Annotated in this window: 107 protein-coding genes, 1 tRNA gene and 1 other annotated feature (2 of these 109 running past the window's edge); of the genes, 38 read left to right on the top strand and 70 right to left on the bottom strand. The window is 46.0% G+C overall.

All coding sequences use genetic code 11. The features are described from left to right. A protein-coding gene (locus tag H8705_RS03940) for a BTAD domain-containing putative transcriptional regulator (protein WP_262394603.1) crosses the window boundary here: on the bottom strand, nucleotides 1-7 show its start. Its footprint begins 1,205 nt before the window's first position; the window shows 7 of its 1,212 coding nt (coding positions 1-7); its start codon is at nucleotides 5-7; its stop codon lies off the left edge, out of view. Between the two features lie 210 nt (nucleotides 8-217). Here H8705_RS03940 and H8705_RS03935 point away from each other — a divergent pair, with 210 nt between their 5' ends. The 9 genes from H8705_RS03935 (at nucleotide 218) to H8705_RS03895 (ending at nucleotide 6,922) form a co-directional block, all read left to right on the top strand. Continuing rightward, entirely contained in the window at nucleotides 218-958 is a 741-nt protein-coding gene (locus H8705_RS03935; RefSeq protein WP_262394552.1) for a sortase, read from the top strand. Nucleotides 959-991: 33 nt separating this feature from the next. Further along, nucleotides 992-2,134, top strand: a complete 1,143-nt coding sequence (locus H8705_RS03930; RefSeq protein WP_262394551.1) for a transglutaminase-like domain-containing protein — start codon at nucleotides 992-994, stop codon at nucleotides 2,132-2,134. Nucleotides 2,135-2,160: 26 nt separating this feature from the next. Then, on the top strand, nucleotides 2,161-3,216 hold the full coding sequence (locus tag H8705_RS03925) for a type II secretion system F family protein (RefSeq protein ID WP_262394550.1): 1,056 nt from the start codon (nucleotides 2,161-2,163) through the stop codon (nucleotides 3,214-3,216). Nucleotides 3,217-3,234: 18 nt separating this feature from the next. Beyond that, the gene (locus H8705_RS03920; protein ID WP_262394549.1) at nucleotides 3,235-3,576 is read left to right on the top strand and encodes a hypothetical protein; all 342 of its coding nucleotides are present in this window, start codon (nucleotides 3,235-3,237) and stop codon (nucleotides 3,574-3,576) included. Between the two features lie 28 nt (nucleotides 3,577-3,604). Then, the gene (locus tag H8705_RS03915; RefSeq protein WP_262394548.1) at nucleotides 3,605-4,090 is read left to right on the top strand and encodes a DUF4860 domain-containing protein; all 486 of its coding nucleotides are present in this window, start codon (nucleotides 3,605-3,607) and stop codon (nucleotides 4,088-4,090) included. A gap of 26 nt (nucleotides 4,091-4,116) precedes the next feature. Further along, nucleotides 4,117-4,551, top strand: a complete 435-nt coding sequence (locus H8705_RS03910) for a type IV pilus modification PilV family protein (RefSeq protein ID WP_262394547.1) — start codon at nucleotides 4,117-4,119, stop codon at nucleotides 4,549-4,551. 27 nt (nucleotides 4,552-4,578) lie between these two features. Beyond that, nucleotides 4,579-5,040: a hypothetical protein gene (locus tag H8705_RS03905; protein WP_262394546.1), complete on the top strand. Its 462-nt coding sequence runs from the start codon at nucleotides 4,579-4,581 to the stop codon at nucleotides 5,038-5,040. Between the two features lie 18 nt (nucleotides 5,041-5,058). Further along, nucleotides 5,059-6,126: a type IV pilus twitching motility protein PilT gene (locus H8705_RS03900; protein WP_262394545.1), complete on the top strand. Its 1,068-nt coding sequence runs from the start codon at nucleotides 5,059-5,061 to the stop codon at nucleotides 6,124-6,126. A gap of 136 nt (nucleotides 6,127-6,262) precedes the next feature. Next, entirely contained in the window at nucleotides 6,263-6,922 is a 660-nt protein-coding gene (locus H8705_RS03895) for an HD domain-containing protein (protein ID WP_262394544.1), read from the top strand. Nucleotides 6,923-6,993: 71 nt separating this feature from the next. Here H8705_RS03895 and H8705_RS03890 read toward each other — a convergent pair whose 3' ends face one another. The 4 genes from H8705_RS03890 to H8705_RS03875 all read right to left on the bottom strand — a co-directional run bounded on the left by H8705_RS03890 (nucleotide 6,994) and on the right by H8705_RS03875 (nucleotide 14,655). Continuing rightward, nucleotides 6,994-12,417 carry an InlB B-repeat-containing protein gene (locus tag H8705_RS03890; RefSeq protein ID WP_262394543.1) on the bottom strand — a complete coding sequence of 1,808 codons (5,424 nt, stop codon included), beginning with the start codon at nucleotides 12,415-12,417 and terminating at the stop codon, nucleotides 6,994-6,996. A 23-nt stretch (nucleotides 12,418-12,440) separates the two neighbouring features. Continuing rightward, a complete protein-coding gene (locus H8705_RS03885; RefSeq protein WP_262394542.1) occupies nucleotides 12,441-12,935 on the bottom strand; it encodes a hypothetical protein in 495 nt (164 codons plus the stop codon). A gap of 163 nt (nucleotides 12,936-13,098) precedes the next feature. Continuing rightward, entirely contained in the window at nucleotides 13,099-13,854 is a 756-nt protein-coding gene (locus H8705_RS03880) for a polysaccharide deacetylase family protein (protein ID WP_262394541.1), read from the bottom strand. Between the two features lie 96 nt (nucleotides 13,855-13,950). Beyond that, on the bottom strand, nucleotides 13,951-14,655 hold the full coding sequence (locus H8705_RS03875; protein WP_262394540.1) for a cyclase family protein: 705 nt from the start codon (nucleotides 14,653-14,655) through the stop codon (nucleotides 13,951-13,953). A gap of 202 nt (nucleotides 14,656-14,857) precedes the next feature. Between H8705_RS03875 and H8705_RS03870 the strand changes: the two genes are divergently transcribed. The 4 genes from H8705_RS03870 to H8705_RS03855 all read left to right on the top strand — a co-directional run bounded on the left by H8705_RS03870 (nucleotide 14,858) and on the right by H8705_RS03855 (nucleotide 19,184). Next, complete coding sequence (locus H8705_RS03870) at nucleotides 14,858-16,339, top strand: FGGY-family carbohydrate kinase (RefSeq protein ID WP_262394539.1); 1,482 nt, start codon at nucleotides 14,858-14,860, stop codon at nucleotides 16,337-16,339. Nucleotides 16,340-16,478: 139 nt separating this feature from the next. Beyond that, nucleotides 16,479-17,306 (top strand): transketolase, encoded by an 828-nt coding sequence (locus H8705_RS03865; RefSeq protein ID WP_262394538.1) that lies wholly within the window; start codon nucleotides 16,479-16,481, stop codon nucleotides 17,304-17,306. Continuing rightward, nucleotides 17,306-18,238, top strand: coding sequence for a transketolase family protein (locus H8705_RS03860; RefSeq protein ID WP_262394537.1), 933 nt, complete (start codon nucleotides 17,306-17,308; stop codon nucleotides 18,236-18,238). The genes H8705_RS03865 and H8705_RS03860 overlap by 1 nt, the downstream gene beginning before the upstream one ends. 28 nt (nucleotides 18,239-18,266) lie before the next feature. After that, nucleotides 18,267-19,184, top strand: a complete 918-nt coding sequence (locus H8705_RS03855; RefSeq protein WP_262394536.1) for a GNAT family N-acetyltransferase — start codon at nucleotides 18,267-18,269, stop codon at nucleotides 19,182-19,184. A gap of 58 nt (nucleotides 19,185-19,242) precedes the next feature. On the opposite strand, the gene trxB is transcribed toward H8705_RS03855, so the two are convergent. Next, entirely contained in the window at nucleotides 19,243-20,163 is a 921-nt protein-coding gene (gene trxB / locus H8705_RS03850; RefSeq protein WP_262394535.1) for a thioredoxin-disulfide reductase, read from the bottom strand. Between the two features lie 238 nt (nucleotides 20,164-20,401). Between trxB and H8705_RS03845 the strand changes: the two genes are divergently transcribed. The 8 genes from H8705_RS03845 to H8705_RS03810 all read left to right on the top strand — a co-directional run bounded on the left by H8705_RS03845 (nucleotide 20,402) and on the right by H8705_RS03810 (nucleotide 28,503). Then, on the top strand, nucleotides 20,402-21,265 hold the full coding sequence (locus tag H8705_RS03845; protein ID WP_262394534.1) for a prephenate dehydrogenase: 864 nt from the start codon (nucleotides 20,402-20,404) through the stop codon (nucleotides 21,263-21,265). After that, on the top strand, nucleotides 21,262-22,326 hold the full coding sequence (gene aroB / locus H8705_RS03840; RefSeq protein WP_262394533.1) for a 3-dehydroquinate synthase: 1,065 nt from the start codon (nucleotides 21,262-21,264) through the stop codon (nucleotides 22,324-22,326). The genes H8705_RS03845 and aroB overlap by 4 nt, the downstream gene beginning before the upstream one ends. Beyond that, entirely contained in the window at nucleotides 22,319-23,578 is a 1,260-nt protein-coding gene (gene aroA, locus H8705_RS03835) for a 3-phosphoshikimate 1-carboxyvinyltransferase (RefSeq protein ID WP_262394532.1), read from the top strand. The genes aroB and aroA overlap by 8 nt, the downstream gene beginning before the upstream one ends. After that, nucleotides 23,568-24,656, top strand: coding sequence for a chorismate synthase (gene aroC / locus H8705_RS03830; RefSeq protein ID WP_262394531.1), 1,089 nt, complete (start codon nucleotides 23,568-23,570; stop codon nucleotides 24,654-24,656). Before aroA ends, aroC begins: the two co-directional genes overlap by 11 nt. A gap of 468 nt (nucleotides 24,657-25,124) precedes the next feature. Next, a complete protein-coding gene (locus tag H8705_RS03825) occupies nucleotides 25,125-26,177 on the top strand; it encodes an ABC transporter substrate-binding protein (protein ID WP_262394530.1) in 1,053 nt (350 codons plus the stop codon). A 65-nt stretch (nucleotides 26,178-26,242) separates the two neighbouring features. Further along, on the top strand, nucleotides 26,243-27,139 hold the full coding sequence (locus H8705_RS03820; RefSeq protein ID WP_262394529.1) for an ABC transporter permease: 897 nt from the start codon (nucleotides 26,243-26,245) through the stop codon (nucleotides 27,137-27,139). Continuing rightward, entirely contained in the window at nucleotides 27,132-27,926 is a 795-nt protein-coding gene (locus tag H8705_RS03815; protein WP_262394528.1) for an ABC transporter ATP-binding protein, read from the top strand. Before H8705_RS03820 ends, H8705_RS03815 begins: the two co-directional genes overlap by 8 nt. Before the next feature lie 16 nt (nucleotides 27,927-27,942). Continuing rightward, the gene (locus H8705_RS03810) at nucleotides 27,943-28,503 is read left to right on the top strand and encodes a VanZ family protein (protein WP_262394527.1); all 561 of its coding nucleotides are present in this window, start codon (nucleotides 27,943-27,945) and stop codon (nucleotides 28,501-28,503) included. Between the two features lie 17 nt (nucleotides 28,504-28,520). Here H8705_RS03810 and H8705_RS03805 read toward each other — a convergent pair whose 3' ends face one another. Both H8705_RS03805 and H8705_RS03800 read right to left on the bottom strand, forming a co-directional pair. After that, nucleotides 28,521-29,546, bottom strand: coding sequence for a sugar-transfer associated ATP-grasp domain-containing protein (locus tag H8705_RS03805; protein WP_262394526.1), 1,026 nt, complete (start codon nucleotides 29,544-29,546; stop codon nucleotides 28,521-28,523). Nucleotides 29,547-29,658: 112 nt separating this feature from the next. After that, entirely contained in the window at nucleotides 29,659-31,029 is a 1,371-nt protein-coding gene (locus H8705_RS03800) for a sodium-dependent transporter (RefSeq protein ID WP_262394525.1), read from the bottom strand. Nucleotides 31,030-31,183: 154 nt separating this feature from the next. On the opposite strand from H8705_RS03800, the gene H8705_RS03795 reads away from it, so the two are divergent. Continuing rightward, nucleotides 31,184-32,503, top strand: a complete 1,320-nt coding sequence (locus tag H8705_RS03795) for an FMN-binding protein (RefSeq protein ID WP_262394524.1) — start codon at nucleotides 31,184-31,186, stop codon at nucleotides 32,501-32,503. 60 nt (nucleotides 32,504-32,563) lie between these two features. On the opposite strand, the gene H8705_RS03790 is transcribed toward H8705_RS03795, so the two are convergent. The 4 genes from H8705_RS03790 to H8705_RS03775 all read right to left on the bottom strand — a co-directional run bounded on the left by H8705_RS03790 (nucleotide 32,564) and on the right by H8705_RS03775 (nucleotide 36,473). Beyond that, complete coding sequence (locus H8705_RS03790) at nucleotides 32,564-33,769, bottom strand: aspartate kinase (RefSeq protein WP_262394523.1); 1,206 nt, start codon at nucleotides 33,767-33,769, stop codon at nucleotides 32,564-32,566. Nucleotides 33,770-33,865: 96 nt separating this feature from the next. Continuing rightward, nucleotides 33,866-34,780 carry a homoserine kinase gene (thrB, locus tag H8705_RS03785; RefSeq protein ID WP_262394522.1) on the bottom strand — a complete coding sequence of 305 codons (915 nt, stop codon included), beginning with the start codon at nucleotides 34,778-34,780 and terminating at the stop codon, nucleotides 33,866-33,868. After that, nucleotides 34,774-36,015: a homoserine dehydrogenase gene (locus H8705_RS03780; protein WP_262394521.1), complete on the bottom strand. Its 1,242-nt coding sequence runs from the start codon at nucleotides 36,013-36,015 to the stop codon at nucleotides 34,774-34,776. The genes thrB and H8705_RS03780 overlap by 7 nt, the downstream gene beginning before the upstream one ends. 23 nt (nucleotides 36,016-36,038) lie before the next feature. Continuing rightward, nucleotides 36,039-36,473: an ACT domain-containing protein gene (locus H8705_RS03775; RefSeq protein ID WP_262394520.1), complete on the bottom strand. Its 435-nt coding sequence runs from the start codon at nucleotides 36,471-36,473 to the stop codon at nucleotides 36,039-36,041. A 280-nt stretch (nucleotides 36,474-36,753) separates the two neighbouring features. On the opposite strand from H8705_RS03775, the gene ytvI reads away from it, so the two are divergent. After that, nucleotides 36,754-37,818, top strand: a complete 1,065-nt coding sequence (ytvI, locus tag H8705_RS03770) for a sporulation integral membrane protein YtvI (protein WP_262394519.1) — start codon at nucleotides 36,754-36,756, stop codon at nucleotides 37,816-37,818. 29 nt (nucleotides 37,819-37,847) lie between these two features. Here the strand turns inward: ytvI and H8705_RS03765 are convergent, their stop codons facing one another. Continuing rightward, nucleotides 37,848-38,480, bottom strand: a complete 633-nt coding sequence (locus H8705_RS03765) for an HAD family hydrolase (protein WP_262394518.1) — start codon at nucleotides 38,478-38,480, stop codon at nucleotides 37,848-37,850. A gap of 157 nt (nucleotides 38,481-38,637) precedes the next feature. Between H8705_RS03765 and H8705_RS03760 the strand changes: the two genes are divergently transcribed. Beyond that, nucleotides 38,638-39,411, top strand: coding sequence for a hypothetical protein (locus H8705_RS03760; protein WP_262394517.1), 774 nt, complete (start codon nucleotides 38,638-38,640; stop codon nucleotides 39,409-39,411). Between the two features lie 37 nt (nucleotides 39,412-39,448). Next, complete coding sequence (locus H8705_RS03755) at nucleotides 39,449-40,003, top strand: FumA C-terminus/TtdB family hydratase beta subunit (protein WP_262394602.1); 555 nt, start codon at nucleotides 39,449-39,451, stop codon at nucleotides 40,001-40,003. A gap of 52 nt (nucleotides 40,004-40,055) precedes the next feature. On the opposite strand, the gene H8705_RS13775 is transcribed toward H8705_RS03755, so the two are convergent. The 6 genes from H8705_RS13775 to H8705_RS03725 all read right to left on the bottom strand — a co-directional run bounded on the left by H8705_RS13775 (nucleotide 40,056) and on the right by H8705_RS03725 (nucleotide 45,275). Then, complete coding sequence (locus tag H8705_RS13775; protein ID WP_449355290.1) at nucleotides 40,056-40,283, bottom strand: hypothetical protein; 228 nt, start codon at nucleotides 40,281-40,283, stop codon at nucleotides 40,056-40,058. A gap of 18 nt (nucleotides 40,284-40,301) precedes the next feature. Then, nucleotides 40,302-41,066 (bottom strand): NAD(P)-binding domain-containing protein, encoded by a 765-nt coding sequence (locus H8705_RS03745; RefSeq protein WP_262394516.1) that lies wholly within the window; start codon nucleotides 41,064-41,066, stop codon nucleotides 40,302-40,304. A gap of 130 nt (nucleotides 41,067-41,196) precedes the next feature. Beyond that, entirely contained in the window at nucleotides 41,197-42,669 is a 1,473-nt protein-coding gene (guaB, locus tag H8705_RS03740) for an IMP dehydrogenase (protein WP_262394515.1), read from the bottom strand. 136 nt (nucleotides 42,670-42,805) lie between these two features. After that, complete coding sequence (locus H8705_RS03735; RefSeq protein WP_262394514.1) at nucleotides 42,806-43,933, bottom strand: DUF3810 domain-containing protein; 1,128 nt, start codon at nucleotides 43,931-43,933, stop codon at nucleotides 42,806-42,808. Between the two features lie 8 nt (nucleotides 43,934-43,941). Beyond that, entirely contained in the window at nucleotides 43,942-44,283 is a 342-nt protein-coding gene (locus tag H8705_RS03730) for a Smr/MutS family protein (protein WP_262394513.1), read from the bottom strand. A gap of 20 nt (nucleotides 44,284-44,303) precedes the next feature. Beyond that, nucleotides 44,304-45,275, bottom strand: coding sequence for an aldo/keto reductase (locus tag H8705_RS03725; protein WP_262394512.1), 972 nt, complete (start codon nucleotides 45,273-45,275; stop codon nucleotides 44,304-44,306). Between the two features lie 229 nt (nucleotides 45,276-45,504). On the opposite strand from H8705_RS03725, the gene H8705_RS03720 reads away from it, so the two are divergent. Continuing rightward, the gene (locus H8705_RS03720; protein ID WP_262394511.1) at nucleotides 45,505-46,353 is read left to right on the top strand and encodes an endonuclease/exonuclease/phosphatase family protein; all 849 of its coding nucleotides are present in this window, start codon (nucleotides 45,505-45,507) and stop codon (nucleotides 46,351-46,353) included. Between the two features lie 57 nt (nucleotides 46,354-46,410). Here the strand turns inward: H8705_RS03720 and H8705_RS03715 are convergent, their stop codons facing one another. The 3 genes from H8705_RS03715 to spoIVB form a co-directional block, all read right to left on the bottom strand. Further along, the gene (locus H8705_RS03715) at nucleotides 46,411-46,584 is read right to left on the bottom strand and encodes a DUF1540 domain-containing protein (protein ID WP_262394510.1); all 174 of its coding nucleotides are present in this window, start codon (nucleotides 46,582-46,584) and stop codon (nucleotides 46,411-46,413) included. A 128-nt stretch (nucleotides 46,585-46,712) separates the two neighbouring features. Further along, nucleotides 46,713-47,489 carry a sporulation transcription factor Spo0A gene (gene spo0A, locus H8705_RS03710; RefSeq protein ID WP_262394509.1) on the bottom strand — a complete coding sequence of 259 codons (777 nt, stop codon included), beginning with the start codon at nucleotides 47,487-47,489 and terminating at the stop codon, nucleotides 46,713-46,715. 132 nt (nucleotides 47,490-47,621) lie between these two features. Next, nucleotides 47,622-48,863 (bottom strand): SpoIVB peptidase, encoded by a 1,242-nt coding sequence (spoIVB, locus tag H8705_RS03705; protein ID WP_262394508.1) that lies wholly within the window; start codon nucleotides 48,861-48,863, stop codon nucleotides 47,622-47,624. A 253-nt stretch (nucleotides 48,864-49,116) separates the two neighbouring features. Here spoIVB and H8705_RS03700 point away from each other — a divergent pair, with 253 nt between their 5' ends. Beyond that, on the top strand, nucleotides 49,117-49,482 hold the full coding sequence (locus H8705_RS03700) for a DUF2493 domain-containing protein (RefSeq protein ID WP_262394507.1): 366 nt from the start codon (nucleotides 49,117-49,119) through the stop codon (nucleotides 49,480-49,482). Between the two features lie 247 nt (nucleotides 49,483-49,729). On the opposite strand, the gene H8705_RS03695 is transcribed toward H8705_RS03700, so the two are convergent. The 3 genes from H8705_RS03695 to H8705_RS03685 are packed head-to-tail and all read right to left on the bottom strand — an operon-like array spanning nucleotide 49,730 to nucleotide 53,470. After that, nucleotides 49,730-50,851, bottom strand: coding sequence for a Ger(x)C family spore germination protein (locus H8705_RS03695; RefSeq protein ID WP_262394506.1), 1,122 nt, complete (start codon nucleotides 50,849-50,851; stop codon nucleotides 49,730-49,732). Then, nucleotides 50,848-51,921, bottom strand: coding sequence for a spore germination protein (locus H8705_RS03690; protein ID WP_262394505.1), 1,074 nt, complete (start codon nucleotides 51,919-51,921; stop codon nucleotides 50,848-50,850). The genes H8705_RS03695 and H8705_RS03690 overlap by 4 nt, the downstream gene beginning before the upstream one ends. Next, nucleotides 51,911-53,470 (bottom strand): spore germination protein, encoded by a 1,560-nt coding sequence (locus tag H8705_RS03685; RefSeq protein WP_262394504.1) that lies wholly within the window; start codon nucleotides 53,468-53,470, stop codon nucleotides 51,911-51,913. Before H8705_RS03685 ends, H8705_RS03690 begins: the two co-directional genes overlap by 11 nt. Before the next feature lie 119 nt (nucleotides 53,471-53,589). Between H8705_RS03685 and H8705_RS03680 the strand changes: the two genes are divergently transcribed. Then, the gene (locus H8705_RS03680) at nucleotides 53,590-54,285 is read left to right on the top strand and encodes a DUF421 domain-containing protein (RefSeq protein WP_262394503.1); all 696 of its coding nucleotides are present in this window, start codon (nucleotides 53,590-53,592) and stop codon (nucleotides 54,283-54,285) included. 5 nt (nucleotides 54,286-54,290) lie between these two features. Further along, nucleotides 54,291-54,671 carry a DUF4363 family protein gene (locus H8705_RS03675; protein WP_262394502.1) on the top strand — a complete coding sequence of 127 codons (381 nt, stop codon included), beginning with the start codon at nucleotides 54,291-54,293 and terminating at the stop codon, nucleotides 54,669-54,671. On the opposite strand, the gene nrdR is transcribed toward H8705_RS03675, so the two are convergent. From nrdR to H8705_RS03565, 22 genes are all read right to left on the bottom strand, one after another. Next, nucleotides 54,668-55,126, bottom strand: a complete 459-nt coding sequence (nrdR, locus tag H8705_RS03670; RefSeq protein ID WP_262394501.1) for a transcriptional regulator NrdR — start codon at nucleotides 55,124-55,126, stop codon at nucleotides 54,668-54,670. The two genes, H8705_RS03675 and nrdR, sit on opposite strands and share 4 nt — an antisense overlap. Before the next feature lie 107 nt (nucleotides 55,127-55,233). After that, entirely contained in the window at nucleotides 55,234-56,016 is a 783-nt protein-coding gene (locus H8705_RS03665) for a sugar phosphate isomerase/epimerase family protein (protein WP_262394500.1), read from the bottom strand. 76 nt (nucleotides 56,017-56,092) lie between these two features. Continuing rightward, nucleotides 56,093-57,016 carry a protein translocase subunit SecF gene (secF, locus tag H8705_RS03660; RefSeq protein ID WP_262394499.1) on the bottom strand — a complete coding sequence of 308 codons (924 nt, stop codon included), beginning with the start codon at nucleotides 57,014-57,016 and terminating at the stop codon, nucleotides 56,093-56,095. Beyond that, nucleotides 57,009-58,373, bottom strand: a complete 1,365-nt coding sequence (locus H8705_RS03655) for a preprotein translocase subunit SecD (RefSeq protein ID WP_262394498.1) — start codon at nucleotides 58,371-58,373, stop codon at nucleotides 57,009-57,011. The genes secF and H8705_RS03655 overlap by 8 nt, the downstream gene beginning before the upstream one ends. Before the next feature lie 176 nt (nucleotides 58,374-58,549). Further along, nucleotides 58,550-59,980, bottom strand: coding sequence for an adenylosuccinate lyase (gene purB, locus H8705_RS03650; protein WP_262394497.1), 1,431 nt, complete (start codon nucleotides 59,978-59,980; stop codon nucleotides 58,550-58,552). Nucleotides 59,981-60,099: 119 nt separating this feature from the next. Further along, nucleotides 60,100-61,383, bottom strand: a complete 1,284-nt coding sequence (locus tag H8705_RS03645; RefSeq protein WP_262394496.1) for an aminotransferase class I/II-fold pyridoxal phosphate-dependent enzyme — start codon at nucleotides 61,381-61,383, stop codon at nucleotides 60,100-60,102. Nucleotides 61,384-61,667: 284 nt separating this feature from the next. Then, nucleotides 61,668-62,783: a hypothetical protein gene (locus H8705_RS03640; RefSeq protein ID WP_262394495.1), complete on the bottom strand. Its 1,116-nt coding sequence runs from the start codon at nucleotides 62,781-62,783 to the stop codon at nucleotides 61,668-61,670. Nucleotides 62,784-62,853: 70 nt separating this feature from the next. Then, complete coding sequence (gene asnS / locus H8705_RS03635; RefSeq protein ID WP_262394494.1) at nucleotides 62,854-64,248, bottom strand: asparagine--tRNA ligase; 1,395 nt, start codon at nucleotides 64,246-64,248, stop codon at nucleotides 62,854-62,856. A 164-nt stretch (nucleotides 64,249-64,412) separates the two neighbouring features. Next, nucleotides 64,413-64,751, bottom strand: a complete 339-nt coding sequence (locus H8705_RS03630; RefSeq protein WP_262394493.1) for a histidine triad nucleotide-binding protein — start codon at nucleotides 64,749-64,751, stop codon at nucleotides 64,413-64,415. Between the two features lie 19 nt (nucleotides 64,752-64,770). After that, complete coding sequence (gene alaS, locus H8705_RS03625; protein ID WP_262394492.1) at nucleotides 64,771-67,416, bottom strand: alanine--tRNA ligase; 2,646 nt, start codon at nucleotides 67,414-67,416, stop codon at nucleotides 64,771-64,773. Nucleotides 67,417-67,472: 56 nt separating this feature from the next. Further along, nucleotides 67,473-67,684 (bottom strand) — a binding site (T-box leader). Between the two features lie 93 nt (nucleotides 67,685-67,777). Next, nucleotides 67,778-68,332, bottom strand: coding sequence for a biotin transporter BioY (locus H8705_RS03620; RefSeq protein ID WP_262394491.1), 555 nt, complete (start codon nucleotides 68,330-68,332; stop codon nucleotides 67,778-67,780). Between the two features lie 21 nt (nucleotides 68,333-68,353). Then, the gene (locus H8705_RS03615) at nucleotides 68,354-70,012 is read right to left on the bottom strand and encodes a DAK2 domain-containing protein (RefSeq protein WP_262394490.1); all 1,659 of its coding nucleotides are present in this window, start codon (nucleotides 70,010-70,012) and stop codon (nucleotides 68,354-68,356) included. A gap of 44 nt (nucleotides 70,013-70,056) precedes the next feature. Beyond that, nucleotides 70,057-70,413 (bottom strand): Asp23/Gls24 family envelope stress response protein, encoded by a 357-nt coding sequence (locus tag H8705_RS03610; RefSeq protein ID WP_262394489.1) that lies wholly within the window; start codon nucleotides 70,411-70,413, stop codon nucleotides 70,057-70,059. A gap of 114 nt (nucleotides 70,414-70,527) precedes the next feature. Then, nucleotides 70,528-72,057, bottom strand: a complete 1,530-nt coding sequence (locus tag H8705_RS03605) for an ABC transporter substrate-binding protein (RefSeq protein ID WP_262394488.1) — start codon at nucleotides 72,055-72,057, stop codon at nucleotides 70,528-70,530. A 144-nt stretch (nucleotides 72,058-72,201) separates the two neighbouring features. Beyond that, nucleotides 72,202-72,462 (bottom strand): stage V sporulation protein S, encoded by a 261-nt coding sequence (locus tag H8705_RS03600; protein ID WP_262394487.1) that lies wholly within the window; start codon nucleotides 72,460-72,462, stop codon nucleotides 72,202-72,204. A gap of 113 nt (nucleotides 72,463-72,575) precedes the next feature. Further along, on the bottom strand, nucleotides 72,576-73,343 hold the full coding sequence (locus tag H8705_RS03595) for a TIGR00282 family metallophosphoesterase (RefSeq protein ID WP_262394486.1): 768 nt from the start codon (nucleotides 73,341-73,343) through the stop codon (nucleotides 72,576-72,578). Between the two features lie 133 nt (nucleotides 73,344-73,476). Then, nucleotides 73,477-74,199 carry an amino acid ABC transporter ATP-binding protein gene (locus H8705_RS03590; protein ID WP_262394485.1) on the bottom strand — a complete coding sequence of 241 codons (723 nt, stop codon included), beginning with the start codon at nucleotides 74,197-74,199 and terminating at the stop codon, nucleotides 73,477-73,479. Beyond that, nucleotides 74,186-74,875, bottom strand: coding sequence for an amino acid ABC transporter permease (locus tag H8705_RS03585; protein WP_262394484.1), 690 nt, complete (start codon nucleotides 74,873-74,875; stop codon nucleotides 74,186-74,188). The genes H8705_RS03590 and H8705_RS03585 overlap by 14 nt, the downstream gene beginning before the upstream one ends. Before the next feature lie 164 nt (nucleotides 74,876-75,039). Further along, nucleotides 75,040-75,915, bottom strand: a complete 876-nt coding sequence (locus H8705_RS03580; RefSeq protein ID WP_262394483.1) for a transporter substrate-binding domain-containing protein — start codon at nucleotides 75,913-75,915, stop codon at nucleotides 75,040-75,042. A 132-nt stretch (nucleotides 75,916-76,047) separates the two neighbouring features. After that, nucleotides 76,048-76,971, bottom strand: a complete 924-nt coding sequence (locus H8705_RS03575) for an RluA family pseudouridine synthase (RefSeq protein WP_262394482.1) — start codon at nucleotides 76,969-76,971, stop codon at nucleotides 76,048-76,050. A gap of 173 nt (nucleotides 76,972-77,144) precedes the next feature. Beyond that, on the bottom strand, nucleotides 77,145-77,348 hold the full coding sequence (gene rpmE / locus H8705_RS03570) for a 50S ribosomal protein L31 (RefSeq protein WP_262394481.1): 204 nt from the start codon (nucleotides 77,346-77,348) through the stop codon (nucleotides 77,145-77,147). A 110-nt stretch (nucleotides 77,349-77,458) separates the two neighbouring features. Continuing rightward, nucleotides 77,459-79,171: a phospho-sugar mutase gene (locus tag H8705_RS03565; RefSeq protein WP_262394480.1), complete on the bottom strand. Its 1,713-nt coding sequence runs from the start codon at nucleotides 79,169-79,171 to the stop codon at nucleotides 77,459-77,461. Nucleotides 79,172-79,340: 169 nt separating this feature from the next. Between H8705_RS03565 and H8705_RS03560 the strand changes: the two genes are divergently transcribed. Together H8705_RS03560 and H8705_RS03555 are read left to right on the top strand one after the other, a co-directional pair. Continuing rightward, nucleotides 79,341-80,867, top strand: coding sequence for a YifB family Mg chelatase-like AAA ATPase (locus H8705_RS03560; protein ID WP_262394479.1), 1,527 nt, complete (start codon nucleotides 79,341-79,343; stop codon nucleotides 80,865-80,867). 127 nt (nucleotides 80,868-80,994) lie between these two features. After that, nucleotides 80,995-81,297, top strand: coding sequence for a Dabb family protein (locus H8705_RS03555; protein ID WP_262394478.1), 303 nt, complete (start codon nucleotides 80,995-80,997; stop codon nucleotides 81,295-81,297). 341 nt (nucleotides 81,298-81,638) lie between these two features. Here the strand turns inward: H8705_RS03555 and H8705_RS03550 are convergent, their stop codons facing one another. From H8705_RS03550 to thrS, 6 genes are all read right to left on the bottom strand, one after another. Continuing rightward, nucleotides 81,639-82,427 carry a histidinol-phosphatase gene (locus H8705_RS03550; protein WP_262394477.1) on the bottom strand — a complete coding sequence of 263 codons (789 nt, stop codon included), beginning with the start codon at nucleotides 82,425-82,427 and terminating at the stop codon, nucleotides 81,639-81,641. Between the two features lie 31 nt (nucleotides 82,428-82,458). Beyond that, nucleotides 82,459-82,941, bottom strand: a complete 483-nt coding sequence (gene rlmH, locus H8705_RS03545) for a 23S rRNA (pseudouridine(1915)-N(3))-methyltransferase RlmH (protein ID WP_262394476.1) — start codon at nucleotides 82,939-82,941, stop codon at nucleotides 82,459-82,461. Between the two features lie 8 nt (nucleotides 82,942-82,949). Beyond that, nucleotides 82,950-83,744: an MBL fold metallo-hydrolase gene (locus H8705_RS03540; RefSeq protein WP_262394475.1), complete on the bottom strand. Its 795-nt coding sequence runs from the start codon at nucleotides 83,742-83,744 to the stop codon at nucleotides 82,950-82,952. A 63-nt stretch (nucleotides 83,745-83,807) separates the two neighbouring features. Further along, nucleotides 83,808-85,091, bottom strand: coding sequence for a UDP-N-acetylglucosamine 1-carboxyvinyltransferase (locus tag H8705_RS03535; RefSeq protein WP_262394474.1), 1,284 nt, complete (start codon nucleotides 85,089-85,091; stop codon nucleotides 83,808-83,810). Between the two features lie 293 nt (nucleotides 85,092-85,384). Beyond that, nucleotides 85,385-87,553, bottom strand: a complete 2,169-nt coding sequence (locus H8705_RS03530) for a peptidoglycan DD-metalloendopeptidase family protein (protein WP_262394473.1) — start codon at nucleotides 87,551-87,553, stop codon at nucleotides 85,385-85,387. A 332-nt stretch (nucleotides 87,554-87,885) separates the two neighbouring features. Then, on the bottom strand, nucleotides 87,886-89,823 hold the full coding sequence (gene thrS, locus H8705_RS03525; RefSeq protein WP_262394472.1) for a threonine--tRNA ligase: 1,938 nt from the start codon (nucleotides 89,821-89,823) through the stop codon (nucleotides 87,886-87,888). Between the two features lie 513 nt (nucleotides 89,824-90,336). Between thrS and rny the strand changes: the two genes are divergently transcribed. After that, nucleotides 90,337-91,899 (top strand): ribonuclease Y, encoded by a 1,563-nt coding sequence (gene rny, locus H8705_RS03520; protein WP_262394471.1) that lies wholly within the window; start codon nucleotides 90,337-90,339, stop codon nucleotides 91,897-91,899. Between the two features lie 42 nt (nucleotides 91,900-91,941). Here the strand turns inward: rny and feoB are convergent, their stop codons facing one another. From feoB to H8705_RS03505, 3 genes are all read right to left on the bottom strand, one after another. Beyond that, entirely contained in the window at nucleotides 91,942-93,939 is a 1,998-nt protein-coding gene (gene feoB / locus H8705_RS03515) for a ferrous iron transport protein B (protein ID WP_262394470.1), read from the bottom strand. A gap of 169 nt (nucleotides 93,940-94,108) precedes the next feature. Then, complete coding sequence (locus H8705_RS03510; RefSeq protein WP_262394469.1) at nucleotides 94,109-94,642, bottom strand: inorganic diphosphatase; 534 nt, start codon at nucleotides 94,640-94,642, stop codon at nucleotides 94,109-94,111. A gap of 116 nt (nucleotides 94,643-94,758) precedes the next feature. Continuing rightward, on the bottom strand, nucleotides 94,759-95,367 hold the full coding sequence (locus H8705_RS03505) for a LexA family protein (protein WP_262394468.1): 609 nt from the start codon (nucleotides 95,365-95,367) through the stop codon (nucleotides 94,759-94,761). Between the two features lie 542 nt (nucleotides 95,368-95,909). On the opposite strand from H8705_RS03505, the gene H8705_RS03500 reads away from it, so the two are divergent. Further along, nucleotides 95,910-96,095 (top strand): hypothetical protein, encoded by a 186-nt coding sequence (locus tag H8705_RS03500; RefSeq protein WP_262394467.1) that lies wholly within the window; start codon nucleotides 95,910-95,912, stop codon nucleotides 96,093-96,095. A gap of 178 nt (nucleotides 96,096-96,273) precedes the next feature. Here H8705_RS03500 and H8705_RS03495 read toward each other — a convergent pair whose 3' ends face one another. The 7 genes from H8705_RS03495 to H8705_RS03465 are packed head-to-tail and all read right to left on the bottom strand — an operon-like array spanning nucleotide 96,274 to nucleotide 101,993. After that, nucleotides 96,274-96,966, bottom strand: a complete 693-nt coding sequence (locus tag H8705_RS03495; protein WP_262394466.1) for an amino acid ABC transporter permease — start codon at nucleotides 96,964-96,966, stop codon at nucleotides 96,274-96,276. A 29-nt stretch (nucleotides 96,967-96,995) separates the two neighbouring features. Further along, the gene (locus H8705_RS03490; protein ID WP_262394465.1) at nucleotides 96,996-97,916 is read right to left on the bottom strand and encodes a transporter substrate-binding domain-containing protein; all 921 of its coding nucleotides are present in this window, start codon (nucleotides 97,914-97,916) and stop codon (nucleotides 96,996-96,998) included. A gap of 47 nt (nucleotides 97,917-97,963) precedes the next feature. After that, on the bottom strand, nucleotides 97,964-98,719 hold the full coding sequence (locus H8705_RS03485) for a cupin domain-containing protein (RefSeq protein WP_262394464.1): 756 nt from the start codon (nucleotides 98,717-98,719) through the stop codon (nucleotides 97,964-97,966). Between the two features lie 45 nt (nucleotides 98,720-98,764). Continuing rightward, complete coding sequence (locus H8705_RS03480) at nucleotides 98,765-99,514, bottom strand: cupin domain-containing protein (protein WP_262394463.1); 750 nt, start codon at nucleotides 99,512-99,514, stop codon at nucleotides 98,765-98,767. Between the two features lie 43 nt (nucleotides 99,515-99,557). Continuing rightward, nucleotides 99,558-100,394, bottom strand: coding sequence for a sugar phosphate isomerase/epimerase family protein (locus H8705_RS03475; protein ID WP_262394462.1), 837 nt, complete (start codon nucleotides 100,392-100,394; stop codon nucleotides 99,558-99,560). Continuing rightward, the gene (locus H8705_RS03470) at nucleotides 100,387-101,238 is read right to left on the bottom strand and encodes a sugar phosphate isomerase/epimerase family protein (RefSeq protein WP_262394461.1); all 852 of its coding nucleotides are present in this window, start codon (nucleotides 101,236-101,238) and stop codon (nucleotides 100,387-100,389) included. Before H8705_RS03470 ends, H8705_RS03475 begins: the two co-directional genes overlap by 8 nt. A gap of 29 nt (nucleotides 101,239-101,267) precedes the next feature. After that, nucleotides 101,268-101,993, bottom strand: a complete 726-nt coding sequence (locus H8705_RS03465) for an amino acid ABC transporter ATP-binding protein (RefSeq protein ID WP_262394600.1) — start codon at nucleotides 101,991-101,993, stop codon at nucleotides 101,268-101,270. Between the two features lie 300 nt (nucleotides 101,994-102,293). Here H8705_RS03465 and H8705_RS03460 point away from each other — a divergent pair, with 300 nt between their 5' ends. The 4 genes from H8705_RS03460 to cls all read left to right on the top strand — a co-directional run bounded on the left by H8705_RS03460 (nucleotide 102,294) and on the right by cls (nucleotide 107,545). Beyond that, nucleotides 102,294-102,959, top strand: coding sequence for a GntR family transcriptional regulator (locus tag H8705_RS03460; protein WP_262394460.1), 666 nt, complete (start codon nucleotides 102,294-102,296; stop codon nucleotides 102,957-102,959). Between the two features lie 179 nt (nucleotides 102,960-103,138). Next, complete coding sequence (locus H8705_RS03455) at nucleotides 103,139-104,755, top strand: mannitol dehydrogenase family protein (RefSeq protein WP_262394459.1); 1,617 nt, start codon at nucleotides 103,139-103,141, stop codon at nucleotides 104,753-104,755. Nucleotides 104,756-104,774: 19 nt separating this feature from the next. Next, on the top strand, nucleotides 104,775-105,851 hold the full coding sequence (uxuA, locus tag H8705_RS03450; RefSeq protein ID WP_262394458.1) for a mannonate dehydratase: 1,077 nt from the start codon (nucleotides 104,775-104,777) through the stop codon (nucleotides 105,849-105,851). Between the two features lie 149 nt (nucleotides 105,852-106,000). After that, on the top strand, nucleotides 106,001-107,545 hold the full coding sequence (gene cls / locus H8705_RS03445; RefSeq protein ID WP_392392064.1) for a cardiolipin synthase: 1,545 nt from the start codon (nucleotides 106,001-106,003) through the stop codon (nucleotides 107,543-107,545). 40 nt (nucleotides 107,546-107,585) lie between these two features. On the opposite strand, the gene H8705_RS03440 is transcribed toward cls, so the two are convergent. The 3 genes from H8705_RS03440 to H8705_RS03430 all read right to left on the bottom strand — a co-directional run bounded on the left by H8705_RS03440 (nucleotide 107,586) and on the right by H8705_RS03430 (nucleotide 109,906). Then, on the bottom strand, nucleotides 107,586-108,929 hold the full coding sequence (locus tag H8705_RS03440; protein WP_262394457.1) for an MATE family efflux transporter: 1,344 nt from the start codon (nucleotides 108,927-108,929) through the stop codon (nucleotides 107,586-107,588). Nucleotides 108,930-109,163: 234 nt separating this feature from the next. Continuing rightward, nucleotides 109,164-109,526 carry a hypothetical protein gene (locus H8705_RS03435; protein ID WP_262394456.1) on the bottom strand — a complete coding sequence of 121 codons (363 nt, stop codon included), beginning with the start codon at nucleotides 109,524-109,526 and terminating at the stop codon, nucleotides 109,164-109,166. Nucleotides 109,527-109,830: 304 nt separating this feature from the next. Further along, nucleotides 109,831-109,906 (bottom strand) — tRNA-Thr (locus H8705_RS03430). A gap of 188 nt (nucleotides 109,907-110,094) precedes the next feature. On the opposite strand from H8705_RS03430, the gene H8705_RS03425 reads away from it, so the two are divergent. Continuing rightward, nucleotides 110,095-110,865: a type III pantothenate kinase gene (locus H8705_RS03425; RefSeq protein ID WP_262394455.1), complete on the top strand. Its 771-nt coding sequence runs from the start codon at nucleotides 110,095-110,097 to the stop codon at nucleotides 110,863-110,865. Between the two features lie 44 nt (nucleotides 110,866-110,909). Here H8705_RS03425 and H8705_RS03420 read toward each other — a convergent pair whose 3' ends face one another. The 4 genes from H8705_RS03420 to H8705_RS03405 all read right to left on the bottom strand — a co-directional run. Further along, nucleotides 110,910-111,800, bottom strand: a complete 891-nt coding sequence (locus tag H8705_RS03420; RefSeq protein WP_262394454.1) for an acetamidase/formamidase family protein — start codon at nucleotides 111,798-111,800, stop codon at nucleotides 110,910-110,912. A gap of 43 nt (nucleotides 111,801-111,843) precedes the next feature. Beyond that, the gene (locus H8705_RS03415) at nucleotides 111,844-112,737 is read right to left on the bottom strand and encodes an acetamidase/formamidase family protein (protein ID WP_262394453.1); all 894 of its coding nucleotides are present in this window, start codon (nucleotides 112,735-112,737) and stop codon (nucleotides 111,844-111,846) included. Nucleotides 112,738-112,775: 38 nt separating this feature from the next. Then, nucleotides 112,776-114,239 (bottom strand): Na+/H+ antiporter NhaC family protein, encoded by a 1,464-nt coding sequence (locus H8705_RS03410; protein ID WP_262394452.1) that lies wholly within the window; start codon nucleotides 114,237-114,239, stop codon nucleotides 112,776-112,778. A 767-nt stretch (nucleotides 114,240-115,006) separates the two neighbouring features. Further along, on the bottom strand, nucleotides 115,007-115,343 hold the 3' portion of the coding sequence (locus tag H8705_RS03405) for a hypothetical protein (RefSeq protein WP_262394451.1). Its footprint extends 5 nt past the window's final position; 337 of the gene's 342 nt are visible here — the last part of the coding sequence; the start codon falls outside the window, past its right edge — the gene reads right to left on this strand; the stop codon is at nucleotides 115,007-115,009.

Raw genomic sequence — 115,343 nt, 5'->3', positions numbered from 1 at the left:
GTATCATTGCCACTATAACCTCCTTTGACAAAACATTCACAACTCTAACATATCTCCTAACATAATTATTATATCAAATATTCTTATTTTTTTAAAGAGTTTTCATTATTATAATTAGCTGATTATTTCACTAATTTCTTTGATTTTTTCTTCCATATCTATTATAATAAAGAAGTAACTATTTTTTTGACGGATTACCTTGAAAGGCTGGAAATATATGCAAATACCTCATATTAAAATTACCAGGAAAAATCTGGCGAGTACTCTTTTAATCATCGTGGGCGCATTTCTAGTTTTTTATTCATTATATATAAATTCATTGAAAAAGCAACCCAAGCCCCAGGAGTCTGCACCCCCTTCTTCGAGTATTGCCCCTCCTTCTTCCCTGCAGGAAGAGCCCGTCCCGGCTTTCCCGGTGGGCAAACTGATCACTACCCCGGAGAGGGAGGCGTATGTAGATGGAGAAATGACCTTAATCGTACCTCGATTAAATTTGGACATTCCTGTATTTGATGGAAATTCGGAAGAGGTTATGAGCAAAGGCGTGGGGCTTTATGATTACGGCCAGCTTCCTGGAGAAGGAAATCGAAATACCAGTATTGTAGGTCATCGGGATATTTATGGACAAGAATTTTACTATATCGATACCATTGTCTCAGGGGACCTGTTGTATTTAGAATATGATGGTATGCAGTATACTTATGAATATGAAAGTACCGAAATTGTCGATGCGGAAAACTGGGACCCTATTCGTGTAAAAGAGTATCCCTGTCTGACGCTCACCTCTTGTGATCCTATCGGTACTTCCTTAAATCGGATTATTGTCACTTCTCGGCTGGTTGATATTTCTCCCATACAGGAAGAAAGCCATATGCCTGAGGTTTCTTCCAAAGAGGAGAACCCCATGGAGTTTGTGCCGCAAGACAATTCCCCAAATTCAGAAATGTTACCAGAATAAGATTTTGTTGTGTTAGAATAGGAGGACAGGACTGTGACCCCTGATAAAAAAATAATTTTGCGGTTGGCGGCTTGCTGTGCCTCGATCTGTATTCTTATGGTCGGATGCGCGGCCCCTCAACAAAAAAATATAATATCTCAAGCGGACCCTGTGTCGCAGGCCGCTTCTTCCCCTTTGATCCAGGAACCTTCCGAGGCGGAAGAGCGCTCCTTTGGAGATATTTCTTCTGAAGAAAGTTCTCTGGCACAAGAGGCCCCTTCCCTTGAAGGCAGCCATATTGAGGCTATCTCTTCTCTGGCGGCGCTTAGCGTGGTCTCTTCTATGGAAATTAAAGAGAATACCGTTCCCAGAGCGGCGCGCCCGGTGCAAACTACCGTATTGACCCCTTCCGCCCCAGGGACTACCGTATACTCCAACTCTAAAGCTTCTATTGACGCTTCTAATACTTCGGAAGGGTATATCGCCGTAAAATATACCGGAAGCGTCGGCAAAATAAAACTGCAGATTACCCGCAGCGGCGGTACCACCTATACATATAATCTCAAGGGCAGCAGTTACGAATATTTTCCATTGACCGGTGGAAATGGAACTTATTCTATCAATGTTTATGAAAATGTGTATGACAGCCAATATGCGCTGGCCTTGGCACAGAATGTGGAAGTATCTTTGCGCGGTGCTTTTCTTCCTTACCTCTATCCCAGCCAGTATGTAAACTTTAACGCCAATTCCACCGCGGTAGCACAAGGCGCGGCGCTGGCTAATGGGGCGTCTACTGATTTGGACGTGGTGCAAAGCGTTTATAACTATGTTGTGACCAACATAAGCTATGATTATAATAAAGCCGCTACGGTAAAATCCGGTTATCTGCCTTCGCCGGACAGTACGCTGTCCTCCAAAACAGGGATCTGTTTTGATTACGCGGCATTGATGGCTACTATGCTGCGCACCCAGAATATTCCTACTCGTTTGGAAGTGGGATATGTTACCGGAGGAACTTACCACGCTTGGATAAGCGTATATCTCACCGAGCAGGGCTGGGTCAATGGCATTATTTACTTTGACGGGCAATCCTGGAAACTAATGGATCCGACGTTCGCTTCCAACGCCAATAGCAGCCCTGAAATTATGTCCTTTATCGAAAATACCGCTAACTATCAAAGAGTTTATGTTTATTAATCCTGATTGTGAAAAGGAGTGGTCCCATGGCTAAACAAAATAACCGCCGTCCTTTGTCCCCTTCGGAATTGTCCGCTTTCTGCTCTCAAATTTCCCTGATTTTAAAAGCGGGGATTTCAGTTCAGGAAGGCATTTCCATTATGGAGGATGATAACCAAAATGCCTTTGGGGAGGAAATATTAAAAATTATCCGGGAGCACGCCCAGATAGGCGAAGGGTTTTCCACCTGCCTGGAGGCGGCCGGCGTTTTCCCAAAATATATGCTGGATATGGTACATATCGGCGAACAGTCCGGACGGCTGGAAGAAGTTATGGATTCCCTTTCAGACTATTATGAGCGTAACGAGGCTATCTCCAAAAGCATAAAAAGCGCAGTAACCTATCCTGCGCTGATGATCATTATGATGTTAGTGGTAATCGGTATTTTGATTATCAAGGTACTTCCTATCTTCAACGAGGTATTTGCACAGCTGGGAAGCCAGATGTCCTCTATGTCCCAAGGAATCATGCGGTTCGGTATGGTGTTAAACCGTTATTCCGCTGTAATAATCGCTTTATTGGCGATTGTCGTTATTGTGATGTTGATTGTACGCAAAACCAGCGGCGGCGCGCATTTTTTTGCTGGGTTGTTCCACCGTTTTCCAGGTACCCGTAAACTGGCGGAGAAAATTTCCGCCGGCCGGTTTGCCAGCGCCATGGCGCTGATGCTTTCCAGCGGACTGGATGTGGATGATTCCCTATCCATGGCCAAAGAACTGGTGGAAGATGAGCATATAAAAAGTAAGGTTGCTCAATGTCAGGAAAATATCGCAGGAGGAACTTCTTTTTCCGAGGCGCTGACCCAGGCCGGAATTTTTCCGGCGGTATATGCCCGTATGATTTCTGTAGGTTTTAAAACCGGTTCTGTGGACGGGGTTATGAAAAAGATCGCCGACCGGTATGAAATAGAGGTTGGCGAACAGATCGACGGCTTAATTTCTGTATTAGAGCCTACGCTGGTTGCGATCCTTTCTATTATTGTAGGTATGATTCTGCTTTCCGTAATGCTGCCATTGATGGGGATTATGTCCTCGATTGGTTAAAGAAAGGAGCGGACTGTAGTGTTTCATCGGTTTGGAAAAAAGCGAAGTCCTGGCGTCCTTTGGGATTTCTTGCTGCCTGTGGCGTTTTTTGTGGCCATATTGATCATCTTCTCTTTAGGGTTGGAAAATGTTAGTGAGACAGTACAGGAAGAGCAGCTGAAGTCTACCGAACAGGCAATCCGCCGAGCAACTGTACAATGTTATGCTATTGAAGGACATTATCCTCAGAGTTTCTCTTATTTGGAAGAGCATTATGGTCTACGGGTGGATCCACAGCGGTATCTGGTGCATTATCAATCGGTAGGATCCAATTTAATGCCCCAAATTCAGGTATTCTCTTTAGAGAAAAATAGAGACTGACTTTTACATGGAAAGGGGGAGGTTTTTTATGACACCTGTCAAGTCCCGGCGGCACGCGATAGATATCCTGTTTATTCTGGCGCTGTTTTGTGTGCTGGCTGCTTCTTCCCTGTTCGTGGTTATGATCGGCGTAAATGTGTATGAAGATATTGTTGTTCGTATGAATGATAATTACGATGCTCGCACTACCCTTACCTACCTTAGTGAAAAAGTACGGCAGCATGACAGCCAAGGGGCGGTTTATCTGGATAGTTTCGGCGACTCCAATGCCCTGGTTTTAGAGCAGGAAACTGCCGGAGACACCTATCAAACTTTAATCTATCTTTCTAAAGGGGAGCTCAAAGAGTTGTTTGTTTCCAAAGACTACACCCCTTCTCCCGAAGATGGAGAGACGATTATGTCTCACTGCGAAATGAGCATCGAACAGACAGAAGACGGTCTGTTGTTCCTTTCTATCAAAGATAGCAAGGAGCAGGAGGTTTCCCTTATACTCTCTCCCCGGTGTGCGGTATAGTTTGCATCTGAAAGGAGGAATGGACGATGAGAAGCCGGCGTTCTTTAAAGTCAGGACTTTTTCTGATAGAGCTGATCATTATGATATTATTCTTTGCCATTGCGAGCGCTATTTGCGTGCGTTTATTCGTCCACGCTCACCTTACGGCAAAAGCAAGCACCGATTTGAGTCAGGCAGTTTTTATTTCTCAATCTGCAGCAGAAACCATCAAGGGGACGGATGCTTCTTCTGAAAAATTAAGCGAGCTGCTGGGAGCCGTTCCTTCAGAAAACGGCTACAGTGTTTTTTACGACAAAGATTGGCAGCGTATGGCCAGTTCTCAAGACTGCTCTTATCGTATGGACATCACCTTAAAGAAAACAGAGAGCATTCTAACTGCCGCACTTGTGGTCATTGATACTGAAAAAAATACTGACGCACCTATTTATGATCTTACGGTAAATAAACTATTGCTCCAGTGAATTTAGATAGCAAAGGAGGCTATAACAATGGAAAGAAAACGCAGTACTGGTATCAGCGTAGGCGCTTCGTCTATCTTGGTTGTATTTGTAGTATTGTGTCTCACCGCGTTTGCTACCCTTTCCCTTGTTTCAGCCAACAGTGATTATAAACTGACCCGGCGTACCGCGCAAGCAGTGGAAGAATATTATGCAGCCGACAGCCGGGGAGTGGAATGTGTCGCTCAGTTGGAGGAAGCCTTAAACTCTATTTCTTCCCAAGAAATTTCCGCTGCTGCGGTTCAGTTGGGCTGGACGTCCCAAGGTTCTGTTTTCCAGCGGCAAGTACCTATCAATACCTCTAAAAATTTGGAAATTGAGGTGGAGTATTCCAACGGCAGAATAGATATTATCCGCTGGCAGGTAGTTAATACGCAAGAGTGGTCCCAGGACGACAGTCTCAACCTTTGGGCTGGCGAAAACGGTTTTTCTGCTTTGCCTCCCCTATCTTAAATCGGAAGGAAGTATGCAATGGAAACGATTGCTGTTCTGAAGGAAGCTGTAGACAAGCAGGTTTCTGATATTTTTATCATCCCAGGGCTTCCCTTGTCTTATAAAACGCAAGGGTATATTTCTTCCCAAGGAGAAGAGATGTTAAAGCCTGTAGATACGGAGAAAATTATCAATGATATTTATACCTTCGCGGGTAATCGGGATATTGGAAAACTGATTTCCTGTGGAGATGATGACTTTTCCTTTTCTTTAAAAGGAATTTCCCGCTTTCGGGTAAATACTTATAAACAGAGAGGAACCTTGGCTGCGGTAATCCGCGTAGTGAGTTTCGCGCTTCCCGATCCACAGACTTTAGGGATTCCTCAAATCGTATTAGATCTCGCACAGAAGAAAAAGGGCCTTGTACTGGTCACCGGCCCTGCAGGAAGCGGCAAATCTACTACTCTTGCCTGTATGATCGATCTGATTAACAATACCAGGAACAGTCATGTTATTACCTTGGAAGATCCTATTGAATATCTGCACAGCCATAAAAAAAGTATTGTCAGTCAGCGTGAAATTTCTACGGATACAGAAAGTTATGTGACCGCCCTGCGGGCGGCGCTGCGTCAATCCCCAGATGTTATCTTGTTGGGAGAGCTTCGGGATCATAACACAATCAGTACGGCGATGACTGCGGCGGAAACAGGCCATCTGGTGCTTTCTACTTTACACACAGTAGGCGCTGCCAATACTATCGACCGTGTGATCGACGCTTTTCCTCCTAACCAGCAATCACAGATTCGTGTGCAGCTTTCTATGGTTTTACAAGCGGTCGTTTCTCAGCAGCTGATCCCCGGCACCCGTCAGGAGGAGGTTGCGGCATTTGAAATTATGCAGGTCAACGGCGCTATCCGGAATATGATTCGAGAGAATAAGGTACATCAAATTGATACGGTTATTTATTCTTCCGCTGACAGCGGTATGATTAGTATGGATACCAGTCTGTTAAACTTGGTAAAGAATGGTCTGATCAGTGACAAAGACGCGTTGGTTTACAGCGCCAATCCAGATATGCTGAAGAAAAAATTAGCCGGAATATCATAAAAAGTCTATATAAATTGCAAATCTTCATAATATAATTATAAAAAATCCTTTTGGTGGTTCCAAAAGGATTTTTTGGTTGTAATTTTTACATAAACGGGATAAAATGATAATACTACGTTATTTTAGGAGTAATTTTATGCTGACTTTTAAAGAAATTATTAAAAATGAACAGATTAAAACTTACATAAGGAAAGCAGATGAAGCTCTGATCGTCCTCGGATATACAGAGCACAGTTTTGCCCATGTAATGAAAGTAGCGGTAAAAGCGGGAGAAATCCTCAAGGAATTGGGATATTCCGACCGTGAAGTAGAATTAGCGAAAATTGCCGGATATATGCATGATATTGGCAATGTAATCAACCGTACCGATCATGCCCAAAGCGGAGCGATCATGGCATTTCGTATTCTGGATAAAATGGGAGCGGATGCAGAGGAGCTGGCCACCATTATCGGCGCTATTGGAAACCATGACGAAGGTACTGCCGTAGCTGTAAACCCAGTGGCCGCCGCTTTAATTTTGGCAGATAAAACAGACGTACGCCGCAGCCGAGTAAGAAACAACGACATGTCTACCTTTGATATTCATGACCGGGTGAATTACGCAGTGGAGGATAGCTCGGTAGAAATCAACGATGAAAAAACCGCCATTATTCTTTCTATCCATATTGATACACATATTTCTGCGGTTATGGATTATTTTGAAATATTCTTAGGGCGCATGCTTTTATGCCGTAAGGCCGCAGAGTTATTAAAACTGCAATTTCATTTAGTCATTAATGAACAGATTGTTTTATAATTGATAAGGGACCATCAAGCTAGCTTGATGGTCCCTTATCTATAAATAGGGTTTTGGAATACACTAGAAAATTAGTCTTCTTTCTTGAAGAGTTTTAACAATGAGCCTACCACCAAACCTAAGAATCCTACCTGGCCAGCAGTTTTTACGCCGTTGCCGCCGCTCTTCGGAAGAGCTCCAAGAGGCACTTCTTCATCAATGATAGTTACTAAGTTTGGCACAGGGGCCAACGGAACCGGTTCATCTGGAATTGTTGTAGTCGGGGTATTGTCCGGATCGTCGTCATCGTTACCGCCGCCACCGCCGCCGCCAGGAGTGCTGCTTGTGCGCTTATAGTTGATGGTTACGGTATATGCATAGCCTTCTTCAAATATGAAGGTATCTCCATCGAGAACGACTCTTTCAGGCTCTGCTTTTTCTACTATGATCTGAAGATCATTATTTTTGCCCTTGTTTTGGTCAGCACCCTCATCGTTTGCTCCAACAATATCGGATTTTACATCGCTTCCGATAACTCCAGAATGCACACTCTTATCGCTGCCGCCGCCTTCGCCGCTGCCGCCCTCGGTGCCGCTGCCTTCGCTGCTGCCGCCTTCGCTGCCGCTGCCTTCGGTGCTGCCGCCTTCGCTGCCGCTACCTTCGGTGCCGCTGCCTTCAGTGCCGCTACCTTCGGTGCCGCTGCCTTCGGTGCCGCTACCTTCGGTGCCGCTGTCTTCAGTGCCGCTACCTTCGGTGCCGCTACCTTCGGTGCCGCTACCTTCGGTGCCGCTGCCTTCAGTGCCGCTGCCTTCGGTGCCGCTGCCTTCAGTGCCGCTACCTTCGGTGCCGCTACCTTCGGTGCCGCTGCCTTCGGTGCCGCTGCCTTCAGTGCCGCTGCCTTCAGTGCCGCTACCTTCGGTGCCGCTACCTTCGGTGCCGCTGCCTTCGGTGCCGCTGCCTTCAGTGCCGCTGCCTTCGGTGTCTTCGCCTTCTTCTGGCAAAGCTTCTTCATCAAACTCTTCCATTTTTTCCGCCAGCTCTTCTTCCCCGTCTAGCTTTACTCGTACAACGCTTGCACTTACATACTTATAAATCTTTTTGTCTTTCGGGGAACGAAGTTTCAGAAGGTCATGGATATCAATTTCACCAAAGTCTGCATTCTTCTCTTCATTTACAGTATGAGAATTGGAATTGTATCTGTACACATGATCAATTTCGATCGTACCATCCGCTTCTGGATTTTCATTGGTGATATAGTATACCCGGATTTCACTATCCTGCATCTCTTCCGCCAAAGTCAGGGGGAAGTTTTCATACGGGGTATCCGGATCTTCTATATATTTTCCGTCTTCATCCTTATTCGGATAATCTTCGATAACATCGCCGATAGCTCCGCTCAGATTCTCTGTTTTGGTTTCATCCAGCTGACCGTCATAGTAGTATACGATCGTGTAAGAAATTTCTTCTGGTACTGGATTCGACCAGTGAGCGTAAAGGGTGACATCATCTGCAGGCATTAAGAAGCTGGAGCCATATTCACTGCCGCCTTCTGCCGCTGTAAACCAACCGTCGAATACCATATCTCCGTTGGTCATATCGCCCTGTCCCAGTACAGTGACTGTCGCACCTTCTGTATAGCTGTCATTGTCCTGCGGAGGATTGCTGCCGCCGTTAGCGTCATAGGTTACGCTGTAGGTCTGTACCAGCTTCGCGTACAAAGTAATATCTGTTGTTACCGCTGTGCTGAAGTTGTATTCTACAGTACAATCTTCATCGGTATACCATCCGTCCAGAACTTTTCCTTCCGGCAGGCTCGGCAGATCGGTCGGATCTGTCGCGGTTCCGCCAACAACAAAGCGCTGGGTGCTCGGCAGCGGGTTATTTTCATCGCCCACAATCACAAAGTCAACATTTACCATCTCCAGCTGCGGGTAAACAACGATAATGATGTTTTCACCAGCGCCTACTGTCGCTGCACCTGGAGACTGGATTACGCCATGACCATATTCTGCTTTATGAGTGTCATAATAGAGATCCGCCTCTACTACCGCCGGATCAGCATCGACAATAGAAGCCAAAGTAGTTCCAAAGGCATATTCATCTGCCAGAGTTACAGTAGCTCCTGCCGATGGACCATTCGCTGTGCCAAGACGATATTCCACCTTCACCGGATAGGTGTTAGCTCTCCAATGAGCGTAAAGGGTGACATCATTTGCAGGCATCAAGAAGCTGGAACCATATTCACTGCCGCCTTCTGCCGCTGTAAACCAACCGTCGAATACCATATCTCCGTTGGTCATATCGCCCTGTCCCAGTACAGTGACTGTCTCACCTTCTGTATAGCTGTCATTGTCCTGCGGGGGATTGCTGCCGCCGTTAGCGTCATAGGTTACGCTGTAGGTCTGCACCATCTTCGCGTACAAAGTAATATCTGTTGTTACCGCTGTGCTGAAGTTGTATTCTACAGTACAATCTTCATCGGTATACCATCCGTCCAGAACTTTTCCTTCCGGCAGACTCGGCAGATCGGTCGGATCTGTCGCGGTTCCGCCAACAACAAAGCGCTGGGTGCTCGGCAGCGGGTTATTTTCATCGCCCACAATCACAAAGTCAACATTTACCATCTCCAGCTGCGGGTAAACAACGATAATGATGTTTTCACCAGCGCCTACTGTCGCTGCACCTGGAGACTGGATTACGCCATGACCATATTCTGCTTTATGAGTGTCATAATAGAGATCCGCCTCTACTACCGCCGGATCAGCATCGACAATAGAAGCCAAAGTAGTTCCAAAGGCATATTCATCTGCCAGAGTTACAGTAGCTCCTGCCGATGGACCATTCGCTGTGCCAAGATGATATTCCACCTTCACCGGATAATTGTTAGTTTTCCAGTGAGCATACAAGGTTACATTGTTGTTAGGCATCGTAAAGGTGGAGTTGTATTCGGTACCGCCTTGTGCCGCAGTGTACCAGCCATCAAAGGTGTGACCGGCAAAGGTCATTCCTGCGTCAGATTTTACTGTTACCGTTTCTCCATTATAATAAGTGTCCGCGTCGACTGGAGGATTAGAGCCTCCATTGGCATCATAGGTCACATTATGAGCAACCAGATTATAATATACATTTATTTCTGTAGATCCGTCGCCCTTAATCACCTGCTGGGTAATGGCTCCAGCTAATACATATCCTTCTGTAAGGAAAGGCTGCCATGCGGCTGCTTCTGTCTGGCCGCCAGTAGTTCCAGTCTTATCCTCTACTTTATTTGGAATACGCGGGTAAGAAAGTTCGCCTGTCGCACTGCTTACCTGTTTAAAGTGATTTACTTTGTATGCGGTATCCTCTCTCGCTTTGTATACTACATACACAGTTTGACTCGGATCGGCAAATTTCCCGTTATTGAGATCATCTGTTCTTACAAAATCATAACCGGGAATAATCTTTTCAGTAACTTCATACGCCGTATCAAAAGTACCTGTTCTGATAATCTTTGTAGAGATATCGTCTGCCTCGGCGTAGGTGCCATCAGACTTCACTTTCGCCTGGTCGACATATCTGATATCTACGGAAAGATTGCTTTTGGCCGCATATACAAACAATACTGTTGTTGGATCGGTGGTAATGGTGGTATTTACAGTCTGTGTCGCTGTGGCTTGTTTCACACCATTGATCCAAACCTCGGAAAGGACATGGCCATTGAGGGAAGAATCGTCCGCAGCCAATGCGTTAACGGTCACTGGCGTATCAATATCCAAATCTTCCTGAGACTGCTGCGCATCTATCACTGCATCCGCAGAACCGATCTTATGGCTTACCTGAAGATCACCGTACTGCAGCTTTACAAACGGGAACCAAGCAATGGCGTTTACATTGTCCGCACCCACTGTTACATTGGTCGTCGTCTGGCTCGGATTATAAAGGACATATCCTGTAGGAGTATCAAATACAGGCACCGTATAATAACTTGGACGATAGCCCGCGGTACCGTTGAAATAGAAAGCATAGGAACCTTTCAGCGGACCATCATAAGGATTTACATAACGTACCGCTTCTCCTACCGGCGCTGCCAAATCATACCGCTGCGCATCAGCAGCATCTGTCAAAAGGGAACCGTTGGGAGCAACAAGCACGCCGTCCTCATTTACCAAGTAACCTTTGATGGTAATGGTACCGCGGTCATTGGGCAGAGGAACTTCCGGTATCGGGAAATCTTTTACAGAGTTTTCTGTTCCATACACATCCGTGTAGGTAAGGTAAGTGCGCAGGTTCGTAGGATATAGCTGATTGGGATCATTGTTCTGAAGAAGTGCTTTTTTATCTTCCGGAACTGTAACCTTATAGGACATGGTTACCGGAGTACCTTCCGTAATGGTCCCTACATTCCAGGTGAAAGTTTCCGAGCTTGAATTGAAGGTCGGAGTAACTCCATTGCTGGTGGTTACTGTACCGGCAACATAATCAAAATATTCTCCCATCGGGTCGGTAACAACGCCATTGGTAGCGGCGTTGGATATTTCTCCTGCGATGTCGCTGAATATTTTCTGCAATTCGCTGTTGTCTGTAGCATTTTTTACATGGGCCGCGCTGGTGGCGCAGTTGAGCATGGTATAGTACGCCGTACCAGTGGTGCCAAGGCCTAGGCCAATAGAATAGATCGTAGCGCCTTCCGCTTTCGCCAGGTATGCTTCGGAAATAGTAGCGATACCATTGTCATCTACATAAAATTTTCTATTAGTATCGGCATAATATTTTTGATATCTACCTAACTCATAACTATTTCCGTCACCGAGCATGGTGGAGTAATCAAACTCTGTAATACGGAAATTATCTTTAAAAGGCCGCCAGTCCGGCCTTCTTCCGCTGCCGAAATTAATCTGCGCCTCAAGGAATCCATCGTATGCTACCGCAGAATTTCTCGTAGCCTTGAAGCTTTGCGTAGGAGCGCCGTCACTGAGCACAACAATAAATTTTTGATGGGTAGACGGCTGAGTCGCCAGCAAAGATCTTGCACTGTGGAGCGCATCCTGAGTGTTGGTATTATAGCTATTAGGCGGGTCGTTCGAAATGACACTACCGTTATCAATCTGAGCTTTCAGCTGTTCTCTTTTTGTATAATCTACAAATCCGCCTAATAGAGCATCTCTCGCCCTGGTATCAAAAGGAACTACTGCTACCTGGGTTTGAGAATAAGAATTTGGCATCAGAGAGTCGATCATCGTTTTTGCCGCAGCTTTCGCCCGGGACATATCCGTACGGCTCATACTGCCCGACTGGTCGATAAGAATAACCACGTCAGCCGGAGATGCAGAAGCTTTGTCTTTTCCTTCAATTGTCAGGGTAACTGTAAAGGAATGAGCATCCTGCGGATCCGCCGTCGCTGTTTTGGTCAGCTTCAATGACCCAGGGTTATCCCACTCAAGAGAATCCCCTGCAGCTGGTTCTGTAGCAAATACAGAGACCGGAAGCATAGTAACTAGAACAATAATTGCTAACACTACACTTAGAAATCTTTTCATCTCTCATACTCCTCTTTTTAAATTTACTGGGCCGTTGTTTCCCAGCCTACAAGTCGTTCTTCATTTTCGTCTGACAACGCATCGTTCATAAGTTTGATAAGTTCCAAAGTGCTTCGGAAATGCTGGGTCTTTTTTTCTTCCGTCCAGGTAATTGTTCCCTGCCAGGTAGCATTCTGCCGGAACTGAACCTGAACAATAAATGTAGATTTTTCCCCCTGCTCTTCTTGGAAGACTATATTATCCATACAATGCCTCATTTCTTTATCCATCGGCAAACTACGCGGTTTCTCTTTCTTTCCCTGAAAACTGCGGAAGTTTACAGAAGATTGTGGGAATGATAGGGTATTAAACAGGGACTCCATTTTCTCAGCCATATCTAATATGCTGAAAAATTTTATCGTTTCTTTTACATAGAGATTATAAAGCCGTCCCGAGATTTCGAAATCTTCAAACCTATCAACACAAACCAACGTCCTAGTTGCGTTACTGGAGACCGCCGGAGAGTTTCTCAATCCCAAGGTCAGATCCTCCCTTCTATTTGTCCACATTATGCCATATGTCAGTCACACATCAGTAACAAAATCCAATTTATGCGACATTTTGTGACCAAAGATTTTCATGTATTTTCTACATTTCCCATAAAAATAGGCCGGAAAGTAAATTTTCTCTCCGGCCCGTACTTTATTTTTTTTCAAATTGCCTTCCCGTATGATCCAGAATATAGCTTCCTTTATAAATAATCTCACTTACTAATTTTATCTGGAACCCTCGATTTTTTATCTCCTCTATCAGCTGGGGTAATGCTTGGGCAGTATTTTTTGCCCCGCTGTGCAGCAAGGCGATACTGCCCTTTTGCAAGTGTTTAGTTACATTATTTATAATCTCCTCTTCGCTCAGCCCTTTCCAGTCCCGTGTATCCACATCCCATTGTATTACTTCCCATCCCTCTTCCCGCGCCGTAGCCACCGCCAGATTATTATACGCCCCTGACGGGCAGCGCAGCAGCGTCGGCTTTTTTCCAGTAAGCGCCTCTATCTTTTCTCCGGATGCGTCCAACTCCTGGATAATCTCTTCCTTGGATAATTTGGTCATATCCGCGTGGCTGTCCGAATGACTTCCAATCTCATGTCCCGCCGCCGCAATTTTTTTTACGCTCTGGGGATATTTATCGCACCACTCCCCTACCATAAAAAAGGTAGCCTTTACCTGCGCTTTTTCCAGCGTGTCTAAAATACTCTCAATATCCCCGTCGTCCCAAGCGCAGTTAATCCCCAAGGCCATTACATTTTCCTTGGTATCCACCGAATAAATCGGCAGCTCCCGCATGGAGGCGGAAACCGCCGCCGTCTTTCCCATCGCCGCAATTCCCGCAATCATTGTCAGACCTAACAGCAAGGTAAGCAGCGTGGTTACTCTCCTGGATAATACTGTGTACATTTCCCCTTCACCTCATTTATATATGTATGGATCAATGGAGAAAAACAGTACGCCCTTGGAAGTTCACTTCCAAGGGCGTATACTTATTTATATATATTATGCTTTTTTCTCTTTTTCCGATTTATTCTGGGCTTTTGGGGCGTCCCAGTCGCGAATGGCCACAATACGCACAGGGGAAGCATCCATCCCCTGCATAGGAAGAGCTAAAACAAAGGCGGTCGTTCTTTCATTTTCGATTGCGCCTAGGTTGGTCATAGATTCAATAATCGCTACCCCTTTTTTAAAGCAGGTCACATGGATCGGTTCCCCATTGAGAACACCGGGCACTTCCACACCGGAGGCGTCCGTACCGATACATTTAGGCTCATAGGAAAGCATCCATTCCAGCGCTTCGGGGGTAATATAGGGATAGGGCTCCCAATCGTCGGTTCTAAAATATTTATCAAAGCCGCAGTACAGGAAAATCATATCGCCTTTTTCAATTCGGCCTTCCGCCTTTTTCACATCCTGCAAAGTGATGGGATCACCGGCCTTTTTCCCCAAACAGTTGATAACAATCGCTTCGCCGATCAGACGCTCTACCGGAAACGCCATACAGTCCATCCCGTCGATCATATGATGATAGGGCACTTCCACATGGGTACCCGCATGAGCGCACAACGTAGCGGTACATTCCAAATACCAATAGTCCCGACGCATGAGGCTGATATCCTCCGGTTTGGCTACATATGTAAAATGTTCCTTGTTGTTTATAAGCGGATGGCTGAGTTCTACGATTTGTTCTTTTTTAAATTTCATCATTTTCTCCCCGTTTCTTAAGTTTTATAAACTTAATCGCTTATACTATTACAAATATACCATTAAAAATAACCAATGTCAACGAGTTTTACTTTCTAAAACAAAAAAATATTAAATTTTAGAAAATTTTTGTTGCATAATTATAATAATAATTTTATAATAGATAAAAACATTCTTTTAAATTTTAAGGGAAGCAGGAGGAATTATGCGTAACTATATTCTCTCGATAGATCAAAGCACCCAAAGTACAAAAGTTTTTCTCTTTGGTGAGGATGGTTCCTGCCTGAAAAAGATTACCGCCGTACATAAACAGTACTACCCGAAAGACGGATGGGTGGAGCAGGACGGCGAAGAGATTTACCAATTGGCCTGCGGCGCTTTACACCAGGCGCTCTCTGAGACAGGCGTGGATCCTGCCCAAATCGCCGCCTTATCCATTACCACCCAAACGGACGCTTTTGTTGTGTGGGATAAAAAAACCGGCATTCCCGTCTATCACATTATCGGGTGGCAGTGCAACCGGGGAGAGGAAATTGTTAAGCGTCTTTCCCCTCAGCAAGCGGAAACGATCAAACAAAAAACTATGTCCCCTCCTCAAGGCTATCTGGTGGCCGCCAAGCTCTGCTGGATGCTGGAAAATATCCCTGGGCTGCGGCAGAAAGCACAAGCGGGCGACGTGCTTTTTGGAACCATCGAAAGTTACCTTATTTACCGGTTCACCGGCGGTAGAGTACATGCCAGCGATTATGGCAACGCCGGCTATACCCAGCTGCTGAATATGCAAACCCTCTGCTGGGATAAAGAGCTGTTAGCGTATTTTTCCATCCCCGAAAACATTCTTCCCCAATTAAAAGCTACGGACGGCGACTTCGGTCTGTTGCAGGTGCCAGGGCTTCCTGAGGTGCCGATTACCGGGGTCATCGGGGACAGCGCCGCTGCTCTGTTTGCCCAGGGGGGATTTGAGAAGGGAAGCGTAAAGGTTACTTACGGAACCGGCGCTTCCATTCTGATGAATGTGGGCGACTGCGCCAGCCCGCCCCCGCCGTCTGTCTTGCCGGCGGTAGGCTGGAAAATGAAAAATGGAGAAACTGCGTATTTATGGGAAGGTACCGCTATGTATGTGGGAGATGTGATCCAATGGCTGGTAAACGACTTGCAGATGCTTTCGGACGCCGCTTCATCAGAAGCGCAGGCCAGAAAGGTAGATAATAACGGCGGCGTATACCTGGTTCCTGCCTTTAACGGAATTAACGCCCCTCTCCCTTACCCTGAGGCCCGCACTATTCTGACTGGGATGAGCCGCAGTACTACTAAGTCTCATATCGTCCGGGCCGCATTGGAAAGCGCCGCATATCAAATCCGAGATTTCGCCTGCGCCATGAGTGAAAAGTCCGGCTGCCGCATTGCGCAGCTTCTGGCAGACGGAGGCGTTACAAAAAACTCCTTATTAATGCAGTTTCAGGCGGATATTTTAAATATCCCTTTGATCCGTAGCCAGCAAGAAGATAGTTCGGCTTTTGGCGCCGCCTGTATTGCCGGGCTGACTACCGGAGTTTACCAAAATTACGATCAGATCCGCCGCCTTCAGCAAAGTCCGGACACTTTCCTTCCCCAAATGGAAGCGCAAACGCGTAAAAAATTAGTTTCCGGCTGGGAAGCCGCGGTAAGACAAGCAATTTGCAGATAAACTTAATATTTGAAAGTAAAATAAAAATAAACAAAAATAATCGTAAATAAATAGCACCTTTTAACCTTTCTTTTTCTTTTGATATCTGTTAAACTAATAAATATAAGAAAATTACCCTTATTTGCTAGGAGGATCAGTAATGAATGTGAAGGAGCTGCAAAAAAAGGCTGTGGAGGTCCGCAAGGGCGCTTTGGACATCATTTACCGCGCCGGCGCCGGACATATCGGCGGCACCCTTTCCAGCGCTGATGTAATTACAGCTTTGTTTTATGAGATCATGCGGTATGATCCTAAAAACCCCGCGCTTGCCGACCGGGACCGCTTTATTTTAAGCAAAGGCCACTGTATTGAAGGTTACCTATATGCTTTGGCCGACTGCGGCTTTTTTCCCAAGGAAGAACTAAAAACTTTTTGCCAGTTTGGCACCCGTCTGATCGGACATCCAAACCGGGATGTTCCCGGCATTGAAATGAATACCGGCGCTTTGGGTCATGGGCTTAGCTGCGGCTGCGGTATGGCAAAAGCGGGCAAGCTGGATCATAAGGATTATCGAGTATTTGTACTTATGGGAGACGGGGAGATCAATGAAGGAAGCGTATGGGAGGCGGCTATGTTTGCCGCCAGCCATAAACTAGATAATCTGTATGCCATCCTGGACCGCAACCGACTTCAGATCAGCGGATGCACAGAAGATGTTTTGCGCCTGGAACCGCTGAAAAAGAAATGGCAGGATTTTGGATTTTATGTGCGGGAAGTGGATGGAAACAACATGCAGGAGCTGCTGGACGCCTTTGCAGAACTGGATAAGGTAACCGGCCAGCCGAAGCTGTTATTTATGAATACGGTAAAAGGAAAGGGTATCTCCTTTATGGAGAATAATCCCCCTTGGCATCATGCTATTCCCAATCAGGAACAATATGAAAAAGCTACGGCAGAGTTAGCTTTCCAGGCAAAGGAGTTGAAATAATGGGTTCGTATCCATGCAGAAAAGCCCTCTGTGAAACATTGATTTCTCTGGGCAAAGAAAATCGAGATATCCTGGCTGTAACTGCAGACGCTCGCGGGTCCGCTGCCTTGGAGGAATTTGTCAAGGAACTTCCCCAACAGTTTGTGGAGGTGGGAATCGCTGAGCAAAATGAAGTGGGGGTGGCCGCCGGGCTTGCCAGCTGCGGCAAAATTCCGTTTGTCTGTTCCCCTGCCCCTTTTTTAAGCGCCCGCAGTCTGGAGCAGGTAAAAGTGGACGTGGGATACTCCGGCATGAATGTAAAATTAGTGGGAATTAGCGGCGGTTTGGCCTATGGCGCGCTGGGCTCTTCCCATCACGCCATCCATGACATCGCTGTTATGCGCGCCTTAAATGGACTGACTGTAATTCTGCCGGCGGATTCTATTTACATGAGATGGCTGGTAAAAGAGCTTTCCCTGCAAAAAGGCGGGGTTTATGTCCGCGTTGGACGAGGACCTGTCCCGGATGTTTATACTGGGGAAGAATCCTTTCAGATCGGCAAAGCTAATCTTCTGCATGAAGGAAACGATATTACTGTTATTGCCTGCGGCGACACGGTTTATTACGCCCTGCAGGCGGCGAAGGCTTTAGAATCTAAGGGCGTTGCCGTGCGTGTATTGGATATGCACACTATCAAGCCGATTGACAAAGACGCCATTCTCCGGGCAGCAAAAGAAACTGGGAAAATCATCACTGTGGAGGAACATTGCATTTATGGCGGCCTGGGCGGAGCGGTAGCCGAAGTAACCGCGGTAAACTGTCCGGTTCCGCTAAAAATCCTGGGCCTGCCTGACGAACATATTCAGGCGGGTACCCAAGCACAGCTGTTTGAATACTACGGAATTGAAACAAACGGTATTGTAAAAGCGGTTGAAGAAATGCTTTCAGTATAAAAAGGCAAAGAAAGAATGGAGGAAAAAAATGATACGACCTTTCACGCAGGCAGACAAAGAAGAATTTCTAGCAATGGCACATGATTTCCACTCCTCAGACGCTGTTGCCAGCGCAACTCCGGAGGAATATTTTGTCCGTACGTTCCATCGGATTATGGACAACAGTCCGTACAAAGATGGTTTCATTATTGAATGTGACGGGGAAGTTGCCGGATACGGGCTGGTCCATTTTACTTACTCTAACGAAGCGGGCGGCGTGCTATCTACCTGGGATGAAATTTATATTAAACCCCAGTTCCGCAGCCGCGGCCTGGGAAGCAGCTACATCGCCTTTTGCGAAGAGCGGTATAAGGACAAATCCGCTTTCTACCGTCTGGAAGTGGAAGATACCCACGACCGTCTCTATAAACTTTATTCCCGCTTAGGTTACCACAAAATCCATTATCGTCAGATTGTAAAACATCGTCACGATACGGTATTAAACACTTATGATAAAAATCTTGCCCGCCCCATGCAGAAGCAGGACGAACAGGATTTCTATAAAATGGCGGCACAGTATCATGCCACCGATATTATTGAAAGCGATACTCCCTCTTCTCATTTTAAAAACACCTTTTCAGAAATTATGAAAGGCAATCCCCTTATTGATGGTTTTATGATCCTCAAAGATGGGAAAGCTGCCGGTTATGCGTTGGTTTCCATTCTCTGCGCCAACGAGGTCGGCGGCATTATGCACAACCTTGACGAGCTGTATATTCTTCCAGAATACCGCGGTATGGGCTTAGGAAGCGGATTTATCGATTATTTCGAAAACTTTTATGCCGACGTTACCAATCTGTATCGATTGGAGTTGGTTTGGGAGGACAAAAAAGGGCAGGAATATTTCGAAAAACGCGGATATGAATGGCTGGAATACTATCAGATGCTGAAGGCCCCTATAAAATAAACTAAACTAAATAAACAGCCGGGGAAACCATTGGTTTCCCCGGCTGTTTTAGTTCATTTCACAGGGAATTAATATAATTCCCCGCTTCAAACGCGGCCACCGCTCCGTCTCCGGCGGCAGTTACAATCTGCCGCAGGGATTTGGTGCGGGTGTCCCCCGCGGCAAATACTCCCGGCAGATTTGTTTTGCAGTCCTCCCCCGCAGAAATATAGCCGGCTGGATCCAATCCTACCTGCCCTTTAAAAAGTTGATTGTCCGGATTAAGTCCAATCGCCACAAATACCCCCTGAAGCAGTAAAGTTTGCTTCTCCTGGGTCTTTACATTCTGAATAGTAAAGGCTCCCACTTTCTGCGCGCCTTCCTCAGGCAAAATTTCCACTGGTACAGTGTCCATATGCAGGATGATATTATCCTTTTGAGACAGGGCGTCTACCAATACTTTCCCCGCCCTAAACTGATCCCGGCGGTGGATAATATGCACTTCCCTACAGGTATTGGCCAAAAATAAAGCATCCTCCACCGCAGTATTTCCCCCGCCTACTACTGCGGTAATCTTATCTTTATAAAAAGCGCCGTCACAAGTCGCACAGTAGGATACGCCCCTGCCTGCCAGCTCGTCTTCTCCTGGAATATCCAGCTTACGGCGTTTGGCGCCGTTCGCAATGATCACCGCTTTGGAGGTGTAGGTTTTGCCTGTAGCGGTAGTCACCGTTTTTGTCTTTTCCGTCAGGGAGACGCAAGCCACCCCGTCAAACTCTACCTGCGCCCCCTGTTCGATCGCTTGATTGTATAAATTCATTCCCAATTCTACCCCGCTGATTTTACCAACTGCCGGGTAATTTTCAATTTCCGGAGTGCTGGCCATCTGCCCGCCATAGACATATTCTTCTAATACTAAAGAGCGCAGTCCCGCGCGCTGGACATAAATCGCCGCCGTTAGTCCGGCAGGTCCCGCGCCAATAATAATTACATCATACATTTTTATGCCTCCTAAAGTATACCAAACAAGTCTTTTTCTTATTTTACCCTATTATCCTAATTTTTGCAATTAGTTTGCCCTATTTTGTAGTAATTTCTTCCCTTTTCTGTAGGATATTTTTTTGCTATAATAAATAATACGCTATCTGTGCCGTACCATCCTGTGGATAAGGCCGGTAAACAAAGCAGCGCCGTATGATTAATGATACAAATTTTGGATTGTGAAGGATTGGAAAAGGATGTTAGTGGATTTAAAAAAAGAACAAATTTTAAATATTGGCGTAGTAGGCTTAGGGTTGATTGGCGGTTCCTTGAGTAAAGCGCTGAAAAAATATACTTCACATAATGTTTATGGCTGTGATATCGACCCAGATACCATTCAAGCCGCTTTTAACGCCGGAGCGATTGATTTTTCCATTGAAGATGGGGATTTCTCCATGTGCGATTTGGTTTTTATTGCCCTGTACCCCCAGAAAGCGGTAGAGTTTGTCAAAGCCCATTCCAACAGGCTAAAAGAAAACGCCATTGTGATGGATCTGTGCGGCATTAAACGGTATGTCGTGAAGGAGCTGTCTCCGCTTGCTGAGGAAAATCATTTTATTTATGTGGGCGGTCATCCTATGGCGGGAAAAGAAAGCTGGGGATTTCAGGATACCGACGGGGATCTGTTCCGGGGCGCCAGCATGATTATTACCCCTTCGGATCAAACTCCAGTATGGGTATTGGATTTGTTGATCGGTTTATTTGCCGATATCCGGTTTAAAACGGTGAACCGGACTACCCCGGAAAGCCATGACAGTATGATTGCTTTTACTTCACAGCTGGCCCATGTAGTTTCCAGCAGCTATATTAAAAGCCCTCGGGCTTTGGCGCACAACGGGTTTAGCGCCGGAAGCTATAAGGATCTCACCCGGGTAGCAAAACTTAACCCCAATATGTGGACTGAACTTTTTTTAGAGAACAAAGATTATCTGACAGAGGAAATTGATACGATTGTTGCCCATCTTTTAGAATATAAACAGGCCATCTCCACCAATAATTATGACAGTTTATATACGCTTCTTGCCAAAGGAAGCGAAATTAAGGAGGGACTGGATAAATGAAGACCATTGAAATAAATACCGGCCGGCCTTATATGATCAAAGTGGAAGAGGGACTTTTGGATCATCTTCCTCAGCTAATTTATGAGGTATACGCAAAGCGAAAGCCTTCTTTTGCCATCATTACCGACGATACCGTAGATATGCTCTATTCCGCTAAAGTGATGTGCGCTCTTCGCGATGGGGGGTATCAGGTTTGTAAATTTGTATTTCCCCATGGAGAGGCCTCAAAAAATTTGTCTGTAGTTCACGATGTTTATTCGTTTTTGTGCGAGCACCAAATTACCCGCACTGATGTAATCATCGCCCTGGGTGGCGGTGTGGTAGGAGATCTTGCGGGCTTTGCCGCCGCTACCTACCTGCGGGGGATTGACTTTATTCAAATCCCCACCACTTTTTTGGCGATGATTGATTCTTCCGTAGGAGGTAAAACTGGGGTGGATATTCCCCAGGGAAAAAATCTGATTGGGGCTTTCTGGCAGCCTGTATTAGTGGTGTGCGACCCGCTGACTCTGACAACCCTGCCGGCGGAAACTTATGCAGACGGCATCGCAGAGGCGGTCAAATACGGCGCTATATTGGATGAAAAACTATTTGGTATTTTGGAAAATAACCGGTTAGAGCAATATCAGGACCATGTCATCTGCCGGTGCATTGAGCTAAAAAAACAAGTGGTGGAACAGGACGAGCGCGATCAAGGCCAGCGTCAATGCCTTAACTTTGGACATACCTTTGGCCATGCTATCGAAAAGTACTCTAATTTTTCTCTTTCCCATGGAAAAGGTGTGGCCATTGGCATGGTCATGATGGCGAAAGCCTGTGAAAACGCCGGTATTACTCCGGCGGGGACCAGCGTCCGCCTTATCCGCTGTTTAAATAATTACCATCTTCCTTGCACCTATCCAATTCCTCTGGATATCCTTTGTGAAAACTGTATGGGGGATAAAAAGCGGGCGGGTTCTAAAATCACTCTGTGTGTGTTAAAAAGAATTGGGGAATATGCTCTTTACCCGATAGAAGCGGAAAATCTTTCTTCTTTTGCAGGCGGTGGGTTATATGAGTGATACGATAAAGATATATCCTTCTTCCCTGCGAGGAACGGTACAGGCTCCCCCCAGCAAATCGGCTGCTCATCGGGCGCTGATCTGTGGGGCGCTGGCCAAAGGCGAAAGCATTGTCCGCCCTCTCACCATGTCACAGGATATCTCCGCTACCATCCAGGGGATGGAGGAAATGGGAGCGGAGATAAAAGAATTTGACGGCGGCGTAAACATAACCGGTATCCTCACTCCCAACTCCCCCGCGCAGCTTTCTTGCCGGGAAAGCGGCTCTACTCTGCGGTTTGTTTTACCCATTGCAGCCGCCCTTGGAATTACCGCTCAGTTTTCCGGAGAAGGCCGGCTTCCTGAGCGCCCAATCGATATTCTCACCGACAGCTTGAAAGAGCATGGGATTACTTTTTCTTCCTCCAGACTCCCCTTTACTATCAGCGGGCAGTTAAAAGGCGGCGTATTTACTCTTCCCGGAAATATTAGTTCTCAATTTGTCAGCGGGCTTCTGTTTGCTTTGCCCCTGCTGAAAGAGGACAGTGAAATCCGCTTGACTACCCCTCTGCAGTCGGCGGGATATGTGGATATGACCTTAAATGAACTGAAAAAGTCTGGTATTCAAATCACAGTGCTGGAGAACGGCTATCATATCCCCGGAGGTCAAATTTATCTTCCCGGAGAAAAAATGGTGGAGACAGATTATTCCAATGGGGCTTTTTGGCTTTGTGCCGGAGCGATTAACGGAGCAATCACCATCCGCGGTTTGGATTCTAACTCCATACAGGGGGATAAGGCCGTCCTTAAAATTTTACAGGAGATGGGAGCCGGCGTACATCTCAGCGGAGACATGATCACGGCGGCGGCTTCTTCTCTGAGCGGCTGTGTGATCGACGCAGGGCCTATCCCGGATCTGATTCCTATTTTAGCAGTCACTGCCGCTTTTTCCCATGAAGAAACGCAAATTATCAATGCCGCCCGTCTTCGTATCAAAGAAAGCGATCGGCTGTTTTCTACCGCCGAATTGCTTCGCAATTTAGGCGGGAGAGTGCAGGAATTTCCCGACCGCTTGGTTATCTATGGTCAAGGGGGCCTTACCGGAGGTCAGGTAGACGGTTTTAATGATCACCGTATCGTAATGAGCGCCGCGGTTGCCGCTGTCAGCTGCAAGGAGCCGGTAATCATTCATGGCTATAGCGCTATCAGCAAATCTTATCCGGATTTCTTCAAGCAGTTTAAAATGTTGGGAGGCAATTTCGATGTCATCTAACTGGGGAAAAAATTTGAAAATTTCTATTTTTGGCGAATCCCACGGAGAAGGGATCGGAGTCGTTATAGACGGCCTGCCCTGCGGGGAAACAATTGATATGGACGAGCTGCTCGCCTTTATGAAACGGCGGGCCCCCGGCGCTCATCGCGCAAGCACCCCCCGCAGAGAAACCGACGCTCCCACAATCCTTTCCGGTTACTGGAGGCAGCATACCACTGGCACGCCTTTGGCGGCGGTGATTCGAAATAACGACACCCATTCGGCGGATTATAGCAATATCGCTACCGTCGCCCGTCCCGGACATGCGGATTTTACCGGTTATGTTCGTTACGGCGGCTTTAACGACATCCGCGGCGGCGGGCACTTTTCCGGCAGACTAACCGCCCCGCTTACTTTCGCAGGAGGTGTGGCAAAACAGATACTTTCCCGCCGCGAAATTACGGTAGGGGCCCATATTTATTCTGCGACCGGAATTTCGGATACCCCTTTCGATCCAGTAACCGTAACTGGCGAGCTGCTGCGGGAGGTTGGCGCCAAGCCTTTTCCTACCATCAGTCAAAAGGCAGGAGAAAAAATGTCTGACGCCATTGAAGCCGCCCGATTGGAACTGGATTCCGTAGGCGGCGTGGTAGAATGTGCCGTAACCGGATTTCCCGCGGGAATTGGTTCTCCCATGTTCGACGGGTTGGAAAATGTAATTGCTTCTTTGATGTTTGGAATCCCTGCGGTGAAAGGAATTGAATTCGGGTTGGGATTTGAGGCGTCCTCGTTAAAAGGTTCTCAAAATAACGACAGTTTTGTTCTGCATGACGGGAAAATACAAACGAAAACCAATAACCACGGCGGTATTTTGGGCGGGATTTCCTCTGGGATGCCGATTATTTTACGCGTAGCCTTCAAACCCACTCCGTCCATCTCCCAAATGCAGCATTCCGTAGATTTTGTCAATATGACCCAGGAAGAGCTTACTATACACGGGCGCCATGATCCTTGCGTAGTTGTCCGGGCGGTTCCTGTAGTTGAGGCGGCTGTGGCGCTGGCGCTGCTTGAAAGTATGCTGGGGCAGGGGAAAATTTAATGTCACCTTTGAAAATAGTTCTGCATAAAATACCATCAGATATTCTTTGAAAAAAGGGTGTTGACAAACTGTATCTTTTGTGGTTTAATATTTTCCATAAACCGATGACGGAGAGATAAAACCGACAGCGCGCTTACAGAGAGTCGGGGTTGCTGAGAACCTGATAGAAAGCGGATCGGACAAATGGACTCCTGAGGGCGTAATGAACAGCGCGGATGCTTAGTATCTTACGACGTGGGCTTACGTTACAGAGCAAGGGGTGTGTTGGCACTCTGATGAGGTGGATACATAAATTTGTATCAATCAAGGTGGTACCGCAGGTTTTACACCTGTCCTTGTAAGAGGACAGGTGTTTTTGTTTGTCCGGACAAACAAAAACATTACGGCACGGTGCCATTCCAACATATAAAAAGAGAACTTTGGGTTCTCAAATACATTTTTATATGAGCTTGAAGGAGTACGATGATCATGAAAAAAGTAGTAACTATTATGTTGACTTTGGTTTTAACCCTTTCCCTGTTTGCCGGATGCGCTTCCGCAAATACGGACACCCCGGCGCCTTCCTCTGATGCGGCGCCTTCCTCCGATACCAGTGAAGCTTCGGAAAATGAACCTGAAAAGAATGACGGCGACATACAGTTCCATGTAGGCGTTGCTCAGATTATGGAGCATACTTCTCTGGACCAAATCCGTGAATCTTTCATGGCGGAGATGGAAAAGCTGGGATATGGCCCGGACAAAGTAGATTTCGAATATGCCAACGCTCAGGCGGATCAGTCCAACTTGAATTCTATCTGTCAAAAGTTTGCCGGGGATGAAAAAGACTTGATTGTAGCCATCGCTACCCCTACCGCCCAAGCGGCTGCCGCCGCCGCGCCCAATATTCCCTTGGTGTTCTCTGCAGTTACCGATCCGGTAGCGGCAAAGCTAGTTGCCAGCCCGGAACAGCCGGAGGGCATAATTACCGGAACTTCGGACGCGATCCCGGTAGATCAGATTTTTGGACTAATGAAACAGCTTACCCCAGACGTGAACACTGTTGGTTTTATTTATAATATGGGCGAAACCAATTCTCTCTCAGTGATCGAGGATGCCAAAGAGTACTGCGACGCCAATGGAATCGCTTATACGGAGGCTACGGTTACCAATGTAAATGAAGTGCAGCAGGCCGCCCAGTCTCTGGTGGGCAAGTGTGAAGCGATCTTTACCCCTATTGATAACACTGTCGCAACTGCTATGTCCGTATTAGCAGACGTTGCCCGTCAGGCAAAACTTCCGGTTTATACCGGTGCTGATTCCATGGTAATCGACGGCGGTTTCGCCACTGTCGGTATCGATTACACCGTACTTGGTCAACAGACCGCACAGATGGCGGTCAAGGTATTAGAAGGCACCCCCATCTCTGAAATTCCGGTAGAAACCTTGACCAATTTCGGTACGGTAATTAATAAAACCACGGCGGAAGCTATTGGCGTTACCCTTCCAGAGGATGTTCTTTCTTCCGCCACTATCGTAGAATAACTATCTATCGTGGGGACAAAATTTCTGTCCCCACGATTTAACGTTTTATTTGGAGGAGTTGTACCATGAGTTTAATCGCGTTACAAGGAGCGGTAGAATTGGGGCTAATCTACGCTTTGATGGCTCTGGGGCTGTTTGTCTCCTACCGTGTGTTGGATATTCCCGATCTGACGGTAGACAGCAGCTTTACCTTGGGGGCGGCGGTTTCCGCCGTGTTGACCATGGGAGGGCATCCAATATTAGGCATTGTTCTTGCCATTGCGGCAGGCTGGTTCGCAGGATTGCTTACCGCCTTTTTACAGACAAAGCTGCATATTCAACCAATTTTGGCCGGAATCCTCTCCATGACCGCCCTGTATTCTATCAATCTTCATGTGATGGGCAACAAAGCGATGGTTTCTCTTCTTAACACACCAAATATTTTTTCAAAAGCTTCTGAAATAATGGGACCTTACGGCAAAATGGTCGCCGCTTTTTGCTTTATCTTGGGGGCAATCATTTTCTTAATCTTGTTTTTCCGCACCCAAACCGGCCTTTGTATCCGCGCTACCGGCGACAATGAAGACATGGTCCGTTCCTCTTCCATTAATACCGACCGAATGAAATTTATCGGTCTTGGTCTGGCAAATGCCTTGGTAGGCATGGGCGGCGCTCTGCTTGCCCAGTATCAGATGTTTGCAGACGCCTCTACGGGAATTGGTATGGTAGTTATCGGGCTGGCTTCCCTGATTATCGGCGAAGTACTGTTTGGGCGGCCTTCGGTCCCTCGCAACATCATTTCCGTCGTACTGGGCGCCATCGTTTATCGTGTGGTTATCGCCTTTGTTCTAGCGCGGGGACTGGCCGCTTCCGACCTAAAGCTCATCTCCGCCGTCGTAGTAACTTTGGCTATCTCCTATCCGGTAGTAATCGACCAGTATAAACTGCACAAATTGAGAAAGGAAGGTGCGAAGAATGCTTAAACTTACCCATGTAAGCAAAACTTTTCATCCTTCTACTATTAACGAGCGCAAGGCCCTGATCGATTTAAGTCTTCATTTGAACAATGGAGATTTTGTCACTATTATCGGCGGCAACGGGGCGGGAAAATCCACCCTATTTAACGCCATCACCGGCGCTTTCCTTTTGGATAGCGGTAAAATTGAGCTGGATGGAAAAGACATCACCTTTATGCGGGATTTCCGGCGCGCCCGGGAAATAGGAAGACTGTTTCAGGATCCGCTGAAAGGTACCGCACCCAACATGACCATCGAAGAAAATCTGGCAATGGCCTATCTGAGAGGAATTAAAAAAGGGTTCAGTCTGGGAATCAATAAAAAAGATGAGAAATTCTTTAAAGATCATTTGGCGGAATTAAATCTCGGTTTGGAGGACCGTTTAAAAACAAAGATGGGGCTTCTTTCCGGCGGTCAGCGGCAGGCGGTTACCCTGATGATGGCTACTATTGTCACTCCAAAGCTCCTTTTGCTGGATGAACATACCGCCGCTTTGGATCCGGCTACGGCAGAAAAAGTACTGGATTTAACCCAAAAAATTGTCCGGCGGGACAAGATTACCACCATGATGATCACCCATAATATGAGCCAATCGCTGGTATGCGGTACCCGAACGATTATGATGGATGAAGGCAGGATTATTCTTGATGTTCAAGGGGAAGAACGTAGCCAGATGACCGTTGAAAAGCTTCTGGCATTGTTTAAAGTTAGAAGTAAAAAAGAAATGGATAATGACCGGATGCTGTTAAACTGAGGGGAGAACGGATCGTATGGGTCTTCAGGGGATCCTCTTGTATACCGGACGGGCAATGGCCTTTGCTTTGTGTATTGGTATACTATGGTTTTTCAAGGAACTTGTGGTAAACACAGGCAAGCTAAATTTCCTCAACCGGCGGTTTTGTTTGGAGCTGGTGTTTGTATGTTATATCGCGGCTCTTGTACAAATTATTGTAATCCGGGATTTTACTTCCTTTTTTTCCTTTTGGGAGAGAGCGCATTCTTTGAGCTCCATTCAGTTTATTCCTTTAAAAACTACCCTGGCAGAAGTAAAAAACGGTCTTTGGCCATTTTTGTACCACGTGGTGGGAAATATGATCTGGTTTGTCCCCTTTGGTGCGCTGGCGCCTGCGCTTCTGCCCTATCTTCGAAAATTTTTTGTCTTTCTTGTGTTCGCCGTATGCTGCTCCCTCTGCTTAGAAATTCTCCAATGGACATTTGTCACGGGAATAAGCGATGTAGACGATATTCTGCTCAATGCACTGGGCGCCGCCGCAGGCTGGCCTTTTTGGCGGACAGCATATAGTAAAATAGTAAAAACGGACAGCAAATAATTGCTGTCCGTTTTTTATTATTCATTGACCGGCGCTAACCCTTCGCAGGCTTTATCAAACCGGGGCATTAATCCGATCTTATCCGGGCCCAGCTGAACCTGGAACTGATATAGATCATGGCCTGGAAACTCATTGGCTTCAATCAGAACCGGCCCGGTAGGAGTGACGGCCACGTCCCAGCCTACATAAGCCAAATCCGGGATCAAAAGGGCGGCTTTTTTTACCAGCTCCACCCCCTCTTGAAAAAAGGGCAGCGGATATCCTATTAGTTTTACTTTGGTCAAAGGATGGATATCATAAGCTTTACCATTTTTATCAGCCGCAGGCGTGCTGATCTTTCCTGTTTCCATGTCAATCAGGGCCGCCATACCCCCGCTGTTAAGATTATCCACTTCTTTCCCGTTGCCTATTCGGATACAGGCAAATACCAAATGCACCGTATCGCCGTTTTTTATCGTCACCAGACGGATAGTATTCACCGCCATAGGATACAGCTTATTAATCTGTTCATGCTGGGTAAGGTATTCTTCCACTAGGTAACGTTTCCCGGCCAAAAGCATATCATAAAGACCTACAATCTTGCTTTTATCCCCTGTTTCAAAAAACTCAATCCCCCGGCCGCAGCTGCCGTCCAGTAGTTTTGCTACAATTTTAGAATGCTGCTGACAAAATACCTCAAATTCCTGCGGGGTATGTTCCCTAAGATCCATCCAGTCCCGTCCATGATATCCGTCAAATATTTTTAAAAAATTTACTTTATCAGAAATTTTGTACCAGCTTTCTTTTTTATTTAACAACCGCACATACCGGTTATTCTGTCCCCGAGTGATATAAGTCGCCCGCTGAGCGGGAGTTAGGGTTTCAAATTCGAAAACCCAATAGTCCATATACCCAGCCTGATACTGGAACCCACATTTTATCATATCAAAAAAGATACTCATGGTATTTTTCCCAGAACGCATGTGTACTTTCTTGGCGGTATCTATCATAGATTTATAATCCATCTGTGTTATCCGCTGCAGCACATATTTTATATTCGGCATAAAAACACTCATTTCCAAGTTTGATTCACCTAAGTATACCTTAAAAACCGACATTTTTCAACAGCTATCATTTGAAAAAACCGGCTGGAAAATCCAGCCGGTTTCTTCTTTTTCAGCTAAGCCCAATTCCCAATCCTACAGTAAAAAATAGTATAATCACAATCGCTGCCGGACAAATATATTTCAGTGACACAGAAAACATTGTTTTTAAATAGAATTTAAATTTTCCTCCCTGCTCCACTTCCGCTACTGCATTTTTTACTCCCCACATCCACCCAGCGAATATACAGAACGCCAGTCCTCCCAAAGGCATGAGCAGATTGTCGGTGAGCAGTTCCATCCAAGTGGCCAGAGAGATCATATGCCAGCCGTTTACAAAATCAAACCAAGGCGCCCGCAGGTTCACCGCGCCGCTTGCCAGGGAGTATCCTATTCCTGCCAAAGCCATAGCCGCTGCGCTTGCAATGGCGGCAGTAGCGCGTTTTATCCTAAATTCCTCACTGATAAAAGCCACGGTTCCTTCCAAAATGGAAATAGCCGAAGTGAGCGCCGCAAAAAACAACATAATAAAAAACAAAAGGCCAAAAAAATATCCAGCGGGCATTTTTTCAAAAATCCCCGGCAGGGAAATAAAAGCAAATCCGCTGCCCATTCCCAAATCCGCGCCGGTAGAGAATACTGCCGGAATAATCGCAGCGGCGGAAATGAGTGCTACCAAACTATCCAGTCCACAAATAATTAATGCGCTTTTGGAAAGATTTTCGTTTTTGGGCAGATAAGAGCCATAGGTGCACATAACTCCCATTCCCAGGGATAAAGAAAAAAATGCCTGTCCCAATGCGGCGGCAAACCCTTTTACCCCCAGGCTGGAAAAATCCGGGCGCAGCAAAAAACGTATCCCTTCCTGCGCCCCATCCAGGGTGAGAGAACGTATGGCGATAAGGATTAAAAAAAGGAACAAAGCGGGCATAAATACCTTTCCTACCTTTTCGATCCCACCGGAAACCCCTTTTAACACTACCAGTACCACAATAGCCATAAACAGTAAATGCCAGCCTACCGGTTCCCCAATTTTGGCGATAAACTGATTAAAATATCCCTCGTGGCTCAGCCCGAAGTCCCCGCCGGTGAGATAGGTAACTATATACTTCATGACCCATCCGCCTACTACGCTATAATAAGACAGGACAAAAAATCCGGTAATGACTCCTAAGACGCCGATCCAGGTAAATCGGCGATCTAGCTGCCGGAATGCGCCTACGGTATTTTTCTGGGTAGCGCGCCCTACGGTTAACTCCGTCAGCATTACTGTATATCCCAATATAAGGACAATCGCAAGGTAAACGATAATAAACGCGGCCCCGCCGTTTTCTCCGACCTTTCCTGGAAATTTCCAAATATTCCCTAGCCCTACCGCAGAACCTGCCGCCGCTAAAATAAACCCTAAATTAGTCGCCCATTGTCCCCTATGTTTTGGCTGCATATCCATCTTCCCCCGCTGTTAAAAATGATAGTATTACTTTTCCACTTTTCTTTATAAAAAATGCGTCCTAATTGACTTTATCCATTGCCAATGATATAATTTTATAGTTAATGCGCATCTTATTACTCTATATTTTCCGGAGGTTATTTGATAGATGAAAAAGTCCGTTTCCATCATACTTATCCTGTCCCTTGTACTTAGTTTATTGGCGGCTTGTACTCCCCAGGAACCGGAACCAGTCGTTCCAGAACCAGAGCCGGAGCCTGAACCGGTTTATGTGTATCAGGATGGTACTTATGAAGCGCAGTTTACCATTCCAGCTCAGGATGGAAATATGGAAAGCCTGACGGTACAGATCGTAAACGACGTAATCGAAATTAAGAGTTATTCTTATAAATCGGAGCCAGCTTCCTCTGAGGCGGATACCGCGCAGAGCGCCGTGTCCTCTGACGCTTCCTCCGACCAAGATTCCCAACCACAAGAAACACAGGCGGAATTTACACATTCTATTACCAAAGCTTTTGAAGAGGCGGACAAAGATATTACAAAGCTCAAACCGATAGAAGGTCAGGAGGAACATACCTACCGTTTTATCCGTATGATGTCCGATATTCTGGAAAACGCTAAGACCGGAAATACACAGCCGATAAGCTTTTCCACTCGTTATGCGGATGGAGATTATTTGGCATGTATGCCAGACTTTAATCCCCAGGGCTGGAGAGCTTATGTAAAACTCTCTGTGGCCAACGATGAATTTGTTTCAATTGAATATAACGCTGTGAGTGAAAAAGATGAAACCCAGCTGATTACCCTGGATGCGGAACTTAATGCTGAAGGCGTAGCGGCAGCCCCTGCTACCTATTATCCGGCTATTGTGGATAGCTTTAAAAACGCCGGTTACTCGCTGGACGGTATCGTAACTCCTACTGGCGGCGCGCCGGCGACCAAAGCGTTTAAAAAGCTGATGGGCCCCCTGTTTGCCTCTATGATGAGCGGCGGCGAAAAGGATATTATCGTTAACCAATATGTGGACGGCGAATACCGCGCCCAGTTCAAAGATTTTGATGAAAATGGCTGGAAAGAATATATCGTTATCCAGGTGGAGGACGGCGCGGTTACTATCAAGCAGTTTGACGCTTTCCACCAGGAGGATGAAAATAGATTTAAATCCCAAGATGCAGATCTGGAAACTAAAATGACCGAAAAAACTGGAACCAATCCCAAACAATATACCAAGGACTTAATAGACAGCTGGGGAAAAGCGGATGGAGATGTGACTAAGGTAGATAATATCACCGGCGCCACCGTTTCCTCCAACAGCTTTAAGCTTCTTCTAGGCGAGCTGCTGGCTACCGCCGCTACCGCTGGCGATACAGACAGCATCCTTGAGGTAGAGCGGGTACAGGTGGAAGCGCCTTCCTCTTCCAGCAGCAGTTCTTCTGCGGACGCTTCCACTTCTTCCTTGGCACAGTAAATGAGAAAAAGCTCCCGAAAGATGTATCTTTCGGGAGCTTTTATTATCTTATTATCATGCTTACACTTCAAACGCAGCATGAATCGCGTTAACTGCTTTTTCTGAATCTGCCAGCTCAATCAAAACAGAAATTTTAATTTCACTGGTGCTGATCATCTGAATATTGACATTCGCCTCTGTAAGCGCTTCAAACATTTTGCTGGCAACACCTGGATTGGTTGCCATACCGGCACCCACAATGGAAACCTTGGAAATGTTGTCGTCACAGATGATACCCTTTCCGCCGATATTCTCATTGATTTCATTCATCAGATCAAGAGCCAACTGTTTGTGGGAGCGGGATACGGTAAAGCTGATATCTTTAGTATTATCCCGGCCAATGGACTGAAGGATAATATCTACATTTACTTTTTTTGCCGCTAGCTGAGAGAAGATTTTAAAAGCGATACCTGGCTGATCCGGGACCCCCAAGATTGAAATACGGGCCACATCATTGTCCCTTGCTACACCTCTGATAAGCATTTTTTCCACTTTAACAACCTCCTTAATCTTTGTGCCAGGATTTCTTGTAAGGCTGGAGAGCACTTCCAGGTTTACATTGTATTTTTTGGCCATTTCTACCGACCGGTTATGCAGTACCTGGGCGCCTAAAGACGCAAGTTCCAGCATTTCGTCATAAGTGATTTCATCTAGTTTTTTAGCATTCTTTACCAATCTTGGGTCCGCAGTGTATACTCCGTCTACATCTGTATAAATCTGGCACAGATCCGCATGCAGCACCGCCGCCAGCGCCACGGCGCTGGTATCCGAGCCGCCCCGGCCTAGAGTGGTGATATCATCGTAGCGGTTGATCCCTTGAAACCCCGCTACAATCACGATATTGCGTTTGGATAGCTCGTTGTCAATACGCTCTTTATTGATTCTGCGGATACGGGAACTTCCATGGGTGGAATCAGTTAAGAATCCCGCCTGCCATCCGGTAAGAGAAATTACTGGAAATCCCATCCGTTCGATCGCCATCGCTAACAGCGACATAGAAATTTGCTCTCCGGTGGAAAGCAGTACATCCATTTCTCTTTTGGACGGGTTCGGATTAATCTCCCCCGCTTTTGTGATTAAATCATCGGTAGTATCTCCCTGTGCAGAAACAACCACAACTACATTATTGCCCTTCTGATATGTATCAGTTACAATCTGGGCAACATTAAACAGCCGTTCTGCATTGGCTACTGAGGTACCGCCGAATTTTTGTACTACTAAATTCATGCCCTAAACCTCCAAGATTACTTTTATCTGTTGATATCGCGCCTGAGCGCGGGAGGGAACTTCCCTCTGTATGGCAACAAACAACACAACCTGGTGTTATTCGCTTTCTACCACAGTTCCTACATTATCTATTTCCAGTGTATGCACCTGCCAGCCTGAAAGCCCCTCTTCTCCCAGCCAAAATATCATCTGCTGGGCAAACTGTTCTTTTTTGGCGTCTACGATCGCCATGAGCGTGGAGCCGGCGCCGCTGATAAAGGCGGCGTACGCCCCCAATTGATAGCAGTGCTCCATAACTTCTTTGCCATGGGAAATCAGTCCTAACCGGTAAGGCTGGTGTATCCGGTCGTCCGCCGCTACCCGTAAGTTCTGGTAATTTCCGCTGTACAAAGATACTGACATCAACGCGGCGCGGGAAAGATTAAATACCCCGTGTTTTCTTGGGATCATGTCCGGAAGCACAGCCCGCGCCCGAGAGGTTTTCAGTTCAAAATCCGGAATAATCGCTACAAAATGAAGATCGTTTTTGATCTCTTGTTTCACATAATAAACTCTTCCCTGATCCATTACTGAGGTCACCAGCCCGCCTGTCAGCGCTGGAGTAGAGTTGTCCGGATGACCTTCAATAGACGCGGCGATATTGATCAGCTGGTCGTCCTCCACTAAATTCCCCAACAGGGTATTCGCCCCTTTCAGTCCGCCGATAATACAAGCGGAGCTGCTTCCCAGGCCTCTGGCAAAGGGAATGTTATTGACCTGTCGGATTTTCATGCCGGTAAATTTTACCCCGCAAATTTCATACAAATGTTTTGCCGTAGTATAAATTAGGTTGGTTTCATCCGTTGGTATTTTTATCCCGTCCAAAGCGGCGATATCAATTCCGTCCCATGGTTCCATAATCACATAGTTATATAAATTCACCGCAAGGCCGATAGAATCGAAACCCGGACCAATATTGGCGCTGGTTGCGGGAATTTTTATTTTTATCCTTTTCGCCGCGTTTTCTAACATTCCAGTATTCTAACCTCGCCTAAAATCTCCGCTCCCATGCTTTCCAGCCTGGAAATCGCAGCGTCAATCACCGCTTCTTTGGCAATCGGGGTAATAAAGGCAAATTCATCCGATGGCTGGCCTTCTCGGGAAAGTACTCGGATATCCCCCAGCAATTTTCTCGCTACATCCAATACCTTGACCTCATCGGATTTCACTCGCAGATACATAGCGGTTTCATTTTCGCTTTTATCCACCACATTTTTGCCCTCAGAAGGTTCCCAATGAAGAGAGGTACTGGTGTCTGTAGCTTTGGCACAATCTACAATATCCCCTACCACAGCGGAGGCAGTAGGCAGCTTGCCTGCGCCCTTTCCGTAAAATACTACGTCGCCGGTGGCGTCGCCTTTCACTAAAATTCCGTTAAATACATCGTCTACGGTGGAAAGCTGACTTTCATGGCTGACAAACATGGGGCATACCATAGCGGAAATCCGTCCATCCTCCATTTTTTTGGCTCGGCCGATCAATTTAATCACACTATCGCAGCTCTCCGCATAAGCCACATCTTCCGGGGTAATCTGAGTAATTCCCTTGGTATACACATCTTGCGGATACACATGGCTTCCAAAGGACAGCGACGCCAGAATACAAATTTTGCGGCAGGCGTCATGCCCTTCGATATCCGCCGCCGGGTTGCGTTCCGCATATCCCAGTTCCTGCGCCATCTTAAGCGCCGCTTCAAAAGACATATTTTCCCGGATCATTTTGGTTAGAATGAAGTTGGTGGTACCGTTTAAAATTCCTTCAATCTCCACAATCTCATTGGCGGCAAGGCACATATGAAGAGGACGGATAATGGGGATCCCGCCGCCTACACTGGCCTCAAAAAAGAAGTTTACGTGATGCTCTTTCGCCACTGCCAGCAGTTCAGCGCCTTTGGACGCCACCAGCTCCTTATTGGAAGTAACTACGCTTTTGCCCTTTTCCAGGCAGGTTTTTACAAAGGTATATGAGGGTTCAATGCCGCCGATCACCTCAGCTACCACTTTTACGCTTTCATCGTTTGCGATAATATCAAAATCTTTTACAAATTTATCTTTATATGGGCTGTCAGGAAAGTCTCTTACATCTAAGATATATTTGATCTCCATTTCCTGTCCGGCCTTTTTCTGGATGCTCTCCCGGTTTTTATAAAAAACTTCCACTACGCCGGAGCCTACTACTCCATAACCCAACACAGCAATGTTAATCATGGTTGCCTGTTCCCTTCTTTCACTCAGATTGTCTTTATTTCTACAACGCCGTCCAGTCCATCCAGCAGACCTAGCAATTCTGCCCGAGAAAGACTGGACGTTCCAGTTCGTACAGAAATAGACACCATGGCCACCCCGTCCACCGGAATATTCTGATTGACTGTGATGATATTCGTTCCCGCTTTATAAAATTCGCCTAAAAGGGAGGATAATACCCCCGGGCGATCTTCCAGCGTAAAAGCGAAGGTAATCAGATTCTCGCTCATACGTTCCTCATAGGTGTATACGGAATCTTTGTACTTATAAAAAGCACTGCGGGAAATCCCAGCCATCTGCGCTGCTTGGGAGGCACTTTTGGCTTTCCCCCGGGCAAGATACATTTTTGCTTTTACAACTTTGTCGAACACCTCAGGAAGCACCTGAGAATTCACCAATAAAAATTTAGGAGCATCGGCCATTCTGTCCACCTCTCAAATACTTTTGTATTGCATATGAATACACTATATCATATTCTGCAGTCAATGTACAGTGTCACTTTGCCTCATATTTGTATAATTTGCACGATTCTATTGTGAATTCTACATAAACTTCTATTTTTAGTTTTATTTTTCCCTTTGGGGGCATATTTCCCAGCCTTTCCTAAAAAATGACCGCTGGCCTGCCAGCAATTCACCAGTCATAACCGCCCTTTCCTATCGCATAATAATGTGACAAACCGGAAAAGGAGGGGAAGGAAAATTGTCCCAGGAAAGCAAAGTCCATTCCCTTATCAATCTTCTTTATTTCGCCGCCGTACTCGGGCTTGTTTTTTTCTTGGTTCGCTATGTTTTTTTCTGGCTGCTCCCCTTTATTTTAGGGTTTGGGATCGCCACACTTTTGCGCCCTGCTGTTATGAAAATTTCAAAATCTTCCCATATAAACAAAAAAGTGTGCGCCGCTGCGCTGGTGGCCCTTTTTTATCTTTCAGGAATCGCGCTGCTGGGCGCCTTTCTTACCGTGATTGCCGTACAGCTGTATGATTTATTCCTGCAGCTGCCGCAGATTTATCAGGAAACAATCTCCCCCATGCTTCTCAAAATCAACGACGGTTTTTTTAACTTAGCCCAGCGTTTTTCCCCGGACGCTTCCAATCATATGGAAACGTTAGGAGAGGCTGTCACTTCCGGGCTGCAGCAGCTGGCCATCGACGGCTCCGCCAAAGTAGTAGGCGGTATCGCCCAGGTAGCCGGAAAACTGCCTATGATATTAATAGCGGCGGTATTTACCTTTATTATTTCCATATTGATCAGCACTAACTATTCAAACGTGATGAAATTTTTCAGAGAAATCCTTCCGCGGCGTTTTAAAGCCCGTGTCAGCGGTCTGCAGCAATTTATGCGAGACACGATATTTAGTATGGTGCGGGCGTATATCATTATCATCGCCATTACTTTTTTGGAATTGGCCGCAGGGCTGTATCTGCTGGGCTTCGACTACTGGCTTTCCGTAGCAGCGATCATCGCCCTGCTGGATATCCTGCCCATGATTGGAAGCGGAACCATCCTGGTTCCCTGGGGGCTTGTCCTCATTGCTGGTTCCCATCCGGCCACCGGCATAGGCCTTTTGCTTCTTTTTGCCATTATCGAAATTATCCGAAATATTATAGAACCTAAAATTGTAGGAGCTCAAATCGGCCTGCATCCCATCGTCACCATCACTGCGATGTACGCGGGCCTTCAGATCGCAGGTTTCCTCGGGCTTTTATGCGCCCCTCTGGCAGTCCTCACTGTAATGTATCTATACCGAACAAACAGCGCGGAATAAAACATTGGTTTTATTCCGCGCTTGTCGTTTTAACCAATAAGGGTTTTCACTCCTTCTAATACTTGTTTTGCCGTATGAGCCAAAAAATCCGCATCTGTAACTTCGTCAGGATATAGGCCATAGGCACAGCCGATAAAAGGCACTTCATTCTCTTTAGCGGCAGTTTTATCAAAATGCCGGTCGCCTACCATTACAATTCCCTGAGGCTGGTATTTGTCTCTAATTCTTTTTAAAAGCTGGGATTTGTTGCAGCCTACTACCTGGTGCTGGATAAAATCAAATTTTTCCTTTAAATGGAGATTTTTTAATACGCAGTCAATATACGCTTCCCCACCGTTGGAACATAGCGCGGTTATATAGCCTTCTTCGCGAAGCTGATCCAACATCTCAGGAATGCCATCATATACCCTGCCGCGTTCTTCTACCATCTGAGGAAGATATTTTTCTAATTTTTTATGATATTCTAAGTATTCGTCCATAGTGCCCTTGGGGAACAGCAGCTTTCTGCCATCCTCCATTAGTCCACCAATCAAATTCGTAATTTGCGCGTCTGTAATTCCAGTAATCCCATACTTTTCCATAGTGATCCGATGGCAAGGAATGATAAACAGATCCGACTGACTGAGAGTTCCATCTAAATCGAACGCTACTACTTTTACCATAGATTACATTTCTCCCGTCTTTCATTATACTACTTTAGTATATCATAATTCTTCCTGAAATTATATTGTGCAAAACCAAAGAAAACCACTTTGTTTTTGATCATAAAAATGTTATACTTATGATATCTTGAGATATTTTCGGGAAGGATGTAGTATTATGGCAGACGCAGGTTTCTTTAAAACCACCACATTCGGCGGTTTCGACAAAAAATCCGTACTGACTTACATAGATACTTTAAGCCAGCAATTTCGTGCGACTGAAGAAGAATATACGGAAAAACTCAATTCCTATGCCCAGGCGCAGGATTCCCAGGTTGCACATATTAAAAAATTGGAGGAAAACCTGGCTCTGGCCAACGAACAGGTTTCCCAGCTTCAAAAACAGCTGGATGAACAGCGGGAACTGGCTTCTCAGGCGCAGGAGATGATCTCCGGGTTGGATGCGCAAAATAAAGAATTGCATAAAAAACTTTCGGATAACGATCGGGAGATGCAAATCCAGTTGGAGCGATGCCGCCAGCTTCAATTCAAAGCGGAAAGTCTTGATTATAAAAGTAAAAAATATGACGAGATCTCCAATCAAATTGGTGACGCTATTATCGAGGCTCGTCAGAGTGCGGATAAGATCATTGAAACTGCAAACGAGCAAGCAGATGAAATTACTCAAAAGGCGAAGGATTATATGAAAAATTTCTATTCTGAGCTCTCTAGCTTCAACAGCGACGCTACCCGGCTTAGAAAATCGATTGAAGAAATTTTGTTTGTGCTCAACGACCGGATTGATGTAATGCAGGAAGTGGTCAAGCAGGTGGAGAAACGCTACACCCCTGAAAGCGCTGCACAGCAGGGTTCTCTCCCGGAGCAAGACCAACTGTTCTCCCAACCGGAGGACAAAGCGGGTTTTTTTGCCGGAAGTTCCCATGAAGTCTGATGGATAAAATAAAACAAATTGTTAGCAGGTGGTTTTTATAAAGACATATCATATAAACGCTCAGGAGCTTGCTGGCGAGGCACAGAATTTGCGTGTAGGTGATCGGGTGCTGCTTACCGGGGTGATTTATACCGCAAGAGACGCCGCCCATAAGCGGATCATGCAGGCAATTCGGGAATGTTTACCCCTTCCTTTCGATTTGAACGGCGCGATCATTTATTTTGCGGGACCTACTCCTGCGCCGCAAAATATGGCGATCGGTTCCTGCGGACCCACCACTTCCAGCCGTATGAACCCTTATACCCCAACACTTATGGACTTAGGGCTGTGTGCTACCATTGGCAAAGGGGAGCGTAGTAAAGAGGTATATGACGCTATTGTGCGCAACAAAGGGGTATATCTCTGTTCTATTGGCGGCGCCGGGGCGCTGGCGGCGCAGTGCATCAAAAGCTGTCAAGTGATCGCTTATGAGGATCTGGGATGTGAATCGGTAAAAAAGCTGTATGTAGAGCAGTTTCCTTTGATCGTTGCCGCCGATTGTACTGGTGAAAATATCTTCGATAAGGGAAAACAGCAGTATAAGTTAATCTAAAAAGACCCGCTGCCAAAAGGCAGCGGGTCTTTTATGCCCTTATTCAGTTTGTTTATAGGAAGAAGAACCCTTCAAACGTTTTTGGGTCCGTCCTGATTTTTAGTGCCTTTGATAGGATATTCTCCTCCACCTCGCCTGTACCTTGGGTAATATTAAAAACTTTGTTTTGCTTTTGTCCACAAAACCTAACATTGTCGGAATCAGTACCGCTGCTAAAATCCCCAAAATTGCCAGCACCACTATAATTTCTGCCAAAGTAAATCCCGAAGTTTTTTCTCATCCTTTCTCTCTTTGAGCATCAGGGTAAATAGCCCCGCCTTTTTTCACTTAGACGCCGCTTGGCCGCATATAGGCCATCCAGCTTTAAGCCGGCGCGGTGCGCCATCTCCCCGACGATTTCCAGAGATTCCAAATCTTCCGGAAGCGCCTCCCCTTTTAAAAACTCCAACGGCTGGGCAATCTGCGGGTATCGGCTCAGCGTCCCAATAAAATAATCATATGGAATGCCAAACGCCTGGGCCAACTGCGCAGTCTCTTCAAAACAGTTTTGAATCTGCCCGCTAAGGCTGCGGCAGAGTGCTCTGACCGCCTGTCCCCTCCCAGAAGGGCCCATATAATAATTATGTGGGCCGATACAGTGAAGCAGCGAAGCGGCCTTTTCATATGCTTGGCTGGAACCGCCTATATACAAAACAAACTCCTGGTCCAGTTCTCCAAAAATTCCGCAGTCAAGATAATATCCTTCCAACCGGCGCACTCCATTGGCAATCGCATGCGCCATCGCCGGGCTGATATCCGTAGTATCGACAAATATCTGATCCTTACGAATGAAGGGAGCAATCGCATTAAACAGGGCGGTTAAATCACTGGAATTATCCAAGGCAATGAGGACGATATCCGCCTTTTCACAAAGCAACATGGCAGTCGTACAATAGTGCACGCCGCTTCTTTCTCTTGCAGTCCCATCTAACCCATAAGCGTAAATATTATGAGCGGTTTTATTCAACAGATGCTCTAAAATGATCTGTCCCTTTTCATTCAGGCCAAGAACCCCTATTTTCATTACAGGTTTCCTTCATTTTAAATTTCTTTCATTTATTATAACATCAATTTCTCCAGTTTCCAACAAAATTTTCAATGGAAAAGACTGCAAAAAAGGCCGCCTGTAAAAAGACAGGCGGCCTTTGGAAAAGTTACGGATTAATAGAGTAGTTCGGCGCTTCTTTTGTAATATAAATATCATGAGGATGGCTTTCTTTTAAGCCCGCGCCAGTAATTTTAATAAACTGGGCACGCTCATGAAGGTCAGGGATCGTTTTGCATCCGCAATAGCCCATGCCAGCACGGATCCCGCCTACCAGCTGGTAAATCGTGTCAGAAACCGTTCCCTTATAAGGAACACGGCCTTCCACCCCTTCTGGAACCAGCTTCTTTTTATTATCCTGGAAATAACGGTCTGCGGAGCCTTCGTTCATGGCCGCCAAAGAGCCCATACCACGGTAAACTTTGAAGCTTCTGCCCTGGTAAATTTCTACTGCGCCCGGAGATTCTTCACAGCCCGCCAAAATCGAACCAAGCATTACGGTGGAAGCACCGGCGGCCAACGCTTTTACAATATCGCCGGAATATTTGATTCCGCCGTCAGCGATTACAGGAATGCCGTATTTTGCGGCAGCACAAGCTGCGTCATACACCGCCGTCAGTTGGGGAACACCGATTCCAGCCACCACGCGGGTAGTACAGATCGAACCAGGCCCGATACCAACTTTGATAGCATCTGCGCCTGCCTTAATCAGATCTTCTGTTGCGTGAGCAGTAGCCACATTTCCTGCAATTACCGGCAAATCGGGATATTTTTTCTTAATTTCCTTTAAGGTATCAAAAATCATCACATTATGGCCATGGGCGGTATCCAAAACGACCACATCCACGCCGGATTTTACCAGCTCATCAACACGCTCCATAAAATCTTTGGTAATACCGATAGCAGCACCGCATAAAAGCCGTCCGCCTGTGTCTCTGGCGGAATTAGGATACTGCACCGCTTTTTCAATATCTTTTATGGTGATTAAGCCTTTCAAATATCCGTTTTCATCTACGATCGGGAGTTTCTCAATTTTATGTTTGCGCAGAATTTCCTGGGCGTCTTTTAAGGTAGTACCTACCGGAGCCGTCACTAAGTTGTCTTTTGTCATAACGTCTTTGATTTTGGTGCCATAATCCTCTAGGAAGCGCAGATCACGATTGGTCAAAATGCCAACCAGCTTTCCATGCTCACAAATAGGAACACCGGAAATTTTATATTTGCCCATGATTTCATCTGCGTCATAAACAAAATGTTCAGGTGAAAGGAAAAACGGATTTGCAATCACGCCATTTTCTGAACGTTTTACCGTATCTACTTCATCCGCCTGCTCTTCGATGGACATATTCTTATGAATAATTCCTATACCGCCTTCTCTGGCAATGGCGATCGCCATTCTTGAGCGGGTGACCGTATCCATAGCAGAGGTTAAAAACGGCGTATTCAACCGGATCCCTTTTACAAGCTCGGTAGACAGCTCCACCTGATAAGGGGAAACCTCGCTTCGCGCCGGAACAAGCAAAACATCGTCAAAAGTTAATCCTTCTTTTACAAACTTTTCACTTACATTGGTATTAAGCATATGTCCTCCCTTTCTTCACTGCACACACATTACTCTTCACAACGTTTATATTTTTATTATCATAGCACTATTTGTGTGCAATAGCAATAGCTATGGGCCTTAAATTTCGTATTAATTACCAAATAAATCTTACATATTATTTCTTTTGCCTTTGCCGCCGGTCTGCCAGAAGCAAGTCCACCATACGGCCATAACTTTGCACTCCATCCGCCTGATTGTTGGCCTTCAAATATATATTGTTCACAGCAGTAGATACCTGTGCCACCGGCCCCTCAAACTGATCCCAATACAGGCTGGACGCCGCCATATCCAGCTTTATTCCGTCGCTGCACCCAGCCATGATCCGGGAGGCCTCCTCCCTGTCCACAGAATATAGCCGATTGATGCAATGGACAAGGGCCAGCATGGCGCCGCTATACTGAAACTCTTGGTTCTCGGCGTTTTGACAGGCAAGGTAAGCGATAAAATTAGCTTCGTCCTCCCGCATAAATCCCCTTGTATGAGCTAACTCATGACACATAGTAGCAGGAACAGAATAGTCCGGGGCGTCGATGTTGACGTTGGCCTCATAGATAAAAGGAACAAATACCCCGGTAATCTGCATTAGGGACATCATCCGGGAAAATATGACCGGTTTTGGGGTGATGGGCAGCTCCTTTATGGTCGGATATTCTTCGCTGAGCGCAGCCACCGCTGTTCTGGCATCCCCCGCAGTCTCCCAAGCCCCTTTGGAAAGAGAAGTTACCCCGTATTCATCCATTGTAAGTCCCGCCCGCAGCTCGCCGGCGTTTCGGACCAGCTCTTCACACAGGGCAATAAGCTCTTCCTTTGGAGAAGGATGGACGTCCAGTCCATTTAACTGGGAAAACTCCAATCGGTAATAGTTCATGCCGCACAGGAGCAAAAAAGCGGAAAATAGGATGCACACTAATTTTACTACCCGTTCCAACAAACGCCAAAAACCAGATATTCCCGACGGTCTTTTCCCTTTCAGCAACCGGATTATCCCAAAAGTGATCAGCACTAACACACCCAAAAGAAGAGCGCACACTGCCAGTTCCGCCAAAGAAAAAGGGAAAAAGGAGCTTATCCCTCCAAAAATGGCCGCCAACACTGGATAAATTTTCTGGGAATATATGGCGTCTGTAAGCTCCGGATTATTTTTCGCCAGGATGCTAAGGCCAAAAGAAACCGCTAGAAGCAATACTGGCCACCAACGTTTTACAGCAGATCCCAGTCCTCTTTTTATTTTTGTGGTCTGCATAGGCCCTCCTATAATATCACAATAGTGATTCCATGGTTGCATCGGGAGTAATCTCTATCCCGGGAAAGTTCCGGGCATAAATCCAACGCGTGACGGGCGCATCCTTCAAACGGAGAAAACTCTTCCCCTTTTACAAACTCTTTAATCGCTCCGCTTCGTTTCATACTGGCTAGTTGGCGGCGAACTTCTTCTTTGATAGCCCCGCCCCGGCCGCTGGAGCCATAGCCATGGATGAGCTTTACCGCCTGGGTCCGATTGGCCTTGGCGCTGCGCAATGCCTGGCTCATCTTCATTTTAGCCGTTTCCACCGTGGGCATACCGGATTCTAAATTGATCGTAACCACTGACATAACTGCCTCCTATGTAACTTTTATTTTATAAAGGAGTCGCAGGTGTCAAAATCTAAATCTACGTCTACTCCCTGAATACTTTCTTCCATCTGAGCAACTTTCGAGCTTCCAATAATTGCCGCGCCTTCCAGCCGATTATTGGTAATATACGCTACGCATAAAGCCGCTGGGCTGACGTTGTTTTTTTCACAAAATGCACACAGCTTTTCCAACCGTTTGCGGTTAATTTCGCAGTCATACCGCCGTTTGATTTTTGGACTAAGCAGTTGTTCCCCGCCGGCCACCATTTTCGCAAAATATCCTCCCGCCTGGGAAGAAAAAGCCATTACTGGGATTTTATTTTCAAGGTACCCTTTGTATTCAGTCTCATTCATGCACACCAATGTGGGATCCGGCCAAATTTCCGGGGTGACATATGCCATGCTCCATTGAATTTGGGAAACGGTGAAAGGGGTTTTTCCTTGAGACACAGCGTAAGCATTAGCTTCATTTATGCGCGCTACTGTCCAGTTGGAAGCTCCCAAAGCACGGATCTGTCCTGCCTTTACATGCTCGTCCAGCGCGTCCATAATTACAGATACCGGCAGCTGGGGGTCATCTCTGTGCATAAAATACACATCTACATAGTCCACATCCAAAGCTTGCAGGCTTTCCGTAAAATCTTTATGTATATTCTCTACGCTTACCCGAGCAATTCCTTTTCCTACTACCGGAGCGCAGCCTTTGGTTATTAAAACGATCTCCTTTCGATTTTTCCTCTCTTTTATCCATTTCCCTATTAAAATTTCACTGCGGGGCGGATCGCTGTCCTCTAATTTCCCATACATCTTCGCTGTATCCACAGCAGTACCGCCCAGCTGAATATATCGGTCTAAAATAGTAAAAGCACCTTTAGGGTCCATAGTATCGTTAAACAGTACCGACCCGGCTCCACAGACTACTTTAGGCATTCTGATGATCCCATCAACCGCTTTTACATTCATAAATTTCATATGACGTCTTCCCCTTTGAAGTAATTTTTATCGGATGCTCGTATTTTAATTATAAAAGGTAAAACAAGAATTTACAAGCAAACCTTAGAAGATTTACTTGAAAATATCTTGAAATAATTCTTCCATGAGTTTACAGATAAAACACATAAATTTCATACAATAAGACATTGAAATGTTTGTAAAATAGTGCTAAAATTATATTCAGAATTAACAATTAAGGTGATACATCATGCAAAAGGATGAAAATCTAATCCGTATTGTTTCTTTTAATTTAAAAAGTGATTTTTTAACCAGAAGCAAAAATAAATGGGCAAACCGCCGCAGTCTTGCCGCTAAAGTTATTAAGGATTCCGGCGCCGCTATCATCGGCGTTCAAGAGCTGCTGCCCCATATGCGAAAGGATGTCGGCGAACTGCTGGATATGGATTACAGCATCCTGGGCTTTGGCCGTTTTTCCGGCAGAAAGCCTCATAAAGACGAGCACTCGGACATTATTATAAAAAATTCTTCCGCAGACGTAAGATTGATCAAAACCTTCTGGCTTTCTAAAAATCCGGAGGAGATCAGCCGGGCATATTATGCCTTTTTTCCAAGAATATGTACAGTGGCAGAGGTCCATCTTAAGGAAATCGACCGCACCATCCGGGTGTTTAATACCCATTTTGACCATATCTGCGGACTGGCCCGAATGTTGGGCGCTAAAGTCATTTTAGAGTATATGCAGAAGTTCAACCAGCAGCGGCCCATGCCAACTATTCTCATGGGGGACCTAAACGCCAAACCCCACAGTAAAGCTGTACGGTATCTGCGGGAACATAATAAAGAATACCCGGATATTCATCTGACCGACGTTTACTCCGCTTTGCACTGCTGCAGTGTAGGAAATACCCTGCATCATTTTAATGGGAAGATCAAGGTTGGCGCGCCGCCGATTGATTATATTTTTGTTTCTGACGAATTTGAGGTTGTGGATTCCAAAATTATTACCGATCCAGTGGAAGGGAAATATCCTTCTGATCATTATCCCCTTCTGGCCACTCTGCGCCTTAAGGAGATGCCCTTGGCCCATTCTGTTTAAAAATATACGCCGTATATTTCATGGAATATACGGCGTATATTTTTTAATTAGGGCCTCTTAGCTCTTCAGTTTAAAAGATTTGCAGTCGGTGCATTGATCCATAGTAGGGTTCAGTTCATGGGTTCCAATCTTGACACAGTCCAAGGAACAGTAGTTCTGGTTATTACAATGGAACGCACACTGCTGAACAGTACACTCGATACAATGGTTAGCGTTGCAATTATCGTTCATACCTAAAAAACCTCCTTCTTAGATTTCATTATTATCTTTCCCAAGGGATCAAAAATTATAATAAAAAAATCACTCCTGTTTTATAAAAAACAGGAGTGATTTCGCAAATAAAATTTAGGACGTATTACTTACACAGCTAACTTGAGCCGAAGACGGAGCTTGTCGCTTATCATTGCGACAAACTCGCTATTGGTCGGCTTTCCCCGCCCGTTGTGAATGGTGTAGCCAAAATAAGAGTTGAGCGTATCAACATCACCTCTATCCCAGGCAACCTCAATGGCATGACGGATGGCCCGTTCTACCCGCGACGGGGTGGTGTCAAATTTTTTAGCAACGGTTGGGTAAAGTAGTTTTGTGACAGAGTTAATGATCTCAGGATTTTTTACAGAAAGCATAATGGATTCTCGTAAATAATGATATCCTTTGATGTGAGCGGGCACTCCAATCTGATGGATAATTTCAGTTACCATCAGCTCCAAATCCGGCTCATTCTTTACGGCAGTTTCAGAAAATCCTTTTACGCCGGAGTTTGTCCCTGCAATCTGAACAATTCGTTCCACCATAACCTCCACATCAAACGGCAGTAAAAAGAAATAAACCGCGCCAGCGTTGATAAGTTCTTTTTCCAGCATTTGATTATAGAAGGTAGAAGTAATAAGGAATTTCGGGGCGTACCCCAAATCCATGTCACGAACTGCATTCATGACTCCGATAGCATCCAGTTTCGGCATGAAAATATCCATTAGCACAAGCTCTGGAGATAATTCGCCGACTAACTGAGCTACCCGCAGTCCATCCCGAGGAGCGATAACCGTGTCAAAGCCGTAAGTTTTGAGTAATGACGAACATTTTCCGCAATATTCGTTATTCCCATCTACAATTAGTACTTTTGTGTTTTCTTTCACTCTTTTTTTACGCCTCCAAATTTATCCGCTTCCCTCTCCAATATATTATCACCTATTAAACAAAAAAACAATCATTTTCACTCATTTACCGTATAAATCTACAGACAACTTTTTGCGAAAACTTTGGTGAATTTATGAAACCTTTAATCGACCTACTTCGACATTATTCGACATCTTGTTCATATTTTCTGCAAAAATTCCATAACCTCGTGTCGGATCATTGACGAAAACATGGGTAACCGCGCCTACTAGTTTCCCATTTTGCAGTATTGGACTGCCGCTCATCCCCTGTACAATTCCCCCTGATTTTGATAAAAGGTCCTGGTCTACTACACGAATTATCATATTTTTCGTTGGATTATTCTCTCCGATACTCACTTTTTCGATCTGGATATCAAATTCCTCTGGCTCTCCTTCATCCAAAGTACTGATGATTGTGGCCGGTCCTTCGGTAACCTCATAACCAAGCGCCATAGGTACAGGCTGCGCATGTGTAGGAATTTTAGTTCCTACGCCGAAAATTCCGCAGGGAGAATTTACGTATAATTCCCCTGTTTTTTCTCCTAAAAAGCTTCCCTTTAATTCTCCTGGCGCACCGCTGGCTCCTTTATTGACCCCTGTGATCTTAACATCTACAATCTCGCCTGAATGCAGCGGCATAATTTCCCCTGTGTCAATATCACAGATCGCGTGGCCTAATCCTGCAAATAAATTGGTAGTTGGGTTATAATATGTCATAGTGCCTATTCCAGCCGAAGAATCTCTCACCCAAATTCCTGCCCGGTATAGTCCGTCATCTGTTTTTACCGGAGATATCTGGCAGGTGAGATCCGCTCCATTTCTTGTTAAATTCACTGTTACCGGCTGCCCTTTGCAGCTGGAAACTACCGTGCCCACGTCCTCATTGGTTTTCATCTCTTGTCCATTCATGGAGGTAATAATATCTCCCACTTTAATTCCTGCTTGTTTGGCTGGATTTTGTGTCACACCATCCGATGTTATATCGCTCATTCCTACTACAATTACCCCTTCGGTAAACATTTTAATTCCGAAAGTGTTTCCTCCCGGAATGACCATTTCCCGGTCGACTACCTGAACCTGGACTTGTTTTATTCCCACGTTGCCAAAAATTTTTAAATTGGCGTTATAGCTGTTCCCAGCCGTTGAGTAAACTTCTATCGGCAGGCTGGTATCCGTCTGTTCTAATGTAATAGGGACCCGCGAATTAATTGTGAGACGTTCTCCCGCCGCTACATAATAATGGTCAGGCAGCACCGCCTGGGTATAAAGCGCCATCGACTGTACCGCTACTACCGCAAGGGAAAGAACACTTGCAAAAAACTTATATCCTAATATGCTTTTTTTCTTGTTCATTGGTTAGTATCCCCCTGACTTTGAGTTTCCTTCTGAACTCAAAATTTAAAATAATTTTCTTCTCTCTTAATGTTCCACCGCCTTGTTTTTTTATTTAGGGGAATAACTACAAGAATTTTTGTAAGTAATAATTTTGTTCCTGTTTGCTGGGGAAAAACATAAATTGTTGATTTTTTAAAAATTTTATAGAAGAAATTTCCAGGTTATGTTACAATAAACATAAGAATTTCTAATGAAAAAAGAGGGTAATGAGATGCGTGTTGCCATAATTGGAACCCGTGACAGCGGTGATCTTACAGTGGAGCAGATTATCCCCTATATCCCCCAAAATTGTTCGGAAATTATTAGCGGCGGCGCCCAAGGAGTGGACCGACTGGCGGAAGAGGCCGCCGCAAGGTTAAATATTCCTATGAAAATTATTCTTCCGGACTATGAGACCTACGGCCGTACCGCTCCTTTGGAGCGCAATAAATTGATTGTAGAACGGGCGGCGCTGGTGCTGGCTTTCTGGGATGTACAGTCCCGCGGATCGGCCAATACGCTTGCGTATTGTGTTCAGACTCACACGCCATTTAAAATTATTACGCTGGATTCTCCTCAGTCCAAAAGGGGAAAATAAACTTTCGTCTTAAAAATGTCCGCATAATGCGGACATTTTTTATTGCCGCCCTCGGCAAATTGAGGATTTTTACCCGCTGTTGGCGGAGAAAACGCGCCGAGTTTCCGAGTTCTGACCACAAAAGGAATAAAATGGTTTCGCTTCCGCGAACCTATCCCCTGGCAGCGTCCGGGTACAAAAGGATATTTTGCGGCTGTTTTTTTAATATATAACAGTACGAGAACAGAAATTTGCATCAATAAAATTTTTACAATAGTTTATTTCCCACACCCATACGATCCATTTCGCAGGTTACTTCCACTTGATAATTTGCGTTTTCCACGATATTTTTCCAGTCATTTTGATGACCCAAGTAAAATTCAGGAGATGACTTCTTAACATGCTGTGCAAGTCCCAATACATCCAACCCCTTTCGCTGGGTAGCCTGGATGAGCTCCAATACCTCTGAGCGTATAAGCTGCTCCTGCAGTTTCGTCACATATTTTTGATCTTCTTTGGACAGAGGGCTTCCCGAATTTAAAACGACTTCCACCGCAGTGCTTTTTACCTTAATTTTAATGACCATTTCCGGATGATCTCCGGAAATATTTGCATTCTTCTTTGAACTTGTCTGAGAGGTTACCGCTGTTATCTGACCAATACGATCTTCTTTAATATATATTTCTGTGGCCTTAATCTTCCCTTTTATCCATTGCAGGCCCCTGCACTGCTCCAAGGGAAGCGTAGAAATCATACGATCCTCCCGGAAAACCGCCAGTCCTGCCAGGGAGAGCACCGGTTTCTCTTTTTCTTCCTGCGCTTCAATCAAGCAAAGAGTTCCCGATATGTTTGGCTCCTGAATATCTCCAATAATGTCCATTAAGCGGCTTTGGGGAGAAAAACCGCTTTTTTGTGCGGCCTCTACCATATCCAAAATTTCTTTTCCCGGAACGATTGGTTCCTCTTCTTTCGTGGATAAAATATCCTCAGCCTTTCCCCGGGCGGTTAATACCAGTATCGTAGGAGGGGTCTCATGAGTGGAGTTAAAATAATCTAACGCTTTACTAACCCCTTCACGGGCGGTCTCTTCCCCAAGGACAATAACTTTACAGTTTCCAAAAAACATTATTTTTCCTTCGGAAAGGGCCGTCTTCTGAATAGCCTCGGTGATGCTTTTGCCTTGAGATTTTATAATTTTGCTTTTCGCACCGGAGGCTCCTTGATCTGCAGAACTCTCCTCCACATTAAACAGCTCCATGGTCAGCGAATATTCTCCATCGGCATAATCGATCCCGACCGCCTGTACAATACCTCGGTCGTTTAAATATACATTTCCCATACAGCCGGTTAACATCATCACAGTCAGCAAGGACAGCAGTATCTTTTTCATGCCTTTTCCCTCCATTTTTTGCGCCCTAGCAGCAGTGTGAGTATTGGAATAAGAAGGATCACCAGAATAAAGGGAACCCCATTAAATAACACCCGGCTATAGACACTAAGATATCTCATATCCAAAGAGTTCAGCATGGACACCCCTGTCATAAGAAAGGCGCACAAAAAAATCCCCCACCCTTTTTTCACCTTGGGAAATAATATGCGAAAGCTCAGGTATGCTCCATATACATATAAGGTCGTTCGAATAAAAGCTACAAATACCCATACTGCAATATGAAGTAAGTCAAGCCGACCAAAGATGGACAGCTTCGCCACAGACGCGGCAGTATAAAAGGGAAATAGGCGGGTAGCAGAATACTCTCCCAGCGATGTCAATGTAAAAAAGGAAAGTATTTCATACATTGCTGCGCCCAGGATAATCCAGATAATATAAGCTTTTTTTCCATTTCCCCGAATAGTGGGAACAAGCAGAAGAAACAGCAAAATTTCCATATTGTTGGTAATCTGCCGAATACAGCCTATGACAATCATTTTCCAGCCTCCGATAAAGGGGCTTTGAACATAAACTAGATTTATTTCCGGAAGAAGACCCACCAGTACTAAAAGAATAATTCCTAAAACAACAATAAACACGGTGACTGACATTCTTGCGACTGCTTCAATTCCCAGATAAGCGGCATAAGCGACTACCGGTAAAAACAGCAGTACAAAAATCCAGGATTCTGCCTGCGGATAAATAGTGCTTATCATAAAAAATTCAAAATGACTGACAGTATATGCACCCATAAGCAGACAAACCATCCCTATAATTCCTGCACATAGGTTGCCAAAAAATGGGTGTACGGTCTGCGCCGCCTCCAATATTCCCATCTTGCTTTTTTGTATCAGATGCCACGCTGGAAAAAATAGCGCCACCATAATTATCCCTGCCAACGGAATCGCAAGCAGAACAACAGAACCGGGAACGCTTGTTTGCGAATGAGGGGTATAAGTGAAAATATTAAATATGCGGCTTAAAAAAAGCAAGGTAACCAACTGTCCACTGGAAATGGCATTAGTTTTCATCCTTTTCTCCCCCTCGCATATGGAGATTGCTTCCCTTTAAATCTTGTACCCGTAAATCCTCCTTTTGCAGTGTCCGCCAGCCCCAGCGAAATAGTACATCCCGCATGGCATAGCTGGAAAAGGGAGTGGCAGGCGTGGTGGTAGGCACGCCTAAAGGGTTGATCGCGCACAAATTGACAAATACAGCGCACAGCCCTAAGGTAATCCCAAAGATCCCAAAAATTCCCCCAATGAGGATAAAAGCAAAACGCAGAAAGGTTACCGGCTCATACAGGGAGGGGACGACAAACGAACTAATGGCTGTCAAGGCCACTACCATCACCATAGGAGCGCCGATAATCCCGGCGGTTACAGCGGCATCTCCGATAACCAAAGCCCCTACAATACCAACTGCATGTCCTACTGGACGAGGCAGGCGAAGACCCGCTTCCCGCATCATTTCAAAAATAAAAAAGATAATAAAGGCCTCCAGCATCAATGGGAACGGGGTATTTTCTTCACTGATTACCAGGCTGAATAGCAGAGAACTGGGAAATAACTCTGGATGAAAGCTGGCGATGGCGACATAAAGTCCGGGAAGCAGTACAGAGAATAAAAAGGCTGTGTACTTTAGCCAGCGGATAAAAGTGGCGAAGTAAGGGCGATGGGAGTAATCGTCAAAACTCTGGAAATTCTCGGTAAACAGATAAGGAACAACCAAAGCGAAGGGGGTTCCATCCAACATAACTCCTACCCTGCCTTCTGCAATTTTAGCGCATAAGGTATCCGGGCGTTCGGTAGTTCCCACCCCGCTAAACAGGGATACGGGCTTGGAATCCAAAAATGGCTGAAGATATCCGGTTTCCAGCACTACGTCGATTTTCACCTTAGAAAGCCGGTATCGGATTTCTCGCAGGAGTTCCGGAGAAACCACGTCGTCCATATACACCAGCATTACGTCCGTTTTACTTTTTGTTCCGATGGGAAACAATTCAAAAATCAAATGAGGCGATTTTATTCTGCGGCGGAGCAGCGCCATATTGGGACGGAGCATTTCGATAAACCCTTCCCGGGATCCCCGCACATTCACCTCCGTAGCCGGCTCATCCACTCCGCGCCCGGCAAATCCCTGGATTCCCATTGCAATTCCCATATCCAGCTGTTCAATAAGAATGACCACAAATCCCGACATAATAAAGCGGAAAAATTCTCCGTAAGTATAAAATTCTTTTTGATCGGGCGCCAGAAGAGATTGACTTCGCACCCATTCCAACAGTTTCTGGGGCGTGGCTTGCTCCAAAGTTAAATTGGTCAGCGGCTGGGCGAACATTTTGCTGAATACGTTGGTGTTTACCATTCCCTCACACATACATACGGCGCATTTGACCCCGCTTATTGTGACCTCCCGAATCAATAGATCTCCGGAATCACTGAACATCTGTCGGATCGTAATAACCCTTTCCATCAAATCACTGCCCATTTTTTTTGAAAGGGCCGGATCCTCTTGGGGTGGTTCATAAGCAGAAAGACCCGCATCAAATTTGCTTTTTATAAAATGAAATAATTTCATATTTTTACTCCCGTCCTCATGATCTCACACTACTAGTGTTGCCAATTTTGGCGAAAGAATATCACAAAAATTTATGACAATACTATTTTATGTATAATCTGTTGACGGAGGTTTCCTTTATGTCTGTAGCTCTGATACGTGTAATTTTTGTATATATTGTGATTATCTTTGGGCTGCGTCTAATGGGAAAACGCCAGTTAGGGGAACTGCAGCCATCGGAACTGGTTGTTACCATCCTAGTATCCAATATTGCTACCATGTCTATTGAAGATATCAACGTCCCATTGATGGGCGGTATTGTACCGATTTTAACCCTAGTGTGTTTCGAAGTATTTATGTCTGCCTTTACCTTAAAATTTAAAAAGGCGCGCCGGATTATTTCCGGTACGCCTCGTGTTATTATTCGAGATGGAGAGATCGATCAGCAGGAGCTGCGCAATCTTCGGTTTTCTGTAGACGATTTGATGGAACAGCTTAGAACCAATAATGTCTTTGATATCCGGGACGTTGCCTTCGCTATTGTAGAAACTACCGGAAAACTGTCCGTATATCAGAAATTCGGCGCCCGCACCGTAACTGCTCAAATGCTTTCTCTTCAGGAGCCTTCCGGCAGCAACGCCCCGCCTGTAGTATTAATCAGCGATGGCGCAGTAATTGACAGCGGATTAAAATATTGTAATCTAAAATATGAGTGGTTAGAAAAAACCATCACTGAAAATGGCTATCGCGCACAGGATATTTTCCTCATGACCTGCAATCGCCAGGCGGATTATCTGATCGTTCCAAAAATTCCATTGCTGAAAAGAAAGGGATAAAATCCATGAAACGTGTTGGCGTCGCTGTTGTTGTTTTTGCACTGCTTATTGCGTTAAGCGGGCTTTCCCTGTGGCATCTTCACACGGTTACGCAGGATATGACTGAAACGCTTTCCCAGATAAAAGAATATATCAATAATAATGAAATCGGCCAGGCCCAAAGCCTGACCGATCAAGTAATTCATCAATGGCATGTAAATGAAAAAGTTATGACAAGATATGTCCATCATCACCAGCTGGACGAGATCACCGGCATTATCGCCCGGCTCCCTTCCCTCGCCCAATACGGGGATATCTCTGAGTTTGCGGCAGAGGTGGAACATACCCGGGTACTGATAGCACATATTTGGGATTCAGAAATCCCAAGCCCTAAAAATATCTTTTAGCCTCTGGCGGCCAGCAGGTCTTCCAACTCTTTCATAAAGCTGTCGATATCCTTAAACTGACGGTATACAGAAGCGAAGCGCACATAAGCGACCTCGTCGATCTCCCGCAATTTTTCCATGGCGAGCTCCCCTATTTTATTGGTAGGGATTTCCTTATCCAAGGAATTATGTAGGGTTAATTCAATATCATTTACCGCCTGCTCCAATACCGCCAGAGAAACCGGACGCTTTTCACAGGCACGGACTAAGCCGCTTAAGAGTTTTCCAGAATCAAACCCTTGCCGTGACCCATCTTTTTTGATTACCACTAACGGCGTGGTCTCAATAATCTCATAGGTGGTAAAACGTTTTTCGCACTTAAGACATTCCCGGCGGCGGCGGATTCTTTCCCATTCATCTGTTGGGCGGGAATCAATCACTTTGCTTTCCACGTATCCGCAATATGGGCATTTCATAGAATAACCCCCCTGATTTTATGTTATTATACTAACAGTATAATAACATAAAATCAGGGGGGTTACAACTCTTTTATTCGTCAAAGTGTAAAAAACATTGGAAACCTTTACATATTTTCCACCGTTTTTAATAAAGTCTCATAGCTGTCCGCCAATTCGCATTGATTTTCATAGCTATGATTATATAGCTCCAGCAACACTCCGCCGTCAAATCCCAATTCCTTTACCTGGCGAAGAAACTTTCCCAGCTCCAGCGTTCCCTTTCCGATGGGCAGACAATCGCATTGTTCTGTATGATCGCTTATATGCAGATGGACAATATTTCTCCCCATAGACGCGGCCATTTCCTCCAAAGAAAAACCAGCTCGAAGCGCCTGCTTGATATCCAATGTAAAGCAGCTGTCCGGCAGATAATCCCGCATCCGCCGAAAAAATTCCGGACAGCAGCTGGTACACCGTGGTACATTTTCCTGCGCCAAACGTATTCCCATTTTCTTGGCTTGGTAATCCACTTCCCCGTACAGATCAAAATAATTCTCATACGAAAGCGAACTTTCACGACGGTTGCCGTGGAATATTAAAAATTTCGCTCCCAGCATATTCGCCGCGTGAAAGTACTGTTTATAGAGTTCTATCCCATCATAGTATCTACGCTTGTATTCAGAAAAAAACAGCAGCGGCTCTAATCCTGAAGTAAATGGATGGACAGAAACAATTTTTGTCCCGCCGTCATCAGCGATCCGCCTTAACTGGCGGGTAAAAGCGTCCTTCAACTCGCTTGGAGCGTTAAAAAAGATTTCAGCCGCCTGTACGCCGATCCCTGTTACATATTTTAGCGCCTCTTCTGTAGGCTGGGGATATAAACAGGCTGTGGAAATTCCCGCAAGCATTTGGACACCTCCTTAGTATATCTTAAATAAAATAAGGGCGGAAGTTACCATCCGCCCTTACCATACTATGATATGCTTACCCGTGTTTTTTTGCCAGTTTGTGTTCCTGCCAGGTAACCCACAAAGGACCTGCGATACATACGGAAGAATACGCACCAGCTATCATACCCACCAGCATAGGAGCCGCAAAGGTAATGATCGAGCTTACATTATAAACGATTGCTACTACGCATACAGTACCCATAGCGATTACCGTAGAAATCGTAGTATTGATCGAACGGGTCAGGGACTGGTTAATCGAAGTATTGACCAGCTCAGCCAAAGATACTTTGGTCCCCAGCAGCCGTTTATTTTCACGGATACGGTCATATATAACCACCGTCGCGTTGATAGAGTACCCCAAAATAGTCAGCACAACCGCGATAAAGCTGTCGTTGAGCGGGATTCGGAAAAATACGAACACCGCAAATACAAACATAACGTCATGCAGCAGCGCTAATACCGAGAATACACCCGCGGACCAGCCGCCAATTTTACGGAAACGGAAAGCGATATACACAATCATCAAAACAGATGCCGCCGCTACCGCAACCACGGATTTGATCAGAAAGTCATGTCCAATAGACGCATCAACATTGCTGGTGGAAACTACTTCAATATTGTTTTGTGGATAGGCAGCCCACAGAGCGTCGTTGATCTCCCCATATTTTTCAGGGGAAATTCCCTGCTTGGAAGAAAGGGTGACCACCAGGTTCATCTCCCCGGTAGTTACATCCCGCTGCTCCTGAATGGAGACCTTTTCGCCGCCAAGGACACTTTCAATCGTTTTGGCAAAATCGCCTTTGTCCAATTCCCCGCTGTGGGAGTAAGTTACAATCGATCCGCCGCGGAATTGGATATCCAATTCCACACTGAAAATCAAGGCTACAAGGATGGTAACAATGATGATCGCGCTGGAAATAGTAAACCAAATTTTCTTACGACCTACGATATTAATCATTGTTTTTTACACCTCCATACAGCCAAGGATTCTTAAATGCTTTAAACTTGGAGATCGATTTAAGCATTAGTCTGGATGCGGTAACACCCATGAGGAAGTTAAAGATAACACCAACAACCAGGGTATAACCAAAGGAATAAATCGCACCGGTTGCAGAAGATCCGAACCAACGGAAAATTGGGGCAAGCAGTCTTGCGAAGATGCTTCCCGGAGGGCCGAACGCCCCCATCAATACCACAGCCACCAGAACCATAGTGATATTGCCGTCAAAAATCGCGGCAAAGGTTCTGCTGAATCCGCTGTCAATCGCGCCGTCAATCGTTTTTCCAACTTTTAATTCTTCCTTAATACGTTCCGAGGTAATTACGTTGGCGTCAACGCCCATACCAATGGAAAGGATAATACCCGCGATACCCGGAAGGGTCAGGGTGAAGGACGGAATATTGGGGAAGAACCCGGTGATACAGGCGATAGAACCCGCTACCTGGCCCATCAGCGCAATACAAGCGATTACACCAGGCAGCCGGTACATAATAATAATAAAGATAGAAACCAAAATGAAGGCAATGATGCCTGCCGTTACCATCGCATCCCTGGAACCGAGGCCCAAAGTAGCGGAGATTGAGCTGAAGTTTTCTGTTTGCAGTTTAAACGGCAAGGCACCGCCGTTAATCTTATCCGCCAGATCCTTTGCCTCTTCTGTCGTGAAGTTCGGGCTGGAAATAGTAGCGTTGCCGTCGGTAATCTGATCGTTTACCACTGGTTCGCTGATTTTTGTATCGTCCATCCAAATGGAGATTGTCTGTCCTTTCAACCTGCCGGTCGCCTCAGAAAACAGAGTAGCCCCTTCCGAGGTAAGGGTCAGCGCTACCACTGGATTTCCTGTCTGCGGATCCAAGGCAACATACGCTTCCTGTACATGCTTTCCTTCAATAACTACCGGTCCGTTGGACCCTTCTTTAAATGTGAGCAGCGCGGTTTCGCCCAGCTCTTTTACCGCGTCTTCTGGGTCAAAGTCCGTTTCATCCTCTTTCCAAGGGAAACGAACGATAATTCTGTCTTTGTTGTAGTCGGTATAGATCTCAGAATCAGTAATATTCTGGGAAACCATTCTGACCTTGATGATTGATTCAGCGGCAGCCATTTCTTCATCTGTCGCGTCATATCCTTCCGGTGGGCTGAATGTTACATCCACACCTCCGCGGATATCGATACCCCAGCGGATATCGTCAACACCCTTGATGTACTTGGTCGGTACATCGCCATAGGTAGTCGAGACGCCCAGGAATGACAGCGCTGTCAGTCCGATGATTATTGCAGCTACAATAAAAAACATCGGCTTGCCAACTTTTTTCATCTGCTTGTCCTCCTTGCAAACCACGCCTGCTTTAAACAGTCAGCAACCGCAGGATATGGAGTTCCACTGCGGTTGCCTATGGTTTATCATTGATGCGAAACCGCACTATTTCCAAAATGCGGCACTTTTTTAATTATATTTGAATTGACCATAAAAGTCAATCAAATTCTACCTATTTATACAGAAAGCTGCGCCTTTTCCCCTAAAACACCGGCGTTGGCTTTTAAGACCGGAGAAACTATCTCATCGATATATTCCTGCACTTGTTTGGCACTGCGCCCGGTAAAGGCTGCCGGGTCCAAAATCGCTTCAATTTCCTGCCGGTTCAGCCCAAACGCAGGATCAGCGCATATACGATCGATCAAATCGTTTTCTCCCCCTTCCTCTTTTACCACTTTTGCCGCGGCGATTGAATGTACCCGCAGCTTTTCATGAAGCGCCTGGCGGTCGCCGCCTTTTTTCACTGCGCTCATCATAATATTTTCTGTGGCCATAAATGGAAGCTCCCGGCGCACCCTCTGTTCTATGACTTTGGGATATACCACCAAACCATCGCATACGTTGAGCATGATATTTAAAATCGCGTCCACCCCTAAAAACGCCTCCGCTACAGCGATACGCTTGTTGGCGCTGTCATCCAGAGTTCTCTCAAACCACTGAGTGGCCGCAGTAAAGGCCGGATTTAAGCTGTCGCTCATTACATATCTTGCCAGGGCGGTAATCCGCTCGCTGCGCATGGGGTTGCGTTTATAGGGCATGGCGGAGGAACCAATCTGTTGTTTTTCAAAAGGTTCTTCCATTTCTTTAAAATTGGCAAGCAGCCGCAAGTCGTTGGAAAATTTACTGGCGGACTGGGCAATTCCAGACAGAACATTTACCACAAAGCTATCCACTTTTCGGGAGTAGGTCTGTCCCGAAACGGGAACTACGCTGTCAAAGCCCATTTCTTTGGCAATATCCATTTCCACCGCTTTAATTTTGGCATCGTCCCCTTCAAACAGCTCCACAAAGCTTGCCTGGGTGCCGGTGGTCCCTTTGGAGCCCAATAGCTTCAGATTGGAAATACGATATTCTACTTCCTGAAGGTCCATCATCAGTTCGTTTATCCACAAGGTAGCTCGTTTGCCCACAGTGGTCAGCTGCGCCGGCTGAAGATGAGTGTAGGCAAGCGCCGGCATATCTTTATATTTCATGGCAAAATCGGCAAGCAGGGAAAGTACATTCAGCAGTTTGCGGCGGACAATACACAGCCCCTCCCGCATGACAATTACATCTGTGTTGTCCCCTACATAACAGCTGGTGGCCCCTAAATGGATAATCCCCTTGGCGTTAGGGCACTGCACTCCATAAGCGTACACATGGCTCATAACGTCATGCCGGCATTCTTTTTCCCGGGCGATCGCTACATCGTAGTTGATCTGATCCTTATACATTTCCAACTCGTCAATCTGCTGTTGGGTAATGGGAAGCCCCTGCTTTTTTTCCGCCTTGGCCAAGGCGATCCAAAGTTTCCGCCAAGTTTTAAACTTGTTGTCCGCAGAAAATACATACTGCATTTCATCGCTGGCATACCTGGTACAAAACGGGCTTTCATATCTGTCGTACATCCGCTCAACGTCCTTTCGATTACTATTTTTCCCAATCATATCTAGTAATATGAAAATTATAACATAAAAAAATCAAGAAACAAGGGCGGGGAGGCTCCCCGCCCTTGTGTTTTTCTCACTTAGCCCAGCAATTTTTCTACCGCCGCCAGCTCAACGCAGAGCACCAGCAGTTCCACCGCCTGCTCCAGTTCCGCTACGGTGGGATAGGTGGGCGCTACACGGATATTCTGATCTTTAGGATCCTTTCCATAAGGATAAGTCGCTCCGGCTGGGGTCATGACCACTCCCGCTTCCTTGCAGAGCGAAACCACTCGCTGGGCGCAACCCGGCAGCACATCCAGGGAGATAAAGTAGCCGCCTTTAGGGCAAACCCAGGAGGCAATTCCTTTTCCAGCCAAACCCTTTTCAAAGGCAGTCAGCACCGCTTTAAACTTCGGGCGCAAAAGCTGGGCCTGCCGATCCATATGGGACAATATGCCCTCATAATTTTTAAAATAACGAACATGCCGAAGCTGATTGATTTTATCAAATCCAATCGTCTGTACGGTCATCAGCTTTTTAATATTGGCGATGTTTTCTTCCGAAGAAGCCAGCCCCGCCAACCCCGCTCCAGAGTAAGAGATTTTGGAGGTAGAACTAAAAATAATCACACGGCTGGGATCCCCCGCCTTTTTGCACTCCTCCATAATATTAAGAAGGGAATCCCGATCTTCCGGATAAAGATCATGTACGCTGTACGCGTTATCCCACATGATGATAAAATCCTTCGCGGCGGTCTTCATCCGAGCCATACGCCGCACGGTTTCATCCGAGTAAGTAATTCCCTGAGGATTAGAATATTTGGGAACACACCAAATCCCTTTAATGCTCTCGTCCTGAGCCGCCAGCTTTTCCACCATGTCCATATCCGGACCGGAAGAGGTCATTTCCACATTGATCATTTCAATCCCGAAACTCTCGGTAATCTTAAAGTGGCGGTCATAGCCAGGAACCGGACACAAAAATTTTATCTTTTCCAGCTTGCACCAAGGCAAGGCCCCAGTACGTATCCCATGAGTGTACGCCCAGGAGATAACGTCGTACATCAAATTCAGGCTGGAGTTTCCGCCTACAATCACTTCCTGCGGCTGCACGCCCATAATTTCTCCAAGCAGGCGCTTGGCTTCCGGGATTCCGTCCATCAGTCCATAATTGCGGCAGTCCATCCCATTTTCACAGATCAGAGAGGAGGAGGAATTGACAGTGTCCAACAGCTCTTTTACTAAATCAAACTGATCCGCGGCAGGTTTGCCCCGGGACATATCCAGTTTCAAGTTCTTTTTCTTATAATCCTCATATTTTGTAAGCAAGTCGCTGTGCAGCGACTGCAGTTCTTCACGGGAAAGCTCACTGTAATTTGACATGATGTTCGCCCTCGCATTTCGTAAGTAATAATCACACAACACACTTTTCTATATCCCGACCAAAAATTCTGTATCTTTCTGCATGGTTGCTGGTCTCGGATATTTTTTAACAACTATATACTATAATATAATATGCAAAGGCGTTTTGCAAGTTGTATTTTTATATCTTGCAAAAATTTATTCACACTGCTTAATTTCTATGGATATTAACGGAAATATCTGGGCGATAGGCACATTTAATTTGAGAATTTGCAGTTTCTCGCTTTCATATTATTCGTGTTCTGTCAATTTTCAGGCATCTGCTTTGCAATAGACAAATATTGATAGCTTTCCCCATTTATCTGTATTTTATAAGTTTTTGTATAGTAAACCTTGTTGTCGTCCTGCATATCGCAGAAATCCAATACCAATGTCAACACATTCTCCGCCTGATCCTCACTGACAATCCTAGCGTTGCGCGCCCCGCCAAATCCTCCGATCATTCTCCCGGTAAACACTTGATTTTGCGGATCGTAATTTTCAATCTCCTCCGGATCAAAATACACTTCTCCTAAATAACAGGACAGCGCCTGCTCTATCACGTCCAGCGGAATATTCCCCTGCCAAGCTTCCCAGTTTTCCCGCTGGATTCCCTCTTGATTAATAATATACATGGCAAAAGCAAACAGCTGTTTTGATGGAATATCCGTACTTTTTTCAAATATCAGCTCGTCATCCCCTAAAAGAGCAATATCCATGCTGACACAATTTCCATAATAATCGCGGTTAACGCTGTGGCAGGAAGCGTATCGATATTCCTCCCCCTCCTTTTGGAGCGTTAAGCGTACTTCCCGAAGAATGCGGCCACTTTTGTCCGCCACATAAAAGTCCGCTGTTAAGGCATCCTCTGTCTCCTTCTGCCCAATCATCCTGATCGTGTTTCCAAAATCCGGGGCCGCATCCGCTTCATAATAATCCCCGTCCGGCTGATACCAGTTATATCCTTCCCGTATCTGCTCCCGTGGAATATCAAAATACTTCATTACCTGTTCTTCCAGCAGAGCGCAAGGGATATGGTACATCCCCGTTTGTGCATCTTTGTATTGCTCCATATCATTTTGCTGCGCCAGTTTGAGAAACCCAAAATACCCCAAACCGACCCCTTCTATCTGGGAAGGGGTTTCCCAAAAGTAAAAAGCAATCCCGCTTCTGACCAGGGGCAGCAGCAAATCCTCTGTTTCCTCCTGGGCAGGCTGAGACTCCGGTTCCTCTTGTAAGGGTTCTTCCTCTTGAGAAACTGTGAAATTTGTACGGGAAGATTCTTCAGAGGAAGTCGGCTCTTCTCCCGCCCCCCGCGCAGTGCATCCCGCTAACAGCACAGCGGCAAAAATCGCGGCCGCCACCCTGATACAAATTTTCATATTTTTCCCCTTTCTCCAAAAGATAACACACAGTCCGCTGTAAACAGCGGGCTGTGTGATTTTAAAACTATTAATATTCCGCAGAGCCAGTGGTCCTTGGAAACGGAAGTACATCACGGATATTGGAAACCCCAGTGATATACATAATCAAACGTTCAAATCCAAGCCCGAATCCTGCATGCTTGGTGCCGCCCCAACGGCGCAGATCCAGATACCAGCTATAATCCTGTGGATTGAGTTTTAGCTCTTCCATTCGTTTGAGCAAAACATCCAACCGTTCTTCACGCTGGCTTCCTCCGATAATCTCCCCAATTCCCGGCACCAGAAGATCCACCGCGGCAACGGTTTTATTATCGTCGTTCATGCGCATATAGAACGCTTTGATCTCTTTGGGATAATCGGTAACGAACACAGGCTTTTTCATTACTTGTTCTGTGAGATACCGCTCATGCTCTGTTTGCAGATCGCAGCCCCAATACACCGGATACTCAAATTTATCCTTCGCCTTTTCCAAAATCTCAATCGCTTCGGTATAAGTTACGTGGGCAAAATCTGAGCTGATAATTCCTTTAAGCCGTTGGATCAATCCCTTATCGTAAAAATTATTAAAAAATTCCATCTCCTGAGGGCACTGTTCCATTACATAAGAAAGGACAAATTTAATCATGTCCTGTGCCAGTTCCATATCATCCGATAGTTCCGCAAAAGCGATCTCCGGCTCAATCATCCAAAATTCCGCCGCATGACGGGGAGTATTGGAGTTTTCCGCACGGAAGGTTGGTCCAAAGGTATAGACGTTCGAAAACGCCATCGCCATACATTCGGCCTCTAACTGTCCGGACACGGTCAGGCTGGTGAGCTTACCGAAAAAGTCCTGGGAGAAATCCACCTCGCCGGTTTCTGTAAGAGGCGGGTTTTTCGCGTCAAGGCAGGTCACCCGGAACATTTCTCCCGCGCCCTCACAGTCGCTTCCTGTAATCAACGGAGTATGGACATACACAAAGCCCCGTTCATTAAAAAATTTATGGATAGCGTACGCCGCTACCGAACGTACCCGAAACACTGCCGCGAAGGTATTCGTACGGGGACGCAGGTGGGCGATGGAACGCAAAAACTCCAAAGAATGCCGTTTTTTCTGCAATGGGTATTCCGGGGTAGACGCTCCTTCCACTTCAATGCTCTGCGCATGAATCTCAAAAGGCTGTTTCGCCTGAGGAGTCATGATAAGTTTACCATGCACCACTAAGGCGCTTCCTACATTGAGCTTAACCACCTGGGAAAAGTTTTCCAGCTTATCCTGTTCCAAAATTATCTGTAAGTTTGCAAAAGAAGAACCGTCGTTCAGCTCAATAAAACCAATGGATTTGGAATCCCGGATGGTTTTCACCCACCCGCATACGGTAACGGAGACATCCAAATAACTCTCCGGCGACATAAACAGTTTTTTAATCTCTGTTCTCTTCACAACACGACCACCTTTTATTCTTATTAAAGCCCATCGTTTTTCTGTCTTTTTTCAAAAGAAAACTCATATTACATAATATAGCATATAAATAATAGTATTTCCAGTCCAAAACCCAATAAATCCGCCTGCTGCAAAGGGCAGGCGGATTTATTTTTGCCGTTTGCCTACCCCGGAGGCCAGGCCAAGTTGCGTTTAGCAAGCACATGGAAGTGAAGATGCCCCACTGTCTGCCCCGCCATTTTACCGCAGTTGCTTACCACACGATAGTCGTCTCCCGTACCAAGTTCCTTGGTAATCTTGGCGATTACAGCGTAGATATGTCCCACCACAGCGCTGTTTTTCTCCGTGATTTTATTGGCTCCGGTAATATGCTCTTTGGGGATGACAAGGAAATGTACCGGCGCTTGGGGATCAATGTCATAAAATGCGTAGCACTGCTCATCTTCATAAATCTTATTGCTTGGGATTTCTCCTGCGATAATCTTACAGAATAAGCAATCCATTCCTATGGCTCCCTTCTTTTTATTTTATCATGCCTTGAATTACCGATGGGATCTGAGCGATCGCTTCATCAATTTTAAAGATTTCGGTAGCTCCGCCCATAGCACTGTCCGGACGGCCGCCGCCGCTGCCGCCGCACAAAGAAGCAATTGCTTTGACAATCTTCCCCGCGTGGGCTCCCCTAGCAACCGCCTCCTGACCGCAGATAACCATTATGCTGGCTTTTCCGCCGTTAATAGTAGTCAACACGCATACCGCTTCCGGATGGGTGCTCTTAACTTGGTCGCCCATAGTGCGCAAAACTTCCGGCTTTATTCCTGTAAGACCTACAGAAGCAAATTTCAGTCCCTTTAAATCTACCGCGTTTTCAAACATATTGCCCGCCTGCATAGCAGCTATTTTCGCGTTAAATTCATCCAGCTGCCGCTGCATCTCTTTATGTTCGCTCACCATGGCGGACACCTTATCCGGCAGCTCATTGGGATTGCCTACTTTCAAAATCGCGGCTGTCCGCTGGAGAATTTCATTGTTTTCCTGGATATATTCCAGCACATTCTTACCGGTGACCGCCTCAATTCTTCTTACTCCGGCGGCGACGGAAGATTCTTTGACAATCTTAAACAAGCCGACTTTTGACGTATTATCCAAATGAGTACCGCCGCAGAATTCGATGGACTCGTCCTTCACATTACATACCCGTACCACATCGCCGTACTTTTCACCGAACAAAGCCATCGCACCCAATTTTTTCGCTTCCGCGATAGGCATCTCGGAAACTTCTACCGGCACAGCGGAAAGCACCATACGGTTGACAATTTCTTCCGTCTTGGCAATTTCCTGCGGCGTCATAGCAGAAAAGTGGCTGAAGTCAAACCGGCAGATGCTGTCGTCCACCATAGAGCCCGCCTGATGCACATGATTTCCCAATACACTGCGCAGCGCCGCCTGCAGCAGATGACAAGCAGTGTGATTTCTCATAATATCCCGGCGGCGTTCAATATTGATAGACGCGGTCACCTCATCGCCTACAGACAGGACTCCTATGCCCATTTCCCCCACATGGACAAAATGTCCAGTGGCGGATTTCTTACAATCATATACACTGAAAATATTCTGGCCGGTAACAATCGAACCACTGTCCCCTACCTGGCCGCCGCTTTCCGCATAGAACGGAGTAACGTCCAGTACCACAGAGGCAAAGTCCCCATCGCCGATCTGATCCACCCGTACATTGTCCTTGACAATAGCGACTACTTTTGCCTTAGCGGATACTTCTTTATATCCAACAAACTTTCCTTTGTCCTTGATATCCGCTAATACATCCTCTTCCCAGCCAAGATCGCCCATGGAAGCTCTGGCCTTTCTGGCCCGCTCCCGCTGCTGTTCCATGAAACGGGTAAACTCCGTTTCATCTAAAGTGATGTTTCTTTCCTCAATAATTTCCCGGATCAAATCCACTGGAAATCCGTAGGTATCATACAGCTTGAAGGCGTCTGCGCCGGGCATAACCTTTTCAAAGTTCTTATCACTGGTCTCCAGTTTGTCGATCATATCGTTAAGCAGCTGCATCCCCTGATCAATGGTCCGGGCAAAACGCTCCTCTTCCACCTTAATGACCTTGACAATATAATCCTTATTTTCCACCAGATTGGGATAAGCATTCGCATTTTCCGAGATAACCGTCTCGCAAACCTTGTATAAAAACGGCTCGGTGATTCCCAACAAACGGCCATGGCGCGCGGCGCGCCGAAGCAGGCGGCGAAGCACATATCCTCTGCCCTCGTTTTGAGGCAGGACGCCATCCCCTACCATGAAGGTGGTGGATCGAATATGGTCGGTAATTACCCGCAGAGAGATATCTGTCTTTTCATTCTCCTTGTAATTTACGCCGGCAATACGGGCCACATGTTTCATAATATTCTGAACCGTATCTACCTCAAACAGGTTGTCTACCCCCTGCATGATGCAGGCCAAACGTTCCAATCCCATCCCAGTATCAATATTAGGATGCTCCAGACGCTCATAATTTCCGTTTCCGTCTCCGTCGAACTGGGAAAATACCAGATTCCAGAACTCAACATAGCGGTCGCAGTCACAACCTACGCCGCAGGTAGGTTTGCCGCAGCTGTACTGCTCTCCCCGATCAAAATAAATTTCCGAGCAAGGTCCGCAGGGACCAGAACCGATCTCCCAGAAATTATCTTCTTTTCCCATGCGAACAATCCGATCCAAAGGGACGCCTTGTTCTTTGTTCCAAATCTCAATAGATTCATCGTCGTCCTGGTATACTGTAATCCATAGCCGGTCTTTGGGCATTTTGAGTACCTCGGTAATAAATTCCCAAGCCCAAGCAATGGCCTCGTGTTTAAAGTAATCCCCAAAAGAAAAATTGCCCAACATCTCAAAATAAGTGCCATGGCGGGCAGTTTTCCCCACATTTTCAATGTCTGGAGTGCGGATACATTTCTGACAGGTAGTCACCCGTTTGCGGGGCGGGGTTTCCAGTCCTAAAAAGAACTTTTTCATCGGCGCCATACCGGAATTGATCAGCAGAAGGCTGGCGTCCTCATGGGGAACCAGCGGATAGCTGGGCAGACGCATATGCTCCTTGCTTTCAAAAAAGCTTAAGAATTTTTCCCTGAGTTCATTTAAACCCGTCCATTCCATAATTTATAAAGCTCCTTTTAATAATTTACACATAAAAAAACGCCATCATCCCCGACTCATGGGACGAAAGCGTAGTTAACAATTTCCGTGGTACCACCCAAATTGCATGAAAAATTCATGCCTCTCTAGAAGGATTAACGCTCCCTTTCACGCCTGACTCCTCGCCAGAAAGCTCTGGGATGGCCCGCGTGTTCTCCGCGGCAGGTTTCCACCGTCCCTGCCTCTCTCTTCCGGAAAAGATAACGCTTCTTCCCTTCATCGCTTATATTATCCATATCGTTGTAATTATACCTTTTGAAACAGAGCTTGTCAACACAAAAAACCGGAACAAATCATAGAATTTGTCCCGGTTTTACGCTAATTACATAATACTAAAAGTCAATTTGGCCTGGGAAAGCGCCCGGTTAAGCGCCCCTGCCATCATAGAGGAAAGAGCCACCTTAAGCATATCAGTAAAGATAAACGGCACTACTCCTCCCATCAGCGACGACACAATACCGTTTCCGGTATAAATCATCAACTGCAAAACGCCCACGGCATAACATATTCCCAATCCAACCGTCATGGTAACGAAAAACTTCCAAAAAGATTTTCCCCATTTGGAGCTGAGAAAAGCAACCGCCAGCGCCATCAGCGGATAAGCTAGAATATAACCCCCAGTAGGTCCGGCAATAATCCCAATTCCACCGGTGAACCCGCCAAACACTGGCAGCCCCGCCGCCCCCAGCAATACATAGACTACTTGGGAAGCAAAGGCGTATTTCGCGTCCAGCAAAGCCCCAGTTAAAAACACCGCGACAATAGACATGGAGAAAGGTACCAGCGTAAAGGGAAGGGGGATGATAATCTGCGCAAATACTGCGGTAATCGCAGTACATAGGGCCGCCATTACCAAACGTCTTGTCTTCGTATGCATCTCTGTTCAAAACCCACTTTCTTATTCTACCGATATAATAAAATAATATACTGGCTGTCCCCCCGAAATCAGCGCCACTTCAACATCTTCCGGAATTTTAGCGCTTACTGCCTCGTAGACCGCTTGCGCTTGTTCTTCACTGACGTCTTCCCCGTAAAGCAGGGTTATAAAACTGCTTTCCTTGTTCACCAAAGCTTTGGTGAGACGTGTTACCGCCTTGATAAGATCCCGTTCGGTAAAGGCCAGCTTTCCATTTTCCAGCGCCAGCAGTTCCCCTTCCTTGATCTTATGGCCGTCATATTCGCTGTCCCTGGCGGCAAAGGTTACCTGTCCAGTGCCTACCCTCTCGTATGCCCGCTGCATAGCTACTATATTTTCCGTAGCATCCGCGTCATGGTCAAACGCCAGCATGGCCGCCATCCCCTGAGGAATTGTACGGGTATGCAGAACCACCACCTTGCGGTCCGCCAGCTTTGTAGCCTGTTCCGCCGCCATAATAATATTCTTGTTATTAGGCAGCACAAATACAGTTTTTGCCGGGGTTGCATGAATAGCGGATAAAATATCGTCGGTAGATGGGTTCATCGTCTGGCCGCCGGACACAATATTATCCACACCCAAATCTTCAAACAGCTGTTTTACCCCATCACCGGCCGCTACAGAAACAAATCCATATTCCTTGGACGGGTCCACCGGGGCGTAAACAAATCCCTGATCGGACACCGGCTGTACAATACTGGCTTTTTGGTTTTCGAACTGCTCCCGCATGTTTTCTATCTTAATATTGGTAAGCATACCGTTTTCCAGCGCTTTCTGCAGGGCGTTGCCTGGATTGTCCGTGTGTACATGGACCTTGATTACATCATCGTCATCCACAACCACCACACAGTCGCCGATGGTTTCCAGATAAGACCGAAGGGTATCCGGATCGGCCTTTTCTATCTCTTTGAGGATAATAAATTCTGTACAATAGGTAAAGGTAATTTCTCCTTCATATTCTCCAGCCGCATTCCGGTCAGGACGAATAGACTGGCTTTCCAAAGACGGTTTCTCCACCAGCTGGATGATCTCTTCACCGTCAATTACCGCTTTCATTCCCTGAAAAATTACCATAAGCCCCTGGCCTCCGGCGTCCACTACGCCCGCCTTTTTCAGCACCGGCAAAAGTTCCGGCGTCTGATCCAGCGCTTCCTGTCCCGCTTTTAGAATAACATCCCAAATCTGCGGCGTATCCATCTGCTCTGTAAGCTGTTCCCTCGCTTTTTCGCAGGCCACCCTCGCAACCGTGAGGATTGTGCCCTCGGTTGGTTTCATTACCGCTTTATAAGCGGAATGAACCCCCATTTCAAGGGCGGTGACAATGTCGCCGGCGTCCGCAGTCTCTTTATTTTTCAGTCCTTTGGAAAATCCGCGAAACAGCAAAGAAAGGATCACTCCCGAATTTCCCCTGGCCCCCCGCAGGAGCGCGGAAGCGCACACATCCGCCGCCTGGGAAACCGCGGCGTCATCCGGCACCCGCTGCAGCTCCCTTTTCGCCGCGGAGGCGGACATAGACATATTGGTTCCGGTGTCTCCATCCGGTACGGGGAATACATTTAAGGCATCCACCTGCTGCCGTTTATTTGCAATATTATTCGCGCCCGAGATAAATGCATCTCTGAGCATTTTTCCTGTAATCACGTTACTTTAGACCTCCATCAGTCAATTTTGATAACCTGCCCCAGTTATGCATTTTCTGTCTTCATCTCGTCCACAAACACATTTACTTTCGCCACATCAAGACCAGTCGCCTGCTCCACCGTATAACGCACCTTATTTACAATGCTTTTTACGATTGCGGAAATATTCATCCCATATACGACAACAATATGCAGATCGATTACCAATCCTCCGCCGGAAGTGCGTACCCGCACTCCTTTGTCCGGCACGTCTTTTCCCAGCGCTGCGGAGCGCAATCCCTGGGAAGGGGAACTTACCATTCCCGCAACACCAAAACATTCCGATGCTGCTTTTCCGACCAGATTAGCAAAATATTCCTGAGATATTTCGATCGAGCCTAATTCATTTTCTATATTGATCAAAGAAAAAACCTCCTTTTCTAATTATCTGTTTTAATATTATACCTCAATGGATCGCATTAACGCCGCTTTCGCCGCATTTACATAAGAATACTCTAATAGTATCTCCGATTTTTATTACCACTGGACTATATTATAGAAAATATCTTGCTGTGTTGCAACTACTTCCGCGCCAAATTCTCGGTTAAACGACACGATTCCCTGCCGAAACACCAAAGGAATAAACGGCATATCTGTATAAAAACGGTCGCACACACCGGCAATATTCTCTCCGCTTTCCCGATAATCGCCGTAAATATCTGTTAATTCTTCGCAATACGGGGTATTGTATCCCAGTCCATAGCCCGCTGTGAGTAAAGTGGAAAAGTCCATATTATCCCGCAGACGAATTTCTCCTATGTACATGTCATAATCATCGATTGTTAAGCTGGACTGATATTTATCAAAAGATTTGGAAACAACATTTACCCGAATGCCAATCTGTTCCAGCTGCTCGGCAATCAGCGTGGCTGCTGAATTGCGGTAGGCGTTCTCACTATTGATCAGCAGACTCAGAGTAATTTCATTTCCCCGGGAAAGTCTAAAACCTTGATCGTTTTTCTCCGTCAGCCCCATCTCATCCAGCAGCTCCCTGGCCAAAGTAAGATTTCGCTGGGTTGTAGTGTCCACCTCTTCCATTTGGTAAAATTCCGGATTAAACGGATAGATAGTTCCTATCGCCCGGGACACATACGCTTTGGAAACAATCTCATCCCGATTAATCGCCAGAGAGATCGCCCGGCGGAAATTGCTCTGGGAGAAAAACGACCGCCCGGCGTTTACCCCCACGTATACTAAATTATTTAAAGTTACCGGCACGCTGGAGGTAGACATATTAGAAAGTTCCGGGGTGCTCAAATCCGAATAGATATAATCCAATTCCCCGCTTTTCAGGCTGAAGGTCAGCCCATCCGCATCCGAAACCCCGGTCAGCCGTACGGTTTCTATGGTTTTTATTTCTTCAAAATACAGTGGATTGGGGGATAACAAAATTCCCTTTTCCCAAGTGCCGGAAACATAATATTTTCCCGTCCCCACTGGAAATTCATTTCCTGCCGTCCCATCCTTGACAATCGGAAAGGTAAGCAGGGCGGGAAAATTTCCATCCGCAGAAAACAAATCGATTTCCACCGTATTATCTTCTCCCTGCCGGTAGGAGGCTACATTCGCCAAGGAGGAACTCCATAAGCCTTGACCCATGGCGCTCTCCAGGGAATAAAGGACGTCCCTGGCGGTTATCAGGCTGCCATCGGTGAACTGCACCTGGGAATTTAGCCGGATCCGGCAAGTTTTTCCTTCCATCGTAATTTCCTGGGCCAGCAGGTTTTGAGGATACCACGTTTTATCCAGCTTCACCAAAGAATCATACATCAGATCAATTAATTCCTGATTAATCTGACTCTCACATTTAAACGGATTTAAACTGTCCGACATAACATATGCCAGCCGGAGTTCTGCCGTCACAGAGGCCGCTGCCGGCGTTTCCTGAGAAGATTGCCGGGACTGGGTCATCACCCGGTCAAATTGCTGATCGCTCAAGTCTACCATCGCGGTACACCCCGCCAGCATCACTGCCGCCACAGCAAGAAAAATTATTTTTAGCTTCATAGGCTTCTCCAAACAATTTTGACTATCCATCAATTATCATTGCCATATACTCGTCCTCTATTATACCTTAAACGTTTCCACAAATCAAACAAAAACAGGCAGGATAATATAAAATCCTGCCTGTTTATCCTCCGCCATTCTAGATTACCTTGGCTCTACAATCAACTTAATTGCCGTGCGCTCCTCATCGTCAATAACAACATTGGCAAAGGCCGGAATACAAACCAGATCAATACCGGACGGGGCCAAATACCCCCGCGCAATAGCCACCGCTTTTACCGCCTGGTTGGAAGCGCCCGCACCCACCGCCTGCACTTCCACCGCTCCGCTTTCGCGAATTACGCCGGCAATAGCACCGGCCACAGCATTAGGAACTGATTTCGCTGAAACCTTTAGTATTTCCATAATAGTCCCCCTCTGATTTAGATGAATATCTCAAACTTTATCGCATATCTCCACTTATTATATTATACTATTAACAGTCGTAACATGCAATAGCGCCCTGTAATCCTATACAACTAAATTATCTTAATTCTTTCAATTTTGTTAACTTTGCCAGAGTTTTTAGCAAAATCCAATAAAATTCCGTTTAATTGACAATCCAGCGGATCGTTGGCGAACCTTACCGGCATTCCTGTCCGAAGCTTTTCAATTGCCCGTTCCTTCTCCACACCCAAAACGGAATTAAGCCCTCCGCACATTCCCGCGTCGGTAATATATGCCGTTCCCTTAGGAAGAAGGCGTTCGTCCGCCGTAGGCACATGGGTATGCGTCCCAATAACCGCCGATACCCTGCCGTCCAGATAATGTCCCATGGCAATTTTTTCAGCGGTAGCCTCTCCATGGAAGTCTACTAAGATATTGGGACAGTCAATCTGTTTGAGAAGCTGATCGATACAGTCGAAGGGATTGGTATGCACTTCCAAATACACACTCCCCTGTAAATTGATTACGCACAAGGGGAACCCAGGTCTATCATAAAGATAGTATCCTGCTCCTGGGGCAGAAAAATGGAAATTCGCAGGACGGATCACTCCGATATTCTCCTCGAACATCTCATACATTTCCCGCCGCCGCAGAGCATGGTTTCCCGTAGTGATCACATCTACCCCGCTGTCAAACAAATGCTTCGCGCTATGGGGAGTAATTCCATTTCCTTCGGCGGAATTTTCCCCATTTACAACTACAACCTCTGCCTGCAAGTCTTTTTTTAGCCGGGGAAGCTCCGAACGCAGCTTATCACAGCCCGCCTGGCCTACCACATCCCCAAAAAATAGTACGTTCATGCCTTAACTCCCGTCTTTGCCGTTTGTTTATAAAAGTGGTATATATATTTTTTTAATTGTAATCCTTTTATTTCATCCTGTCAATTAACCAAAAAAGCCATAGGGAAACGCCTTTTCCTTATGGCTTTTAGTATTACAATACTTTTGACAGAAAATCCTGCAAGCGAGGATTTTTGGGATTAGCAAAAAACTGTTCCGGAGTATTTTGTTCCAAAATCTGTCCTTCGTCCATAAACAGCACCCGGGTGCCTACCTCCCGGGCAAAACCCATTTCGTGGGTAACCACCACCATGGTCATTCCTTCCAGCGCCAGCTGTTTCATCAGCTCCAGCACTTCTCCTACCATTTCCGGGTCAAGGGCGGAGGTCGGTTCGTCAAACAGCATCACATCCGGATTCATTGCCAACGCCCGGATAATCGCAATCCGCTGCTTCTGCCCGCCGGAAAGCTGCGCTGGATATGCATCTGCTTTGTCTGCCAGACCGATGCGTTTGAGCAGCTCCATTGCCACTTCATCCGCCTCTTCCTGGGTTTTGCGTTTTAATTTCACCGGCGCCAAAGTAATATTCTTTTTCACCGTCAGATGGTTAAACAAATTGAACTGCTGAAATACCATTCCCATTTTTTCACGAAGTTTGTTAATATTACATTTCTTGTCGGTAATATTGATCCCTTCAAACCAAATCTCTCCTCCGGTGGGAACCTCCAGAAGGTTTAAACAGCGCAGAAAAGTAGATTTCCCGGAGCCGGACGGCCCGACAATAACAACTTTTTCCCCTTTTTCAATGGTTTCATTGATACCTTTCAGCACTTCTACGCCATTAAAGGATTTTTCAAGATTTTTAACGTCGATCACTTTGCGCCAGCCTCCTTTCCAGTTTTCTCTGCAGCCAGGTAAGAATTATCACCAATACCAGATAAACCAAAGCCACAATATACATCGGAGTAATATTGAAGGTTCTGCTGAAGATATTATTTCCGGCTTTTGTTAAGTCACGTATAGCTACATATCCAGCCACGGAGGTTTCTTTGAGCAGAGTAATAAATTCATTCCCCAGTGACGGCAGAATATTTTTAATCGCCTGGGGAAGAACGATGGAGCGCAGGGTCATCCCCGCCGGAAGCCCCAGAGAACGTCCGGCCTCTGTCTGTCCGATATCCACCGACATGATTCCGGCACGCATAATCTCCGCCACATAAGCTCCCGAGTTAATACCAAAGGCCACCACCGCCACTAAAATCTTATTATCAGTAGCTACCATGATGGAGCCGCTGATGATAATCAGCTGTACAACTACCGGCGTACCACGGATCACCGTTAAATAAATATCCGCAAGCCACGACAGCGGTTTGAATTTTTTATTGTTCGCCCCAGCCACCTTGATAATGGCCACAAGAAGCCCTATGGCAAGTCCCAGCATCAGGGCAAAGAAGGTAATGATCAAAGTATTTTTTAATCCCTGCAACAGCAGCAGATACCTATCTTCTACAATGAGAGCCTGTACCAAATTATTTTTTAAACTTTCCAGCATACGCCCACCCTTTCACACACATTCTCAAACACCCGCCCACTCCTGCACGTTTGGCAGGTTCAAAGACTTAAAACAACAGCGGACGCAACGCGCCCGCTGTAACTTTTCCGCAACGCCTGAGCGATGCAATTATTATACCGTTTTTTGTATGTTTATGCAAGTATTTATTGCGCCGCCGTATGGTTAATTACAAATTCGTCGATTTTGCCTTCTTCAATCAAGCGGGTCAGGGTAGCATTGATTGCATCAAGCAGCTCGGTGTTTCCTTTTTTTACACAGATGGCATAGCTTTCTTCTGTCAGCGCTTCCGGAATAAGTTCCAGTTTATCCGGGTTTGCCGCAACGATGCTTTCCGCCGGCAGTTTGTCGATGATAACCGCGCTCACACGGCCGTTCATCAGATCCTGCGCCGCGATCAAAGCGTTTTCATAGGAAAGCACATCCTCAGAAGCTTCGTCGTTTTTAATATCTTCGCCAGTAGCATAGAACTGGCCAGTGGTACCTTCCTGTACGCCAATCTTAACGCCGGCTTCTTTCAGGGAGTCAACGGTGGTGCCAGAACCTTTGGCAATGATTACGTACTGAGCGCTCTTTACATATTCGATAGAAAAATCAACCTGCTGTTTTCTTTCTTCGTTTACTGTCATACCAGCCGCGCCGAAGGTCGCCTTGCCGTTCTGTACCGCAGGAATAATCGCGTTGAAGTCCATATCATCTACCTGCAGTTCCACGCCCAGATCTTTAGCGATTTCAGCAGCGATATCTACGTCTACGCCAGCTTCCGCATTATCTTTGATGTACTCGAACGGAGGGAAGCCCGCGTTGGTAGCCATAATTATTTTTCCGTCCGCTTTGATCTGCTCTAAAGTCAGCTGATCAGCAGCGCCTTCCTCTTCAGAAGGCTGTGCATCCTCGGAAGGAGCCGCGTCAGAAGCATCCTCTGCGGGAGGTTCCGGCATCGTCGGATCGTCAGACTGAGCACATGCGCTAAAAGTAAGCAGCATCAATACCGCAAGGGTGAAAGCCAATAACTTTTTCATTTCATAGTCCTCCATATACTGTGTTTACTGTTTTCTCTTTTAATAGGTGTAATGTATATTACTTCATCATTATACATGGATTTCACAAGAAATCAACTGAATTTATGAAAAAATATTCATATAGCTTTATTTTCATACATTATCACTAGTCTTTTTGCCATTATCCCCGGTTGTTTTAAGTATCTTTTCACATTGATCCAATAATTTTTTCATATCGAAAGGAACCGGAGCCGTAATTTCAACAAATTCTCTCTTTACCGGGTGTAAAAATTTGACCTGATAACAATGGAGCGCCTGCCGCTTAATCAGTTCCTCCCTTCCTCCATAAAGCCTATCTCCCAATAAGGGATGACCAATAAACGACATGTGTACCCGAATTTGATGGGTACGCCCTGTAGGAAGGGAGCAATAGATTGCACTGAAGCTTTCATTGGCGCAATAGGTCCAATATTGAGTAATCGCTTCCTGTCCGTTTTCCATTACTCCGCGGACAATATCCCGCTGGTTGTATCTGCCGATAGGGGCGTTAATCTCTCCCCTTAAGGGATGAGGAGTCCCTTGTACAATCGCCAGATATTTCTTTTCTACCGTACCGGCAATGTGGTCAGCGGCATAGGGGGTTTTCGCGATAATAACCGCCCCGCTGGTATCCTTATCCAATCGGTTGACCACTCGGCAGGTCAGCGGCGTTCCTTGTTTTGCACAGTGGGCGGCAAATACATTGGCCAAGGTATCCTGCTGATGGTATTTGGCCTGGTGACAGGGCATGTCCCAAGGCTTGTTATAAACCAGCAGATCATCATCCTCATACAGTATTTCCACCTGACGCGTACTAAGACACGCCGGCTTGGGCTGATCATAGATAGTAACTGAAAGAAGATCGCCTTCTTTGACCCGGTCTATGGTGCGGGCGTGCTGTCCGTTTTTTAATATCCCATCTGGAGCACGCTTTAAACTTTTAATAACCCGGCTGGAATAGCCCTGTATCCGGTGTAAATATGTGAGGATATCGCAGCCGTCAACCTCATGGGATATCACATATTCAATTTTGCGCATATCCTCTACCTCCCGGAAATACGATAGCGCGGCGGGAAACTGCGGATGTTTTACATCCGCAAAGGGCTGCGCCCTTCGCCGGCCGGACGTCCCCGGCCGGCGGTTTCCCGCCTCTGTCCCACTACGCAAAAACGCAGCCGCAAAAATGCGACTGCGCAATGAAGCCAACAGACTTATTTGTCCATGTTAAAACGTTTCTTAAATCTGTCAACGCGTCCGCCTGTATCTACCAGTTTCTGTCTGCCGGTAAAGAACGGATGGCATTTAGAACAAATTTCAACACGAATGTCCCCTTTTGTAGAGCGCGTATGAATCACTTCGCCACAGGCGCAGGTGATGGTAGTATCCTTATACTCCGGATGAATATCCTTTTTCATGGTTGTTTCACCTCTCTCTGACATCGATATTGGATGTCATAAATGTAACGTTTAAATTTTAGCACAATGGTATTTAAATTGCAAGTCCTTTTTCAAATTTAATTTTAAGGCTATTTTACTCCCATCATTTTTTCAATATCCTGGCTAAGAGCTTTGGCCTTGGGCTCGATCTCAGACATTTTCTCCCCTACAATGGAAAGATACAGTTTGATTTTGGGTTCGGTACCCGACGGGCGAACCACAGCGCTGCACCCATTTTCCAGCAGATATTCCAATACATTGGACTTAGGAAGAGCAATGGGTTCCACCCCGGTTTCACTGGAAGAAATGGAAGCAAGATAGTCCTTGACGCATATTACTTTGCTGCCTGCCAGTTCTTTTGGAGGATTTTTACGCATTTTATCCATCATCTGGGTCATAATCGTCATCCCTTGGGCGCCTTCAAACATAAAGTTCGCCACGCTCTCACAATACAGCCCAAAACGTTCGTATAAGCTTTTTAGGGCGTCTACTAAAGTCATACCTTTTTCCTTATAATAGGAAGCCATCTCCACAATCAGCATGGAACCCACCACCGCGTCTTTATCCCGCACATGGGTCCCGGCCAGATAGCCGTAGCTCTCTTCAAACCCAAAGATGTATCTTTCCGGATGCCCCTCTTCTTCCAGAAGATGAATCTGCTCCCCGATAAATTTAAAGCCAGTGAGCACAATTTTAACATCCACACCGTAATGCCTGCCGATAGCGGAAAACAGCTTGGTGGAAACAATCGTAGTTACTGCTACCGGATCTTTTGGCATTGTATGGTTCGCAATGCGCCCAGCGGCAATATAATCCAGCAGAAGCGCCCCCACTTGATTGCCGGAAAGAAGCTCATATTCATCGCCTTGCCTTACTGCAATACCCACCCTGTCACAGTCCGGATCGGTAGCTAAAAGCAAATCCGCACCAGTTTTTGCACAGAGCTCCAGTCCTTTTGCCAGCGCTTCTTTAATCTCCGGATTAGGATAGGGGCAGGTAGGAAAGTTGCCATCCGGATGTTCCTGTTCCGGAACAACAGTAATGTCGGTAACCCCAATGTTCTTTAACACCCGGCGCACACAGTGATTCCCCGCGCCGTTGAGCGGCGTATAAACAAGCTTCAACCCTGCTTTTTTACAGATGCCTGGATTAATCTGCTGTTTTTCTACTGCGGCGATAAAATGATCTACTATCTTTTCTTCAATATACTCGATCATCCCAGATTTTACCGCAGCGTCAAAATCAGTAATTTTCACATCGTCAAATAAGTCCGTTTTGCTGGCGAAGTCCAGTACTCTGGCGGATTCTTCCAATCCCAGCTGACAGCCGTCCGGCCCATACACTTTGTAGCCGTTGTATTTTGAAGGATTGTGAGAAGCCGTCACCATAATTCCAGCCTGACATTTTAAATCCCGGGTCGCGAATGCCAATGCCGGTACCGGCATCAACTGAGGATAAAGCCATACTTTGATCCCGTTGGCCGCCAGCACCCTGGCCGCCTCTTTTGCGAACACGTCCGATTTGATCCGGCTATCATAGGAGACAGCCGCCATGGGAGCCTTGTTGTTCTCTTTAAGCATCATGGCCAATCCCTGCGTAGCTTTGCGCACTGTATAAATGTTCATTCGGTTGCTGCCCGCTCCGATAATCCCGCGCAAACCGGCAGTCCCAAACTCTAAATCTTTATAAAAACGATCATAAATCTCTTCTTGTTTTCCCCTGATTTCTTCCAGTTCCCGTGTCAAGTCTTGATCCTCAAGCTCACGGGATACCCATCTTTCATACAGCTCCATACAATTCATCGCTAAAATACCTCCCATTATGAAACGTTGGGGACTTTTTCTAATTTAATGATAATATCCTTGTCCAGTAAAGTCAATGAATAAATCATGAGAAAACAAGCAATATAATTGTCTTTTTATGTCGAATAATGTATACTGAAGATATATTTTGCAGAGGAGTGGAAATATCTTGCTGGCTACCATACAAAGCTTAGGGCTTTTGGGTCTTGATCCTTACAGCGTCACGGTGGAAGTCAATATCAGCCGGGCAATGCCTGCTTTTGATATTGTAGGGCTTCCTGATACTGCGGTAAAGGAAGCCCGCGAACGGGTAAAGTCGGTATTTTCCAACTGCGGCTTTCCCTATCCGGAAGGGCGTATTGTTGTTAATCTAGCTCCCGCCGATATCCGTAAGGCTGGTTCCTATTATGATCTGCCTATCTTCGCAGGACTATTGTGCGCCCAGCAGATTCTTTCCCAAAATTTATCCGGAATGGCATTTATCGGAGAACTTTCCCTTTCCGGCGAGCTGCGCCGGGCAAATGGCATTTTGCCCATGCTGCTGGGCGCCGCCCAAATGGGGATAAAGACCGCTTTTATTCCCTATGAGAACGGAGCAGAGGCCTCTATTGTTCAGGGAATACAGGTTTATATGGTCCGTCATGTGAAAGAGCTGGTGAGTTTTCTGCGTGGGGAGGGAGAGCTTCCCTTGGCCCCAAAAAACGCACAGCTGTCAGAACCGCCCTCCTGCCTGCCTGATTTTTGCGACGTCAAAGGTCAGCAGGCCGCTAAACGGGCATTGGAAATCGCGGCGGCAGGAAGTCATAACATTCTTCTGATCGGCGCCCCCGGCACCGGCAAAAGTATGCTGGCCAAACGTCTGCCTTCTATCCTGCCGGAAATGACCCGGGAGGAATCCATTGAAACGACTAAGATCTATTCTGCCTGCGGGCTTTTGGAACCTTCCTCTTCTTTGATCGTCCGCCGGCCTTTCCGCGCTCCTCATCACACGATCTCTTCCGCGGGGCTGTGCGGCGGCGGTTCCATTCCGCGGCCGGGAGAGATTACTCTGGCCCACAACGGGGTATTATTTCTAGACGAGCTGCCGGAGTTTCAGCGCGCCGCCATGGAAGCGATGCGCCAGCCGCTGGAGGACGGAAAGCTCACAATCAGCCGGGCCCAGACAAGACTTACCTATCCCAGCCGGTTTATGCTGGTGGCTGCAATGAATCCCTGTCCTTGCGGCTATTTCGGCCATCCTACGAAAAAATGTATCTGTTCTCCCGCTAAAGTGAGCTCTTATTTAAATAAAGTTTCCGGCCCGCTGCTGGACCGAATTGACCTGCATGTGGAGGTGGCGCCTATAAATTATGAGCAAATCTCCTCCCAAAAACAAGAAGAATCCTCCGCTGAAATCAAAGCGCGGGTGTGTGCTGCCCGAAAAATTCAGGAAAAGCGTTTTCAAAAGGGCAATATCCTTTGTAACAGTAATATTCCGCCCGCTTTATTGCAGGAATGCTGCCAAATGACCACTCAGGCGGAAAATATGCTTCGCCTGGTGTTTGAAAAGATCGGTTTGTCCGGCAGAGCGTACGACCGCATCCTAAAAGTGGCTCGAACCATCGCTGATCTGGCAGGGGAAGAGGTTATTCAGCTTCCTCATATTTCTGAAGCGGTGCAGTACCGCAGTTTGGATCGAAAATATTGGGGCGTGTAAAATCTTAATGTAATCTTAATGCGTTTCCTCCCGTTTTAAGCTTGTTTTCCCTTGCAAGTGTTTTTTGTCCGTGATATCATAAAATTGATCGTTTGTTCATTATCTGTGTTGGAGGTTAAGCAGAAACATGATTAAGCATATTGTAATGTATTGTTTGGAAGATGTTGCGGAGGGCCATACGAAGGACGAAAACGCGAAAAAGATGAAAACCATGCTAGAGCTTCTTCCCGATTCTATTGAAGGTATTATTAAAATGGAAGTGGGAATTAATATGAACCCAAACGGGTATGACTGCGTGCTTTATTCCGAATTTGAATCCAAGCAAGCCTTGGAAGCTTACCAGCAAAACCCGGAACATCAGCAGGTGCGCAAGTTTGTCCATAAGGTGATCAACGACCGGGTGGCTGTAGATTATGAGGTGGATGCATAGTACATAATAAAATTACCCTTGTGTATACAGTCCCATTGGCAAAACAGCGATCCCTCATATTCCAAAAACATCTTGAAATGAGGCCTTTTTTCGGTCGCCTTTGGTTTGTATGAGAATATAACATAAAAAGCAGCAGAAGAATTTTCAGGTTCTTCTGCTGCTTTTTGCACAAATAAGTAAAGCTACCCCTTGGTCTTTTGCCCTGTACAGATCTTCCGCCGCAGGCCGCCAAAGCGAAGAGAGCCTCTGCGCCGCGTCCATAAGCAATCATCATGTGAGGTATCCAAACGCTTGGAGGGCGCAGGAAAAGACATTGCTGTTTTATGTAACCCTGCGCTTTTTTAATACGTGAAAAAAGGAATGGTGTCAATAGTGGCGATCCCCAGTCGGGACAACTGCTTCTGTGCTGCAAGATAATACTTGTCCGTTTCCAAATGCAGATTGTTGTGTGCATCCACGCCGATAATCGCAGTACATCCCTCCTGGGCGGCAATCTCCCAAAATTTAGGATGGGGATAGGAAGCCGCATGGTATTTTTCATTATAAATGCAACCTGCTAAATTGTATTCTATAGGTACGCTCATCTGCTTGGCCGCCCGGCAAAGAGAACGAAACGCCCCTATACACGCATCATCCTGTTTTAAATAGGAGCGGGTGAACAGTTCCGGGTGAGCAAGATACGCGTACAGTCCTGTTTCCATTCCCTCGATTGCGCTGCGCACATAAAGGTCTACCGCGTGTTTGTCCAGGGTACTTTCGTCAAAGAAAAAATCATTCTTTTCGTCTCCATAAAAATGGTTTCCGAAAATCACATAATCCAATTGATATTCCTGTATTAATTCCTTAAGCCAGGACATTTTATCTTTAAAATATTCACATTCCAATCCAATCTTCAGGCTGATATTCTCCTTGTATTTTTCCCGCAGCCCCCGGATGCTTTTTACGTAAAACGGGAACTCTTCCACATCCATACGCATAATAGAGCGGAACTTATCCTCCCGCTTCCATGGAGTATGGTCAGAAAAACCCAATTCTTTATAACCGCCCTTGATAGCGCTGAGCACATAAGATTCATCTGATCCTGTGGCGTGCAGGCAGCGGGTGGTATGGGTATGATAGTTGGTTTTCATGGGCAAGACTCCTACTCTGATGTAATGAAAATTATTTATGATATTTACTGTTGGCGTTAATCCCCGCGGCCCGGTAAATTTGCTCTAACAGCATCACCCTTGCCAGCTGGTGGGGAAACGTCATTTCCGACATAGACAAACACAGATCCGCTTTTTCTTTCAGCTCTTTCCACAACCCAAAAGATCCTCCGATTAAAAAGGCAAAGCTTCCCGCTCCATTTGCCGCTTTTTCGGCAAAATACCGGGCCAGCGCCACAGAGGAAAACTGTTTGCCTTCAATACACATGGCAATTACTGTCGCCCCTTTGGGAATTTTGCTTTTCAGTCTCTGCCCTTCTTTTTCCAGGCACTCGTCGATCTGGGCCTCGGAAGGCAGCGACGGCGTGCGATACTCCTCTACTTCCACTACCTTTACCTGAGCCCAAATACCCAAACGCTTAAGGTATTGCTGGCAGCCTTCCCTCATCCACGCCTCTTTTAGTTTCCCCACAGCGATTATTGTAATCGTAAGCATAAGGCCTCCTAAAGTATCATCATCTCTGATGGTCCCGACCGGGAAGCAATTTTTAATATGTAATCGACATTTTCCTTCATCCCCTGGGCGCACAGAGACGCAAACGCCGTCTGGTAAGCCAACTGGGGAAGGTTGTTGTTCTGGGACAGGTGCCCTAAGATAAACCGGGTCGTCCCGGTTTTGACTAGCCTTGCCAGCTCAAGGGAGCAGTCCTCGTTGGAGAGATGTCCCATACTGGAACTGATCCGGCGTTTTAAATAATAAGGGTATGAGGAACAGGAAAGCATCCCTGCATCATAATTGGATTCCAGCATCACCAGATCACACCCGGTGAGTTTTTCTCTCACTTGGTCGGTAACATATCCCAGGTCCGTGGCAATCACCATACACTGACCGTCCTGGGTTTCCACCCGGTAGCCCAAGCTGTGAGCGCTGTCATGAGGAGTATCAAAGCTGTTGACCCATAATCCGCCGATTTCCACCTTGCTGTCATGTTCCAGAGGGACGGTTTTTGTTCCCGGTGCAAGCAGATTATCCCACTCTAATTTAGCCAGCACTTCCTGTGAAGCATATACCGGTATTTTCAGCTTATCCACCAGCACCTTTAAACCGCTGATATGGTCGGTATGTTCATGGGTAATCAGCAGCGCCTGGATACTGGAGGGATCGATCTGTCTTTCTTTGAGCGCGCAAAGCAGCTGCTTGCAGGACCGTCCTGCATCTACCAAAATCGCCGTGTCCGAAGCGCTGATATAGGTACAGTTTCCATTAGAACCGCTGAACAGCGGACAAAATCGTGCCATAGGCAAAGTCCTTTCCCGGAAAATTTCAATAGAAAAGGCGGAGAACCATCCCCGCCTGTTTGCTCACAGTGCCGACGATAAATATACGTCGGGAATAACAACTTTTTTAATACGTGCGCCTAAGCCGGTCATCTTTTCCACAATATCTTCATACCCACGCTCGATATGTCCGATATCCTCAATTTCAGTAGTTCCCTTGGCGCCAATCGCAGCAATCAGCACAGCGGCTCCTCCCCGCAGATCGGTGGCCTTTACCGGAGCGCCGGTAAGACTTTCTGTTCCTTCCACTACTGCGACCTTTCCATCCACCTGAATGTGAGCGCCCATTCTGCGAAGCTCGTCCACATAACGGAACCGATTGTCCCACACCCCTTCCGTCACGATGCTTGTCCCCTGTGCAACAGAAAGCAGTGCAGTCATCTGGGGCTGCATATCCGTGGGAAATCCCGGATGGGGCATGGTTTTAATATTTATTTTGTTCAAATCTCCCCCACGGCGCACACGGATGGAATCGTCATATTCGATGACCTCCGCCCCCGCCTTAAGCAATTTTTCCGTAATTGCTTCCAGATGCTTGGGGATGATGTTTTTCACCAGCACATCCCCGCCGGTAGCAGCGGCAGCCACCATATAGGTGCCTGCTTCAATCTGATCAGGAATAATAGAATAAGTGGTTCCATGAAGAATATCCACCCCATGAATTTTAATAACGTCGGTACCCGCTCCCCGGATATCCGCTCCCATGGAATTTAAAAAGTTTGCCAGATCTACAATATGGGGTTCTTTGGCGCAGTTTTCCAAAATCGTGATGCCCTTTGCTTTTACCGAAGCCAGCATCACATTGATCGTCGCTCCTACAGATACCACGTCAAAATAAATATGCGCGCCAATCAGCATGTCCGCCCGGGCGTTAATCATCCCGCTGTCGATAGAGACGTCCGCACCTAAAGCTTCAAAGCCTTTCATATGCTGATCGATGGGGCGCACCCCAAAATTACATCCGCCCGGCATAGAAACACTGGCGCGGTTGCAGCGGGAAAGAAGCGTTCCTAAAAGATAATAGGAAGCTCTCATATAACGAGCCAGTTCATAGGGAACTACCGGCTCGCCGATATAAGTGGTATCCACTTCCACTGTAGATTTATTAATCCTGCGCACTTTGGCGCCCATCCCGCTTAAAATCTTAAATAAAATGGAAATATCGCTGATATTCGGGATGTTCTCAATAACACATTTTCCCTGTGCCAGAATGGTTGCCGGAATAATTGCTACCGCAGCATTTTTTGCGCCGCTGATAGTAACCTCGCCTTTAAGACGAGTTTGTCCTTCAACAATAAACTTTTCCAATATCCTGAAACCTCCGCTTGCGGATGGTACCGCTTTTTTAGGACAAGACCAAAAATCATATGTTTTTTATTATACCAGATTATTTTAAAAAATATAGAATTTCCTGACAGAGTTTTCCTATAATGAAAGTAAACTTTTTCCAAATTTTTTTCTGCATACTAAACCTAATATATTATACCACCATATGACGAAAAATAAAAGCGTAAAAAAATTCTTTTATGCTGATCAAAGCTGAAAAAATTTTTACAAAAAATACAGCCTGATATTTTTATCAGGCTGTATTGAAAGCAAGCTTAACTGAATAGGTAGTTCGCAGGGTTTTTATACTGGCCGTTGATACGCACTTCAAAGTGCACATGGTTGCCGGTCGCCCAACCGGTACGCCCCATAGCAGCAATCAGCTCCCCTTGAGATACGGTTTCACCGACCTGCTTATACAGCGCGCTGCAATGGCCATAAAGGGTCTGCACCCCTGCTCCATGATCGATAATAATATGATATCCATAACCGGCGGAATATTTGGATACCACCACTACACCATCTGCGGACGCCCGAAGAGGCATTCCCGCGTAACCGGCAATATCCATACCGGTATGTCCGGCGTAGCCCATAAAGGCACAGCTGATATAACCGCCGTCCGCCGGCCAGATAAAGGCGCCGGAAGGCGTACCCCCATCTGAACTGCTCGGCAGGAACTGCAGCGGCTGGTTTCCGCCCACCGCTAAAATTCGGCTTACCGGCTGCTGGATAATTTGTTTATCCACTTCTGTGCGCTCCACCTCAACGCCGTCGATCATCCTTACCTGAGCGGTAACTTCCCGAATACCGGTTGACCCTTCCTGAAGCACGGCAGTCCATCCGATGTTTTGGTTCGGATCGGTCTGCTGCTCAATCTGATAGGGCATCTCTTCCTGATATTTGATGGTTTTTGTAGTCTGTACGCCCATATAAGGCACCGACTGAGAAATCAACAGCTCGTCCCCTGGGAACAAAGATAACTCCACCCCAGGGTTCAAAGTCTTTAATTCATCCAGAGTGATCCCGTTTTTAGCCGCGATACGCAAAGGCGTATCGCCGGAAACTACCGTATAAATTTTTTCGCCCCGTTCTTCTCCTTTTAAGGTAAACATAATTTGGTCTACCGTACGGATTGAACTTACTGGGTAAAGCCCGGATTCCAGTTCAACTTTTTTCACAAACTGAACTTTGGGTTCACCGATAGTGACCACATCTGCCTGCTCTTGCTCTTCAGCGTCCTCCTGCGCAGGCTCTTCCTCCTCCTGGGGCGTGCTTGCCTGCTGTTCGTACTGCTGAAGCATATTGTCAAGTTCTGTTAATAGAGCGGTGCTGTCTGTCACGGCGCCTACCAGCTTCCCGTTAATATACAGCCCGTCCCCTTCCTCCAGTTCGTTTCCAGAGGCCTTGATCAGTTCATTGGTCAGCCTGTCCGCACTCATTACCTGTTCATAAGGTTTAAGCACCGATAACGTAAACCGCGGAATAATATCTTTCGCTTTGTAAGGTTTCTGTTCCTCGCTGACTAACTCCTCCAACACAGGTTCATCTTCTACGGGGGGCTCCTCTTGAACAGGTTCTTCTTCCATCCCGCTTTCCTCTTCCTGCTGGTCCTGGGAAGAAGCATTATCGTCCTGCTGCGCAGTATCTTCCTCTTGGGAGTCTTCCCCGTTCTCCTGTTCCTGCGGGCCGGTCTCTACGATTTCTGAGACGTCTACTACCTGAGCGCCTTCAATAATTCTTCCTTTCATCGCGGCTTCCGCTTCCTGGAATACCGACTCGTCCGTAATATAGCCCAGTTCCTTCCCGTCATATTCCACTTTTAGAGCCAAGGGAAGGTGGTTAAAATACTGAACTGCGAATACAACCAATACAATTCCCGCCACCGGAGCGGCATAATTAAGCAAAAAGACAAAGCCTTTCGCAAGCACTTTCAGACCATCTAAAAACATCCGGCCGCAAACTTTAACCATCCGGTCATAGCCGCCGTACTTTTTCGCGTTCTTAATCTCCTTGAGGTAATCAGCATAACTTTTAGAAAGTTTTTTTATAGGGGTAACCAACGCCCGGTATCGTCCCCGGAAGAAGTTGATATACCGCTTTTTTCGTTTTTTCCTTCGGTGCAGCAGCGTCTGGTAAAAATTTTCAAATACCCGTACCAGGTGTCTTCTTTTTGTGCGGGTGCTGCGCAGAAGCTGAATTCCTACAAAATAGAAATATCTATATATATAATTAAGCAGTTTGTAAACTAAGGTAATAAATGCTGACGGCTCTGTTTTAGCAGTTCCCTTTGGAGATCCGGGCGATATTTCCCCGCTGTCTCCGCTGGAAAGCGGCTGGGCCTGCTCCTCATTGACGGCGGACGGTTCCACAAGCTCTTCCAACGCCGCGTTTTCCTGCTCTTTATTCTCATCGGCGGCTAGCTGATTATGTTCCTGTCCGTCCAAACGCATCCACTCCTTTCTATTTCTTTTTCCCTTATTTCATGCAACAAAAAATACACGTCCTGCCAAAAAACAGAACGATCCTTTTTTTGTGTACGTTTTATTATACCTTTATTCACAGATTTAGGCAAGTATTTTGACTAAAACTGTAACCATATTTTGTACATGTCGCTATAAATAGTTCTGTTTTTTGTATAGATGCGCCTATCTTTTTGGAAAATCTAGGAATGTATTATGAACGAATTATGTACGGTCTATTTTTCCGGTTTTCAGCCTTCACAAATTTCTCACAGTTTCATCAAAAAGGCCGTCGTAAACGACGGCCTTTTTGATTTTTATTTTGCTTTTGTGCGCACTTCTTCCAATGCTTTCTGCAGGAACTCATCCACCGAAACAGCGCCCAAATCTCCGGCTTTGCGGGAACGTACAGCCACGCTTCCGCTTTCCAGTTCCTTATCGCCGATAATAAGCATATAAGGGATCTTTTCTACCTGGGCTTCCCGGATTTTATATCCGATCTTTTCCCGCCGGTCATCCAGCTCTACCCGCAGGCCAGCGCTACGCAGCTTTGCCATCACTTGCTTGGCAAAATCTAATTGCCCGTCGTCGATAGGCAGTACCCGAATCTGTTCCGGAGAAAGCCACATGGGCAGGGCGCCCGCAAATTTTTCCAGCAGCAGGGCCATGGTTCTTTCATAGCAGCCAAGCGAAGTGCGGTGGATAATATAAGGATATTTCTTTTCCCCGTCCTTATCAATATAAGTCATCTCAAACTGACGAGCAAGCATCAGGTCGATTTGTACTGTGATCAGCGTATCCTCTTTGCCGTGGACGTTTTTGATCTGAACATCCAGCTTCGGCCCGTAGAACGCCGCTTCGCCCACTGCCTCCTTGTACTCCAGGCCAATGTGGTCCAAAATATTTCTCATTAAGCCTTCTGCTTCGTCCCACATTTCCGGAGTGCCAATATATTTTTCCTGATCGTTAGGATCCCATTTAGACAGACGGTAGCTCAAATCGTCAATCAGACCGATATCCGTCATTACCTCCTGGAGCAGTTTCACACACTGGCGAAACTCTTCCTCCAGCTGGTCCGGACGCAGGATCAGATGTCCCTCAGAAATAGTAAACTGGCGGACACGGATCAGCCCGTGCATCTCTCCGGAAGCCTCATTGCGAAACAGGGTGGAAGTTTCCCCATAACGCAGCGGCAAATCCCGGTAGGAGTGCATATCGTTCATATATACCTGATACTGGAACGGGCAGGTCATGGGACGCAGCGCGAACACTTCTTTGTCCTTTTCCTCGTCCCCCAGCACGAACATTCCTTCTTTATAATGTCCCCAATGGCCGGAGATCTTATAAAGATCGGATTTTGCCATCAGCGGAGTTCTGGTCATCAGATAACCATACTCGTATTCTTCCTTGTCCTGAATATAACGGTTAAGGATTTGGAACAGTTTAGCGCCCTTAGGCATCAAAAGAGGAAGCCCCTGGCCTACCACATCCGAATTGCAGAAATATTTCAGCTGGCGCCCAATAATATTATGATCCCGCTTTTTCGCCTCTTCCACCGCCGCCAGATAAGCTTCCAGCTCGCTGGCTTTGGGGTAGGCGGTGCCATATACACGGCAGAGCATAGGCAGGTTGGAGTCTCCATGCCAGTACGCGCCGGTGCTGGAGGTGAGCTTCACCGCTTTTACCGGCGCTGTGCTCATCAGATGGGGGCCGGCACACAAATCAGTAAAGTCGCCTTGTTTATAAAAGCTGATTTTTTCCCCTGCTCCAGAATGTTTTTCAATCAGCTCCAGTTTATAAGGCTGCTCCTTCATCAATTCTTTGGCCTGTACCGGATCCAGCTCAAACCGGCTGATTTCGATACCGCTTTTTACAATCTTGGCCATTTCTTTTTCAATAGCCTGCAAGTCTTCGGCGGTAAAAGGCTTTTCCACATCGAAGTCATAGTAAAAGCCGTTGTCGATCGCCGGACCGATTGCATATTTCGCATTGGGGTACAGGTGAAGCACCGCTTGGGCCAAAATATGAGAAGCGGTATGCCAGAAAGCTTTTTTCCCATCTTCATCCTCAAAAGTAAGAATTTCTACCTGAGCGTCCTGGGTGACCAGGGTGCGCAGATCAGTTACCTGGCCGTCGATTTTTGCCGCGCAGGCCGCTTTATAAAGGCCCATGCCCAAATCTTTGGCAATATCGGCTACGCTGACGCCAGCTTCGTACTGTTTTACAACGCCGCCTTTCAGTGTTACATTAATCATAATCTATCGTCTCCTTCATTTGATACATAAAATAAAAAAACTCCATCCCAAATAAACGGGATGAAGATAACACTCCACGGTTCCACCCGAATTGCAGTCACCTGCCACTCGTACCGTCCGTAACGGGGACATATCCGGCGCACTTAGCTCCAAGGGTTTGTACGCAGCTCCAAGGCGGTCACTTCTTCCTATGATCCAACCGGGCTTTCAGCCGGTGACCCAGTTTCTCTGTGGAGCAAATAAGCGGAAGAACTGTTCCTTATCATCGCTTTTACCAAGCTATTGATTTATATATAGTATAGTATCACCAACCAAATCTCTTGTCAACACATAAATTCCTTGACAACTATACAAAATCCATATAAAATAGTAATGTCATGCAGTATGTTTGTGACGATTTCGGAAAATTTGGGAATTTGTCATAAAAATAGAGGACGTTTCCTTGTCTGTTGACAATTTTGATTTACCTTGATATTGTAAAAAATTTTAAAGAAAAGGAGGAAGAAATAGTTAATGAGCATTGGGAAAATAATACTTTTCGTCATATGCGGTATTATTGTGTTTACTATAATTGCTGTTATCGCCTTTCTTTTAGGTGTTCAATATAGAAAAAAGGCTGCTGAGTCTGCCTTAGGTTCCGCCGAAGAAGAAGCAAAGAGACTGATCAGTGACGCGATAAAATCCTCGGAAAGCAAAAAGAAAGAAGCTATCATCGAGGCAAAAGACGAAATTTACAAACTCAAGCAAGACGCAGAAAAAGAAATGAAAGAGCGCCGTTCCGAGGTCCAGAGACTGGAGCGCCGTGTACAGCAGAAAGAAGAATCTATTGATAAGAAGCTGGACAATTTAGAAAAGAAGGAAGAGGTGCTTCAGGGGAAACTCAAAGAAGCCGAACAGAAGTTGGTGGAGGCCGATCAGGTCAAGGCCCATCAGTTCGATATGTTGGAGAAAATCTCCGGTTTTACGGTGGATCAGGCAAAAAATTATCTCCTCTCCTGCCTGGAGGGTGAGCTGACCCATGAGAAGGCAATGAAGATTTCCCAGTATGAGGCCCAGCTGAAAGATGATTCCGAGCAAAAAGCCAAAGAGATTATCTCCGCTGCTATCGGCCGCTGCGCGGCTGATTATGTAGCTGAAATCACCGTTTCTGTCGTTCCTCTGCCCAGCGACGAGATGAAGGGCCGCATTATCGGCCGAGAGGGCAGAAATATCCGTACATTAGAAACCTTTACCGGTGTAGACTTGATTATCGACGACACTCCGGAGGCCATCACTCTTTCCAGCCATGACGCTGTGAAGCGTGAAGTGGCCCGCGTGGCCCTGGAACGGCTGATCCAGGACGGACGTATCCATCCGGCTCGGATCGAAGAGACGGTGGAAAAAGCCCGCAGAGAGATTGAAAATAAAATCAAACAGGACGGCGAGCGCGCGGTAATGGAATGCGGCGTGCATGGAATGCATCCAGAGCTGGTAAAACTGCTTGGACGCATGAGATACCGTTCCAGTTATGGCCAGAATGTTCTGGGCCACAGCATTGAGGTTTCCCAGCTTGCCGGTATTATGGCCGCCGAAATCGGCGCCGACGAGGTTCAAGCTCGCAGAGCCGGTTTGATCCATGATATTGGAAAATCCATGACCCATGAAATTGAAGGTTCCCATGTGCAGATCGGAGTGGATCTTGCCCGTAAATATAAGGAATCTCCAGAAATTATTCACGCTATCGAGGCTCATCACGGCGATGTGGAACCAAAAACAATCGTCGCTTGTCTTGTACAGGCTGCGGATGCGATTTCCGCCGCCCGTCCTGGGGCCAGACGTGAAAATCTGGAAAATTATATTAAACGTCTCGAAAAGCTGGAGGAGATCGCCAATTCCTTTGATGGAGTTGAAAAGTGTTTTGCTATCCAGGCTGGACGTGAAGTACGTATCATGCTTAAGGCAGATATGGTCAACGATGATCAGATGACCATTGTCGCCCGCGATATCGCTAAGAAGATCGAAGATGAGCTGGATTATCCGGGACAGATTAAAGTACATTGTATCCGGGAAAACCGAGCGATTGAATACGCGAAATAATCATAAAAAAGCCCGTCTGCTGTCACAGCAGACGGGCCTTTTTTATCCAAACAAGCGGCAGCACAGCAGCCCGATCTGATATACCGCCAAGGCGGCAATATAGGCAATTCCTGTCTGCACCGCAGCGGCCAACGCCGCTGCTTTCCAAGAGTGGAGTTCCCTGCGCATAGTCGCCAATGCTGAAAGGCAGGGACTGTAAAGCAGGCAGAACACCAAAAAAGAGGCGGCGGACAAGGGGGTAAACATTCCCGGCAGGGCGTCTGTTAAAGGCACAGGGGCGCACATAACGCTAAGCGCAGAAATTACCGCTTCTTTCGTTACCAATCCCGCCAAAAGCGCCCCTCCTGCCTCGGGTGAAGAAAAGCCCAAGGGGGAAAAGACCGGGGCGATAACCTCTCCTGCCATAGCAAAAATACTTTGGGAGGTATCAGTAACAAACCTTAGTTCCAAACTGATATGCTGAAGTATCCAAACGATAATACTCAATAAAAAGATAAGCGTCCCTACTTTTTTTAGAAACTCCTCGCATTTTCTCCCTGTATTGCGCAGAAGTTCTCTGGCGCTTGGCAGACGGTAAGGGGGAAATTCCATTAAAAAAGGGGCGTCGTTTCGTTTGTAAACACTGCTTTTTAAAAACCAGCCATAACAGGCTCCTACGAAAATTCCCAACAGGTAAATTCCAAAGACAACCTGCCCCTGATGATGAGGATAAAACACTCCGGCAAACATTGCGTAAATCGGGAACTTGGCGCCGCAGGACAAAAAAGGGATCAAAAGAATAGTCATATTTCGGTCCCGGGACGTATCCATCGTGCGGGCGGCCATCACCGCCGGAGTGGTGCATCCAAATCCCATAAGCATTGGGATAAACGATTTTCCCGTTAACCCCAGACCCCGCAGCGGCTTATCCATAATAAATGCGGCCCTGGCCATATATCCACAGTCTTCCAGCAGAGTGAGAAAGAAAAATATCAGAGCGATCTGGGGCAAAAAGGTTACGACCGCCCCCATTCCGCCGATGACACCGTCGATTATCAGTCCAATAATCATCGGATTCGTCTGTATTCCAGCAAGGAGAGCTTCCGCCGTCTTCGTAAGCCAAAAGACGCCTGTCTCCATCCCCTTTTTCAGTAAAATCCCAATATTTCCGAACGAGACAGAAAACACCCCATACATCACCAAAAAAAACAACGGAAACGCCAGTATTTTATTTAATATTAGCTTATCTATCCAGTCGGAAACGCTGGTTTTTAATAGATTTTCTTCCGGGGTGTAAACTTTTGCTGCAATTTTCTCAACAATTTTATACCGTTCACTGGCAATCGCTGTCTGCGGGTCAATTTTTTCGTATCTCCGGATTGCGTTTTCCCGAATTTCTGACAGCTTATATTTCTTTTCTCTGGAAACTAAAAAAGGCAGCGTGCCGCTTTCCAGGTACTGTAAAGCGTAATATCTCTCCTTTCCTTTCAGCGGGTGTATATTTCCTTTTAATAACTGCTGAGTTTGTTCAATATCCTGTTCCAGCTTTCTATCATATAAGGGACCTCGGGTTCTCTTTTTTAATTTTAACGCTGTCTGAGCCAGCTGTTGGACATTCTCCCCTGTCCTGGCAGAAATTCCAACCACTGGTACTTCAAGACTTCGGGCCAGCTTATCAATATCAAGATTTGCTCCTTTTGCGCGAATCTCATCCATCATATTTACCGCTACCACTACAGGGCATCCGATTTCTAGCAGTTGCATGGTAAGATACAAATTTCTTTCCAGATTGGTCCCGTCCAAAATATTGATTACACCATCCACATTTTCTTCCAGTAAGAAATCCCTGGCAACCGCTTCCTCCGGGCTATAGGCCCCAAAGGAATAAATCCCCGGCAGATCAATCAGCAGCGCGTCCCCCTGGGGTGTATGTATTTTCCCCTCTTTGCGTTCTACCGTAACTCCCGCCCAGTTTCCCACGTGCTGGTTTGACCCGGTCAGCTTGTTAAACAGAGTGGTTTTTCCGCAATTGGGGTTTCCTAAAAGCGCAATCGTCCGCAATTTTTACCGCCTCCTTGTCCTTATATCACATCATACGGCGGCAGAAATTATTTTATACGTAAAAACGTCCCCGGAAAAATCCGGGGACGTTTTATTTTTGCAAAAAAACACGGCGCACCAAATCGGTCCGCCGCAGGTGAGGCCGTTTTCTGGCATTGGCCGAAGTATCTTAGCCTTTGCAAAACTTATCGATATAATTATCGATGGCGCTCTGAATAACCTTAATCGCATCCGCAGGTCCCGCCACCTCATTTACCGCCGTTTCTTTTCCTTCTAACTCTTTATAAACGGTAAAGAAATGCCTCATCTCATCAAAAAGATGTTTGGGAAGCTCATCGATGTCCTTATACATATTGTACATGGGATCATTAAATGGAATAGCAATAATCTTTTCATCATACTTCCCGTTGTCGATCATTGAAATCACGCCGATAGGATAACATCTTACCATGCTTAGTGGAACAAGTGATTCGGAACAAAGCACCAAGACGTCCAGTGGGTCATTGTCGTCTCCATAAGTACGTGGGATAAAACCATAGTTCGCCGGATAGTGGGTGGAGGTGTACAGAATACGGTCCAAGATAATCAGTCCAGTCTCCTTGTCCAGCTCATATTTGTTTTTCCCGCCCTTTCCAATTTCAATTACAGCGATGAAATCAGTCTGGGTAATCCTTTTGGGGTTCATGGAATGCCAGATATTCATGACTTGTTTACCTCAATTCTCCTCATAATATTTCCATGTGGTGCAACAAGTCTACCATAATCCTGCAAAAAATACAATGAATGGTTTATAAACAATAATTTACAAAAAATTCATATCTACCATTTTCTTTTCGTTTCTATCACCTTTCCAACAATAGAAAGGTTTTCAATATCCTGCCCGATAAATATCTGTGTCTGATATTCTTGATTAAACGGCTGCAAAATCACTGCTCCGTCTTTTTTAATTACCTTCTTTAAGGTTCCTTCTTCCCCATTGACGATCACCACCGCCAGATCACCGCTTTCCACATCCGGCTGGCGGTGAACCAAAGCCAAGTCCCCGCTGCTGATCATCGGTTCCATGCTGTCCCCGTTGACAATAAGATAAAAATAGTCCTTGGGATTGCGCACCTGAGCTGATTCCATCCCATAGTCTTCCTCAAACGCCAGGGCGTTATATCCGGCTTTTACGGTTCCTAAGATAGGCAGCATCACTTCATCCCCCGGCTGCTGGCCGTCCGAAAGACAGGAGGAGTCGTGCCCAAGCAGACAATCCGTAGTGACACCAAACAATTCCGCAATTTTCGTAATTGTTTGGGGATCCGGGGTAGATCGTCCAGTCTCCCATTTTCCTACCGCCTGTTGGCTGATATGAAGCAAAGAGGCCAAAGCGCTTTGAGAAATTTTCCTTTGTTTGCGCAGGGTTTTTAGCTGCTGAGAAAACATAACTATCCCTCCTTCTTTTATAGAATACAACTTTTCGTTGTGTTAGTCAAGAAAAATATAAAAAAAGTTGTAATTTCTCTTGACAACAACTTTTCGTTGTATTATATTATAGTTAATGACAATTATTGGTTGTATTTCCAGTGACAACCATAAAACTCATAGAGGGCCTGCCTTTATTTCAGGCAGAAAGGATGGAATTATGAAAGCTATTACTACGATTAGAGGTATTTTTCAACTGTTGTCTTTTGTTTGTTTTCTCATTTTTATCGGATCCATTTCCGCTTGGGAAAACGCAACCATCAGTTTTATACAGATGATTGTCCAACTTTTCCTTTTCGGCGGTCTTACTTTTGTCACCGCAAAATTGGGAAAAAAGCGCAGAGTCCGCTCCGCTCACGCACCCCATTCTCATGTTGCCGCAAAAGCTGTTTAGTTTTTGCAGGCTATTAAATTGAAAACTGCAAAACAGGTCAGATTTTCCATTTAGGCTGTCTGCGTATGTCGTGATCTAACTGCACATACTATCCATGAGGTGATAAATTATGGATAAAAGCTCCCGCTCCTGTAAGGATCTCGGCTCTTTACTCAGCGCCAATGACACTGCGAAAGAATATTTTATGTCCCTGCCCGATTATGTCCAGGGCATGATCCAGCAGCGTTCCGATAACGTCCATACCGTGGAGCAGCTCCGCGGATATGCAGAAAACCTGCTGGCGGGCGATAAATAAAAACATGCGGTACGGGCTTCACCTGTACCGCATGTTTTTATTTTCTATTTTTTGTGTCGCTTTAATAGCTGTTTGTGCTGAAGATATTATCTAAGGAGAAAGAAAATACTGAAAAAGCAAAGCGCCGCGGATACTCCCGCGGCGCCTATTTTTAAAATAATAGGTGTTCTATTGCAAATTACCTGTTTGATTTTTGTGCTTCCAGATGTTTTCCCAATTTCTTTTCCATATAGGATTGTATGGCCCCCAAAACACTGCTGAAAATTAGGAACACCACGCCGACTTCTATGTAAATCCACAATGGCTCGAAGGTTTGCGCCACCGTCTGCTGACCGATCATAAACACCTCGCGCACGGTTAAAATCGCCGCCAGGGAGGTATCCTTTGTCAAACCGATAAAGGTGTTTCCTAAAGGCGGCACCGCGATTAGAGCCGCCTGGGGAACAATAACATTAGCCAGCGTCTGCCCTCTGGTCATTCCAAGCGCTTTAGTCGCTTCCCACTGCCCTTTATTAATGGAAGTGATGGCCGACCGGATGATCTCCGAATTGTAAGCGCCTTGGTTCATAGTAAGGCCGATCGTTGCCGAGGTAAAAGGGCCGAACATGATTCCTACCTTGGGCAGGCCATAGAACACCACAAACAGTAATACCAGCAAGGGGATTCCACGGATTGCCCAAACATAAAATCTGGCGATCAGCTGTAAAGGCTTAGCGGTAGAAAGCCTGCACAGCGCTACGATAAAGGCGAGAATGAGTCCCAAAATAAAGGAAACAATCGTCAGCGGAATGGTGGTCATCAATCCAGCCTTCATCAATGGCCAAAATGCATCCAGCATTATCTGGCCTATTCTTGCTACTTCTCCGCTCATTATCCGTCATCCTCCTCTAACCCATTTTTTTATTTCTGCACATGTTCCGCATAGAAAGGTACCGCGTCAGCTACTTCATTTCCAAAATATTTTACTGCCAACTCGTAGATTACGCCTTCGTCCAGCAGTTCCTGCAGCGCTCCATTCACATGATTGAGGAAGGACTGATCAGCAACACGTACCGCTGCGATTGTATCCAGCTCGGTTGGATCTTCCGGCTCATAGTACTGATTAATTTTTACAGCCATATCCGGTTTCGCATCCATATATCTTCTGATAGCGATCTCCGAGTTCACAGAGCAGTCAATGCGATGCGTTACCAGCATTTCCATCGCCTGATCCAAGTTACAGTCGGTCAGAGTAGCGCCATATTTCTTGGCGATCTTGCCGTAGCCGCCTGTCAGGGCGTTTCCGGAAAGTCTGCCTTCCAGATCTTCCCACTTAGTAATATCGCTGTCCTGCGCTGTTACCAGTACCGTATTCAAACGGCCGTAGGGGATGGTCTGCCCCAGTTTATCAAAGCCTTCCAGGTATGTTTTATTAAGTCCTACAAAGCAGATATCATACCGTCCCGCGTCCAAACCGGCCAGTACGCCGTCAAAGGATTTTGCTACGTTGAACTCCGGCTCCAGCCCCAGCTTCGCCGCTACCTGTTCCGCTACTTCTACCTCAAAGCCTTTTAACTTATCGTTATCTTCTATATCGTTGTACACAAAGGGTACCCAGTTGCCTTCGGTCCCCACTTTAAATTTTCCGCTTTCCTTTATGCGTGTCCAGGAACCGTCTTCATCTACTTCCTCGTCCGCCGGTGTGGCATCATCCGCCGGTGCAGCGTCCTCAGAGGGGGCCGTAGACGCCGGAGCGTCATTTGCCGGCTGATCTGTACCGCTACATGCTGCGAATGTGAGCACCATTACTGCCGCAAGGGCTAATGCTAGAATCTTTTTCATACTGTTACCTCCATTACATTTCTTTTTTCTCCTGTGTTTGTTTGAAGTTATACTTTTTCTGGGGGCAAAGGATACCCTTTTACCGCCAGTTCAAACCAGACATAATCGATTTTTTCTCCCGCTGCCGTAATGCTGCCATGAGGCGTTTTGATTGGGGTATGTGTCATATCCCCGCCCTTCAAATCTACTTTTACATCGCCTGCGGTATAGGTAAAAGTAGATCCCGGGAAGATATAGTACCACTGTTCCAGATCCGGATGGGTATGTTCCCCTACGAAGGAAGGTCCAACCCCTAAGTTCCAGCCCATGGAGCAACGGCCTAAGAAGCTGTGCTCTACCACATAATGGGATTTCAAGTTAGAACCTGCGTCTCCGGTGAAATCCTCCGTATATCTCCAACAATCCTTCAACAGTTTAAATTTAGGCAGTACCAGACGAACATAATTCAGAGAACGAAGATCGTCTTCATTGATTGCGCTATTGATATGCAGAAATTCCAGATCCGTATTGCCAGCATGAATGGTATACTCTTCCTGGTCAAAGAAAGGAATAAAAATCGCCCGATCGCTGATATCAAATATGTAGGAAGGATATTCAATAAATCCTCCTTGATTGATGAACAGGAACAACTGGAATTTCTCATCCCGCTTGGAAAGCGCCGGTTTCCAGCTTTCGCCCGCTTTCAGAGTGCATTTATAGATATCTACTCCAGGATATTCGTTGGGAAATACAATTTGATGGGCAAGCCCATTTACAAATTCCTGCTTAATATCTTCTTTTTTCAGAATTCTAATTTCAGACATGTGTTTACTCCCTTTCTATCCATCACTTAAATCATTCTGTTATTATTAAACATTTTCCAGCCGATAGCCTTTATCCGCCAATTCGAACCAGAAATAATCGATTTTTTCTCCGGCCGCCGACTCGCTGCCGTGGGAGGTGGCACACGGGGTATGAGAAACATCCCCTTCGCTCATCGGGATTTTTTCATCTCCAGCGATGTAGGTAAAGGTGCTGTCCTGAAGAACAAAATACCACTGTTGTAAGCCTTCATGAACATGCTGGCCGATAAAGGTGGGACCTTCGCCAACATTCCATCCCATAGAGCAGCGTCCGGTAAGGCGGTGTTCTAAGACAAAGTGAGATTTTACGGCAGAGCCGGCATCTCCAGTAAATCCTTCAGTATACTGCCAGCAATCTTTCAGGAGTTTGAATTTTGGCAGTTCAATACGCATAAACTTTAAGGCTTTTTCGTCTTCTTCATTGATTAGGCTGGTGATGTGATAAAATTCCAAATCGGTTTTTCCCGCTTTAATTCGAACCTTTTGTTTATCAAAAAACGGAGCGAATACGGCACGGTCAGTGATATTCCAAGCTTCATTTCCAGATACTACAAAACCGGAAGCATTAATAAATACAAAAAATTGGAACCGGTCGGCGCGGGAATATAGTTCGGGAACATATTCATTGCCTGCTTTTAGCACGCATTTATATGTTTTTACTGTCGGGCAAGCTCCCGGCAGCAAATCTGCACGGCCTAACGCCCCGTCCCATTCCAGTTTGATGTCTTTTGATTTTAAAATTTTGATGTTACCCATAATTAACTCCCTTTCCATTTTAAGTTAATTTTCATTGGCTATTTTAATCCTCCACAAACCTTTCCAAAACTCTTATATTGTTCTGATCGGCGCGGATGGGATTTTTAAAATAAGATGGCGCTAACAGTTCCTGTACAAAGTACCCGCTATAGTTATAAGCGTTAAAACATTCCAACTGCTGTTCCAAGGGATAGTTTCCATCCCCCCAGCCGTTATGGGTGGTAACACCTCTGTCGATATAATGGGTATGGACAATCTCATCCCCAAAAGTTTGGAACCATTGCTCGATGGTTTCTCCATTGCTCCCTACCGCGGCAGAGTCGATCATAATTTTAAGGTTTGGATGGTTTACCTGATCATAGAACCGTTTGATCTGATCTAATGTAATAACGATGTTTGTTTCATTGGGCTGCAGGGATTCCATCGCGAGGATAATCCCTTCCCTCTTTGCTGCCTCACATAATTGCACCACAGTTTCCAGCGCCCGTTGCCGGGAAACTTCCGGATTCTCATTCCAATAACCCCAGCCGGAATTGAGCACCATTATTTTTGCGCCTAATTCCGCGGCGGCCCTAACTCCATTGGTGTAATACTGCAAGCTTTTTTCCCAATACTCTTTTTTCTGGGAAGCGCATTGGTACTGCCACTGATAACTAGGGGACGCGGTAGAAACAATTTTTATCCCGTAGCTTTGGGCCTTTTTTTTAATCTCCCTGCAGTTGCTGTAACTGACACTATCCAACCAGAAATGAGGAGCGCCGCACCAAAGCTCAATATTTTTTATCCCAAGCTTTTCTTGCGCCGCCAAAAAGTAATCAAAAGAATACTTTTTATAATGTTGATTCATGACGGCAATTTGCTCCCATTTTATATTAGCCATCCGCTTCCCATCCTTTCGGACAGAATTTTAGCAGCCGCGTATAGTTGGTTTTATCCGCTTGTCTGGGGTTATCCCAATACCGCTCATCTAAGAAAGGCATTCCCAGCGCTCCGCTGTAACCTTTTTGCGCCAGGGCGTTCAAATACTGTCTTAAGGGATAAATTCCCTCTCCCCATATTCGCGGGGAAGCGTTTCTTCCGTCGGTAAAATGAATATGTACAATTTTTTCCCCAAGGACTGTAAACCATTGGTCGATCGTCTCTTTGGCCTGGCTAATCACATAAGTATCCAAAAGAGCCTTCAAATTCTCCTCCTGGACCTCCCTGATCATTTGAACCAGCTTCGGCAAAGTCCCAAGGATGGTCCCATCCTCTGAGCTTACAGTGCCTAGAGCGATCTGCACGCCCCGCCCCTGGGCATAGCGGCACAGTTCTTTCAGACTTTCCCGGCAGCTGTCCCACAATATCCCCGGTGCATAATCAAAACATCCCCCCACAAAATTTAAACAAAGGTAAGGCGCCTGTATTTCATGGGTCACATCTACACAGTTTTTATAATAGGACATAGAATTTTCTTTTTGACAGCCGCGCTCCGGCACACATAAGCTGTACCCATAAGGGCGCGGGGTATGCGCCGCGAAATCCATCCCCAGCTCCTTTGCCTGGGTAAGCAGGCCGGCGGGGGATTCATACCCTGTATGGTCAATCCACAGATGCGGGACAGCTCCCCAAAGCTCAAGCTTTTTAATTGAAAACTCTTTCTGCGTCTCTAGAAAATATTCAAAAGGATAATGGAAATAATGGGTGTTCATTGCCGCAAGCTGATCCCATAATATACGTGACATTCCTATTGCTATCCCTCTTCTCGACTGAACTATAGAACTTTGCTTAAGAAACTCTTTGTACGTTCTTTTTGAGGGTTGCTGAACAACTCGTTAGGGGTATTTTCTTCCAATACAATTCCTTCGTCGATAAACAGCACCCGGTCTGCTACCTCTCTGGCAAAGCCCATCTCATGGGTCACGATGATCATCGTCATCCCTTCCTCCGCCAGTTTTTTCATTACATCCAGTACTTCGCCTACCATTTCCGGGTCCAGCGCCGAGGTCGGTTCGTCAAATAACATTACGTCCGGTTTCATCGCCAACGCACGGACAATCGCTATTCTCTGCTGCTGTCCTCCCGAAAGCTGGCCTGGATAGTTGTCCTTTTTATCCTCCAGGTTTACAGTCTTTAACAGGTCCATCGCCAGCGCTTGGGCGTCCTCTTTGTTCATCTTTTTAACTTTTATCGGAGCAAGGGTAATATTTTCCAACACCGTTAGGTTAGGGAAAAGATTAAACTGCTGGAATACCATCCCCATGCGCTGCCGAGTTTTATTCATCTCCTCATTTTTCTGCTGGGTGATGTCCACCCCTTCAAAGATGATCTGGCCCCCGGTCGGCTCCTCCAGGCGGTTAATGCACCGGATAAAGGTGCTTTTTCCGGATCCGCTGGGTCCAATGACTACCACCACTTCCCCCTGCTCAATCTTGGTCTCCACACCTTTCAGGACATGGATCTTCCCAAAATTTTTAATTAGGCCACGGGTTTCTATCATACTCATGTACTCTCGCCTCCGCTCATTTTTAGGATGCCATACATTTTTGGATTGGTGAACCGTAAAATATATTTGTGATATATCAGATTACTCAAAGCATAACACGCTTCTATTTTCTTGTCAATCGCGATTTATAATTTTTTTAACAGCCCCGCAATATTTTGTTGATATTAATGAAACCGGTATCATTTTTCTGTACATTAATTCCATTCTATGATGATTGACGCTCTGTTTTAAACCTGCTATCATATATATCAAAAGACTGTAATTTTAAGCGGTTCATAGAGGATGTGTTATTTTATGAAAAAGGAAGGGCTGACGCGGCAGGCCTATAAAACAATCAAGAAAATGATTATTACCAATCAGCTTGCTCCTGGGCAGTTTGTTAACGAAGCCCAGATGCAGGAACACCTGGGGCTGGGCAGAACCCCCGTGCGGGAGGCCTTTTTAGCTTTGTCCAGAGATCAGTTGGTAACTATTCATCCGCGGAGAGGAATCGAGATCTCCCCGATCTCCCCCAAAAAGATTCATGATCTTTTTGAAATCCGCGCGATTATCGAGCCGGATATTCTTTATAAAACCATGGAGCAGTTGGATCCGGAGTGGCTGATTTCCATGCGCAGCGCTTTTTTGGCCACCACCAGTGATGACAGCGATATTCTTTCTACTCAGGAAGGAATTATGAATTGCGTGCAGTTGGACGATGAGTTCCATCAAAAGTTGGTGACCTCTTTAGGCAATAAGTATGCGGATTCTTTAATGGACAGCTTTTTTGATTATCTGATGATGATCCGTATCGCCGTCACCTCCAGCGCCCAGCGGTATAAAGAAAGTAATCTGGAGCACGTAGGAATTATTGACGCTATTTTACAAGGGGACCGCAAAGGCGCCTGCGAAAAATTAAAGGAACATATTGAAACCTCTTACACGGCTACTATCCAAAATTATGTAAATTCTAACCTATAAGATCTTTTTGCGGCGTGTGTATTTACAAATACACACGCCGTTTTTTTTATATATTTTTGTTATTTTTTCTTACTACGATTGACAAGATCAGCTTCGTGTGCTATGCTCAATTCACACTGATATATCAGTAATATATCAGTTGCATTTTTCTATCTTTTTTCTTGGAAGAGGTGACGCGCATGCCAAAATTTTCTATAGAGGGACTTTCCCGATCAACCGTCTGGGAAGCGGCAGGAATCCAGCTTCCCAAATTTGATATCCATCAGATGGTGCTCAACACCTGTAAAACGCCCCGCTGGATACATTTCGGCGCAGGCAATATTTTTCGTGGATTTATCGCCGCATTGCAGAATACCCTGTTGGAAGAAGGACTTGCAGATTGCGGCATTATCGCCTCCGATACCTTTGATTATGAAATTATTGACAAAATTTTTACCCCTTATGATAATTTAAGCCTTCTGGTAATTATGAACCCTGACGGCAGCTTGGAAAAGCGGGTAGTAGCCAGTGTAGCTAAAAGTATAAAGGGTGACAGCCAAAATCGCGAGGATTGGGCGCGTTTAATTGAAATTTTTCAAACCCCCTCCTTGCAAATGGCCAGCTTCACCATTACCGAAAAAGGCTATAGCCTGCGTTCTATCTCCGGTCAGCTTATACCGGTGGTATCCGACGATATTGCCAACGGTCCCGCCACTCCCCGCCATACTATGGCTGTCGTTGCCGCGTTAGCGCTGGCGCGCTATGAAGCCGGGTCCCACCCTATCGCCTTTGTAAGTATGGATAACTGTTCTCACAACGGTGAAAAGCTGCAAAATGCGGTGACCGAAATTGCCTGCGGCTGGAAGAAAAACGGTTTTGTCTCCCAAGGTTTTATAGATTATCTAAACGACCCGAAGAAAGTCTCCTTTCCTTGGTCTATGATCGATAAAATTACGCCCCGCCCGTCTCCGCTTGTCCAAAAAGAGCTGGAGAAATCCGGTATTTTAGGGATGGATATCGTCTGTACGGACAAAAATACCTTTATCGCACCTTTTGTCAATGCGGAGGCTCCCCAATATCTAGTAATCGAGGACAGTTTTCCCAACGGCAGAATGCCGCTGGAAAAAGCAGGCGTGTTGTTTGCCGACCGAAATACAGTGGAAAACACCGAACGAATGAAGGTAACTACCTGCCTTAATCCGCTGCACACCGCCTTGGCTGTATACGGGTGCCTGCTGGGCTATACTTCTATCGCCGCGGAGATGGATGATCCCCAGTTAAAAGCACTTGTGGAAAAAATCGGCTATACGGAAGGCATGCCGGTAGTGGTAGATCCTGGTATTTTAAACCCGGATAATTTTATTCACGAGGTAATCGACCGCCGTCTGCCAAATCCATTTATCCCGGATACGCCTCAGCGTATCGCAACGGATACTTCCCAAAAAATTCCTATCCGTTTTGGCGAAACGATAAAAGCATATGTACAGCGTCCCGATCTTAACGTCTCTGATCTTACCTATATCCCGCTGGCAATCGCAGGATGGTGCCGGTACCTGCTGGGTGTAGATGATGAAGGCGCTCCGATGCAGGTAAGTTCCGATCCTATGTTGGAACAGCTCTCTGGATATCTTAAAGAAGTATCTTTGGGTAATCCTTCTTCCGGACAGGGAGCATTAAAGCCTATTCTCAGCAACTCGGTGCTGTTTGGAAGCGATCTTTATACAATTGGACTTGGCGAAAAAATTGAGGACATGTTTACACAATTAATTGCCGGAAAACATGCCGTACGAGATACGTTAAAAAAATATTTGGACTAAGTGATGGGAGGATACTACTTTGATAATGACCTTTCGTTGGTATGGGCAATCATTTGATCCCATACCGCTGGAATTTATCCGGCAAATCCCGGGAGTTTCCGGCGCAGTTTGCACTTTAATGGATGTTCCCGTGGGGGAAGAATGGCCTCTGGAAAAAATAATGGCGATGAAAAAGCAGGTTAACGGCGCCGGACTTACTATGGAGGTAATTGAAAGCGTAAATATTCATGAAGATATTAAGCTAGGATTGCCCACTCGAGACGTTTATATAGAAAATTATATTAAAACGATCCGCAGCTTACATAAAGCGGGAGTTAAAGTTATCTGTTATAATTTTATGCCGGTATTTGATTGGACCCGTTCCGAATTGGCCATGCCTTTGGCCGATGGCTCCAATGTTATGGCCTACGACCAGAAAATTATTGAGAAGATAATCAATCCCCAGCAGATGGCGGACCAGCTTCAAAAGGATTTCGACGGTTTTGCCATGCCCGGATGGGAACCGGAACGACTGGCGCAATTGCAAATATTATTTGATCAATACAAAAACGTTACCCATGAAGATCTGCGGAAAAATTTGAAATATTTTCTTGAAAGAGTTATTCCAGTATGCGAAGAATGCGATGTTAAAATGGCCATTCATCCGGATGATCCCCCATGGGATTTGTTCGGACTTCCCAGGATTGTGAACAATAAAGAAAACTTAGAAAAAATCATGAATCTTGTGGACAGTGAATACAATGGAATCACCCTTTGTACCGGTTCTTTCGGTTCTGATCCCAACAATAATCTGCCGGATATTATCCGGTATTTTGGCGGAAAAAAACGTATTCATTTTGCACATATCCGAAATATTAAAATTGTTCATCCGGGAGAGTTTTATGAAACCTCTCATCTTTCCTGCGATGGCTCGTTTGATATGTATGAAATTATGAAAGCATTTTACGACATCGGATTTCAGGGATACGTCCGTCCGGATCACGGAAGAATGATTTGGGCGGAAAATGGCCGCCCGGGATATGGACTTTACGACCGAGCGCTGGGGATTACTTATTTGAACGGTCTTTGGGAAGCTTTGGTCAAAAATCACGCATAACCACTTATCTCCTAAATAGAATGTGCGAAAAAACGCTCTTTTGTTAAAGGGCGTTTTTTTGCGCAGGGAAGGATTGTTTTAACATTCCATTGTGTTATAATAGGTATATTACTATTGATTGATTTTGTCCTTTTGGGAAAGGAGACGCTATGCTGAATAAGGTTTTCAAATTTCTTTTTCATCGGATCGTCCTAGTGGCCTTATCTATGCTGATACAGATAGGGGCACTGGTCATCGTCATCTGGCGCTTCAACGAATATTTTGTTTATTTTTACGCTTTCTGTGTTTTGCTCAGCTTGTTGGCGGTTCTATGGATTATCAACAGCAAAAGCAATCCCAGTTATAAAATAGCATGGATCGTTCCTATTTTGCTGGTGCCGATTTTTGGCGGAATTTTCTTTTTGCTGTTCGGTAACAACCGTTTAAGCCGACGGGAAAGAAAGAAAATGGCCGGTATCCGCGAGCGGGTAAACTCTGCTTTGAGCGAAGAGTGGTCAATTGTCAACATCATCGCGGCAGAAGATCAAAACGCCGCTAACCAGGCCCGCTATATAGAAAAATATGCTGGGGCGCCGGTATTTTCCAATACATATACAGAATATCTGACTCCCGGCGAAATGAAATTTCAGCGGCTGAAAGAGGAACTGCGTAAGGCCCAGCATTATATTTTTCTGGAATATTTCATCATAGAAGAAGGAATTATGTGGGATGAAATCCTGGAAATTCTTGTGGAAAAGGTAAAAGAAGGCGTTGATGTCCGGGTGATCTATGACGATGCGGGCTGCCTTTTTACTCTCCCTTATCGTTATGATAGAAAGCTGGAATCCATGGGAATTAAATGCTGTGTATTTAATCCTTTTATTCCGGTGCTTTCCTTCCGTTTTAATAACCGCGATCATAGAAAAATCGTAGTAATCGACGGTTTCGTAGGCTTTACCGGCGGTATCAATCTGGCGGATGAGTATATTAATGCCTATGAAAAACATGGGCATTGGAAAGACGCTTCTATCATGCTTAAAGGGGCGGCTGTGTGGAACTTGACAGTCATGTTCCTTTCTGTTTGGGATTTTTTGCGTAAGGATAATACAGACAGCAACTACGACGCCTACCGTCCCCAGGTATATCATCCGGAACCATTTCCCGACGCTGGTTATACCCAGCCCTTCTGCGACAGCCCTATGGACGATGAGGCGGTAGGAGAAACGGTTTATCTCAACCTGATTAACAAAGCCAAACGGTATGTTTATATCAATACCCCTTACCTGATTATCGATAACGAGATGGTAACCGCTCTTACTTCTGCGGCCAAATCCGGTGTGGACGTACGTATTCTCACCCCGCATATTGCGGATAAATGGTATGTTCACGCAGTGACCAGGGCTTATTATGAAGTACTGGTGGAAAGCGGAGTGAAAATCTATGAATATACCCCTGGATTTGTCCATGCGAAAACCTTTGCGGTGGATGACGAATACGGGGTGGTGGGTACGATCAACCTGGATTACCGCAGTTTGTATCTTCATTATGAGTGCGCGGTTTGGATGTATCGTACAAGAAGCGTTTACCAGGTAAGAGACGACTTTTTGGAAACATTAAATGTCTGTGAGCAGATTACGTTGGAAAGCTGTCGGAACGTGCCTTGGTATGTGAAAGCGATACGGGCGATTTTAAGAGCGTTCGCGCCGTTGATGTAAAAAATGAAAAAAAGGAGCCACCGTACGATGGCTCCTTTTTTTATTCTAAAATCGTATTGACTTTCCATTTGCCGGATTTCATATAAATTATACATAGGATCAGGGATACCGCTGTAGCGGCAATTACAATCAAACCAATCGCAAACAGGGTTATCCCTGGGATTTTACTGACAATAAACACCAGCGGAATACGTATAGCCAGGGTTGCAAATACACTGTGGATCATGGGAAAAGAGGAATGTCCACATCCGTTGAAAAAAGAATTGTAGCAAAAAACAAAACTTACCAGCACACAGTCAAAACTATAAGACATTAAATACTGTGCACCCGCTTGGATAACCTGTGGATCGGTAGAAAATATCCGCAGGAACAGCGCCGCGTCAAATTGGCAGTAAATCCAAAAAGCCAAACCGAAAATGAGAGAACATCCCATCCCCAGATACATGCTTTTTTTAGCTCGCTGCGTCTGCCCTGCCCCCATATTTTGGGCGGTGATCACAGCGATGGCGGAAGAAAATGCTGACGCCGGCTGCATGGCAAAAATAATTACCTTTTCTACTACTCCCACCGCGGCGGAGGCGGTAACGCCCATCACATTGATAATAGCGGTAATCATCAGGAAAGAAACGTTTATCATACTGTCCTGCAGGGCCAGCGGAAGCCCAAGTTTAAATATTTTCTTCGCTTTCACAGCTTGGAGGCGTACATGACGCCAGGTGAATGGAAATGGGAAGCCTCGCTTTTTCAAGAAAAAAATTGCCAGCGTCATACTGATCGCCTGAGCGGCAATGGTTGCTATAGCGGCGCCGGCGGCGCCCATTTTCATCGGGCCGACCAAAAGAAGATCCCCAAATACATTGACTACGCAGGCAATCGCTACAAAAATAAAAGGAGACCGGCTGTCCCCCAGCCCTCGCATAATCCCGCTGACAGCGTTATAGCCCACGATAAATAAAATACCGCAGGAACAGATAAAAATATATTGGCAGGTGTATTGCTGCGCCTGCGGCGGCGTCTGCATAATAGCAGTGATTATATTGGTACAAAGGGCCATAAGTATAGTAAGGGACACTGCCATAATACCGAACACCCAGATAATCGTGCCTATTCCGTGGGCCACATCCTCCTCTTGCTGCGCGCCCAGATACTGTCCGATTAACACTGTACCCCCAGTAGTCAGCGCCACGGTAATCCCGGTGATGGTCTGCATTACCTGGCTTCCAATGGCCACGGCGGAAACGGCCGCCGAGGTGGAAAGCTGGCCTACGATGAGCAAATCTGCAGCGCCGTATAACGCCTGCAGCAGGTTTGCAAGCAAAAAGGGAAAAGCGAATTTTATCAGAGTAGAAAAAATATTTCCCGAAGTCAGAGACGCTTGTTTCATAATAAATTTTAGCCTCCATAGACAAAAAAAGGGATAAGAGACTAATAGCCATTAGCCTTCTTATCCAGCATATTTTTAAAATATACCCTCCGAATGCAAGGGATATTTTACTATATTTTATTTTCTTTGTCAATCGGCAGGATCGTTTATTCCTTTAATATATTAAGCGTTGATGTGTTAAAACATCTAAAAAGAACCTTTGATATTTTTTCGACCTAGGGAAGCTTTCTCATGTCAATTAGATAAAACCCATTGAACATATGCCCATTGCCGCCGCGTAGCATCAACTGTATTCTCATCAACAGAAGCTGCACATTCTTGATATAGATAGAAATCGCTAAGGCTGTCGAGTTCCTTAACGGCATACATTTTACACCCTGCTAAGCCTGTGTCATCTGCCGCATCTTCAGGCAAGTCGCCAAGATATTCATATCCGCCCGGCAATTCGTCAATTGGCATGTACGGTGCGACATATTGCCTGTCATATAAAGTAATTGTAGGAGCAATATCTCTTTTTACGTTGTTCTCCTGAGAAGAACATCCAAGCAATGCAATTACAAATATGAAGGTTAAGATCAGTAATATTGCCTTTTTCATCTAAGATTTCCTCCTTTTTAATTTTCTTTCCTTCAAAAAGCGGATAAGCGCACGGACTGTCTGTAAATCCTGATAATCCAAACGTTTTATCATCCAAGTCATCTGAGCCCGAAAATTATTGTCCGGCAGAGCTTTCTGCGAAGCAAACCCTGTTGACGCTCATTGCCATGAAGCAGCTGAATACCTGGTAATTGCATCTCACGCCAGGCAAGAAATATTCCAACTGAGAGGCGGGAAAGGAAGTTCCCTTCTGCCGCAGCGTCCACCAAATAAAAACAGCCGGTCAAGACCGGCTGTTTTTATTTGGAGCTAGTAGTCGGACTCGAACCGACGACCTGCGCATTACGAATGCGCTGCTCTACCAACTGAGCCATACTAGCATATGAAGTTTTAAGGGAAAGCCCCGCAAAATTACAAACTGCCGCCCTACTATCACAGACACTCCGGTTTATTTTTCGTTTTTGCCTTACATAGTATACCATTATGTTTAAAAAAGGTCAATATTATTGTTGACTAACCTGTCGCCAAAGGATAGAATAAATTCATAACTGATAAGGGGGCAAGGGCTATGCTATTGGCAATTGATATTGGAAATACCAATATGGAGTTCGGTGTATTTGATAAGGAAAAGCTGATTGGGTCATTTCGTCTCGGTACCAACCGGGAAATTACTTCTGATGAAGTCGGACTTTTTACCAGCCAATTTTTTTCTATCAATAATATTGACCGCCGGCAAATTGACGATATTATTATCGCTTCTGTTGTACCCCAGGTGATGTATTCTATTAACAACGCTATGAAAAAATATTTTTATAAAAAGAAGCCCTTGGTAATCGGGGATAATCTCTTTTTAAAGATTAAAAATTCCTATGACCACCCTGCCGAGGTGGGAACCGACCGTTTAGTAGCGGCAATTGGCGCTTATCATAAATATGGCGGTCCCTTGATCGTAGTGGATTTCGGCACCGCAACCACCTTCGATGCAATCGATCAAGAGGGTGCTTATCTGGGGGGAGCTATCTTCCCTGGGGTAAAAATCTCCATGGAAGCGCTGTTTCAAAAGGCGGCCAAACTTCCTCGGGTAGAACTGCTTAAACCGGAAAATATCATTGGAAAAAATACCATTAAAAGCCTTCAAGCAGGTGCCGTTTACGGTTATGTGGGAGCCGTTGGCAACATTGTAAATGAAATGAAACAGGAGCTGGGAGGAAGCGCTACTATTATCGCCACCGGCGGCTTAGCCAAGTTGATCGGTTCCCAGGCGGATTTATTCAGCCATATTGACCGGAGCCTTACATTGGACGGTCTGCGGATTATTTACGAAGATTACAAATCATAAAAAGGCCACCCCTTTTTAAGGGGCGGCCTTTTTATTTCGCATTCTTAGTCGATCAAGCGAGGTTTATTGGCAACCTTCGGTGTACCAACACGGAAGGTGTCTCCGCCGCTTCCGGGAACGAGGCAAGCTTGATTAGAAGCTAGATATCCCTGCAGAGACATGTAAATGGCAGTATCGGTAGAATCCCATCCATACGCCTGAGCAAGCAGCCGATGCATCTCCTTATAACCGCGTTCAATAGCAAGATCGCAGGTATCGCCGCAGGTATTCACATACCAAGCATCGGCAGTTTCTGTCACCGGCCAGTTGAGCTTGAAGTTTTTCAGCAGCCGTACGCGAACAATCGCTTCGCCTGCAATTTCGATACCGGTACCGATTACTTCTCCATCCGCCATAGTCGCGTGAATATCCCCCATAGCAAGCAGAGCGCCGGGTACCCGTACAGGAAGCCAAACAGTAGCGCCTTTTTTAATAAGACGGCTGTCCATGTTTCCGCCTCCTTCAAAAGCGGAACCAGTTGGGGTGGAGCCTTCGCTTGGAGCCGTTCCAATAACACCGATCATTGGATCGATAGGCCATTTGATATCTCTGAAATAAGCGTAATCGTCACGAATCTCAATCCGGCGGGTACGCAGCTCACAGACAGGCCACAGGGGACCTAAATTATCAATTGTGCACGCGACGCCATGATCCGCTACAGTAACATCCAAAATATCTACGGCTAACGCATCTCCAGGTTCTGCTCCATCTATGTACACAGGGCCGGTGGCTGGATTTGTTTTTTCCCAGTCAATATTGGAAAGCTGGTCTTCCGTCTGAATTTGACCGCCGTTGCAGTCTTCCATAATAAATTTAAGGATCTCACCAGATTTGGCATGAGCTACAGGCGCGCTGTCTTTCGAAAATACATAACTCCATTTTGAAATTTCTTGCATTACAACCACTCCTTCTATGTTATAAAATTTTTCCTTGCTGCTGCTATCCAATCAGCCGAGGTTTATCTGCAACCTTAGGAGTTCCCACACGGAATGTATTTCCTCCGTCCCCTGCCATCAAACAGGCTTGGTTCGCCTCCAAATATCCCTGTAGAGACATATAGATAGCCGTATCGGTCATATCCCAGCCATAGGCTTTTGCAATCAGCCGGTGTAATTCCTTGTAGCCACGTTCAATTGCAATGTCACAGGTATCCCCGCAGGTATTCACATACCAGGCGTCCTGGGTTTCAGTAACCGGCCAATGAAGCTCAACATTTTTCAACAGCCGTACACGAACAACCGCCTCTCCGGCAATCTCAATTCCAGTGCCAATATGCTCTCCATCCGCCATATTCGCATGCAGATCACCCATCGCTAAAAGCCCGCCCGGCACCCTTACAGGAAGCCAGACCGTAACCCCTTTGCGAATTTTCCTATTGTCCATATTGCCGCCGCCGTCGAAAATATGTCCGCTGGGGACATCCTCCCCATCCGGCGCGGTACCAATTACGCCGATCATCGGATCGATAGGAAAACGGACATCGTTAAAAAGAGCGTATCCGTCCTGGATTTCCACGCGGCGGGTGCGAAGCTCGCAGCTGGACCACAAGGGTCCTACATGTTCAATTGTACAAACTACTCCGTGATCCGCTACAGTGATATCCAGAATATCTACCGCCAAAACGTCGCCTGGCTCGGCCCCTTCCATATATACAGGGCCGGCTGCACCGTTACATTTGGAAAAGTCAAGATCCTTCAGAAGCTGATCATCCGTTTGAATAAGTCCTCCCAGCCCGTCTTCCATGATAAACTTAACTATTTCACCGGATTTGATATATTCCACCGGGGTTGCATTTTTAGAAAATTCGTAACTCCATTTGGAAATCTCTTTCATATTTCCTTGCTCCTTCAATTATATCATTCCGCGGGCATTTAGAAAATAAAGCCGCAGACCAGATACAACACCGCCGTGATCCCACCGAAAATCAGCGCATAAGGCACGCAGGTGGAAGCATGATGCGCGGGCTGAATACCACAGAACTGGCCGCTCATGGAAGTGTAGTCACAAACATAACACAGATGGCAGCCAAAGCATCCCGCGGAAATAACCGCCGCCGCGGTAAGATATACGTTGGCGCCGATACCCAATGCCAGCGGAATAACCACTGGGAAGGCGATCAGCATTAAGCTCCAGTTAAGACTCATAGCCGCCTCGCTGCAGCAGAAAATCAAAAAGAGCATTACTGGCAGCAGGGCAGGGTTCACCACATTCTGAGCGATAGAAACCAAATAGTCTACGAAACCAGTAGTTTCGAAAATACCTGCCAGAGCGTAGCTTGCTACAAAAAGGATATCCAGATACATAAATTCCTGGAACCCATCGATCAGGCAGCCTTCAATATCCTTTGTGCTGATAACACCGCGGATTAAGTAGTAGGCGCACACGCAGGGAAGTACTACTATCATGGTGGGAACCAGATCCCACTCAAAGTACATAGCCGCTACGATCATACCTGCCAACGGCAGGAAAAAGTCTATCAAATTTCCCTGTCTTTCGCCCCCTTCAGGTTCTGCACCCAAGTCCAGATATTTAGAAGGATCCGGACGTTTAATCGGCCCGATTTTTGGGATAATTCCCAAACAGAAAAGTAAGGTGCCGATCAGGGAGACCCAAGCGTAAAAGCTAAATGGAATCGTTTTGAAAAAAGCAACTGCGCCGCTTCCGCTGGCATCAGTCAGGCCGCCGGATTCAAACAGCCCCGCCATAAACGCCGTCCAGGAGGTCAATGGGAAAAGTACGCGCAGAGGCTCCGCCAGGGAGTGTACAATAAACGCACAGTCCTCACGGGGAACTTTCTTTTTATCATAAATCGGTGCCAGCATACTGCCGCCCACAGCAATGGTCATATAATCGTCAAAGAACATAGGCCATTGGAGCAGCCAGCTGAATACGCGCACCTGCTTATCGGTTTTGGCATATTTGGTGATAAGCTGCGCAAAAGAGTCCATAGAACCTGCACGGCGCAGCAATTTTGCAAATACGTTCATCAGTCCGCAGAGCAGGACGATCCATACAAAGTCTTCCAGCTCCATTGTGGAGAAGGTGGTCTCCGTCAGGCCGCCCAGGAAATCTTTGCCATAGAACAGGGCCACACCGATGGCGCATCCGAAAATAATGGTTTCCAAAATACGTTTGGAAAGCAGCGCATAGTAAAGCAGAAATACAACGATCAACCAGCCAGTAGCCGGATTTAACGCCTCGCCCCCAGGGGTGAGGAAGATACACAAAGCAATGATTGCAACGGCCACGCCATAGGTCATTATCTTATGTACTAGGCTGTCCTGATCTGTAATCACACTAAATTTATTAACCTTTGTTTCCATATTATCACTCACTTTCTAAATTACCCTTGCTGCGAAAATGAAAAAGAATATCTACACACCCCATATTTTCTCCCATTCCCGCACCATATAAAGCCGCATACCGGGATCATTATCCCAGTCAGGTAGTTTTTTCTAAAGTGCGCGTATATCCCTCCTAACTTTTCACCCCGAAATACCCTTTCTCCTTTCTTTTAAAGTCTCTCTTTCCTGTCCCGCATGGAAAAGATGAATTTTCTCTATTGTCCCCATCCGGTATTTTTCTCTGCCAATAGCTATGGATACCGCTCAAAAACAGAAAAACCATATAATGGAGGGCGGCATGTTGGATTGACAGCAGCACATGTCTGAATCAGAGAAGTTTTCTGAGGAAAGTTTGCACCCGTGGTTTTTGTTTTGTATCCATCCTATTATAAATAATTATAGACCTATTATAGCGCTATTTCAATAATTATTTTCTATTTTTTGTAAAATATTTGTATAAATTAATTAGATATCCTTTAAAGGGTCCTTCTTCCCTGTAATTTCCTAATAAAACAAAAAAGCGGTTGTGATACAACCGCTTTTAGCTGATTAAACTTTTAAGGCTGATCAGACCTTAATAATTAAAACTGATTTTTGGAGGAACCGCTTCTGTTCTTTCCTTGATCTTATTATATGGGATTGCTTATCATATTTCATCCCATTTCAGTAAAAAATTGATTACAATAAGGTTACGTGTGATTACTGAACGCTTACATAAATCTGAGATTTTGTGTTAAAGCTTCGCTTTTCTGTAAATACTAACTTATATAGTCTTCTATTAAGTTTACCAATTTGTCATAGGTTTCTACCCTTACACCGGTCTTTAACTGTTCCCGATCAAATTCAGGAAGAGTCTTCACATAAACGTCAAATACCATATCCGGTTCTACCAAATCGTCGGTAAACACCGCTAATTTCCCCTCATACTCGCGTAACAGATAGGGATAATGGGAGGTATCCTCAGACTCCGGTGGTTCAATGGATACTTCACTGGAGGAAAATTCCCCAGGTACCTGCTCCGGGATCACATAGGTAGCGCCGATCGTAATTAAAGAAACCAGGATAATGGATATTAAGGACAACAATACCGCGTTT

Origin of the sequence: Youxingia wuxianensis, from assembly GCF_014385085.1 — a bacterium.
GTDB lineage: Bacteria > Bacillota > Clostridia > Oscillospirales > Ruminococcaceae > Youxingia > Youxingia wuxianensis.
This window is presented reverse-complemented; position numbering and strand designations above follow the sequence as displayed.

Excerpts from the sequence above, each read along its gene's own strand:
- aroB (WP_262394533.1), top strand. The coding sequence starts at position 21,262 with ATGAAGACCATTGAAATAAATACCGGCCGGCCTTATATGATCAAAGTG.
- H8705_RS03880 (WP_262394541.1), bottom strand. The coding sequence starts at position 13,854 with ATGTACACAGTATTATCCAGGAGAGTAACCACGCTGCTTACCTTGCTG.
- H8705_RS03935 (WP_262394552.1), top strand. The coding sequence starts at position 218 with ATGCAAATACCTCATATTAAAATTACCAGGAAAAATCTGGCGAGTACT.
- H8705_RS03585 (WP_262394484.1), bottom strand. The coding sequence starts at position 74,875 with ATGCTGGAAAGTTTAAAAAATAATTTGGTACAGGCTCTCATTGTAGAA.
- rpmE (WP_262394481.1), bottom strand. The coding sequence starts at position 77,348 with ATGAAAAAGGATATTCATCCGGAGTATAAGGATACTACCATCACCTGC.
- H8705_RS03580 (WP_262394483.1), bottom strand. The coding sequence starts at position 75,915 with ATGAAAAAGTTATTGGCTTTCACCCTTGCGGTATTGATGCTGCTTACT.
- H8705_RS03415 (WP_262394453.1), bottom strand. The coding sequence starts at position 112,737 with ATGAAAGAGATTTCCAAATGGAGTTACGAATTTTCTAAAAATGCAACC.
- H8705_RS03760 (WP_262394517.1), top strand. The coding sequence starts at position 38,638 with ATGGCAGACGCAGGTTTCTTTAAAACCACCACATTCGGCGGTTTCGAC.
- guaB (WP_262394515.1), bottom strand. The coding sequence starts at position 42,669 with ATGCTTAATACCAATGTAAGTGAAAAGTTTGTAAAAGAAGGATTAACT.
- purB (WP_262394497.1), bottom strand. The coding sequence starts at position 59,980 with ATGTACGACAGATATGAAAGCCCGTTTTGTACCAGGTATGCCAGCGAT.
- H8705_RS03685 (WP_262394504.1), bottom strand. The coding sequence starts at position 53,470 with ATGAAATTATTTCATTTTATAAAAAGCAAATTTGATGCGGGTCTTTCT.
- H8705_RS03890 (WP_262394543.1), bottom strand. The coding sequence starts at position 12,417 with ATGAAAAGATTTCTAAGTGTAGTGTTAGCAATTATTGTTCTAGTTACT.
- H8705_RS03910 (WP_262394547.1), top strand. The coding sequence starts at position 4,117 with ATGAGAAGCCGGCGTTCTTTAAAGTCAGGACTTTTTCTGATAGAGCTG.
- H8705_RS03825 (WP_262394530.1), top strand. The coding sequence starts at position 25,125 with ATGAAAAAAGTAGTAACTATTATGTTGACTTTGGTTTTAACCCTTTCC.
- thrS (WP_262394472.1), bottom strand. The coding sequence starts at position 89,823 with ATGATTAATGTAACACTGAAAGGCGGCGTTGTAAAACAGTACGAAGCT.
- H8705_RS03815 (WP_262394528.1), top strand. The coding sequence starts at position 27,132 with ATGCTTAAACTTACCCATGTAAGCAAAACTTTTCATCCTTCTACTATT.
- H8705_RS03645 (WP_262394496.1), bottom strand. The coding sequence starts at position 61,383 with ATGTCAAATTACAGTGAGCTTTCCCGTGAAGAACTGCAGTCGCTGCAC.
- H8705_RS03720 (WP_262394511.1), top strand. The coding sequence starts at position 45,505 with ATGCAAAAGGATGAAAATCTAATCCGTATTGTTTCTTTTAATTTAAAA.
- H8705_RS03675 (WP_262394502.1), top strand. The coding sequence starts at position 54,291 with ATGAAACGTGTTGGCGTCGCTGTTGTTGTTTTTGCACTGCTTATTGCG.
- H8705_RS03775 (WP_262394520.1), bottom strand. The coding sequence starts at position 36,473 with ATGGCCGATGCTCCTAAATTTTTATTGGTGAATTCTCAGGTGCTTCCT.
- H8705_RS03510 (WP_262394469.1), bottom strand. The coding sequence starts at position 94,642 with ATGAATATCTGGCATTCCATGAACCCCAAAAGGATTACCCAGACTGAT.
- H8705_RS03440 (WP_262394457.1), bottom strand. The coding sequence starts at position 108,929 with ATGAAACAAGCGTCTCTGACTTCGGGAAATATTTTTTCTACTCTGATA.
- H8705_RS03575 (WP_262394482.1), bottom strand. The coding sequence starts at position 76,971 with ATGCGCAAAATTGAATATGTGATATCCCATGAGGTTGACGGCTGCGAT.
- aroA (WP_262394532.1), top strand. The coding sequence starts at position 22,319 with ATGAGTGATACGATAAAGATATATCCTTCTTCCCTGCGAGGAACGGTA.
- thrB (WP_262394522.1), bottom strand. The coding sequence starts at position 34,780 with ATGTTAGAAAACGCGGCGAAAAGGATAAAAATAAAAATTCCCGCAACC.
- H8705_RS03900 (WP_262394545.1), top strand. The coding sequence starts at position 5,059 with ATGGAAACGATTGCTGTTCTGAAGGAAGCTGTAGACAAGCAGGTTTCT.
- secF (WP_262394499.1), bottom strand. The coding sequence starts at position 57,016 with ATGATTAATATCGTAGGTCGTAAGAAAATTTGGTTTACTATTTCCAGC.
- H8705_RS03435 (WP_262394456.1), bottom strand. The coding sequence starts at position 109,526 with ATGAAAAAGGCAATATTACTGATCTTAACCTTCATATTTGTAATTGCA.
- H8705_RS03800 (WP_262394525.1), bottom strand. The coding sequence starts at position 31,029 with ATGCAGCCAAAACATAGGGGACAATGGGCGACTAATTTAGGGTTTATT.
- H8705_RS03860 (WP_262394537.1), top strand. The coding sequence starts at position 17,306 with ATGGGTTCGTATCCATGCAGAAAAGCCCTCTGTGAAACATTGATTTCT.
- H8705_RS03690 (WP_262394505.1), bottom strand. The coding sequence starts at position 51,921 with ATGAAAACTAATGCCATTTCCAGTGGACAGTTGGTTACCTTGCTTTTT.
- H8705_RS03745 (WP_262394516.1), bottom strand. The coding sequence starts at position 41,066 with ATGAAAATAGGGGTTCTTGGCCTGAATGAAAAGGGACAGATCATTTTA.
- H8705_RS03730 (WP_262394513.1), bottom strand. The coding sequence starts at position 44,283 with ATGTCAGTGGTTACGATCAATTTAGAATCCGGTATGCCCACGGTGGAA.
- H8705_RS03870 (WP_262394539.1), top strand. The coding sequence starts at position 14,858 with ATGCGTAACTATATTCTCTCGATAGATCAAAGCACCCAAAGTACAAAA.
- H8705_RS03425 (WP_262394455.1), top strand. The coding sequence starts at position 110,095 with ATGCTATTGGCAATTGATATTGGAAATACCAATATGGAGTTCGGTGTA.
- H8705_RS03725 (WP_262394512.1), bottom strand. The coding sequence starts at position 45,275 with ATGAAATTTATGAATGTAAAAGCGGTTGATGGGATCATCAGAATGCCT.
- H8705_RS03915 (WP_262394548.1), top strand. The coding sequence starts at position 3,605 with ATGACACCTGTCAAGTCCCGGCGGCACGCGATAGATATCCTGTTTATT.
- H8705_RS03470 (WP_262394461.1), bottom strand. The coding sequence starts at position 101,238 with ATGTCACGTATATTATGGGATCAGCTTGCGGCAATGAACACCCATTAT.
- H8705_RS03485 (WP_262394464.1), bottom strand. The coding sequence starts at position 98,719 with ATGTCTGAAATTAGAATTCTGAAAAAAGAAGATATTAAGCAGGAATTT.
- H8705_RS03455 (WP_262394459.1), top strand. The coding sequence starts at position 103,139 with ATGCCAAAATTTTCTATAGAGGGACTTTCCCGATCAACCGTCTGGGAA.
- H8705_RS03420 (WP_262394454.1), bottom strand. The coding sequence starts at position 111,800 with ATGCAAGAAATTTCAAAATGGAGTTATGTATTTTCGAAAGACAGCGCG.
- H8705_RS03475 (WP_262394462.1), bottom strand. The coding sequence starts at position 100,394 with ATGGCTAATATAAAATGGGAGCAAATTGCCGTCATGAATCAACATTAT.
- H8705_RS03595 (WP_262394486.1), bottom strand. The coding sequence starts at position 73,343 with ATGAACGTACTATTTTTTGGGGATGTGGTAGGCCAGGCGGGCTGTGAT.
- H8705_RS03605 (WP_262394488.1), bottom strand. The coding sequence starts at position 72,057 with ATGAAGCTAAAAATAATTTTTCTTGCTGTGGCGGCAGTGATGCTGGCG.
- H8705_RS03765 (WP_262394518.1), bottom strand. The coding sequence starts at position 38,480 with ATGGTAAAAGTAGTAGCGTTCGATTTAGATGGAACTCTCAGTCAGTCG.
- H8705_RS03795 (WP_262394524.1), top strand. The coding sequence starts at position 31,184 with ATGAAAAAGTCCGTTTCCATCATACTTATCCTGTCCCTTGTACTTAGT.
- H8705_RS03500 (WP_262394467.1), top strand. The coding sequence starts at position 95,910 with ATGGATAAAAGCTCCCGCTCCTGTAAGGATCTCGGCTCTTTACTCAGC.
- H8705_RS03875 (WP_262394540.1), bottom strand. The coding sequence starts at position 14,655 with ATGATGAAATTTAAAAAAGAACAAATCGTAGAACTCAGCCATCCGCTT.
- H8705_RS03735 (WP_262394514.1), bottom strand. The coding sequence starts at position 43,933 with ATGCAGACCACAAAAATAAAAAGAGGACTGGGATCTGCTGTAAAACGT.
- H8705_RS03665 (WP_262394500.1), bottom strand. The coding sequence starts at position 56,016 with ATGCTTGCGGGAATTTCCACAGCCTGTTTATATCCCCAGCCTACAGAA.
- spoIVB (WP_262394508.1), bottom strand. The coding sequence starts at position 48,863 with ATGAACAAGAAAAAAAGCATATTAGGATATAAGTTTTTTGCAAGTGTT.
- cls (WP_392392064.1), top strand. The coding sequence starts at position 106,001 with ATGCTGAATAAGGTTTTCAAATTTCTTTTTCATCGGATCGTCCTAGTG.
- H8705_RS03695 (WP_262394506.1), bottom strand. The coding sequence starts at position 50,851 with ATGAAAAAGATACTGCTGTCCTTGCTGACTGTGATGATGTTAACCGGC.
- H8705_RS03865 (WP_262394538.1), top strand. The coding sequence starts at position 16,479 with ATGAATGTGAAGGAGCTGCAAAAAAAGGCTGTGGAGGTCCGCAAGGGC.
- H8705_RS03790 (WP_262394523.1), bottom strand. The coding sequence starts at position 33,769 with ATGAATTTAGTAGTACAAAAATTCGGCGGTACCTCAGTAGCCAATGCA.
- H8705_RS03490 (WP_262394465.1), bottom strand. The coding sequence starts at position 97,916 with ATGAAAAAGATTCTAGCATTAGCCCTTGCGGCAGTAATGGTGCTCACA.
- rny (WP_262394471.1), top strand. The coding sequence starts at position 90,337 with ATGAGCATTGGGAAAATAATACTTTTCGTCATATGCGGTATTATTGTG.
- H8705_RS03805 (WP_262394526.1), bottom strand. The coding sequence starts at position 29,546 with ATGCCGAATATAAAATATGTGCTGCAGCGGATAACACAGATGGATTAT.
- H8705_RS03600 (WP_262394487.1), bottom strand. The coding sequence starts at position 72,462 with ATGGAAATACTAAAGGTTTCAGCGAAATCAGTTCCTAATGCTGTGGCC.
- H8705_RS03630 (WP_262394493.1), bottom strand. The coding sequence starts at position 64,751 with ATGGATTGCTTATTCTGTAAGATTATCGCAGGAGAAATCCCAAGCAAT.
- trxB (WP_262394535.1), bottom strand. The coding sequence starts at position 20,163 with ATGTATGATGTAATTATTATTGGCGCGGGACCTGCCGGACTAACGGCG.
- H8705_RS03820 (WP_262394529.1), top strand. The coding sequence starts at position 26,243 with ATGAGTTTAATCGCGTTACAAGGAGCGGTAGAATTGGGGCTAATCTAC.
- H8705_RS13775 (WP_449355290.1), bottom strand. The coding sequence starts at position 40,283 with ATGAGAAAAAACTTCGGGATTTACTTTGGCAGAAATTATAGTGGTGCT.
- H8705_RS03925 (WP_262394550.1), top strand. The coding sequence starts at position 2,161 with ATGGCTAAACAAAATAACCGCCGTCCTTTGTCCCCTTCGGAATTGTCC.
- H8705_RS03505 (WP_262394468.1), bottom strand. The coding sequence starts at position 95,367 with ATGTTTTCTCAGCAGCTAAAAACCCTGCGCAAACAAAGGAAAATTTCT.
- H8705_RS03620 (WP_262394491.1), bottom strand. The coding sequence starts at position 68,332 with ATGCATACGAAGACAAGACGTTTGGTAATGGCGGCCCTATGTACTGCG.
- H8705_RS03780 (WP_262394521.1), bottom strand. The coding sequence starts at position 36,015 with ATGATTAACATTGCTGTGTTGGGTTATGGAGTAGTAGGCTCCGGCGTA.
- H8705_RS03845 (WP_262394534.1), top strand. The coding sequence starts at position 20,402 with ATGTTAGTGGATTTAAAAAAAGAACAAATTTTAAATATTGGCGTAGTA.
- aroC (WP_262394531.1), top strand. The coding sequence starts at position 23,568 with ATGTCATCTAACTGGGGAAAAAATTTGAAAATTTCTATTTTTGGCGAA.
- H8705_RS03640 (WP_262394495.1), bottom strand. The coding sequence starts at position 62,783 with ATGAAAATTTGTATCAGGGTGGCGGCCGCGATTTTTGCCGCTGTGCTG.
- H8705_RS03550 (WP_262394477.1), bottom strand. The coding sequence starts at position 82,427 with ATGAAAACCAACTATCATACCCATACCACCCGCTGCCTGCACGCCACA.
- H8705_RS03465 (WP_262394600.1), bottom strand. The coding sequence starts at position 101,993 with ATGATAGAAACCCGTGGCCTAATTAAAAATTTTGGGAAGATCCATGTC.
- H8705_RS03855 (WP_262394536.1), top strand. The coding sequence starts at position 18,267 with ATGATACGACCTTTCACGCAGGCAGACAAAGAAGAATTTCTAGCAATG.
- H8705_RS03810 (WP_262394527.1), top strand. The coding sequence starts at position 27,943 with ATGGGTCTTCAGGGGATCCTCTTGTATACCGGACGGGCAATGGCCTTT.
- H8705_RS03715 (WP_262394510.1), bottom strand. The coding sequence starts at position 46,584 with ATGAACGATAATTGCAACGCTAACCATTGTATCGAGTGTACTGTTCAG.
- H8705_RS03480 (WP_262394463.1), bottom strand. The coding sequence starts at position 99,514 with ATGGGTAACATCAAAATTTTAAAATCAAAAGACATCAAACTGGAATGG.
- H8705_RS03540 (WP_262394475.1), bottom strand. The coding sequence starts at position 83,744 with ATGGCACGATTTTGTCCGCTGTTCAGCGGTTCTAATGGAAACTGTACC.
- alaS (WP_262394492.1), bottom strand. The coding sequence starts at position 67,416 with ATGGAATGGACGGGTTTAAATGAACTCAGGGAAAAATTCTTAAGCTTT.
- H8705_RS03565 (WP_262394480.1), bottom strand. The coding sequence starts at position 79,171 with ATGAATTGTATGGAGCTGTATGAAAGATGGGTATCCCGTGAGCTTGAG.
- H8705_RS03905 (WP_262394546.1), top strand. The coding sequence starts at position 4,579 with ATGGAAAGAAAACGCAGTACTGGTATCAGCGTAGGCGCTTCGTCTATC.
- H8705_RS03460 (WP_262394460.1), top strand. The coding sequence starts at position 102,294 with ATGAAAAAGGAAGGGCTGACGCGGCAGGCCTATAAAACAATCAAGAAA.
- H8705_RS03655 (WP_262394498.1), bottom strand. The coding sequence starts at position 58,373 with ATGAAAAAAGTTGGCAAGCCGATGTTTTTTATTGTAGCTGCAATAATC.
- H8705_RS03680 (WP_262394503.1), top strand. The coding sequence starts at position 53,590 with ATGTCTGTAGCTCTGATACGTGTAATTTTTGTATATATTGTGATTATC.
- H8705_RS03700 (WP_262394507.1), top strand. The coding sequence starts at position 49,117 with ATGCGTGTTGCCATAATTGGAACCCGTGACAGCGGTGATCTTACAGTG.
- rlmH (WP_262394476.1), bottom strand. The coding sequence starts at position 82,941 with ATGCTTACGATTACAATAATCGCTGTGGGGAAACTAAAAGAGGCGTGG.
- nrdR (WP_262394501.1), bottom strand. The coding sequence starts at position 55,126 with ATGAAATGCCCATATTGCGGATACGTGGAAAGCAAAGTGATTGATTCC.
- H8705_RS03555 (WP_262394478.1), top strand. The coding sequence starts at position 80,995 with ATGATTAAGCATATTGTAATGTATTGTTTGGAAGATGTTGCGGAGGGC.
- H8705_RS03895 (WP_262394544.1), top strand. The coding sequence starts at position 6,263 with ATGCTGACTTTTAAAGAAATTATTAAAAATGAACAGATTAAAACTTAC.
- H8705_RS03495 (WP_262394466.1), bottom strand. The coding sequence starts at position 96,966 with ATGAGCGGAGAAGTAGCAAGAATAGGCCAGATAATGCTGGATGCATTT.